The organism is Mycobacterium sp. NGS48, assembly GCF_059812585.1.
On sequence record NZ_JCALCY010000007.1, the window covers coordinates 1 to 114,106 of the forward strand.

107 protein-coding genes, 1 tRNA gene, 1 other RNA gene and 1 pseudogene (1 of these 110 cut by a window edge) are annotated in these 114,106 nt (G+C 67.0%); 72 read left to right on the forward strand and 38 right to left on the reverse strand.

Annotated elements, in window-relative coordinates; genetic code table 11:
- The first annotated feature begins 86 nt into the window (after window positions 1–86).
- Window positions 87–161: transfer RNA gene (locus tag AC5Y42_RS14415), tRNA-Val, on the forward strand.
- Window positions 162–172: 11 nt separating this feature from the next.
- Here the strand turns inward: AC5Y42_RS14415 and AC5Y42_RS14420 are convergent.
- Together AC5Y42_RS14420 and AC5Y42_RS14425 are read right to left on the reverse strand one after the other, a co-directional pair.
- Window positions 173–3,469: a LuxR family transcriptional regulator gene (locus tag AC5Y42_RS14420; protein ID WP_499899063.1), complete on the reverse strand. Its 3,297-nt coding sequence runs from the start codon at window positions 3,467–3,469 to the stop codon at window positions 173–175.
- Between the two features lie 245 nt (window positions 3,470–3,714).
- Window positions 3,715–4,110, reverse strand: coding sequence for a VOC family protein (locus AC5Y42_RS14425; RefSeq protein ID WP_499899064.1), 396 nt, complete (start codon window positions 4,108–4,110; stop codon window positions 3,715–3,717).
- A gap of 129 nt (window positions 4,111–4,239) precedes the next feature.
- On the opposite strand from AC5Y42_RS14425, the gene AC5Y42_RS14430 reads away from it, so the two are divergent.
- Complete coding sequence (locus AC5Y42_RS14430) at window positions 4,240–4,419, forward strand: hypothetical protein (protein WP_499899065.1); 180 nt, start codon at window positions 4,240–4,242, stop codon at window positions 4,417–4,419.
- Window positions 4,420–4,422: 3 nt separating this feature from the next.
- On the opposite strand, the gene AC5Y42_RS14435 is transcribed toward AC5Y42_RS14430, so the two are convergent.
- Window positions 4,423–5,238 (reverse strand): oxygenase MpaB family protein, encoded by an 816-nt coding sequence (locus AC5Y42_RS14435; RefSeq protein WP_499899067.1) that lies wholly within the window; start codon window positions 5,236–5,238, stop codon window positions 4,423–4,425.
- Window positions 5,239–5,290: 52 nt separating this feature from the next.
- On the opposite strand from AC5Y42_RS14435, the gene AC5Y42_RS14440 reads away from it, so the two are divergent.
- Window positions 5,291–6,235, forward strand: a complete 945-nt coding sequence (locus AC5Y42_RS14440) for a cobalamin biosynthesis protein (protein WP_499899068.1) — start codon at window positions 5,291–5,293, stop codon at window positions 6,233–6,235.
- Here the strand turns inward: AC5Y42_RS14440 and AC5Y42_RS14445 are convergent.
- From AC5Y42_RS14445 to AC5Y42_RS14455, 3 genes are read right to left on the reverse strand one after another with little or no spacing between them, the layout of a single operon-like run.
- Window positions 6,207–7,022 carry an SURF1 family cytochrome oxidase biogenesis protein gene (locus tag AC5Y42_RS14445; protein WP_499899071.1) on the reverse strand — a complete coding sequence of 272 codons (816 nt, stop codon included), beginning with the start codon at window positions 7,020–7,022 and terminating at the stop codon, window positions 6,207–6,209. The two genes, AC5Y42_RS14440 and AC5Y42_RS14445, sit on opposite strands and share 29 nt — an antisense overlap.
- Window positions 7,022–7,516 carry a low molecular weight protein-tyrosine-phosphatase gene (locus AC5Y42_RS14450; RefSeq protein WP_499899073.1) on the reverse strand — a complete coding sequence of 165 codons (495 nt, stop codon included), beginning with the start codon at window positions 7,514–7,516 and terminating at the stop codon, window positions 7,022–7,024. The genes AC5Y42_RS14445 and AC5Y42_RS14450 overlap by 1 nt, the downstream gene beginning before the upstream one ends.
- Window positions 7,509–8,165, reverse strand: coding sequence for an HAD hydrolase-like protein (locus AC5Y42_RS14455; protein ID WP_499899076.1), 657 nt, complete (start codon window positions 8,163–8,165; stop codon window positions 7,509–7,511). Before AC5Y42_RS14455 ends, AC5Y42_RS14450 begins: the two co-directional genes overlap by 8 nt.
- A 60-nt stretch (window positions 8,166–8,225) precedes the next feature.
- Between AC5Y42_RS14455 and cobC the strand changes: the two genes are divergently transcribed.
- From cobC to AC5Y42_RS14475, 4 genes are read left to right on the forward strand one after another with little or no spacing between them, the layout of a single operon-like run.
- Window positions 8,226–9,257, forward strand: coding sequence for an Rv2231c family histidinol phosphate aminotransferase CobC (cobC, locus tag AC5Y42_RS14460; protein WP_499899077.1), 1,032 nt, complete (start codon window positions 8,226–8,228; stop codon window positions 9,255–9,257).
- Entirely contained in the window at window positions 9,254–10,393 is a 1,140-nt protein-coding gene (locus tag AC5Y42_RS14465; RefSeq protein ID WP_499899079.1) for a Nif3-like dinuclear metal center hexameric protein, read from the forward strand. Before cobC ends, AC5Y42_RS14465 begins: the two co-directional genes overlap by 4 nt.
- Complete coding sequence (locus AC5Y42_RS14470) at window positions 10,390–11,124, forward strand: zinc ribbon domain-containing protein (RefSeq protein WP_499899081.1); 735 nt, start codon at window positions 10,390–10,392, stop codon at window positions 11,122–11,124. Before AC5Y42_RS14465 ends, AC5Y42_RS14470 begins: the two co-directional genes overlap by 4 nt.
- Window positions 11,121–12,206, forward strand: coding sequence for a bifunctional RNase H/acid phosphatase (locus AC5Y42_RS14475; RefSeq protein ID WP_499899083.1), 1,086 nt, complete (start codon window positions 11,121–11,123; stop codon window positions 12,204–12,206). Before AC5Y42_RS14470 ends, AC5Y42_RS14475 begins: the two co-directional genes overlap by 4 nt.
- Here AC5Y42_RS14475 and AC5Y42_RS14480 read toward each other — a convergent pair.
- Window positions 12,203–12,772, reverse strand: a complete 570-nt coding sequence (locus AC5Y42_RS14480; protein ID WP_499899084.1) for a helix-turn-helix domain-containing protein — start codon at window positions 12,770–12,772, stop codon at window positions 12,203–12,205. The two genes, AC5Y42_RS14475 and AC5Y42_RS14480, sit on opposite strands and share 4 nt — an antisense overlap.
- Before the next feature lie 46 nt (window positions 12,773–12,818).
- On the opposite strand from AC5Y42_RS14480, the gene AC5Y42_RS14485 reads away from it, so the two are divergent.
- Window positions 12,819–13,457, forward strand: a complete 639-nt coding sequence (locus tag AC5Y42_RS14485; protein ID WP_499899086.1) for a class I SAM-dependent methyltransferase — start codon at window positions 12,819–12,821, stop codon at window positions 13,455–13,457.
- On the opposite strand, the gene AC5Y42_RS14490 is transcribed toward AC5Y42_RS14485, so the two are convergent.
- Window positions 13,442–14,161, reverse strand: a complete 720-nt coding sequence (locus AC5Y42_RS14490) for a 2OG-Fe(II) oxygenase (RefSeq protein WP_499899087.1) — start codon at window positions 14,159–14,161, stop codon at window positions 13,442–13,444. The genes AC5Y42_RS14485 and AC5Y42_RS14490 overlap by 16 nt on opposite strands.
- A gap of 47 nt (window positions 14,162–14,208) precedes the next feature.
- On the opposite strand from AC5Y42_RS14490, the gene AC5Y42_RS14495 reads away from it, so the two are divergent.
- On the forward strand, window positions 14,209–15,495 hold the full coding sequence (locus AC5Y42_RS14495) for an HNH endonuclease (protein ID WP_499899089.1): 1,287 nt from the start codon (window positions 14,209–14,211) through the stop codon (window positions 15,493–15,495).
- Between the two features lie 47 nt (window positions 15,496–15,542).
- Window positions 15,543–15,943, forward strand: an RNA gene (rnpB, locus tag AC5Y42_RS14500) — RNase P RNA component class A.
- 15 nt (window positions 15,944–15,958) lie between these two features.
- On the opposite strand, the gene AC5Y42_RS14505 is transcribed toward rnpB, so the two are convergent.
- Window positions 15,959–17,455 carry a CYTH and CHAD domain-containing protein gene (locus AC5Y42_RS14505; protein ID WP_499899090.1) on the reverse strand — a complete coding sequence of 499 codons (1,497 nt, stop codon included), beginning with the start codon at window positions 17,453–17,455 and terminating at the stop codon, window positions 15,959–15,961.
- A 79-nt stretch (window positions 17,456–17,534) separates the two neighbouring features.
- Window positions 17,535–18,377, reverse strand: coding sequence for a 3-methyl-2-oxobutanoate hydroxymethyltransferase (panB, locus tag AC5Y42_RS14510; RefSeq protein ID WP_499899092.1), 843 nt, complete (start codon window positions 18,375–18,377; stop codon window positions 17,535–17,537).
- A gap of 184 nt (window positions 18,378–18,561) precedes the next feature.
- On the opposite strand from panB, the gene AC5Y42_RS14515 reads away from it, so the two are divergent.
- The 11 genes from AC5Y42_RS14515 to mddA all read left to right on the forward strand — a co-directional run bounded on the left by AC5Y42_RS14515 (window position 18,562) and on the right by mddA (window position 33,056).
- Window positions 18,562–19,953, forward strand: coding sequence for a WS/DGAT/MGAT family O-acyltransferase (locus tag AC5Y42_RS14515; protein WP_499899094.1), 1,392 nt, complete (start codon window positions 18,562–18,564; stop codon window positions 19,951–19,953).
- A 41-nt stretch (window positions 19,954–19,994) separates the two neighbouring features.
- Window positions 19,995–21,560 carry an alpha/beta hydrolase gene (locus tag AC5Y42_RS14520; protein WP_499899095.1) on the forward strand — a complete coding sequence of 522 codons (1,566 nt, stop codon included), beginning with the start codon at window positions 19,995–19,997 and terminating at the stop codon, window positions 21,558–21,560.
- A gap of 63 nt (window positions 21,561–21,623) precedes the next feature.
- On the forward strand, window positions 21,624–23,156 hold the full coding sequence (locus AC5Y42_RS14525) for an alpha/beta hydrolase (protein WP_499899097.1): 1,533 nt from the start codon (window positions 21,624–21,626) through the stop codon (window positions 23,154–23,156).
- A 20-nt stretch (window positions 23,157–23,176) separates the two neighbouring features.
- Window positions 23,177–24,517 carry a type I glutamate--ammonia ligase gene (glnA, locus tag AC5Y42_RS14530; protein WP_499899099.1) on the forward strand — a complete coding sequence of 447 codons (1,341 nt, stop codon included), beginning with the start codon at window positions 23,177–23,179 and terminating at the stop codon, window positions 24,515–24,517.
- Between the two features lie 27 nt (window positions 24,518–24,544).
- On the forward strand, window positions 24,545–27,523 hold the full coding sequence (locus tag AC5Y42_RS14535; RefSeq protein ID WP_499899101.1) for a bifunctional [glutamine synthetase] adenylyltransferase/[glutamine synthetase]-adenylyl-L-tyrosine phosphorylase: 2,979 nt from the start codon (window positions 24,545–24,547) through the stop codon (window positions 27,521–27,523).
- Between the two features lie 29 nt (window positions 27,524–27,552).
- Entirely contained in the window at window positions 27,553–28,164 is a 612-nt protein-coding gene (locus AC5Y42_RS14540; RefSeq protein ID WP_499899345.1) for a PaaI family thioesterase, read from the forward strand.
- Entirely contained in the window at window positions 28,161–29,021 is an 861-nt protein-coding gene (locus AC5Y42_RS14545; RefSeq protein WP_499899104.1) for a TIGR03619 family F420-dependent LLM class oxidoreductase, read from the forward strand. The genes AC5Y42_RS14540 and AC5Y42_RS14545 overlap by 4 nt, the downstream gene beginning before the upstream one ends.
- 131 nt (window positions 29,022–29,152) lie before the next feature.
- Complete coding sequence (locus AC5Y42_RS14550) at window positions 29,153–30,526, forward strand: HNH endonuclease signature motif containing protein (protein ID WP_499899106.1); 1,374 nt, start codon at window positions 29,153–29,155, stop codon at window positions 30,524–30,526.
- A 272-nt stretch (window positions 30,527–30,798) separates the two neighbouring features.
- Window positions 30,799–31,032, forward strand: a complete 234-nt coding sequence (locus tag AC5Y42_RS14555; RefSeq protein WP_499899107.1) for a hypothetical protein — start codon at window positions 30,799–30,801, stop codon at window positions 31,030–31,032.
- Entirely contained in the window at window positions 31,029–32,159 is a 1,131-nt protein-coding gene (locus AC5Y42_RS14560; protein ID WP_499899109.1) for an epoxide hydrolase family protein, read from the forward strand. Before AC5Y42_RS14555 ends, AC5Y42_RS14560 begins: the two co-directional genes overlap by 4 nt.
- A 108-nt stretch (window positions 32,160–32,267) precedes the next feature.
- Entirely contained in the window at window positions 32,268–33,056 is a 789-nt protein-coding gene (gene mddA, locus AC5Y42_RS14565; RefSeq protein WP_499899110.1) for a methanethiol S-methyltransferase, read from the forward strand.
- Here the strand turns inward: mddA and AC5Y42_RS14570 are convergent.
- Window positions 33,053–33,559 carry a DoxX family protein gene (locus AC5Y42_RS14570; RefSeq protein ID WP_499899112.1) on the reverse strand — a complete coding sequence of 169 codons (507 nt, stop codon included), beginning with the start codon at window positions 33,557–33,559 and terminating at the stop codon, window positions 33,053–33,055. The genes mddA and AC5Y42_RS14570 overlap by 4 nt on opposite strands.
- Window positions 33,560–33,773: 214 nt before the next feature.
- Between AC5Y42_RS14570 and AC5Y42_RS14575 the strand changes: the two genes are divergently transcribed.
- Entirely contained in the window at window positions 33,774–35,036 is a 1,263-nt protein-coding gene (locus tag AC5Y42_RS14575) for a hypothetical protein (protein WP_499899113.1), read from the forward strand.
- Between the two features lie 5 nt (window positions 35,037–35,041).
- On the opposite strand, the gene glnA (AC5Y42_RS14580) is transcribed toward AC5Y42_RS14575, so the two are convergent.
- Window positions 35,042–36,478 (reverse strand): type I glutamate--ammonia ligase, encoded by a 1,437-nt coding sequence (gene glnA, locus AC5Y42_RS14580; RefSeq protein ID WP_499899115.1) that lies wholly within the window; start codon window positions 36,476–36,478, stop codon window positions 35,042–35,044.
- A 202-nt stretch (window positions 36,479–36,680) separates the two neighbouring features.
- Here glnA (AC5Y42_RS14580) and AC5Y42_RS14585 point away from each other — a divergent pair, with 202 nt between their 5' ends.
- A complete protein-coding gene (locus AC5Y42_RS14585; protein WP_499899116.1) occupies window positions 36,681–37,148 on the forward strand; it encodes an RDD family protein in 468 nt (155 codons plus the stop codon).
- Here the strand turns inward: AC5Y42_RS14585 and AC5Y42_RS14590 are convergent.
- The 5 genes from AC5Y42_RS14590 to sucB are packed head-to-tail and all read right to left on the reverse strand — an operon-like array spanning window position 37,145 to window position 42,253.
- Window positions 37,145–37,897: a DUF4191 domain-containing protein gene (locus tag AC5Y42_RS14590; protein WP_499899118.1), complete on the reverse strand. Its 753-nt coding sequence runs from the start codon at window positions 37,895–37,897 to the stop codon at window positions 37,145–37,147. The genes AC5Y42_RS14585 and AC5Y42_RS14590 overlap by 4 nt on opposite strands.
- Before the next feature lie 4 nt (window positions 37,898–37,901).
- Window positions 37,902–38,843: a lipoyl synthase gene (gene lipA / locus AC5Y42_RS14595; RefSeq protein ID WP_499899119.1), complete on the reverse strand. Its 942-nt coding sequence runs from the start codon at window positions 38,841–38,843 to the stop codon at window positions 37,902–37,904.
- Complete coding sequence (gene lipB, locus AC5Y42_RS14600; RefSeq protein ID WP_499899121.1) at window positions 38,840–39,538, reverse strand: lipoyl(octanoyl) transferase LipB; 699 nt, start codon at window positions 39,536–39,538, stop codon at window positions 38,840–38,842. Before lipB ends, lipA begins: the two co-directional genes overlap by 4 nt.
- A gap of 50 nt (window positions 39,539–39,588) precedes the next feature.
- Window positions 39,589–40,500 carry a TIGR01777 family oxidoreductase gene (locus tag AC5Y42_RS14605; protein WP_499899123.1) on the reverse strand — a complete coding sequence of 304 codons (912 nt, stop codon included), beginning with the start codon at window positions 40,498–40,500 and terminating at the stop codon, window positions 39,589–39,591.
- A gap of 4 nt (window positions 40,501–40,504) precedes the next feature.
- On the reverse strand, window positions 40,505–42,253 hold the full coding sequence (sucB, locus tag AC5Y42_RS14610; protein ID WP_499899125.1) for a 2-oxoglutarate dehydrogenase, E2 component, dihydrolipoamide succinyltransferase: 1,749 nt from the start codon (window positions 42,251–42,253) through the stop codon (window positions 40,505–40,507).
- Window positions 42,254–42,563: 310 nt separating this feature from the next.
- Here sucB and AC5Y42_RS14615 point away from each other — a divergent pair, with 310 nt between their 5' ends.
- The 4 genes from AC5Y42_RS14615 to AC5Y42_RS14630 all read left to right on the forward strand — a co-directional run bounded on the left by AC5Y42_RS14615 (window position 42,564) and on the right by AC5Y42_RS14630 (window position 45,675).
- Entirely contained in the window at window positions 42,564–42,932 is a 369-nt protein-coding gene (locus AC5Y42_RS14615) for a hypothetical protein (RefSeq protein ID WP_499899126.1), read from the forward strand.
- A gap of 15 nt (window positions 42,933–42,947) precedes the next feature.
- Entirely contained in the window at window positions 42,948–43,688 is a 741-nt protein-coding gene (locus AC5Y42_RS14620; protein WP_499899128.1) for a hypothetical protein, read from the forward strand.
- A gap of 89 nt (window positions 43,689–43,777) precedes the next feature.
- Entirely contained in the window at window positions 43,778–44,242 is a 465-nt protein-coding gene (locus AC5Y42_RS14625) for an SRPBCC family protein (protein ID WP_499884187.1), read from the forward strand.
- A gap of 8 nt (window positions 44,243–44,250) precedes the next feature.
- Window positions 44,251–45,675 carry a phytoene desaturase family protein gene (locus AC5Y42_RS14630; RefSeq protein WP_499899129.1) on the forward strand — a complete coding sequence of 475 codons (1,425 nt, stop codon included), beginning with the start codon at window positions 44,251–44,253 and terminating at the stop codon, window positions 45,673–45,675.
- A gap of 14 nt (window positions 45,676–45,689) precedes the next feature.
- Here AC5Y42_RS14630 and AC5Y42_RS14635 read toward each other — a convergent pair whose 3' ends face one another.
- Both AC5Y42_RS14635 and AC5Y42_RS14640 read right to left on the reverse strand, forming a co-directional pair.
- Window positions 45,690–47,213 carry a leucyl aminopeptidase gene (locus AC5Y42_RS14635; protein WP_499899130.1) on the reverse strand — a complete coding sequence of 508 codons (1,524 nt, stop codon included), beginning with the start codon at window positions 47,211–47,213 and terminating at the stop codon, window positions 45,690–45,692.
- 11 nt (window positions 47,214–47,224) lie between these two features.
- Entirely contained in the window at window positions 47,225–48,331 is a 1,107-nt protein-coding gene (locus tag AC5Y42_RS14640) for an adenylate/guanylate cyclase domain-containing protein (protein ID WP_499899132.1), read from the reverse strand.
- A 50-nt stretch (window positions 48,332–48,381) separates the two neighbouring features.
- Here AC5Y42_RS14640 and gcvT point away from each other — a divergent pair, with 50 nt between their 5' ends.
- Together gcvT and AC5Y42_RS14650 are read left to right on the forward strand one after the other, a co-directional pair.
- Window positions 48,382–49,479 (forward strand): glycine cleavage system aminomethyltransferase GcvT, encoded by a 1,098-nt coding sequence (gene gcvT, locus AC5Y42_RS14645; protein WP_499899133.1) that lies wholly within the window; start codon window positions 48,382–48,384, stop codon window positions 49,477–49,479.
- A gap of 22 nt (window positions 49,480–49,501) precedes the next feature.
- A complete protein-coding gene (locus AC5Y42_RS14650; protein WP_499899135.1) occupies window positions 49,502–50,608 on the forward strand; it encodes a branched-chain amino acid aminotransferase in 1,107 nt (368 codons plus the stop codon).
- Here AC5Y42_RS14650 and AC5Y42_RS14655 read toward each other — a convergent pair.
- The 3 genes from AC5Y42_RS14655 to AC5Y42_RS14665 are packed head-to-tail and all read right to left on the reverse strand — an operon-like array spanning window position 50,605 to window position 53,044.
- Entirely contained in the window at window positions 50,605–51,336 is a 732-nt protein-coding gene (locus AC5Y42_RS14655) for an adenosylcobinamide-GDP ribazoletransferase (RefSeq protein WP_499899136.1), read from the reverse strand. The two genes, AC5Y42_RS14650 and AC5Y42_RS14655, sit on opposite strands and share 4 nt — an antisense overlap.
- Window positions 51,333–52,391: a nicotinate-nucleotide--dimethylbenzimidazole phosphoribosyltransferase gene (cobT, locus tag AC5Y42_RS14660; RefSeq protein WP_499899346.1), complete on the reverse strand. Its 1,059-nt coding sequence runs from the start codon at window positions 52,389–52,391 to the stop codon at window positions 51,333–51,335. Before cobT ends, AC5Y42_RS14655 begins: the two co-directional genes overlap by 4 nt.
- 32 nt (window positions 52,392–52,423) lie before the next feature.
- On the reverse strand, window positions 52,424–53,044 hold the full coding sequence (locus AC5Y42_RS14665; protein ID WP_499899347.1) for a DUF3043 domain-containing protein: 621 nt from the start codon (window positions 53,042–53,044) through the stop codon (window positions 52,424–52,426).
- A 152-nt stretch (window positions 53,045–53,196) separates the two neighbouring features.
- Between AC5Y42_RS14665 and AC5Y42_RS14670 the strand changes: the two genes are divergently transcribed.
- Together AC5Y42_RS14670 and AC5Y42_RS14675 are read left to right on the forward strand one after the other, a co-directional pair.
- Complete coding sequence (locus tag AC5Y42_RS14670) at window positions 53,197–54,273, forward strand: glycerate kinase family protein (RefSeq protein WP_499899349.1); 1,077 nt, start codon at window positions 53,197–53,199, stop codon at window positions 54,271–54,273.
- Window positions 54,274–54,358: 85 nt separating this feature from the next.
- Complete coding sequence (locus tag AC5Y42_RS14675) at window positions 54,359–54,715, forward strand: HesB/IscA family protein (protein WP_499899138.1); 357 nt, start codon at window positions 54,359–54,361, stop codon at window positions 54,713–54,715.
- A 19-nt stretch (window positions 54,716–54,734) separates the two neighbouring features.
- Here the strand turns inward: AC5Y42_RS14675 and AC5Y42_RS14680 are convergent, their stop codons facing one another.
- Window positions 54,735–55,412: an Rv0361 family membrane protein gene (locus tag AC5Y42_RS14680; protein ID WP_499899139.1), complete on the reverse strand. Its 678-nt coding sequence runs from the start codon at window positions 55,410–55,412 to the stop codon at window positions 54,735–54,737.
- Window positions 55,413–55,581: 169 nt separating this feature from the next.
- Here AC5Y42_RS14680 and AC5Y42_RS14685 point away from each other — a divergent pair, with 169 nt between their 5' ends.
- Entirely contained in the window at window positions 55,582–56,556 is a 975-nt protein-coding gene (locus AC5Y42_RS14685; protein WP_499899141.1) for a carbohydrate kinase family protein, read from the forward strand.
- A gap of 19 nt (window positions 56,557–56,575) precedes the next feature.
- On the opposite strand, the gene asnB is transcribed toward AC5Y42_RS14685, so the two are convergent.
- Entirely contained in the window at window positions 56,576–58,543 is a 1,968-nt protein-coding gene (asnB, locus tag AC5Y42_RS14690) for an asparagine synthase (glutamine-hydrolyzing) (protein WP_499899143.1), read from the reverse strand.
- Between the two features lie 194 nt (window positions 58,544–58,737).
- Here asnB and ctaC point away from each other — a divergent pair, with 194 nt between their 5' ends.
- From ctaC to AC5Y42_RS14710, 4 genes are all read left to right on the forward strand, one after another.
- Window positions 58,738–59,790 carry an aa3-type cytochrome oxidase subunit II gene (gene ctaC / locus AC5Y42_RS14695; protein WP_499899145.1) on the forward strand — a complete coding sequence of 351 codons (1,053 nt, stop codon included), beginning with the start codon at window positions 58,738–58,740 and terminating at the stop codon, window positions 59,788–59,790.
- An 8-nt stretch (window positions 59,791–59,798) separates the two neighbouring features.
- On the forward strand, window positions 59,799–60,218 hold the full coding sequence (locus AC5Y42_RS14700) for a cytochrome c oxidase subunit 4 (protein WP_499899147.1): 420 nt from the start codon (window positions 59,799–59,801) through the stop codon (window positions 60,216–60,218).
- A 184-nt stretch (window positions 60,219–60,402) separates the two neighbouring features.
- Window positions 60,403–61,272 carry an MmpS family transport accessory protein gene (locus AC5Y42_RS14705; RefSeq protein ID WP_499899149.1) on the forward strand — a complete coding sequence of 290 codons (870 nt, stop codon included), beginning with the start codon at window positions 60,403–60,405 and terminating at the stop codon, window positions 61,270–61,272.
- Window positions 61,272–61,910 carry a DUF2561 family protein gene (locus AC5Y42_RS14710; RefSeq protein WP_499899151.1) on the forward strand — a complete coding sequence of 213 codons (639 nt, stop codon included), beginning with the start codon at window positions 61,272–61,274 and terminating at the stop codon, window positions 61,908–61,910. Before AC5Y42_RS14705 ends, AC5Y42_RS14710 begins: the two co-directional genes overlap by 1 nt.
- A 76-nt stretch (window positions 61,911–61,986) precedes the next feature.
- Here AC5Y42_RS14710 and qcrB read toward each other — a convergent pair whose 3' ends face one another.
- Genes qcrB through ctaE form a run of 4 tightly spaced genes read right to left on the reverse strand, consistent with a single transcriptional unit; the run spans window position 61,987 to window position 66,291 of the window.
- Window positions 61,987–63,627, reverse strand: a complete 1,641-nt coding sequence (qcrB, locus tag AC5Y42_RS14715) for a cytochrome bc1 complex cytochrome b subunit (protein WP_499899153.1) — start codon at window positions 63,625–63,627, stop codon at window positions 61,987–61,989.
- Entirely contained in the window at window positions 63,624–64,835 is a 1,212-nt protein-coding gene (gene qcrA, locus AC5Y42_RS14720) for a cytochrome bc1 complex Rieske iron-sulfur subunit (protein WP_499899155.1), read from the reverse strand. The genes qcrB and qcrA overlap by 4 nt, the downstream gene beginning before the upstream one ends.
- Window positions 64,832–65,683, reverse strand: a complete 852-nt coding sequence (gene qcrC, locus AC5Y42_RS14725) for a cytochrome bc1 complex diheme cytochrome c subunit (protein ID WP_065012757.1) — start codon at window positions 65,681–65,683, stop codon at window positions 64,832–64,834. Before qcrC ends, qcrA begins: the two co-directional genes overlap by 4 nt.
- On the reverse strand, window positions 65,680–66,291 hold the full coding sequence (gene ctaE / locus AC5Y42_RS14730; protein WP_499899156.1) for an aa3-type cytochrome oxidase subunit III: 612 nt from the start codon (window positions 66,289–66,291) through the stop codon (window positions 65,680–65,682). Before ctaE ends, qcrC begins: the two co-directional genes overlap by 4 nt.
- 305 nt (window positions 66,292–66,596) lie before the next feature.
- Between ctaE and trpD the strand changes: the two genes are divergently transcribed.
- Complete coding sequence (gene trpD, locus AC5Y42_RS14735; RefSeq protein WP_499899350.1) at window positions 66,597–67,607, forward strand: anthranilate phosphoribosyltransferase; 1,011 nt, start codon at window positions 66,597–66,599, stop codon at window positions 67,605–67,607.
- On the opposite strand, the pseudogene AC5Y42_RS14740 reads toward trpD, so the two are convergent.
- Window positions 67,545–69,332 (reverse strand): annotated as a pseudogene (locus tag AC5Y42_RS14740) (DEDD exonuclease domain-containing protein); the annotation flags it as partial. The gene trpD and the pseudogene AC5Y42_RS14740 overlap by 63 nt on opposite strands.
- 133 nt (window positions 69,333–69,465) lie before the next feature.
- Between AC5Y42_RS14740 and AC5Y42_RS14745 the strand changes: the two are divergent.
- The 4 genes from AC5Y42_RS14745 to pimB all read left to right on the forward strand — a co-directional run bounded on the left by AC5Y42_RS14745 (window position 69,466) and on the right by pimB (window position 72,951).
- Window positions 69,466–69,699 carry a hypothetical protein gene (locus AC5Y42_RS14745; protein ID WP_499899158.1) on the forward strand — a complete coding sequence of 78 codons (234 nt, stop codon included), beginning with the start codon at window positions 69,466–69,468 and terminating at the stop codon, window positions 69,697–69,699.
- A 129-nt stretch (window positions 69,700–69,828) separates the two neighbouring features.
- Window positions 69,829–70,962, forward strand: a complete 1,134-nt coding sequence (gene ripC / locus AC5Y42_RS14750; protein WP_499899160.1) for a peptidoglycan hydrolase RipC — start codon at window positions 69,829–69,831, stop codon at window positions 70,960–70,962.
- A gap of 31 nt (window positions 70,963–70,993) precedes the next feature.
- Window positions 70,994–71,794: a hypothetical protein gene (locus AC5Y42_RS14755; RefSeq protein ID WP_499899351.1), complete on the forward strand. Its 801-nt coding sequence runs from the start codon at window positions 70,994–70,996 to the stop codon at window positions 71,792–71,794.
- A gap of 20 nt (window positions 71,795–71,814) precedes the next feature.
- A complete protein-coding gene (pimB, locus tag AC5Y42_RS14760) occupies window positions 71,815–72,951 on the forward strand; it encodes a GDP-mannose-dependent alpha-(1-6)-phosphatidylinositol monomannoside mannosyltransferase (RefSeq protein WP_499899161.1) in 1,137 nt (378 codons plus the stop codon).
- Window positions 72,952–72,966: 15 nt separating this feature from the next.
- Here pimB and AC5Y42_RS14765 read toward each other — a convergent pair whose 3' ends face one another.
- Window positions 72,967–74,766 (reverse strand): AMP-dependent synthetase/ligase, encoded by a 1,800-nt coding sequence (locus tag AC5Y42_RS14765; protein ID WP_499899163.1) that lies wholly within the window; start codon window positions 74,764–74,766, stop codon window positions 72,967–72,969.
- 164 nt (window positions 74,767–74,930) lie between these two features.
- Between AC5Y42_RS14765 and AC5Y42_RS14770 the strand changes: the two genes are divergently transcribed.
- The 5 genes from AC5Y42_RS14770 to AC5Y42_RS14790 all read left to right on the forward strand — a co-directional run bounded on the left by AC5Y42_RS14770 (window position 74,931) and on the right by AC5Y42_RS14790 (window position 78,430).
- Entirely contained in the window at window positions 74,931–75,320 is a 390-nt protein-coding gene (locus tag AC5Y42_RS14770) for a polyketide cyclase / dehydrase and lipid transport (protein ID WP_499899165.1), read from the forward strand.
- Window positions 75,321–75,404: 84 nt separating this feature from the next.
- The gene (locus tag AC5Y42_RS14775) at window positions 75,405–75,842 is read left to right on the forward strand and encodes an SRPBCC family protein (RefSeq protein WP_499899166.1); all 438 of its coding nucleotides are present in this window, start codon (window positions 75,405–75,407) and stop codon (window positions 75,840–75,842) included.
- Window positions 75,835–77,097 carry an ArsA family ATPase gene (locus AC5Y42_RS14780; RefSeq protein WP_499899352.1) on the forward strand — a complete coding sequence of 421 codons (1,263 nt, stop codon included), beginning with the start codon at window positions 75,835–75,837 and terminating at the stop codon, window positions 77,095–77,097. The genes AC5Y42_RS14775 and AC5Y42_RS14780 overlap by 8 nt, the downstream gene beginning before the upstream one ends.
- A gap of 67 nt (window positions 77,098–77,164) precedes the next feature.
- On the forward strand, window positions 77,165–77,548 hold the full coding sequence (locus AC5Y42_RS14785) for a hypothetical protein (RefSeq protein ID WP_499899168.1): 384 nt from the start codon (window positions 77,165–77,167) through the stop codon (window positions 77,546–77,548).
- A 144-nt stretch (window positions 77,549–77,692) separates the two neighbouring features.
- On the forward strand, window positions 77,693–78,430 hold the full coding sequence (locus AC5Y42_RS14790; RefSeq protein ID WP_499899169.1) for a lysophospholipid acyltransferase family protein: 738 nt from the start codon (window positions 77,693–77,695) through the stop codon (window positions 78,428–78,430).
- A gap of 18 nt (window positions 78,431–78,448) precedes the next feature.
- Here AC5Y42_RS14790 and AC5Y42_RS14795 read toward each other — a convergent pair whose 3' ends face one another.
- Complete coding sequence (locus tag AC5Y42_RS14795) at window positions 78,449–79,747, reverse strand: glycosyltransferase 87 family protein (RefSeq protein ID WP_499899171.1); 1,299 nt, start codon at window positions 79,745–79,747, stop codon at window positions 78,449–78,451.
- A gap of 61 nt (window positions 79,748–79,808) precedes the next feature.
- On the opposite strand from AC5Y42_RS14795, the gene AC5Y42_RS14800 reads away from it, so the two are divergent.
- Genes AC5Y42_RS14800 through AC5Y42_RS14810 form a run of 3 tightly spaced genes read left to right on the forward strand, consistent with a single transcriptional unit; the run spans window position 79,809 to window position 82,673 of the window.
- Window positions 79,809–80,705: a hypothetical protein gene (locus AC5Y42_RS14800; RefSeq protein ID WP_499899172.1), complete on the forward strand. Its 897-nt coding sequence runs from the start codon at window positions 79,809–79,811 to the stop codon at window positions 80,703–80,705.
- A 28-nt stretch (window positions 80,706–80,733) separates the two neighbouring features.
- A complete protein-coding gene (locus AC5Y42_RS14805; protein ID WP_499899173.1) occupies window positions 80,734–81,228 on the forward strand; it encodes a polyadenylate-specific 3'-exoribonuclease AS in 495 nt (164 codons plus the stop codon).
- 56 nt (window positions 81,229–81,284) lie between these two features.
- Window positions 81,285–82,673, forward strand: coding sequence for a class II 3-deoxy-7-phosphoheptulonate synthase (locus AC5Y42_RS14810; protein ID WP_499899175.1), 1,389 nt, complete (start codon window positions 81,285–81,287; stop codon window positions 82,671–82,673).
- Between the two features lie 10 nt (window positions 82,674–82,683).
- Here AC5Y42_RS14810 and AC5Y42_RS14815 read toward each other — a convergent pair whose 3' ends face one another.
- Window positions 82,684–83,883 (reverse strand): protein kinase domain-containing protein, encoded by a 1,200-nt coding sequence (locus tag AC5Y42_RS14815; RefSeq protein ID WP_499899177.1) that lies wholly within the window; start codon window positions 83,881–83,883, stop codon window positions 82,684–82,686.
- Between the two features lie 79 nt (window positions 83,884–83,962).
- Here AC5Y42_RS14815 and AC5Y42_RS14820 point away from each other — a divergent pair, with 79 nt between their 5' ends.
- Window positions 83,963–84,367 (forward strand): Rv2175c family DNA-binding protein, encoded by a 405-nt coding sequence (locus AC5Y42_RS14820; RefSeq protein WP_499899179.1) that lies wholly within the window; start codon window positions 83,963–83,965, stop codon window positions 84,365–84,367.
- On the opposite strand, the gene AC5Y42_RS14825 is transcribed toward AC5Y42_RS14820, so the two are convergent.
- Together AC5Y42_RS14825 and idsA2 are read right to left on the reverse strand one after the other, a co-directional pair.
- Complete coding sequence (locus AC5Y42_RS14825; protein WP_499899181.1) at window positions 84,354–85,889, reverse strand: alpha-(1->6)-mannopyranosyltransferase A; 1,536 nt, start codon at window positions 85,887–85,889, stop codon at window positions 84,354–84,356. The genes AC5Y42_RS14820 and AC5Y42_RS14825 overlap by 14 nt on opposite strands.
- Window positions 85,890–85,893: 4 nt before the next feature.
- On the reverse strand, window positions 85,894–86,973 hold the full coding sequence (gene idsA2, locus AC5Y42_RS14830) for a bifunctional (2E,6E)-farnesyl/geranyl diphosphate synthase (protein ID WP_499899354.1): 1,080 nt from the start codon (window positions 86,971–86,973) through the stop codon (window positions 85,894–85,896).
- 206 nt (window positions 86,974–87,179) lie between these two features.
- Here idsA2 and AC5Y42_RS14835 point away from each other — a divergent pair, with 206 nt between their 5' ends.
- A complete protein-coding gene (locus AC5Y42_RS14835; protein ID WP_499899183.1) occupies window positions 87,180–88,076 on the forward strand; it encodes a mycobacterial-type methylenetetrahydrofolate reductase in 897 nt (298 codons plus the stop codon).
- Here AC5Y42_RS14835 and AC5Y42_RS14840 read toward each other — a convergent pair.
- Window positions 88,073–88,696 (reverse strand): DUF3153 domain-containing protein, encoded by a 624-nt coding sequence (locus AC5Y42_RS14840; RefSeq protein WP_499899355.1) that lies wholly within the window; start codon window positions 88,694–88,696, stop codon window positions 88,073–88,075. The genes AC5Y42_RS14835 and AC5Y42_RS14840 overlap by 4 nt on opposite strands.
- 102 nt (window positions 88,697–88,798) lie before the next feature.
- Window positions 88,799–89,392: a GNAT family N-acetyltransferase gene (locus AC5Y42_RS14845; RefSeq protein WP_499899185.1), complete on the reverse strand. Its 594-nt coding sequence runs from the start codon at window positions 89,390–89,392 to the stop codon at window positions 88,799–88,801.
- A 202-nt stretch (window positions 89,393–89,594) separates the two neighbouring features.
- Here AC5Y42_RS14845 and AC5Y42_RS14850 point away from each other — a divergent pair, with 202 nt between their 5' ends.
- The 20 genes from AC5Y42_RS14850 to AC5Y42_RS14945 all read left to right on the forward strand — a co-directional run bounded on the left by AC5Y42_RS14850 (window position 89,595) and on the right by AC5Y42_RS14945 (window position 111,549).
- The gene (locus AC5Y42_RS14850) at window positions 89,595–89,996 is read left to right on the forward strand and encodes an SCO2097 family morphological protein (RefSeq protein WP_499899187.1); all 402 of its coding nucleotides are present in this window, start codon (window positions 89,595–89,597) and stop codon (window positions 89,994–89,996) included.
- A gap of 304 nt (window positions 89,997–90,300) precedes the next feature.
- The gene (mraZ, locus tag AC5Y42_RS14855; protein ID WP_499899188.1) at window positions 90,301–90,732 is read left to right on the forward strand and encodes a division/cell wall cluster transcriptional repressor MraZ; all 432 of its coding nucleotides are present in this window, start codon (window positions 90,301–90,303) and stop codon (window positions 90,730–90,732) included.
- A 265-nt stretch (window positions 90,733–90,997) separates the two neighbouring features.
- Window positions 90,998–92,008: a 16S rRNA (cytosine(1402)-N(4))-methyltransferase RsmH gene (gene rsmH / locus AC5Y42_RS14860; RefSeq protein WP_499899191.1), complete on the forward strand. Its 1,011-nt coding sequence runs from the start codon at window positions 90,998–91,000 to the stop codon at window positions 92,006–92,008.
- Window positions 92,008–93,045: a cell division protein FtsL gene (gene ftsL, locus AC5Y42_RS14865; RefSeq protein WP_499899194.1), complete on the forward strand. Its 1,038-nt coding sequence runs from the start codon at window positions 92,008–92,010 to the stop codon at window positions 93,043–93,045. The genes rsmH and ftsL overlap by 1 nt, the downstream gene beginning before the upstream one ends.
- Complete coding sequence (locus AC5Y42_RS14870) at window positions 93,042–95,045, forward strand: peptidoglycan D,D-transpeptidase FtsI family protein (protein ID WP_499899196.1); 2,004 nt, start codon at window positions 93,042–93,044, stop codon at window positions 95,043–95,045. Before ftsL ends, AC5Y42_RS14870 begins: the two co-directional genes overlap by 4 nt.
- A 169-nt stretch (window positions 95,046–95,214) precedes the next feature.
- Window positions 95,215–96,747 (forward strand): UDP-N-acetylmuramoyl-L-alanyl-D-glutamate--2,6-diaminopimelate ligase, encoded by a 1,533-nt coding sequence (locus AC5Y42_RS14875; protein WP_499899198.1) that lies wholly within the window; start codon window positions 95,215–95,217, stop codon window positions 96,745–96,747.
- Window positions 96,744–98,228 (forward strand): UDP-N-acetylmuramoyl-tripeptide--D-alanyl-D-alanine ligase, encoded by a 1,485-nt coding sequence (locus AC5Y42_RS14880; RefSeq protein ID WP_499899200.1) that lies wholly within the window; start codon window positions 96,744–96,746, stop codon window positions 98,226–98,228. Before AC5Y42_RS14875 ends, AC5Y42_RS14880 begins: the two co-directional genes overlap by 4 nt.
- Window positions 98,225–99,304, forward strand: coding sequence for a phospho-N-acetylmuramoyl-pentapeptide-transferase (gene mraY / locus AC5Y42_RS14885; RefSeq protein ID WP_499899201.1), 1,080 nt, complete (start codon window positions 98,225–98,227; stop codon window positions 99,302–99,304). The genes AC5Y42_RS14880 and mraY overlap by 4 nt, the downstream gene beginning before the upstream one ends.
- A gap of 1 nt (window position 99,305) precedes the next feature.
- Complete coding sequence (gene murD, locus AC5Y42_RS14890) at window positions 99,306–100,775, forward strand: UDP-N-acetylmuramoyl-L-alanine--D-glutamate ligase (RefSeq protein ID WP_499899202.1); 1,470 nt, start codon at window positions 99,306–99,308, stop codon at window positions 100,773–100,775.
- A gap of 6 nt (window positions 100,776–100,781) precedes the next feature.
- Window positions 100,782–102,389, forward strand: a complete 1,608-nt coding sequence (gene ftsW, locus AC5Y42_RS14895; protein WP_499899204.1) for a putative lipid II flippase FtsW — start codon at window positions 100,782–100,784, stop codon at window positions 102,387–102,389.
- On the forward strand, window positions 102,386–103,582 hold the full coding sequence (murG, locus tag AC5Y42_RS14900; RefSeq protein ID WP_499899207.1) for an undecaprenyldiphospho-muramoylpentapeptide beta-N-acetylglucosaminyltransferase: 1,197 nt from the start codon (window positions 102,386–102,388) through the stop codon (window positions 103,580–103,582). The genes ftsW and murG overlap by 4 nt, the downstream gene beginning before the upstream one ends.
- Window positions 103,579–105,039, forward strand: a complete 1,461-nt coding sequence (gene murC / locus AC5Y42_RS14905; protein WP_499899209.1) for a UDP-N-acetylmuramate--L-alanine ligase — start codon at window positions 103,579–103,581, stop codon at window positions 105,037–105,039. The genes murG and murC overlap by 4 nt, the downstream gene beginning before the upstream one ends.
- A complete protein-coding gene (locus tag AC5Y42_RS14910) occupies window positions 105,036–105,995 on the forward strand; it encodes a cell division protein FtsQ/DivIB (protein ID WP_499899211.1) in 960 nt (319 codons plus the stop codon). Before murC ends, AC5Y42_RS14910 begins: the two co-directional genes overlap by 4 nt.
- A 243-nt stretch (window positions 105,996–106,238) precedes the next feature.
- On the forward strand, window positions 106,239–107,384 hold the full coding sequence (gene ftsZ, locus AC5Y42_RS14915) for a cell division protein FtsZ (protein WP_499899357.1): 1,146 nt from the start codon (window positions 106,239–106,241) through the stop codon (window positions 107,382–107,384).
- Between the two features lie 21 nt (window positions 107,385–107,405).
- Window positions 107,406–108,113: a peptidoglycan editing factor PgeF gene (gene pgeF, locus AC5Y42_RS14920; protein WP_499899213.1), complete on the forward strand. Its 708-nt coding sequence runs from the start codon at window positions 107,406–107,408 to the stop codon at window positions 108,111–108,113.
- Complete coding sequence (locus AC5Y42_RS14925) at window positions 108,110–108,883, forward strand: YggS family pyridoxal phosphate-dependent enzyme (RefSeq protein WP_499899215.1); 774 nt, start codon at window positions 108,110–108,112, stop codon at window positions 108,881–108,883. The genes pgeF and AC5Y42_RS14925 overlap by 4 nt, the downstream gene beginning before the upstream one ends.
- 66 nt (window positions 108,884–108,949) lie before the next feature.
- Window positions 108,950–109,600, forward strand: coding sequence for a cell division protein SepF (locus tag AC5Y42_RS14930; RefSeq protein WP_499884138.1), 651 nt, complete (start codon window positions 108,950–108,952; stop codon window positions 109,598–109,600).
- Between the two features lie 145 nt (window positions 109,601–109,745).
- A complete protein-coding gene (locus AC5Y42_RS14935; protein ID WP_499884137.1) occupies window positions 109,746–110,036 on the forward strand; it encodes a YggT family protein in 291 nt (96 codons plus the stop codon).
- A gap of 253 nt (window positions 110,037–110,289) precedes the next feature.
- Window positions 110,290–111,096, forward strand: coding sequence for a DivIVA-like cell division protein Wag31 (wag31, locus tag AC5Y42_RS14940; RefSeq protein ID WP_499899216.1), 807 nt, complete (start codon window positions 110,290–110,292; stop codon window positions 111,094–111,096).
- Window positions 111,097–111,180: 84 nt separating this feature from the next.
- A complete protein-coding gene (locus tag AC5Y42_RS14945; protein ID WP_499899218.1) occupies window positions 111,181–111,549 on the forward strand; it encodes a hypothetical protein in 369 nt (122 codons plus the stop codon).
- A 12-nt stretch (window positions 111,550–111,561) separates the two neighbouring features.
- Here AC5Y42_RS14945 and AC5Y42_RS14950 read toward each other — a convergent pair whose 3' ends face one another.
- Window positions 111,562–112,248 carry a phosphoribosyltransferase gene (locus AC5Y42_RS14950; RefSeq protein ID WP_499899219.1) on the reverse strand — a complete coding sequence of 229 codons (687 nt, stop codon included), beginning with the start codon at window positions 112,246–112,248 and terminating at the stop codon, window positions 111,562–111,564.
- Window positions 112,249–112,487: 239 nt separating this feature from the next.
- On the opposite strand from AC5Y42_RS14950, the gene AC5Y42_RS14955 reads away from it, so the two are divergent.
- Window positions 112,488–113,597: an NAD(P)/FAD-dependent oxidoreductase gene (locus AC5Y42_RS14955; protein ID WP_499899221.1), complete on the forward strand. Its 1,110-nt coding sequence runs from the start codon at window positions 112,488–112,490 to the stop codon at window positions 113,595–113,597.
- A 22-nt stretch (window positions 113,598–113,619) separates the two neighbouring features.
- Here the strand turns inward: AC5Y42_RS14955 and AC5Y42_RS14960 are convergent, their stop codons facing one another.
- On the reverse strand, window positions 113,620–114,106 hold the 3' portion of the coding sequence (locus AC5Y42_RS14960) for an SDR family NAD(P)-dependent oxidoreductase (RefSeq protein WP_499899223.1). It continues 248 nt past the right edge of the window; the window shows 487 of its 735 coding nt (coding positions 249–735); the start codon falls outside the window, past its right edge — the gene reads right to left on this strand; its stop codon occupies window positions 113,620–113,622.

A 114,106-nucleotide genomic window follows, 5' to 3' on the forward strand; every position in this document is an offset into this window, starting at 1 on the left:
AGCTGAAACCCGGTTTTGCGCACGCTCGACGCGAAGCGTCGGCGTTTTGAGCAGTAGGCAGGTAGGCGGGTAGCCTGCCCGAGGCAGGGCGCGTAGCTCAGTGGTAGAGCTCTGGTTTTACACACCAGCGGTCGGCGGTTCGATACCGTCCGCGCCCACCAGTGTTGAGCAATCAGCTGTGACGCACCGCCTCCTGGGCCAGCTGCACCCGAGAGGTGAGGCCCAGTTTGCGGTAGATGTGGGTCAGATGCGCCTGCACGGTTCGCGGCGAGATGAACAGCCGCGCGGCGACATCCTTGTTGCCCAAGCCGTCACTGACCAGTCTCACGACGTCGCGCTCGGCACGGGTCAGCGATGACCATCCACTGCTGGCGCGCTTGCGTTCGCCGCGGCCGCGCTGCGCGTACGCGATCGCTTCCTCGATCGATAACATCGCACCCTCGCCATAGGCGGCGCCGAAGTCATTGTCGCCCAGGGCATCCCGAACTGCTGCGATCCTCGCCTCGTCATCGGCCGCGAGCGCCTTGAATTGCACCAATCCGATGTTCTGGCGGGCCGATTCGGCTGCACCGAACAGGCGCGCTGCCATCTGGTGGTTGCCGGCGTCGCCCGCCGCAAAGGCGAGGCAGTCGAGAGCGAACGGAACGGCGACATCGCCTCCCAGCCGAGCAATCAGATTGAGCGCGTCGTGAGCATCACGTTCGGCAGCATCGAACTCGCGCTGCGCAATCTCCACGTACGCGCGTGACGCCAACGCGATCGATAAGCCGCAGCCCTTGATCACCGATACGGCATCATCAGCCCAGCGACGGGCGGTAGCGAGATCGCCGCATGCCAACGGCGCTAACGCCGCCCAGCTGAAGGTGGAAGCGATCTGGGCATCCATGCCGCTGCATCGCAGCGCTGCTTCGTAGGATTTCCAGGCCGCAGAGGCGTCGCCCGCCGCCAGGTGCGCTATGGCAAACGCCGTGTGCACCGGACCTTCGTAGTATTCGAAGAGCGCGGATGCGCTGCGGAGCGCCGCCTCTGCCACGGCTCGAGCACCGGTCAAATCCCCGGTGTACGCGAGCGCGTATGCCCGAAGTACGGACCCATACATCGCGAACATCGGATCGTGCGCCGCATTGGACTCCTCGACCACCTCACCCAACCGGACGGCGCCGCCGAGCAGGTCGCTGCCGTAAATCTTCATCCAGTTCAATGCCAAGTCGCATTGACGAGTGAGGAAGCCGTCGCCGATTCGGTCCGCGATCCGAAGGCCTTCCTCCGCCGCGGCCTGAACATCAGCGATTGGTTCGCCGCCGATGAGACCTGCGAAACTCTCGTGGGCCCGGATTCGGGCCAACGTCCGTAAATCGCCCAGATCTCGGGCAATGCCTGCCGCCTCGGCGTAGTACTGCCGCGCAGCGTCGGCGTCGTTGGCAGCTCCGATCAATCCGCAGGCCGTCAGCGCGACCGCCACCAGCGATGGGTCGCCGAATTGCCGTGCCATTGCCAGAGTTCGTACAGCGTCATCGAGGACATCGGCCCTGCCGAGCTGCGAAAGCAGCTGGACCCTGTTCGCCGACGCCCGTACGAACGCCGCCGAAATCTCGCCGTTCGCTTGGCTCCCGTCAGCCAGCGCGGCGCCGAGCCAGTTCAATCCTTCCTGGATACGGCCCCGCGTGAGCCACAGCGGCTGCAGCGACGACGCCAGCGTCAGCGCAAGCTCAGTTTCAGAACCCTCCCGACTCCACCCGAAGGCGGCTCGAAGATTGTCGAGTTCGGTTTCCGCCCAGTCGATTCGCCGTTCGTAGTCGATGTCTGCCGGCGCGTCGAGCGAGGCGGCCTCCCCGGTGTAGTGGTCGCGGTGCCGTGCCCGCAGATCATCGCCTTCACGAGACTCGCCGAGTTTCTCCTGCGCGTACTGGCGGACCGTCTCCAGCAGCCGGTAGCGGGTGCCACGCGGGCTGTCGTCGGCGACGACGAGCGATTTGTCGACCAACAGCGTGAGCTGATCGAGCACCTGATAGCGCTCCATCTCGCCGACAACGGCTTGGGCCGCATCGAGATCGAACCCGCCGAGGAACACCGCCAGCCGTCGAAACAGCACCTGTTCGGGCTCGGACAGCAATGCGTGCGACCAGTCCACCGATGCGCGCAGTGTCTGCTGGCGTCGGACCGCGGTACGCGCACCACCGGTCAGCAGGCGGAACTGATCATGCAGGCTGTCCAGGATCTCGGTCGGCGACAATGCGCGGACCCGGGCTGCGGCGAGCTCGATGGCCAACGGAAGTCCGTCGAGCCTGCGACAGATCTCGGTCACCGTCTCGGCGTTGTCCGCCGTCACACGGAAGTCGGGCTTGGTCCGGCGGGCGCGGTCGCTGAACAGATCGATCGCTTCGCCGGCCAGCGAGAGGGAGGGCACTCGCCAGCTCACCTCACCGGCAACGCCGATGGGCTCGCGGCTGGTCGCCAGCAGTGTCAGCGCCGGGCACCCGGCCAACAGCCCGATGATCAGCTCGGCGCTGGCGTCGAGCAGGTGCTCGCAGTTGTCCAGCAAGATCAGCATCCGGCGGTCGCGAACGAACCGACGCAGCACGTCCATCGTCGGTTGGCCGGGCTGGTCAGGCAGGCCCAACGCCCGTGCCACCGTGACGGCGACGACGTCGGGATCGGTGATCGGTGCCAAGTCGACGTACCACAGGCCGTCGACGAATTCGCCGCCTATGTTGGCGGCGACCTGCACCGCCAGGCGGGTCTTACCGGCGCCGCCCGCACCGGTCAGCGTGACGAGTCGGTTGTCGGCGAGCGCCTCGCGGATGCCGTTCATTTCTGATTGGCGCCCAATGAAACGCGTCAGTTGTACCGGAAGGCGCTCGTTGGCGAAGGTATTCGCGGTGCGCAGCGGCGGGAAATCGTTATGCAGATCGGGATGGCAGAGTTGCACAACCCGTTCCGGGCGTGGCAGGTCGCGCAGCGGGTGAGCGCCGAGATCGGTCAAGGTGACGCCGGTCGGCAGCTGGTCTACGACGAGCGGTTCCGCCGCGCCGGAGAGCACCGTCTGGCCGCCATGGGCGACATCGCGTAGCCGTGCGGTGCGGTTGATCGTCGGGCCGATGTAGTTGCCTTCGTCGCGCAGTTGGATATCGCCGGTATGCACGCCGATGCGCAATTTGATCGGCGCCAGCGGCGCCCGCTGCAAGTGCAGGGCACAGGCGACCGCGTCGGCGGCGCGGGCGAACGCGATGACGAAGCTGTCGCCCTCGCCTTGCTCGACGGGCCGCACACCGTGGTGGGCCGCGACAGCATCCGACAGCGTCTGGTCGAGGCGCACGACGGCGGCCTTCATCGCCTCGGGCTGGGTCTGCCACAGGCGAGTCGACCCCTCGACATCGGCCAGCAGCAACGTGACCGTTCCGGTCGGAAGCTCGCGGATGTCTCCCATGTCTGTGCCGCTCCAGCTGGTTTCGCTCATGCTAGCCAGCATGCGGTGACGTGCGGCACGAAACATCAGCAAAAGCGCTCATAGTCGCGGCAGGGGTATGCGTACGCATGGCGCAGCGGTGGTGAGGCGGTGCAGACAAGAGAGGACGTTTAGCGTCGCACCGTCCAATAGCCCGCTGACGCCGCGGCCGTCTCGCAAGCCCAACGCCGGCCCCGTTGTCTGGTGGACGCTGGCAGCGCTCATCGTCGTGGCCATCGTGCTGATCATTCTGCTGGCTTAAGACCGCATCACCCTGGCGGCGCGAAGAACTCCAGCGCGATGCCGTCCGGGTCTCGAAAGCTCAACCCCGAGCCGTAGCGGGCGTCCACGATGCCGCCGTGGTGGACACCCAGCTCGTTGAGTCGCGTCATCCATTGCTCCAGCTCGGCGCGGTCGGCGCAGCCGAAGCCAACATGGTCGAGGCCGACGCGGAACTCGCTGAATCGCTCGTCGGGAGCGGAACGTTCGTGCTGGTGGAGGCCGAAGATCGTCCCGCCGTCGAGCATCCAGACCAGATGGCGAAATCCGGCGTCGGTGTGCTCGTCGAGGACTGGGTCAGTGCCGAGCAGTTTGCGGTACCAGGGGCCGCTGACTGTCATGTCGCGCACCGTGATGGCGACGTGGTTGAGCGCCGGGAAAGCCATGAGTCTGCTCCCTTCGGAACATTTCGCGGGCCGCGCCCGGCCCAGCAGTGTGACCTGCGTCGCAATGAGGGGGTCGATGAAACGAGCAACACATTTACTAAGGCTAACGAGTCGATAATGATAGTTAGCATGACTTCACAACTAACGCCGGAGCGTTCCACTTCGCTTGCGCCGGAGGCGCCGGAGGCGCCGGAGACGGCGAAGACGCCGAAGACCGAGGAAACCCGCGAGCGCATCTATCTGCAGCCCTGGTTTCTGCTGGCGATGGTCTGCATGGCCGCCATTGTGCTGCTCGCCATCTACGGCTAGTCGTCACACGATTCGCCACCCGCGCCGAGCGCGAAACCGCATGTCCCATAGATAAAGCCGGTAACCGAAGATCCAGGCCTGATGCGGTATCAGCCGGTCAGCCAGTCGCAGGGCGCTCAGCAGCCACTCGAACCGGCGCTGTTGGGATGGTGACCAGTCCAGCTGCATCAACGCGCGGAACTCCGGCGCCAGGAAACCCGTCGTCGCGAACAAATTGAACGGTCCGGCCAGCGCGCGCAACGGCCACGGCAGGAACGCCACCGAGGCGACGCCGCGAAGATGCTCGCGAACCGGCGGATCGATGTGCAGCTCGTCGAGCGAGCGCTTCCAGTATTCGTCGAACGCGGCGCGGTCCGGCGGCCACATCCCCTCGCGCACCTGCAGCGTGGTGCCCAGCCGTTTGGCGTCTTGATATACCGCGTCGGCGGCGACGTCATCGAGCGCGCCGTGCAAAAACTCGTGCTGGTCGACGAAATAGCGGTACAGGCAGGCCGCCACCCACAGCTGCAACTGCGGGTTGAACGCGTTGTAGGAGACCGGGCTCGACGGCGTCGACCGCACCTGCTGATGCGCGGTGTCGACGGCAGCGCGGATCAACTCGCGGTCGGCGTCGGTTCCGATCGTCGCGACGGCCAGGTAGGTGCCGGTGGTGCGGGCCCGCTTGAACGGATGCTTGTAGACGTTGCCGCTGTCGACCGGGCTTTCCAGCACGCCGTAGCCGACGCCCGGCAACGACAGCTGCATGATCACATTGGCGGCGGGCGACAGCGTTGCGGCGGGATTGAGCAGGTCGGCCACCCGGGTGGAAGGGCGCTTCATCGTGGATACCGCCTCATATCACCGAGTAGACCATGTGTGAGACGCTGCCGGAATGTTTGCGGTGCGACAGCTGCTGGGCGCGCTGGTCGGCTACCTGGCCGACTTGCTGCTGGGCGACCCGCAGGCCGGTCATCCGGTGGCCGCCTTCGGTGCGACGGCGGCGGCCCTGGAGCGGGTCAGCTACCGCGATAGCCGGGTCGCCGGCGCCGCACACGTCGGCGTGCTGGTCGGCGCCATCACCCTTGTGGGGGCAGCGCTGCAGCGGTACACCGAGCGGCGCGGTCCGTCGTGGTCGGTTGCCGCCACCGCGGTGGCCAGCTGGATATCGCTGGGCGGGACATCACTTGCCCGCACCGGCGCGAACATGGCGGAGCTGCTGGAGCGCGGCGACGTCGAGGCCGCCAAGCGACTGCTGCCGTCGTTGTGCGGCCGCGATCCGGCGTTGCTCGACGCTGAAGGGCTGGCCCGTGCGGCAGTGGAATCGGTCGCCGAAAACACTTCCGACGCGCATGTGGCGCCGCTGCTGTGTGCGGCGGTCGGTGGGGCGCCGGCGGTGCTGGCGTACCGCGCCGTCAACACCTTGGACTCGATGATCGGCCACCGTTCGCCCCGCTATACCCGATTTGGCTGGGCAGCAGCACGTTTGGACGATCTGGCCAACTATGCGGCAGCGCGGGTGACTGCGACGCTGGTGGTGATGTGCGCGCCGGCCGTCGGCGGATCACCAGCCGGTGCGCTGCGGGCCTGGATACGTGATGCCGACCGCCATCCCAGCCCCAATGCCGGTGTCGTCGAGGCGTCGTTCGCTGGGGCGCTGGGGGTGCGACTGGGCGGGCCGACGCAGTACCACTACGAACTGCAGATCCGGCCAACCCTCGGCGCGGGGCCGTCACCGTCGGTGGCCGACCTGCGCCGCGCGGTGCTGCTTTCCCGGGTGGTGCAGGCCGCGACGGCGCTGTTGGTGGCGTTCACCGCCGCCGGCCATAGCGATCGGTGAGCTTCTCTTCGACGGTCTTGGGCGCGGTGGGATCGCCGGTTGCCGCCTTTTCCGCACGGCGGACGCGGATCTCGGCGTAGACGAAATAGCCCAGCAGGATGGGCGCGACGATGCCGAACGAGATCCACTGGATGCCATACGACAAGAACGGCCCGGCATCCAAGTGCGGCACCCCGATCACGCCGAGCCCACCGGGCTGGTTGTCCACCAGTTGCAGGTAGGAGCCGGCCAGCGGCACCCCGGTCAGGTTCGCTATCTGATCGATGTCGATGGAATACACCTGCTGCACACCGTCTGTGGTGAACGGATCCTTGCCGCGTGCCGGCGCTTCGGAGTCACGCAACCGCGCCGTGATGGTCACCGCACCGCTGGGCGGTGGCGGTATCGGCGGCACTCGCGAGCCCTGTTCTGGCCGGACATAGCCGCGGTCGACCAACACGGTGGGACCGGCATCCACAACGAACGGGACCAGCACTTCTAACGAGGGCTCCCCGCCGGCCACGCGTAGCCGGGCCAACACCTGCCCATCCGGCAGATAGTGCCCGGTGGCCGTCACCTTTCGCCACTGCGCATCGGGTGCTGACGAATCTTGCTGCGGCAGCAGCGTTTTCACCGGGACCGGGGCGGTACTCAGGGACTGCTGGATTTGGTCGTTCTCTCGCGAGGTCTTGCTGTTTTTTCCCAGCTGCCACGGTGCGAGCACGGTGAGACACAGGTAGGTGAACGCGATCACCACCACCGCCAGCGCCAACCAGCCCGGCCGCAACAGGAACGCCAAACGCCGCATCAGTGGTGACCGTTTTGGGCAAGTCGCTCGTCGACCCAATCATGCAGCCCGGGCAGGGCGGCCTCGATGGTGGCGAAAACCGCCTCGAAATCATCGTGATCGCCGTAGTAGGGATCATCGACGTCGAGCGCGTAAGCACCGGACCGCGGGTCGAACGACCGCAGCATTCGTACCCGGTCGGGGTCGACCCCGAGCTGGCGCAACAGCCAGACGTGGTTCCGCGCCAAGGCGATTACCAGGTCAGCTGTCAGGTGGTCGCTGTCGAGGTGCGCCGCGCTGTGCTCAGTGGGATAGCCGTGCGCGCGCAGCACCCAGTTGGTGCGCTCGTCGGCACATTTACCTATATGCCATTCGGCGGTACCCGCACTGGTCACCCGCACCGCGTCGTGCAGCCCGCGCTGGCTGATCTGATGGGCGAACATTTTCTCGGCCATCGGCGACCGGCAGATGTTGCCGGTGCAGACAAACGTGATGTGCAGCCGTGGATCAGACACCCAGCATCCTCCGCAACTCCGCGACCGTGGCGACCCGGGCGACACCACTGTCTTCGGCGAAGTCGGCGTGCCCGTAGCCCCACTCGACCACCACCGCGTCGATGCCGTGGGCGGCCGCGCCTTCGACGTCGTGCACGCGGTCGCCGACCATCAGCACGCGCTCGGGCAGCGGCCGCAGCTGCGCCAACGCGTGGGCCAGCACGTCGACCTTGCTGCTGCGCGACCCATCGAGGGTGGCTCCGGCGACGACCTCGAAATGCTCGTCGAGCGCGAAGTGGGCCAGGATGCGGCGCGCGGTCGGCTCGGCCTTGGAGGTGGCCACCGCCAGCCGAACATCGGCGGCCCGCAAATCCGCCAACAGCGCCCCAATCCCGTCGAAGAGCGTGTTCATCGCCCAGCCGCGGGTGCTGTAGTCCGCGCGGTAGGCCGCGATCGCTGCATCGGTGCGCTCACCCAATCCCAGCCCGGACAGGGTGTGGTGCATCGGCGGGCCGACGATCCGGCTCGCCAGATCGCCCTCGGGCTCGGCCGCACCGACGTGGCGCAGCGCGTGGCGAAAGCTGGAAACGATCCCGTCGGCGGAATCGGTCAAGGTGCCGTCGAGGTCGAATATCACCAGCTGCGCCGCAGCAGAGATTATGCCGGTCACCTTCTCATTGTCTCCGATGCGCTGACCTGCCCTGCCACTGAGGCCGTTACTGTTTCAAGCGTGGCGAGTCTGGACCCGACCCCGCTTGCGGTGGCGCGCTACCACGGCGATCAGGCCGCTGAGCCGGGCATGCTGGACTTCGCCGTCAACGTTCGTGATCCGCAACCGCCGGCATGGCTGATCCGGCGGCTGACCGACCGGCTGCCCGACCTCGCAAGATACCCGGGAGTCGACGACGAGCGGGCCGCCATTGCAGCGGTGTGCGCCCGCCACGGCCGCGCCCCCGACGAGGTGACGCTGCTGGCCGGCGCGGCCGAGGGGTTCACGCTGCTGGCCAACCTGTGCCCGCGACAGGCCGCGATCATCGCGCCGTCGTTCACCGAACCGCACATTGCGCTGGCCGCGGCCGGGATCCCGGTTCAGCATGTTGTGCTCGATCCACCGTTCGGCCTGGCCGGTGTGCAGGTGCCCGACGAGGCAGATCTGGTGGTGCTGGGCAACCCAACCAATCCGACCTCGGTGCTGCACCGTCGCGAGCAGATCCACGCGCTGCGCCGCCCCGGCCGGATCGTGGTGGTCGACGAGGCGTTCGCCGACGCGGTTCCCGGTGAGCCGGAGTCGCTGGCCGGTGCTGCGCTGCCCGACGTGCTGGTGTTACGCAGTCTGACCAAGACCTGGTCGCTGGCCGGGCTGCGGGTGGGCTACGCGCTCGGGACGCCCCAGGTGCTGGACCGGCTGACCTCACGACGCGCGCACTGGCCGGTGGGCACTCTGCAACTGGCGGCGATCGCGGCCTGTTGTGCTCCGGATGCGGTGGCCGAGGCGACGGCCGGTGCTCGGCGGCTGGTGGCGCTGCGGGCCGAGATGGTGTCCGGACTGCAATCCGTGGGTGTCGACGTGGTTGACGGTCAGGCGCCGTTCGTGCTGTTCACTGTCGGTGACGCCGAGCTGGTTCGAAAGCGGTTGCACGCCAAGGGTATTGCGGTTCGCCGCGGCGACACGTTTGTCGGTCTGGACGGACGGTATCTGCGGGCGGCGGTGCGTCCGGAGTGGCCGCTGCTGGTCGAGGCGCTGCGAGAGGTGCTGGAATGACTGTGCGGTTGGCCGATGTCACCGGCGTGCTCGACGAGGCATATCCGCCGCGACTGGCCCAGTCATGGGATTCGGTCGGGCTGGTCTGCGGTGACCCCGAAGACGCGGTGGAATCGGTGACGATTGCGGTCGACGCCACCGCAGCGGTGGTCGACGAGGTCCCCGACGGGGGACTGCTGCTGGCCCACCATCCGTTGTTGTTGCGCGGGGTGGACACCGTGGCCGCCAGCACAGCCAAAGGCGCACTGGTGCACCGGCTGATCCGTTCAGGACGTTCGCTGTTCACCGCGCACACCAACGCCGACTCCGCCTCACCGGGGGTCTCCGACGCGCTGGCCCAGACGTTGGGGCTGACCGTCGAGGCAGTGCTCGAGCCATTGGCGGCGACGTCCAACCACGACAAGTGGGTCGTTTTCGTCCCGCCGGAACACGCCGAGGCGGTGCGGGCGGCGGTGTTCGCCGCGGGCGCCGGCGAGATCGGCGACTATGCGCATTGCAGCTGGAGCGTCACGGGCACCGGCCAATTCCTGCCCCGCGACGGAGCTTCGCCCACAATCGGCAGCGTTGGCGCCGTCGAGCGGGTGATCGAGGACCGGGTCGAGTTCATCGCGCCGGCCCGACTGCGGCGTGAGGTGCTTTCGGCGCTGCGGGCCGCCCACCCTTATGAGGAGCCGGCATTCGACATCATCGCGCTCGCATCACCGCCCGGCGATGTCGGGTTAGGCCGCATCGGCGCTCTGACGCACCCAGAATCGTTGCGCGCATTCGTCTCCCGGGTCAGCACCGGCCTGCCACAAACGTCATGGGGGGTGCGCGCGGCCGGCGACCCAGACGCGCCGGTATCACGGGTGGCGGTGTGCGGCGGCGCGGGGGACTCATTGCTCGATGCGGTAGCCGGCGCAGATGTGCAGGCATATGTCACCGCCGATCTGCGGCACCACCCGGCTGACGAGCACCGTCGCGCCTCTGATGTGGCCTTGATCGACGTCGCCCACTGGGCCAGCGAATACCCGTGGTGTGGCCAGGCCGCCGACGTGCTGCGGTCGGCATTCGGTGATGCGCTGCCCGTACGGGTGTGCTCCATTCGCACCGATCCCTGGAACGTCGACAATTCCGCCGAAGGCCTACCGTCATGAAAGCTGCCGTAGTGCAACAACAGTCGCTACTCGAGTTGGCCGAGCTGGACGCCGAGCTGTCCCGACTCACCCATCGGGCGGGCCATCTGCCCGAACAGCAGGACTATCAGCGGATGCAGGCTGAACACGGCGCCGCCACCGACCGGCTGGCCGCGGTGCGAATCGCGTTGGAGGACTTGGACGCCCAAGTATCTCGATTCGAGTCGGAAATCGACGCGGTGCGCCAGCGTGAGGACCGCGACCGCTCGCTGTTGCAGACCGTGGCAGACGCCAAACAATTGTCCGAGCTGCAGCACGAGTTGGAAACGTTGCAACGCCGCCAGACCAGCCTGGAGGATTCGCTGCTGGAGGTGATGGAGCGCCGCGAGGAACTGCAGGCTCAACAAACCGTCGAGTCGACGGGCGTCGACAAGCTGCAGGACGATCTCGGCAACGCCCAACAAGCCCTCGACCGTGCGCTCGCCGAGATCGACGACACTCGCCGGCAACGTTCGTCGCGGCGCGACGAGCTGACGGCTGCGCTAGATCCGGAACTGGTCGCGCTCTATGAACGGCAACGTGCCGGCGGTGGCCCCGGCGCCGGGCCGCTGCAGGGACGCCGGTGCGGAGCCTGCCGAATCGAGATCGACCGCGGTGAGCTGTCCCGGATCGCGGCGGCCGCCGACGACGACGTACTGCGCTGCCCTGAATGCGGCGCAATCCTGTTGCGCACCATCGGCTCCGGCAAATGAAGGTCCGTGTCGAGGCCGACGGCGGGTCGCGCGGCAACCCCGGGCCGGCCGGGTACGGATCGGTGGTGTGGTCGGCCGACCGTTCGACCGTGTTGGCCGAGAGCAAGCAGGCGATTGGCCGCGCCACCAATAATGTCGCCGAATATCGTGGGTTGATCGCCGGCTTGGATGAGGCGGCCAAACTCGGCGCTACCGATGTCGCGGTGTCGATGGATTCCAAGCTGGTAGTCGAACAGATGTCGGGACGCTGGAAGGTCAAACATCCCGAACTGGCCGAGCTACACTCCCAGGCCCGGGCCCTGGCAGCACGTTTCGAGCAGATCAGCTACACCTGGATACCGCGGGCGGAGAACTCGTATGCCGACCGGCTGGCCAACGAAGCGATGGATGCCGCCGCGGAGGCCACCGAAACTGCTCCACCCGCCGCGGCAACCGAGACAGTCACGGCACCCGGCTGGACTGGTGCTCGCGGAGCGGCCACTCGGCTGCTGCTGTTGCGGCACGGGCAGACCGAGCTGTCGGTACAACGGCGTTACTCGGGACGCGGTAACCCGGCGCTGACCGAACTGGGGCGGCAACAAGCCGATGCGGCGGCACGGTATTTGGGCCAACGGGGCGGAATCGCGGCGGCGATCAGCTCGCCGCTGCAGCGCTGCTATGACACCGCGACGACAGCCGCCAAGGCGCTGGGTTTGGATGTGACGGTCGACGACGACCTGATCGAAACCGATTTCGGCGCCTGGGAAGGCCTGACTTTCGCCGAGGCCGCCGAGCGCGATCCTGAGCTGCATCGACGCTGGCTGCGCGACACCAGCACCAGGCCGCCCGGCGGTGAAAGCTTCGACAGCGTGCACCAGCGGGTGGTGGCAGCGCGCGATCGGATCGTCGAAGAGCACAGCGGTACAACGGTGTTGGTGGTGTCGCACGTGACGCCGATCAAGATGCTGCTGCGACAGGCGCTCGAGGCCGGAGCCGGCATCCTCTACCGGCTGCACCTGGATCTGGCGTCGTTGAGTATCGCCGAGTTCTACCCTGACGGGAACTCGTCGGTGCGGTTGGTGAACCAGACGGCCTATCTCTAACTGTGTAGGTGCAGGCGTTCGCCGTTGGCGCCGAAGATCACGATGGCCTCCACCGGAGTGTCCACCGCACCGAACCAATGCGGGGTCCAGGTGGAGAACTCGACCGCCTCACCAGGTTTGATCGCGAAGTCTCGGTCACCGAGCAGCAGGCGCATCCGGCCGGAGAGCACGTACAACCATTCCTGCCCCTCGTGCACCGGCAGCTCGGTCGGCGGCGAGCGACGTTTGACGCGAATCTTGAAGGTGTGCAAACCACCGGCCGGACCCTGCCGCGTCAGCGGCCAGTATGTGATGCCGTGCCGGGTATGCGAGGAGCCCCGCACTCGCGGGTCGGGTTGCTCGGGCTCCCGCAGCAACTCATCCGTGCTGACCGAAAGCGCCTCGGCCAATCGGGGTAAGTGATCCAGGGCCAGGCGCCGCTTGCCGGATTCCAGGCGGCTCAGCGTCGAAATGTCGATATTCGCCCGCACCGCCACGTCGTCAAGCGTCATGCCGCGCTGCATGCGCAGCTCTCGAAGCCGCCGGCGTACCACGACATCCACCGAGTTGTCAGAGTTTGCCTGCATGGCAAATTAGGTTGGCAGACCAGATCGGTGCCTGCAAGCTTTGGGTATGGAAACTGAACTCGACGACGTGCAGCAGTTCTGGGAGCAGCACTATCGCCAAGCCGATCGGGTGTGGAGCGGACGGGTCAATGCGCACCTGGCCGAGGTGGCCGGGCAGCTGACGGCCGGCCGAGCCCTTGATCTGGGCTGCGGTGAGGGAGCCGATGCCGTGTGGTTGGCCGAACGCGGATGGCAGGTGGTGGCCGTCGACGTCTCGGCGACCGCGCTACAGCGCGCAACCGCCGACGCTCGCCAACGGAACCTATTGGATCGCATCGACTTCCAACGCCTCGACCTTTCCGATAGGTTTCCGGCCGGGAGCTACGACCTGGTGTCGGCGCAGTACTTGCACTCACCCGTGCGGCTGGAACGCGAGCAGGTGTTGCCACGCGCCGCCGGTCATTTGACACCCGGCGGTGTGTTGCTGATCGTTGACCACGGGTCGGCGCCGCCGTGGTCGCAGCACCAGGATTACCCATTTCCCAGTGTTTCTGACGTACTTGCCGCACTGCCGCTGACCGACACCGACCTGCGTCCGGTGCGTGCCGAGAGTGTGGAGCGCCAGGTTACCGGGCCGGACGGGCAAGTCGGCACGGTCACCGACAACATCATCGTACTGCGACGCGACAGTCAGGCCGCGTCGTGAAAGATCAACCCCAGCGCATAGCGCTCACCGGACCGGACTACGGAAAGACCGTGGCGCACCGGTGATGTCGACCAACCGCGGGTCGATTGCACCGGCCGGTCGCGAGTGGTGAACAGATAACCATGACCCTGCGGCAGTTGGGTTGCGATGCCGCGGGACTGTGCCCGCGGACGTTGTTCGACGAGCAGGAACTCACCGCCGGTGTACTCGGTGGCCGGATCGCTCAGGTTGATCACTACCTGAAGCGGAAAAACCAGCTCGCCGTACAGGTCTCGGTGTAGCGCGTTCCAGCCGGTTGCGCCGTACTTCAGCATCAGCGCCGTCGGTTTGGTCTGATCGGCCGCGTGACACATCGTCAGCCACTCGTCGAGGCTGTCGGGCCACGGTGTGTCGCGGCGAAGCTTGGTGTACCAGTCCCGGGCGATCGGCAGCAGTCGTGGAAACAGCGCCTGTTTGAGCCGCTCGATCGGCTCGGGATACGGTGCCCGGAAGTACCGGTACTGCCCGGCGCCGTAGCGGTGGCGCTCCATCTCGATGGTTTTGCGGAAAAGCTCGTCGTGGTCATAGAGCCCGCGGAGCTTATGCGCCTCGGCACGGGTGAGGAGGCGGGGGAGCAGCGCACCGCCATGGTCGTTGAGGTCGGCAGTGATGGCGTCCCAGTCAGCCGCCTCGACACGCTGGAGCCATCTATTGACCTGCGTCACCGTTCTCACGATAGGCAATGTCGCCGAAGTCGTGTATGATCGAACGTATGTTCGAGAACTTGGCGCTTGTTGACGCGGCTAGCGAGGAATCGGCGCTGGTGGAGCGCATTGCCGAATTGGAGCGTGTCAAGTCCGCGGCGGCCGCTGGGCAGGCCCGGGCGGCGGCCGCTTTGGATGCAGCGCGGCGGTCCGCCGAGGCCGCGGACGGCGTTCCTGCGGTACGTCGCTGTCGTGGCGTGGCCACCGAGATCGCACTCGCGCGGCGCGATTCCCCGGCCCGGGGCAGCCGGCACCTCGGGTTCGCCAAAGCGCTCGTACACGAGATGCCGCACACCCTCGCGGCGCTGGAGACCGGAGTGTTGTCGGAGTGGCGGGCAACTCTGATCGTGCGGGAAAGCGCATGTTTGGACGTCGAGGACCGACGGACACTGGACGCTGAGTTGTGCGGTCAGCCCGCCGATCTCGACGGCTTGGGTGATGCCCGGGTAGCCGCGGCCGCCAAAGCGATCGCCTATCGACTCGACCCGCACGCTGTCGTCGAACGGGCGGCCAAAGCAGCAAACGAACGTACTGTGACCATCCGGCCCGCGCCTGACACCATGACGTATTTGACCGCGCTAATCCCGGTCGCCCAAGGCGTATCCGTGTATGCCGCGCTGCGCCGGGAGGCGGACATTTGCGGTGATGGACGACCACGTGGCCAGGTGATGGCCGACACGCTGGTCGACCGGGTCACCGGGCGCAGTGCGGCGACGGCGACGCCGATCGCCGTGAACCTGGTGCTCTCCGACCAAACCCTGCTCGGCGGCGACAACACGGCGGCGGATATCTGCGGCTACGGCCCGATACCGGCGGCAGTCGCGCGCGGATTGATCTCCGCCGCCGTCGCCGACTCACAGTCGCGCGCCACCCTGCGGCGGCTCTACGCACATCCGCGCTCCGGTGCGCTGGTGGCGATGGAGTCCAGGGCGCGCTTGTTTCCGCGCGGCTTGGTCAAGTTCATCGAGTTCCGGGACCAGCGGTGCCGCACTCCATATTGTGATGCGCCGATCCGGCACCGCGACCACGCTCTGCCGCATCGTCGCGGTGGTGCGACTTCAGTCCTGAATGGGCTCGGGACTTGTGAACGATGCAACTACGCCAAAGAGGCTGCCGGTTGGCGGGTAAACACCAGCGTCGACCAAAAAAGCACCCACACAGCAGAATTCACTACCCCGACGGGTGCGCGCTATCGCTCGGGAGCGCCACCGGTTGCAAGAGCTCCTGCTGGGATCGAGGTCAGCGAGTTGGAAGTCGCCGTCGCCATCCGGTTGTCGGATCTCCATGCCGCCTAGACGGACTGGCCTGGACATTCGACAGCAGGTACGGTGATCAACGCGGACGAGTTGGCTGGGCGGCCGCGGCTCGTGCTGGTTCGCCATGCGGGTCGAGGAAAGTCCGGACTTCACAGAGCAGGGTGATTGCCAACAGCAATCCGAGGTGACTCGCGGGAAAGTGCCACAGAAAATAGACCGCCACCTTCGCGGTGGTAAGGGTGAAACGGTGCGGTAAGAGCGCACCAGCATCCCGGGTGACCGGGATGGCTCGGCAAACCCCACCCGAAGCAAGGCCAAGAAGGCCGCACTGCGGTGCGGTCGCGCAGGTGTCCGAGGGTTGCTCGCCCGAACCTGCGGGTAGGCCGCTTGAGGCACCCGGTGACGGTGTGTCCAGATGGATGGTCGCCGCCTCGCCGCCAGACATGGCGGCGCGGAACAGAATCCGGCTTACAGGCCAACTCGTCCGCCCCGCTCGACGCACTCATCGCAGTGTTTTGCGTACCGCCTTGTCGAGCTTGCGCAGCCCCTTGTCGAGTTGCTCGCGGCGGCGCTGGGCCAGTTCGGCCTCCTGCTGATAGAGCAGACCGTAGGTGAAGGTGTCCTCGCCGGCCGCATGTGCGGCCGCCGCCTGTTGCTGTAAATGGGATCGGCTGACAACGCTGTCCTGGTGATCTCCGAGCAATGTCTGGATGACCTTGGCGCGCTCGGCCACCTTGCCCGCGCCCGTCGCCGCGGCGGTGTAGCGCAGCCGCTTGGCTTTCTTACGGATACCGTGCAGCGCGTCATCGCGGTCTTCCTCGGGCGCCCCGGCTGCATGTTTCGACGCCTTGCGCACCCGCTTGTAGGCGGCCTCGACGGTCACCGGAGCCGACTCCTGATCTGGCCTGGCCGTCGGCTCGGCGACGACGGCCTCGAGGGCATCGAGCAGCCTGAAGTACCGCGGCGAGCGCAGCGCAACTAGCGATCGCGCTAGGCCTTTGCGGTAGCGGCGCTGCGCATCATCGACGAGACGCTCCCAGACCGGCCCGCGCACCAGTTGCGGTGCCAGACCGTCCAAAGCCTGCTCGTAACGCTCGGCGAGCACCTCCGCGTCGCGGGCCGTCCCCAACACCTGGCCCAGTTCGCGCAATTCGTCCAGGATCCACGCGGTGTCTGCCAGCCCAGAGGAATCCGGCGCAGCCTGCAGCAGGCTGCGGATTTTGCGTGCCGCGACCCGCATTTGGTGCACCGCGTCGTCGGCGTCGGCGCGCACCGCGCGGTCCCAGACAAGCAACTCGTCGATCTGATCGGCCACCGCGCGATGTACCGGGTTGGCCGCCTGCGCCGGCGAATCATGCGGCGGCACAATCCCGTCGAGTGCCCGCGCCAGTTTGGACAGATGCCGTGCAGGCGTGGCACCGGCGCCGAGCAGGCGGTTGCTCAGCCGGTCCAGCAAGTCGGTGTCAGCCGTCGCCTCGGCACCGACGAGTTCGAGTTCCCACTCGCGCCAACGCTGTTCGCCGGCGGATTCGTCGGCCAGTCGTGCAGTGACCCGGTCGTCGCAGAATTCCGCCAGCACGCCGTCGGTGCCATGCAGCAGGTGGACTTTGCGGGTGGTGCTGATCCGCGCCACCGGAAGCAGTGGACGATCCCGCACGATCGCCAAGACCACATCCACCAAGTCGGCCGGCACGCCATCCTGGTTGCCTTCGGCATCCAATGACGCCCGAACCTCGGTGCGTGCGTCGGGGCCGGCCGGCAACTTCAGATGCCACCCGGCGTCGGTGCCGCCGGTACGACGGCGCAACGTGACTCGTTTGGACGCCAGGTCACGTTCCGGGGTATCGAAGTACACGGCGTCCAGGGTCTGTGCCGGTGGCCCCTCCACGCGATCGATGGTGGTGATCCCGTCAAACGACGGCGGCGAAGTCGAGTCGACGACGTCGAACTTGCGCTCCACTTCCAGATAACGCGACGTGTCGGGGGCCTTGACAGCCATGTCGTGCCTCCGCCGGGGGATGAAGGATAGGCGTCCAGGGTAACTCGGCATTAATCCGCGAGCAGTCGCAACAGAGCGGTCAGAAGCTGTGCTCGTCGGCGGGAAAACTACCGCTGGCAACCTCCTCTGCGTATTGCGTTGCGGCCCGGCGCAGTTCGGCTCCGACGTCACCGAACCGTTTGACGAAGCGGGCGGTCTTGCCGCTGGTGAGTCCGGCCATGTCCTGCCAGACGAGAACCTGGGCGTCGCAGTTGGGGCCCGCCCCGATGCCGACGGTGGGGATGGTCAGTTTGCCGGTGATCTGGGTGGCCAACTCGGCCGGCACCATTTCCATCACGACTGAAAACGCGCCGGCTTCGGCGACAGCAATCGCATCGGCGATGGTCTGCTCGGCGGCGTCGCCGCGGCCCTGCACCCGGAAGCCGCCGAGGCTGTTGACACTTTGCGGGGTGAACCCGATGTGCGCCATCACCGGGATACCGGCCGCGGTCAGGGTGGCGATCTGCTCGGCCACCCGTTCGCCGCCTTCCAGCTTGACCGCGTGCGCGCCGGCTTCCTTCATGAACCGGGTGGCGCTGGTTAGCGCGGCGGTGGGTCCGGCCTCGTAGCTGCCGAACGGCAGATCGGCGACCACCAGAGCGTGCGGGGCGCCGCGCACCACACCGCGGACCAGCGGAATCAGCTCGTCGACGCAGATCGGCACGGTGGTGTCGTAGCCGTAGACGACGTTGGCGGCGGAGTCACCGACCAGCAGCACGGGAATGCCGGCGTCGTCGAAGATGCGGGCGGTGGAGTAGTCGTAGGCCGTGAGCATCGCCCACTTGTGGCCTTCGGCCTTCATCTTCTGCAAGTGGTGGATGCGGATCTTGGTCCGCGGCGCAGTGGCCGGCTCGGAAGTGCCGTACACGGTGTGTTCAGACATCATTGTCCCTAGTGATGGTCGGGTCGATCCTCGTGGCCCTGCCGGGTCCCCGGGTTCGTCTGACCATGCCAGTCTGCCATCTATCGCGGTGCCGATGCACGCCATGCCCAGTGGACTTCCTCACACCGTGATCAGCACCCGCGATTTTCACTCCATCACGCAGTACCGGACATACCATCTGCGAATGCAGCGGCTCAGCGGACTCGACGCCAGTTTCCTGTATTTGGAGACCCCTTCTCAGCCGTTGCATGTCTGTTCGATCCTGGAAGTGGACACCTCGACAATGCCGGGCGGCTACAGCTTCGACCGGTTTCGCGACGAGTTGGCGATCCGGATCAAGGCGATGCCGCAGTTCCGCGAGAAGCTGGCCGACAGCCCGCTCAACCTCGACCATCCGGTCTGGGTGGACGACGAGAGCTTCGATGTCAGCCGACATCTGCACCGCATCGGGTTACCGCCGCCGGGAGGGCGGATGGAGCTGTCGGAGATCTGCGGCCACATCGCGGCCCTGCCACTGGATCGCAGCCGACCGCTCTGGGAGATGTGGGTGATCGAGGGCGTCGCGGGCACCGATGCCCAAAGCGGTGGCCGGCTGGCAGTGCTGACCAAAGTGCACCACGCCTGCGTGGACGGCGTGACCGGTGCGAACCTGATGTCGCAGCTGTGCAGCACCGAAGCCGACGCCCCGGCGCCGGAGGCGGTGGACGGGGTAGGCGGCGGTGACCAGGTCCGGATCGCGTTGGGCGGCTTGGCGAGGTTCGCGTCGCGACCGCTGTATCTGCGCAAAGCGCTACCCAGCACGGCGGCGTCGGTGGTGAAGACGCTGATGCGGGCGAGTAGCGGGCAGGCGATGGCACGTCCGTTCGCCGCGCCGCCAACCGCGTTCAACGCCAGTGTCACCGCCAACCGCAACATCGCCTATGCGCAACTGGATCTCGAGGACATCAAGAAGGTCAAAAACCACTTCAACGTCAAGGTGAACGATGTGGTGATGGCGTTGGTGTCCGGGGTGCTGCGTCAATTCCTGCTTGACCGTGGCGAACTGCCGGACTCGTCGTTGGTGGCGATGGTGCCGGTGTCGGTGCACGGCAAGTCCGATCGCCCGGGGCGTAACCAGGTTTCGGGCATGTTCGCCAGTCTGCACTCCAACATCGCCGACCCTGCCGAGCGCCTGAAGACGATCTCCGAGGCGAATTCAGTTGCCAAAGGGCACAGTTCGGCGATCAGCGCGACGCTGCTGCAAGACTGGTCGCAGTTCGCGGCGCCGGCGATGTTCGGCCTGGCGATGCGGGCCTACGCCCGGACTCGCCTGACCCGCAGCCGCCCGGTGCACAACCTGGTGGTCTCCAATGTTCCGGGCCCGCAGGTGCCGTTGTATCTGCTGGGCTGCGAAGTCAAGGCGATGTATCCGCTGGGCCCGGTTTTCCACGGCTCCGGCCTGAACATCACGGTGATGTCGCTGAACGGCAAACTGGACGTTGGCCTGATCGCGTGCCCGGAGTTGGTGCCGGACTTGTGGGAGTTGGCCGACGACTTCCCCGTCGGGATGGAAGAACTGCTGCTTGCTATCCGGTGATACGCGCCGGCGTGGTCTGTTCTGAGCGCATGGCAGCATAGGTGACCATGGGCTTGCCTCGCCGCGACACGATCGCGCGCACGATGCTGATCTGGACCGTGATGGCCACGATCGTCATGACAGTGGCGAGTTGCACTCACGTCGTGAGTGGACGCGCGGTGTTGGAGGGCCCGAAGATCGGGCAGGCGCTGGAGTGGGGGCAGTGCCGGGTCACCGGCGGTACTGCGGTGAAGCTCCCGGCCGGCGCGCAATGCGGCAAGATCGCTGTGCCGGTCGACTACAACCACCTCGACGGCGATGCCACGACGCTGGCGATGATTCGTTTTCCGGCGACCGGCGACAAGATCGGCGCACTGGTCATCAATCCCGGCGGGCCCGGAGAGTCTGGTATCGAAGCCGCGGTCAGTGTCGTGCAGTCGTTGCCGACACGTGTCCGCGAGCGCTTCGACCTGGTCGGTTTCGACCCACGCGGGGTGGCGTCGTCGCGCCCGGCGATCTGGTGCAACTCCGACGCCGACAACGACCGGCTCCGCGCCGAGCCGCAGGTCGACTACAGCCCGGCGGGTGTGGCGCACATCGAAGACGAAACCAAGGAGTTCGTCGGCCGCTGCAAGGCCAAGATGGGCAACAACTTCCTGGCCAACGTCGGGACCGTCAATGTCGCACGCGACCTCGACGCCATTCGCGATGCGCTCGGCGACGACAAGCTGACCTATCTCGGCTACTCGTATGGCACGCGGATCGGCTCCGCCTACGCCGAGGCCTATCCGCAGAACGTGCGGGCGATGATCCTCGACGGCGCCGTCGACCCCAACGCCGACCCGATAGAGGCGGATCTGCGGCAGGCCAAGGGATTTCAGGATGCGTTCAACGACTTCGCAGCCGATTGTGCGAAGGCCCCGACGTGCCCGTTGGGCACCGATCCGGCGAAATCCGTCGACGTCTACCAGAGCCTGGTGAATCCGCTGGTCGACCCGGACAACCTGAGGATCGGTAAGCCGGCACCCACCAAAGACCCGCGCGGCCTCAGCTACAGCGACGCGATCGTGGGAACGATCATGGCGCTGTACTCGCCGACGCTGTGGCACCACCTGACCACCGGCCTGAGCGAGCTGAGAGGCGGTCGCGGCGACACCCTGCTGGCGCTGGCCGACATGTACATGCGCCGCGATTCGCACGGTCACTACACCAACGCCAGCGACGCCCGGGTGGCGATCAACTGTGTCGATCAACCGCCGGTCAAGGACCGGGCCAAGATCATCGACGAGGACCGTCGCTCGCGCGAAATCGCACCGTTCATGAGCTACGGAAAGTTCACCGGCGACGCGCCGCTGGGGACGTGTGCGTTCTGGCCGGTGCCGCCCACCAGCAGACCGCACGTCATCTCCGCGCCCGGACTGCCGCCGACCGTGGTGGTTTCGACGACCCACGACCCGGCGACACCGTACAAAGCCGGTGTCGACCTCGCCAAGCAACTGCACGGGGCGCTGCTCACCTTCGACGGGACCCAGCACACCGTTGTCTTTCAGGGCAACGGCTGCATCGACGACTACGCGACGACGTATCTGATCAATGGCACCACCCCGCCGCCGGACGCGAAATGCTAAGACTCCGCGGCAGATAACGAGACCAAGGTGTGACCTTGTGGCCGTGCACCGTGGCTCTGACCCATGCGACGATGGACAGCCATGTGGCGCATGAGACGGCTGAGCGCTGCACTGATTTCGTTTGCGTTGTTGACCGCTCCCGCCGTCGCGCCGGCCGGTGCCACCCCGGAAGCAGACGCCGGCCAACCCACTACGGCGCTCAACTGGGGAAGCTGTGGCCGATTTCTCGATGACACCAGCGACATTCCCACCGCCCGGTGCACCACCGTGCCGGTCCCGGTCGACTACAGCGAGCCAACCGGCGCTCAGGCGCAGCTTGCGCTGATTCGGATTCCGGCCACCGGCCCGCGGATCGGATCATTGTTGGTCAATCCCGGCGGGCCGGGAGCCTCGGCCGTCGACACCGTCGCCGCGATGGGGGCGGCGCTAGCCGACAGCGAAATCGCGCAGCGCTTCGACCTGGTTGGATTTGATCCCCGCGGCGTCGGCCACTCCACGCCGGCGCTGCGCTGCCGCACCGACGCCGAATTCGACGCGTATCGGCGCGAACCGATGGTCGACTACAGCCCGGCCGGGGTGGCCCACATCGAGGCGCTCTACCAGCAGTTGGCCCGACAATGCTCCGAACGAATGGGCGCGGCGTTCCTTCAGAACGTCGGAACCGCGGCTGCCGCCCGCGATATGGACATGGTCCGGCAGGCGCTGGGCGATGAGCAGATCAACTACTTGGGCTACAGCTACGGCACCGAGTTGGGCACCGCCTACGTCGAGCGGTTCGGCGAGCACGTGAGGGCCATGGTGCTTGACGGCGCCATCGATCCCAGCGTCGGCCCGATCGAGGAAAACATCAATCAAATGGCCGGCTTTCAAACCGTGTTCAACGATTACGCCGCGGATTGCGCCCGCTCGCAGGGCTGCCCGTTGGGCACCGATCCCACCAAATGGGTGAGCCGCTACCACGACCTGGTCGACCCGCTGGTCGAGAAGCCGGGCAAGACGTCGGACCCGCGGGGGCTGAGCTATGCCGATGCCACCACCGGGACGATCAACGCGCTCTATACCCCGCAGTACTGGAAGTTTTTGACCAGCGGGCTGTTGGGGCTGCAACGCGGCGCCGACGCTGATGACCTGTTGAAGCTCGCCGACGACTACAACGGACGCGACGACAGCGGCCACTACGACAACTCCCAGGACGCGTTCAGCGCGATCCGCTGCGTCGACGCGCCCGCGCCTACCGATGCGGCGGCGTGGGTGGATGCCGACCGGAAAATCCGGCAGGTTGCGCCGTTCCTGTCGTATGGGCAGTTCACCGGCTACGCGCCGCGCGATCTGTGCGCGCTGTGGCCGGTTCCGGCAACGTCGTCGCCGCATTCGGCCGCGCCGGTGGCGCCGGGCAAGGTCGTCGTGGTCTCCACCACCCACGACCCGGCCACCCCGTATCAGGCCGGAGTCGACCTGGCCCGTCAGCTCGACGCCCCGCTGATCAGCTACGACGGCACCCAACACACCGTGGTCTTCAGCGGTGACCGCTGCGTCGACACCGCAGTAGTGCGCTACTTCGTCGACGGGGCCTCGCCAGGCAGCCTGCGGTGCTGAGACGCGATACGCTTCGCATCATGGATCGACAGAAGGAATTCGTGCTTCGCACGCTGGAGGAACGGGATATCCGGTTCGTCCGGCTGTGGTTCACTGACGTGCTCGGTTACCTCAAGTCGGTCGCGATCGCCCCGGCCGAACTCGAGGGTGCCTTCGAGGAGGGCATCGGCTTCGACGGGTCGGCGATCGAGGGTTTCTCCCGGGTCTCCGAAGCCGACACGGTCGCGCATCCCGACCCGTCGACGTTCCAGGTGCTGCCGTGGACCACCGCCTCCGGCAGCGTCCACTCCGCGCGGATGTTCTGCGATATCACGATGCCCGACGGGTCGCCGTCCTGGGCGGACCCGCGGCATGTGCTGCGACGCCAACTCGGCAAGGCCAACGATCTCGGCTTCTCCTGCTACGTGCACCCCGAGATCGAATTCTTTCTGCTGAAGCCCGGCCCGGACGACGGGCAACCACCGGTGCCGGCCGACGACGCCGGCTACTTCGACCAGGCCGTGCACGACTCCGCGTCCAACTTCCGTCGCCGCGCCATCGAAGCCTTGGAATCGATGGGCATTTCGGTGGAGTTCACCCACCACGAAGGCGCCCCCGGCCAGCAGGAGATCGATCTGCGCTTCGCCGACGCGCTGTCGATGGCCGACAACGTGATGACCTTCCGCTATCTGATCAAGGAAGTCGCTCTGGAGGAGGGCGTGCGGGCCTCGTTCATGCCCAAGCCTTTTGGGCAGTTCCCCGGCTCGGCGATGCACACCCATATGAGCCTGTTCGAGGGCGAAGTCAACGCGTTCCACAGCCCTGACGATCCGCTGCAACTGTCGAGCATCGCAAAATCGTTCATTGCCGGAATCCTCGAACACGCCTGCGAGATCAGCGCCGTCACCAATCAGTGGGTCAACTCCTACAAGCGGTTGGTGCACGGCGGTGAGGCGCCCACCGCGGCGTCGTGGGGGGCAGCCAACCGGTCGGCGCTGGTGCGCATTCCGATGTATAGCCCGCACAAGACCTCGTCGCGCCGCATCGAGGTGCGCAGCCCCGACTCGGCCTGCAACCCTTACCTGACGTTCGCCGTACTACTGGCAGCCGGACTGCGCGGGGTGGAGAAGGGCTATGCGCTGGCACCGCAAGCAGAAGACAACGTGTGGGACCTGACACCCGAGGAACGCCGCGCGATGGGCTACCGCGAGCTGCCGGCCAGTCTGGATCATGCCCTGCGGGCTATGGAGCAATCTGAGCTGGTTGCGGAAGCCTTGGGGGAGCACGTCTTTGACTTCTTCCTGCGGAACAAGCGCCAAGAGTGGGCGAACTACCGCAGCCACGTCACGCCCTACGAGCTGAAGACTTACCTTTCGCTGTAAACGCGCTCCGGTGCGTGCGCTACCGTCGTGGTCGTGAGCCAACCCGCCACGCAGCGCCCAAAAGTGCCCAGCGTGGGCCGGCTCGGGTTGGTCGATTCTCGGGCGAGCGCCAACTTGGCACAGCTGGGCTGGAACACCGACGCACATATCGACTTGTTGTGGTCGCTGTCGCGCGCGCCAGACGCCGACGCTGCGCTGAATGCGATGGTTCGGCTGTCCGAGGCCCTCGACGCGAGTTGGGATGAACTCAACGCCGCACTGCTGACCGATCGCGGGCTGCGGGGTCGGCTGCTGGCACTGCTCGGCTCCTCACTGGCATTAGGGGACCACCTGGTCGCCCACCCGCAGTCGTGGCGTCTGCTGGCCGGCTCGGAGGGCGCCGTGACGGTGCCGTCGGCTGACGAGGTGCGTCGCAGCTTCACCGAATGCGTCACCGAAACCTCAACCGTCCCAATCATGGAGCGGCTGCACACGCTTTACCGTGATCGGCTGCTTGTGCTGGCGGCACTCGATCTGGCACCGGCCGTCGAAGACGAGCCGGTATTGCCGTTCACGGCTGTCGGGGCCCACCTGGCCGATATCGCCGATGCCGCGCTGGCGGCGGCGCTGGCAGTGGCCCAATCCACCGTCTGCGGTGCGGATACCCCACCGCGGCTGGCGGTCATCGCGATGGGCAAATGCGGCGCCCGCGAACTGAACTACGTCAGCGACGTCGACGTGATCTTCGTCGGCGAGCACGCCGACGCAGTGACCAAACGGGTCGCGGGCGAGATGATGCGGCTGGCATCCGAAGTTTTCTTCGAGGTGGACGCCGCACTGCGCCCAGAGGGCCGGCAGGGTGAGCTGGTCCGCACCGTCGACTCACACGTCGCCTACTACCAACGCTGGGCCAAGACCTGGGAGTTTCAGGCATTGCTCAAGGCCCGGCCCGCCGCCGGTGATCCAGAGCTGGGGGAGAGCTACCTGGCTGCGTTGATGCCGATGGTGTGGAGCGCCTGCGAACGCGACGATTTCGTCGACGAAGTGCAGGCGATGCGGCGGCGGGTGGAGCAACTGGTGCCGGCCGATGTCCGCAGCCGGGAGATCAAGCTCGGCAGCGGAGGGCTGCGCGACGTCGAGTTCGCGGTGCAGCTGCTGCAACTGGTGCACGGCCGCGGTGACGAGTCGCTGCACGTGGCGTCGACGGTGGACGCGTTGAGCGCACTGGGCCGCGGCGGCTACGTCGGGCGCGACGACGCGGCGAATTTGACCGCCTCCTATGAGTTCCTCCGGCTGCTGGAGCACCGGCTGCAGTTGCAGCGGCTCAAGCGCACCCACCTGTTGCCCGCCCTTGACGACGACGAGGCGCTGCGCTGGTTGGCGCGGGCGGCCCACGTCCTGCCCGACGGGCGTCACGACTCACTGGGCGTGCTGCGCGAGGAGCTCAAACGCCAGAACCTGCGGGTGTCACGGCTGCACGCCAAGCTGTTCTACCAGCCGCTGCTGGAGTCGATTGGCCCTGCGGCACTGGAGTTCTCGCACGGGATGACGCCGGAGGCCGCCGAGCGCCAGCTGGCCGCGCTCGGCTACGACGGTCCGCAAAGCGCGCTGAGCCACCTGTCGGCGCTGATCAACCAGAGCGGACGGCGCGGACGGGTCCAAGCGGTCCTGCTGCCCAAACTGCTGGACTGGCTTTCCGACACTCCTGACCCGGATAGCGGGCTGTTGGCCTACCGCCGGGTCAGCGAGGCGATGGTCGATCAGCGGTGGTACCTGTCCACGCTTCGGGACAGCAGCGCAGTGGCCAAGCGGCTCATGCATGTACTGGGCACCTCGGCGTACGTGCCGGACCTGCTGATGCGCGCGCCGGAAGTGATCCAGCACTACGGCGACGGACCGGCCGGCCCGAAGCTGCTCGAAACCGAGCCCGAGGCGGTGGCCGGCGCGTTGATCGCGTCGGCGGGCCGGCATGCCGACCCGATCCGGGCCATCGCCGCAGCGCGCACCCTGCGCCGGCGCGAGCTGGCCCGAGTGGCCTCTGCCGACCTGCTCGGCATGCTCGAGGTCACCGATGTGTGCGCCGCACTCACCTCGGTATGGGTGGCGGTGCTGCAGGCCGCGCTGGATGCGGTGATCCGGGTGAACCTTCCCGAGCAGGGGTCCGCCCCCGCCGGGTTTGCGGTGATCGCCATGGGCCGGCTGGGCGGTCGCGAACTGGGCTATGGCTCCGATGCCGACGTGATGTTCGTCTGCGAGCCGGCGGACGGCGTCGAGGACTCGGAGGCGGTGCGCTGGTCGGTGTCGATCGCCGAGCAGGTGCGGGCGCTGCTGGGGACGCCCAGCGTCGACCCGCCGTTGGACGTCGACGCCAACCTGCGGCCAGAAGGACGCAACGGGCCGCTGGTCCGGACGTTGGCGTCCTACTCCGCCTACTACGAGCAGTGGGCGCAGCCGTGGGAGGTCCAGGCGCTGCTGCGGGCGCACGCGGTGGCCGGCGACGCGGAGCTCGGCCAGCGGTTTTTGCTGATGGCCGATAAGACGCGCTACCCCGAAGGCGGGGTGTCGGCCGAAGCGGTGCGCGAAATTCGGCGGATGAAGGCCCGGGTCGACGCCGAGCGACTGCCGCGCGGCGCTGACCCCAACACCCACACCAAGCTGGGGCGCGGCGGGCTTGCCGACATCGAGTGGACCGTGCAGCTATTGCAGCTTCGCCACGCGCACGCTATCCCGGCGCTGCACAACACCTCGACGCTGCAGAGCCTGGACGCCATCGCGGCGGCCGAACTCATTGCCGCCGACGACGTGGAGCTGCTGCGGCAGGCCTGGCTGACGGCGACCCGGGCCCGCAATGCGCTGGTGCTGGTGCGGGGCAAGCCCACCGACCAGTTACCCGGACCGGGACGTCATCTCAATGCCGTCGCGGTGGCCGCCGGCTGGCGCAACGGCGACGGCAGCGAATTCTTGGACAACTATCTGCGGGTAACTCGACGAGCAAAAGCCGTGGTGCGCAAGGTGTTCGGTGACTAGGAGGCCAGTTGAACATTACCTACGAGATCATGAGCGCCGACGAGCATGCGCGGCTGACGGCGTTGTATCATCCGCTGACCGACGCGGTGCGCGACCTCATCGACGCCACGCTTCGGACCCAGGTCGACGGAGACACCGTGCATGACGCGCGAAACGCGATCCAAGCGGTGACTCGGACACTGCGCAGCAGCCAACTCGACGAACCGCAAGGCGTGCGCTACGCCGTCGACGGGCGCCCACTGGCTTGGGGCAACGCCGTGATCGGGATGCGCAACCCGATCTCGCCACCACTGACCATTCACCACGACCCAGACGGCGCCAGATGTTGGAGCGAATTCTCGCTGGGCTCGGCCTATGAGGGGCCGCCGGGGTTGGTGCACGGGGGCATCTGTGCCCTTGTGCTCGACCACATTCTGGGCGAGGCAGCCAGCGAAGGATTGACCAAGCCATTGTTCACCGGCACCATCACCGTCAAATATCTGCGCGGCACGCCACTGGGCCGGCTTCGTGCCGAAGCCACCATCGAGCGCGTCGAAGGCGTCAAAACCATTGCCCGCGGGCATATCTCCGACGGCGACGGGATCACCGCCGAAGCGGAAGGGGTCTTCATCAAGCCGGCCTGGGCGCGGGAAGTCGGATGAAGTTCTACATCAGCAGCGCTTATCTGAACACCCGCGAGATCGTCGAAATCGCCAAAGCCGCCGACGACCTGGGCTACGACGGCATCGGGATCCCCGATCACATCGTGAACCTGGAAACGCTGAGCACGCCCTACCCGTACACCAAGGACGGCGAGCGACGGTGGCAGCCGTTCACCCCGTGGCCTGACCCGTGGGTTCTGGTCGGCGCGCTCGCGCAGGTGACAACCCGGCTACGGTTCGTCACCACCGTCTACATCCCGGCGATGCGAAATCCCTATGCGACGGCCAAAGCCATCGGCACCGCCGCCTGTCTGGCCGAGGGCCGGGTGGAACTCGGTGTGGGCGTCGGCTGGTGCGCCGACGAATTCGCGTTGATGGAGCAGCGATTCGAAGACCGGGGCAAGCGCACCGACGAAATGCTGGAGTTGATGGCCGCGCTATGGAGCCCGGGCTGGACGGAGTTCGACGGCCAGTTCTACCGCACACCGCGGCTGGAAATGGAGCCGACACCGCCACGGATACCGGTGTACGTCGGCGGACTCAGCGACGTCGCACTGCGGCGCGCGGCGCGCCACGACGGCTGGATAGGAGACCTGATCAAAACAGATCGCGCGATCGAGGCCGCTAACCGGCTGCGTGCATTGCGGGCCGAAAACGGTTTGTCGATGGATGATTTCACGATTCTGACGCCGCTCACCGATGCATTCACCGTCGCCGATTACCAGCGGGCCGCCGAGGCCGGCATTAGCGGCATCCTCACCATGCCGTGGATGTTCTACACCGGGCCGGATGCCAGCCTGGCCGAGAAGGTCGACGGCATGCGGCGGTTCCGCAAGGACTTATTGCTCGACGAGTGACATCGGCCAGTGCTGTGTCACTGAAAGCACTTGTATCACTGTGGTTTCAGCTGTTATCCACAGTTCGGCTTTTGTCCACAGGATCCCCTTTGCGGAGCAATTTCGTCGGCAGGCCGCGATACAATTCGAACATGCATTCGAGTAACCGGGAAGAGGTCGAAGGGGTCTTCGATGGGCTGAAGGCATACCTGAAACGCGCGCTGGACTTGTGCTTCGACGTGTTGACCACCCCGGAGCGGCTGACCATGTTGGAGCACTGTGAAACCGTGCGCCGGATGCTGCCCGCCGTCGAGCACCCATTGGTCAACCAGCTTGCCGATCAGGCCGATGCGACCGAGTTGGGCGGCAAGTTAGCGTTTGCGTTGGCCGAACGGCTACGGATTACCCGCGCCGAAGCCTCACGTCGCATCAGCGAGGCTGCCGATCTGGGGCCGCGCCGGGCGATGACCGGCGAAGCGTTGGAGCCGGTGTTGCCCGCGACGTCTGCCGCGCAGCGCGCCGGGACCATCGGCTCCGGTCATGTGGCGGTGATCCGCAGCTTTTACCGTCGGCTGCCCGACGCCGTGGATGTGGACACCCGCGAGCGCGCCGAAGCCCACCTGGCGCAGCTGGCCGGCGAGCATCGTCCCGACGACCTGGCCAAGTTGGCCGACCGGCTCACCGACTGCCTTAACCCCGACGGGGATTTCACCGACGCCGATCGGGCGCGGCGTCGCGGCCTGGCTTTGGGTAATCAACACGCCGATGGGATGTCGCAACTGGCCGGCTGGGTGACCCCTGAGCTGCGGGCCGGCATCGAAGCAATCTGGGCCAAACTGGCCGCCCCCGGCATGTGCAACCCGGAGGATTCCACGCCTTGTCTGGGCGGCACCCCGTCGCAGCAAGCCATCGACAACGACACTCGCAGCGCCGCCCAGCGCAATCACGACGCACTCAACGCTGCCGGGCGCGCGCTGTTGGCATCCGGAAAGTTGGGCCAACACAACGGGCTACCGGCCACGATCATCGTGTCCACTACCTTGGCCGAACTGGAATCCGGCGCCGGCAAAGCCCTCACTGGCGGCGGCACCCTGCTAGCCATGTCTGACGTGATCCGAATGGTATCGCATGCGCACCACTACCTGGCCATCTTCGACAAGGGCAAAGCGATCGGGCTTCACCACACGAAACGCCTGGCCTCACCCGGCCAGCGAATAGTGCTCTACGCCAGGGATCGTGGGTGTACCTTCCCCAACTGCGACGTGCCGGGCTACCTCACCGAAGCTCACCACGTCACCGACTACGCACAATGCCGCCAAACCAACGTCGACGACCTCACCCAAGCCTGCGGTCCCCACCACAAACTGGCCACCTCCGGCGGCTGGAAGACCCGCAAACTCAAAAATGGCGACACCCAATGGATCCCACCGCCGCATCTCGATCGCGGCCAACCAAGAATCAACAGATTTCATCACCCCGAGAAGCTGCTGCGTGCAGCCGAAGACGACGACGACAATCACCCGTGACGGCGCGCGGCCCTTGCCAGTCGGTAGAGCAAGCGCTATCGCATCGGCCGAGCGGTCCACGTCATCATCGGTGGTCGCCCAGTCGCCAGGTCGTGCCGCCGAGCCAGCAGGTCCCGTCGCGCTGGCCGGCGACGTTGAGCCACCTGTGCGTGCTGTGCGGCCGCGGTAAGCCCGGCGGTGCGGTCGGTCATCCACAATGCTTGGGCAACCAGCAAAACGCCGAGGCTGAGAAAGCATTCCATCGGCGGCCCGTTTGTCCTAGCGTTACCAGCGTGGAGGCACACCGAACCCCCGAATTGGTGCCCGTCGAGGCACTGCGCTCAGGTGACCCAATCACCGATGTCCAAGGTGGCGGTCAGCACTACACCGTTCTCGAATCCAAAGCCATCGGCGAGAGTTGCGTTGTCCTCGAACTCGAGTCGAAAGCCAATGATCGGCTTCGGGTGATCGAGATGTCGTTTCCGTCCGGTTACCACATGGGCAGGTCACCTCGTCGAATTCTGTGACGCCGGAAGTCAGGCCGTTCCGCATCGACGTGCCGAGTGAAGTCCTCGACGATCTGCGGACACGTTTGGCGCACACCCGATGGCCGGAAGCCGAGTGCGTCGAGGACTGGAGCCAAGGTATGCCCTTGGCCTACACGCGTGAACTGGCCACCTACTGGGCCGACGGATACGACTGGCGGTCTCGAGAAGCTGCGCTGAACCGCTTCGATCAGTTCGTCACCGAAATCGACGGGCTGGACATCCATTTCATCCATCAACGCTCACCGCATGCCGATGCGCTGCCGCTGCTGATCACCCACGGCTGGCCCGGTTCGATCGTGGAATTCCACAAGGTGATCGAGCCGCTGGTCAACCCGGCGACCGGCCGCCCCGAGGACGCATTCCACGTCATCTGCCCTTCGCTTCCCGGTTACGGGTTCTCGGGCAAGCCGACGACGACCGGGTGGGGCGTCGACAACATCGCGCAAGCGTGGGAAACGCTGATGGGCCGCCTCGGCTACCACCGCTACGGCGCGCAGGGCGGTGACTGGGGTGCGGCCGTCACCACCCAACTGGGCCGTAACCGTGGCGACTGCATCGCCATCCACCTGAACATGCCGATTGCCCGCCCTTCGGCCGAGGCAATGCGCGATCCCACCGAGGACGAGCAGCGCGCGCTGGCAGCGGTCGCCCACCATCGCCGGTGGGGCACCGGTTATTCCAAGCAGCAATCCACCCGACCGCAGACGCTGGGTTACGGGCTGGTCGATTCGCCGGTGGGACAACTGGCCTGGATCGTCGAGAAGTTCTGGGCGTGGATGGACTGCGACGGACACCCGGAAAATGTGGTGAGCCGCGATGAGCTTCTCGACAACGTGATGTTGTACTGGGCGACGGCAACTGGCGCGTCCTCCGCGCGGTTGTATTGGGAGAGCTTCCGAAGTTTCGGTGAGTTCGACCGTGTCGAGCTGCCCACCGGTGTCGCCGCATTTCCCCGGGAAATCCTTCCCGCGCCCCGGCACTGGTGTGAGGCCGTCTACAACATCACGCACTGGACGACGATGCCGCGCGGTGGGCATTTCGCCGCTTTCGAGCAGCCCGACCTGTTCGTCGACGACGTTCGTACGTTCTTCGCGAACTTCCGGTAGTCAGACGTCGGCGATTCGGGTAGCCGGTTACCCTATTGCGCTTCTGCAGACCAGCGGGATACTGATAGCTCTCCGGCGAGGACATCCCTGCGGGGGAGGTGCACGAACATGACGCAGTCACCCACCAGGGTCAACCGCACATTGGCGATCAGCTATGGCGCGGTGAGCTACCTGGCGTTTGTCGCGAGTTTCTTGTACGCAATCGGCTTCGTCGGCAACATCGTGGTTCCGCGCAGTATCGATCACGCTATTGCCGCTCCGATTGGGCTGGCCATTGTGGTGAACCTGCTGTTGCTCGGGCTCTTCGCGGTCCAGCACAGTGTGATGGCGCGACCGGTGTTCAAGCGATGGTGGACCCGCATCGTGCCCGAGCCGCTGGAACGAAGCACCTATGTGCTGCTGTCGAGTTTGGTGCTGTTCTTGCTGTACTGGCAGTGGCGATCGATGCCCGCCGAAATATGGCACATCGGCTCCCAAGCCGGTCGGCTGGTGGTCTGGGCGTTGTTTTGGATCGGCTGGCTGATCGTGTTTGCGGGGAGCTTCATGATCAGTCACTTCGATTTGTTCGGCCTGCGTCAGGTGTATGCGGTCTGGCAGGGAAAACCGCAGAGCGACATCGGTTTTCGTGCGCCAATGCTGTACAGCTTGGTGCGCCACCCGTTGATGCTGGGCTTCATCATCGCCTTCTGGGCGGCGCCGACAATGACGGCCGGCCATCTCCTCTTTGCCGTCAGCACCACGGCTTACATTCTGATCGCGGTGCAGTTCGAGGAACACGATCTAGTGGCGGTGCTCGGCGCGCAATACCGCAACTATCGCCAAGAGGTGCCAATGCTGCTGCCGTATCCGCGCCGACGGCGAAGCCATCCGACGTCGAGCATGGCGGAGCCCTCCTAACGTCGCGGAGAAGACATCCGGCCCAGCCGCGGACGACTTGCCAGCCGGGGGCGTCGTGCCATCTGCCGAGGCCCTCGCCAACGGGTCTGCAACCCCCGCCAACCGGCACCGGTACGACGCGAATCCAACGCGTACGCGCCGCCGCCGATGAAGACCAATAGCAGAAAAGCAAAGCAGTACACCACGGCAAGTTCGCCGTGATTGGTGAGCGGCCAGAATCCGAGCGGCAGGTGCTGAGTGAAGTAGGCGACGGCCATCTCGCCGCAGGCAACGAAGGCCGCAGCCCGGGTGAACAGGCCGACGATGATCAGCACACTGGTGATCAATTCGATCCAACCCGCGTAATAGACCGGCCATTCGCCGACCGGGATCACCGGCCCTGCCGGCCAGCCGATCAGCTTGGACAGGCCGTGGCATAAGAACAGCAGTCCCAACACCACTCGAAACACCGCCACTGCCGACGGTGAACGCGTATTGAGTCGGGCCTCCAGATTGCGCGTCATGCGCCGACAATACGGCGGCGCAGCTATCTTGGAAACGAGCCGCATCGGGCTCCGGTACACACGGTGTACTCATCTGCGAATCGCGGTCCAGTCGCGATTTCGTGGCCCAGAGAGAAAGTGCGACACTGTCTCAGATAACGGCAAAGCCGCCGCTTCCCGTCCGCACCTCGGTGGTCGCAGCTGTCAGGCAGTGCGGTTCCGGAAAGGTCACGAGATGAAAGCCCTCGGGATGGTGGCGGCAGCTGTCTTGGCTTTCGCACCGTTCTCGGCGGTAGCCGCCACATCGGGGGTGGCCCAGGCGGCGCCATGTGCCGGCGCCGGGGCCAATCCTAAGTTCTGCGACGACTGCCTGCGCTGGGTAGTGCAATATCGTCTGCCGTCGTCGCGCTCGTGTTACGAGGCCGCGCCGCCGCGTCCGGCGCCAGCGACCAGGGCGCCCGCGCCGATTCCCCAGGCCCCGCCCGTGCCGATTCCCGTAGTCCCGGTAGCCCCCGCGCCGCCGGCACAACCCCCGGAAGTTCTACCAAAGCCGCCGCCGCTGCGGACGATTCCGGGACCGAAGATCAACCCGCCGGCCCCCGGGGCGCCGCGATACGCGCTGGTGACAGCACCGAAAGACCTGGATGCGTCACCGCAGGCGATCGCGGCCGCCAAAGCCGCACCGGCGACGCGGATTGATTTCAGCACAAGTCACCCGATGCTGCAGATCGCCGACTTCGAACGCCAAGTGCAGAATGTGGTCAACGACCACCCCGGCAACGTCGACGTCGTCAAAGTCGGCTTCCGGGAACTGGTGCGCCCCCGTCATTGGGATTACATCGAGTACGACGAGTACCACCGCCCGACGCTGTACAACCCGCTCGAACAGGCGATGACGTTCCGCTACTTGTACAACGGCGAATACCGGGAGGCCTACTTACCGGCCGGCGGCCGGATCGTGCTCGACGTCGCCGCTCTCGGCCTCTTCCCGTTCACCGCGGTCGGCGACAGCTATGTGGCGTCGGGCAGCTTCTACGGCGGCGCTTGGATACCGCCGGAGGGTTGGCAGGGTCCACCGCCACCGGACTACATCCCGGCGGCGCCGCCGGAGGTGTACCAAAACGTCGCAGCGTATGTCCCGGCCGATGACAAGACCGTGAAAGTCGGCCAAGTGAAGGTGGTGGGCCACGACGACAGCCAACCCCCGGGCAGCAGGGACACCTTCCTCCTTGACGACTCCACGTTGGCGTGGGGCCAGGTCAACGATCCCGAGAGCAACGCCCAGATCAGGGTGACCAAGACTCAGTCGCTGCCGGGCGCCGGGCCGACCGACAATGGCAGCTTCCTGGTGGCGCTGGCCGCTGCGGAGCCTGCTCCGCCCGCCCGACCCTGGTGGCCCTCGGCGCTGATCTACGGCGCGTTGGCGATAGCAGTATGCGGTGTCGCGTGGGGGATCAGCCGTGGGGCCGGCGGGCAGATTGGACCGCCGGGCCCCTAGCGCGATCAGCAGTCGTAGTAGAGCGCGAATTCGTAAGGATGCGGCCGGATGTTGACCGGCTCGATTTCGTTCTCGCGCTTATAGGAGATCCACGTCTCGATCAGGTCGGTGGTGAAGACACCGCCCTCGGTGAGGTATTCGTGGTCGGCTTCCAGATTGTCGATCACGTCAGCCAACTGCGTGGGCGCCTGCGGGATGTTGGCGGCTTCGTCCGGCGGCAACTCGTAGAGGTCTTTGTCCACCGGCGCCATCGGTTCGATCCGGTTCTTGATGCCGTCGATACCGGCCATCAACATCGCCGAGAACGCCAGGTAGGGATTGCCCGACGAGTCGGGGCAGCGGAACTCCAGCCGCTTGGCCTTCGGGTTGTTGCCAGTGATCGGGATGCGCACACACGCCGACCGGTTGCGCTGGCTGTACACCAAGTTGATCGGCGCCTCGTAGTGCGGCACCAGTCGCTTGTAGGAGTTGATCGTCGGGTTGGTGAACGCCAACAGTGACGGCGCGTGGTGCAAAATGCCGCCGATGTAGTGGCGAGCAGTGTCGGACAGGCCGGCGTAGCCCGACTCGTCGTAGAAAAGCGGGCTGCCCGCTTTCCACAGCGATTGGTGACAGTGCATCCCGGAGCCGTTGTCCCCGAACAACGGCTTAGGCATGAACGTGGCGGTCTTGCCGCTCTGCCAAGCCGTGTTCTTGATGATGTATTTGAACAGCATCAGATCATCGGCCGCATGCAGCAGCGTGTTGAACTTGTAGTTGATCTCCGCCTGGCCGCCACTGCCAACCTCATGATGGCCGCGCTCAAGGGTGAAACCCGCGTTGATGAGGTTCGTGGTCATCGCGTCGCGCAGGTCGACGTACTGGTCGGTGGGCGCAACCGGGAAGTAACCGCCCTTGGGGCGGACCTTGTACCCACGGTTAGGTCTGCCGTCGGCCTCGGTGGCCTGGCCGGTGTTCCACCATCCGGAGACCGAGTCCACCTCGTAGAACGAGCCGTTGATGCTCGAGTCGAAGGACACCGAGTCGAAGACGTAGAACTCTGCCTCGGCGCCGAAGAAGGCGGTGTCGGCGATACCCGTACTGCCCAGGTAGTTCTCCGCCTTGCGGGCGACGTTGCGCGGGTCGCGAGAGTACGGCTCCCGGGTGAACGGGTCGTGCACGAAAAAGCTGAGGTTCAGCGTCTTGGCCGCCCGGAAGGGGTCGATCAGCGCGGTGTCCGGGTCGGGCAGCAGCATCATGTCCGACTCGTGGATTGACTGGAAGCCGCGGATCGACGACCCGTCGAAGGCCAGCCCGTCGTCGAACACGCTTTGGTCGAATGCCGAAGCCGGAATCGAAAAGTGCTGCATGACGCCGGGCAGATCGCAGAAACGGACGTCGACGTACTGGACCTTCTCGTCAGCGATGAGCTTGCTGATGTCGTCGGCCGTCTTTTCGGACACCGAGGCGCTCTCCTTCACTACGGGCATTGGTGCGACTGCGGTCATTGAAGCGCTCTCCTCTACTGGCCGTGACGGGTGGCCCGATCAGACGCTAAGGAGGCGATGTTGCCCGGCAGTCAACCTCGTGTTGCGCTGACGTTACGCGATCCGGTCGGCGGCCGTCGAAACCGGGTCCGTGCCGGCCGATGCTTATTGTGGGGCCATGGCCCGCAGCATCGCATCCTGGCTATCCGGTCCCGGGCCGCTGAATTCCGGCGGTCAGCAGCGGCAATACCCCGGCGAGACGCTCGGTTTGCCGGAACAGGGGCCTGGCTCGCTGGCGCGCACCGGGCGCCGGTTCGCGGCACTGATCGTTGACTGGCTACTGGCTTACGGGCTGGCTGCGCTGGGCCTGACGCTGGGGCTCGTCACGCCGAGCCAGCTCTCGACCGCGGTCCTGGTCATCTGGTTGGTGCTGGGCATGATCGCGGTGCGGCTGTTTCAGTTCACTCCGGGCCAGTTTGTGCTCGGAGTGCGGGTGCAGTCCGTCGACGCGCGGATGCACGTCGGGCTTGGACGCGCTGCGTTGCGGGGGTTGATGATCGCGGTCGTCATTCCCGCGTTGTTCGTCGACGTCGACGGCCGCGGTCTGCAGGACCGGGCGACCGGCACGGCAGTCGTGCGACGCTAGCGCCTGCGCACGGTGCGCTGGACGCCACGCATCTTGGCTGCGTTGGGCATCGGGCCCTTGGGCAACGTGGCGGCGCCGGCGCGTGAACCCAGTGCGGTCAACCGGGACTCCAGTGAGTCCATCTGTTTGACGGTGATATTGGCCGGCAGCCGGGTCAAGTGGCGCTCGAGTTTGGCCAGCGGAATCTCGCCGTCGCCGTTGCCGACGACGATGTCGTAGATCGGCGTCTCACCCACCAGCCGCGCGGTGCGCTTCTTCTCCTGCGCCAGCAGCGGCTTGATCCTGGTCGCCGACCCCTCCGCGACCAGGATGACCCCCGGGCGACCGATCACCCGGTGCACGGCGTCGAAGCTACCGGTGGCGGCCACGCCCGGGGTGACGCGCCACTTGCCGCGCAAGTTGTCCAGCGCCCAGGCCGCCGCGCCGGTTTGCCCTTCGGCCTTGCGGTACACCGATCGCTGGGCACGCCGACCGAAGATGATGAACGCGACCAGCGCACCCAGCACGATGCCCAGCGGGATCATCATCAGCATGGTGAACCCGCCGGCGGACACACCGACTGCCACTGACAGCCCCACGACCAGCACGAAAGCGCCGATCATGTAGGGCAGCAGCCGTCTGTCCTCTTTGCGCTGCATGGTGAACGCCTGCCACAGCTGGCTGCGACGCTCCTTGGCAGCGGCCTTACGGGCCGCCTTCGCCTCGGCTCTGGCGGCTTTATTCGCCGCTGCATTACGGGGTTTCGCCATGGATTCAGGATACGGCGGAGCCGGTTGGGCGTGCCTGCATAGCCTGCTGGTACAAGCGCCCGGCCCGGTATGACGATCGCACCAGCGGACCTGCCAGCACCCCGGCGAACCCGAGCTGTTCGGCATATTCGGAGAGCTCGACGAATTCCTCTGGCCGGACCCAGCGCTCCACCGGGTGGTGGCGCGCCGACGGGCGCAGGTATTGCGTGATCGTGACGATCTCGCAGCCGGCGTCGTGCAGATCGACCAGCGCGGTGCGCACCTCCTCGATCGTTTCGCCCAGCCCGAGGATCAGGTTGCTCTTGGTTACCAGGCCGAACGTTCGTGCCGCGGTGAGTACGTCCAGGCTGCGTTGATAGCTGAATGCCGGCCGGATCCGCTTGAAGATTCGTGGCACGGTTTCGACGTTGTGCGCCAATACTTCTGGACGCGACTCGAACACCTGCTGCAACCGGTCACGGTCGCCGTTGAAGTCGGGGATCAACAACTCGACGCCGGTGGACGGGTTGAGTGCCTTGATGGCACGCACGGTTTCCGCGTAGAGCCAGGCACCGCCATCGGACAGATCGTCGCGCGCGACACCGGTGACCGTGGAATAGCGCAGCCCCATCGCCTGCACGCTCTCGGCGACCCGCCGTGGCTCGTCGCGGTCCAGAGCGGCGGGCTTGCCGGTGTCGATCTGACAGAAGTCGCAACGACGGGTGCACTGCTCGCCGCCGATCAGGAAGGTGGCCTCGCGGTCTTCCCAGCACTCGTAGATGTTCGGGCAGCCGGCCTCTTCGCACACGGTGTGCAGGCCCTCACGCCGGACCAGCTTCTTCAGCTCGGTGTATTCCGGACCCATCCGCGCGCGGGTTTTGATCCACGGTGGCTTGCGCTCGATCGGGGTTTGCGCGTTGCGCACTTCCAGTCGCAGGAGTTTGCGCCCGTCCGGAGCGATGGTCACGATGCCGATGCTACGCGGGCGCTGGTGGGCTGCCAGCTCAGTGCGAGCCGACCATCCAGGGCGTCGCACACCGCTCCGGCGACTGCCGACCGAACGTCCTCGACGCCGATCCGGCTGCCCAATTCGGCGGACAACGACGTCACCCCGGCGTCGGTGATGCCGCACGGCACGATCCGCGCGAACTCGTCCAGGTCGCAGTCGCAGTTGAGCGCAAAGCCGTGCAGCGTTGTCGCCCGGGACACCCGGACCCCGACGGCGGCGACTTTGCGCGCGGGTCGGCAGTCACCGGCGGGCACCCACACCCCGGAGCGGCCGTCGATTCGGGTCACAGGCACGCCGAGGCCGGTGCACACCGCGATCAGCGACTCCTCAAGGCGCCGAACGTAATTGATCACGTCGAGCGGTTCGGCCAGCCCGATGATCGGATAACCGACGAGTTGTCCCGGGCCGTGCCAGGTGATCTTGCCGCCGCGGTCCGTGTCGACGACGGGTGTGCCATCCGCCGGGCGTTCGTGCGGCAGGGTGCGCCGGCCGGCGGTGTAAACCGAGGGGTGTTCCAACAACACCAGCGCGTCGGCACCGCCGGCCACCCGGGCGTCGGCCAGTTCGCGCTGCAGCTGCCATGCGGCCCGGTAGTCCAGGCAGCCCAGCTGGCGAACGTCGATCGGGGCCAGGCTGGACCGGATGGAACTCACAGTGGCGAGGCTACTCGGGCGCCGCGCCGGGCGTGACGCTCGCGACCGGATCAGGCTGCGGCCGGGCGTGTGGTGGCGTATCGCAGCGCCTCACCGATGGTGTTGTGGTCGAACTGGAAGCCGGCGCGCTCGAGGGCGCTCGGGATCACCCGCTGACCACACAGCAGGCCCTCGTCGGCGAATTCGCCGAGTGCGGCCCGCACCGCGAACCCAGGCATGATCAGCGGCGTGGGCCGATGCACGGCGCGGCCCAGCGCCGCAGTGAATTCCGCGTTCGTCACGGGTGCGGGCCCGGTCAGATTCACCGGCCCGGATAGTGCGCTATTCGAAATGGCGAACTGCAGCGCCCGCAGCTCGTCCTCGAGGCTGATCCACGACATGTATTGGCGGCCGTTGCCCAGCCGGGCGCCCAGGCACACCGAGAACAGTGGTCGCAGCCTGCGCAGCGCACCGCCCGACGGGGACAGCACCAATCCGCTGCGGGCCAGCACCACGCGGACGCCGGCCTGCTGCGCAGGCGCGGTGGCCGCTTCCCAGTCTTGGCACAACTGCGCCAGGAATCCCCTTCCGGCCGAATCTGTTTCGTTGACGGCATGGTCCTTGGTGTTGCCGTAGTAGCCGACGGCGCTGGCGTTGACGAGGATTCCGACACCGGCTTCGGCGACCGCGGCGGACAGCACTTCGGTCGGCGTGATGCGGCTGTCCCGCAGCTCTTGTTTGAAGGCGCCCGACCAGCGTCGCGCTCCAATGTTGATCCCGCACAGGTTGACCACCGCGTCGACACCACGCAGCGCTGAGGCGTCGAACTCGCCGCTATCGGGGTCCCAGCGGATTTCGCCGCCGTTCGCCGGCGCTCTGCGCACGATCCGCAGCACCCGGTGGTCGGCGCTGCGCAGCGCCGCCACCAGAGCCGAGCCGATCAGCCCGGACGAACCCGCGATCGCGATGACTGATTTGGCCATCCCGTCACAACCCCAGGTCGGCCTCGAACGCTCCCTCTTCGAGCCGATGCTTGATCGTGGTCAGGAAACGTCCGGCGTCAGCACCGTCGATCAGGCGGTGGTCATAGGTCAGTGGCAGATAGCAGATCGACCGCACCCCAATGGATTCGTTGCCGGTGTCATCGACGACGACCCGCGGCCGTTTGACGATGGCGCCGGTGCCCAACATGGCGGCCTGCGGCGGTACCAGGATCGGGGTGTCCAGCAACGCGCCCTGGCTGCCGATATTGGTGATGGTGAACGTACCGCCGGACAACTCGTCGGGTTTGAGGTCACCGGAGCGGGCTCGACCGGCGATATCCGCGATCGCGCGGGCCAGCCCGGCCAGTGACAGATCGCCCGCGTTGTGGATGACGGGGGAGAGCAGACCTTGTTCGGTGTCGACGGCGAACCCGAGGTGTTCGGCGTCGTAATAGGTGATCTCCTTGGTCTGTTCGTTGTAGCTGGCGTTGATGTTGGGATGCGTCTTCAACGCGTCGATCACAGCGCGGGCAATGAACGGCAGGAAGGTCAGGTTGACGCCCTCGCGTTCGGCGAACGCGGCTTTGGCTCTGGCCCGTAGCGCCACGATCCGGGTCATGTCGACCTCGTGGGTTTGGGTCAGCTGAGCAGTGGCCTGCAGCGATTCGCGGGTCTTGGCAGCGGTGATCTGGCGAATCCGGCTGGCTTTCGCCGTGGTTCCGCGCAGATGCGCCAGCGCCGGCGCCGGCGTGGGTGCGGGCGGTGTCGGGGCCGCCGCGGCGGCGGGGGCCTGCGCTGCCGGCGGTGGCGGCGGTGCTTTCTTCGCTTCGGCGGCGGCCAGCACGTCCTGTTTGCGGATGCGACCGCCTACCCCGGTGCCGCTGACTTGAGCCAGGTCGATGTTGTTGTCGGCAGCCAGCTTTCGCACCAGCGGGGTGACGTACGGAGCGTTGGGGGTGTCGGCTGCCGGTGCGGCGTCGGGTTGTGGTCGCGCGGGTGTGGGCGCGGGCTCGGGTTGCGCTGGCGGTTTCGGCGCGGGTGCTTGCGGTGCCGGCGCCGCCTCGGGTTTGGGTTGCGGCTGCGGCTCAGGTGCGGGGGCGGGCGGTGCCTGCGGTTCAGGCGCCGGCGCGGCCGCGCCGGTCCCGATCTTGGCCAGCTCCCCGCCGACCGAGACCGTGACGTCCTCCTCGGCGGTGATGCTGACCAGCGTGCCGGCCACCGGCGACGGTATTTCGGTGTCGACTTTGTCGGTGGACACTTCCACCAGCGGCTCGTCGGCGTTCACGGTGTCGCCGACCTTTTTCAGCCAACGGGTCACCGTGCCCTCGGTAACCGATTCACCGAGTTCGGGCATCAGTACCGGGGTAGTGGCGCCGCCCTCGCCGTTGGACGACGGCGCGGCTGGTTGCGGCTCGGGCCGGGACTCGGCCTTAGGCTCCGGCTGAGCGTCCGGCTGCGGCTCGGCAGCCGGCGCGGGCGGTGCCTCGGGGGCGGGTTGCTCGCGTGCACCTTCGTCGGCACCGCCGATGATGGCCAGCTCACCGCCCACCTCGATGGTGTCGTCTTCCTGAGCGACGATCTTGGTCAACACGCCGGCCGCGGGCGAGGGGATCTCGGTGTCGACCTTGTCGGTCGAGACTTCCAACAGCGGTTCGTCGACTTCGACGGTGTCGCCTTCTTGCTTGAGCCAGCGGGTGACCGTCCCCTCGGTAACGCTCTCACCGAGTGCCGGCATCTGGACTGAGAAGGCCATCTCTGTTGACTCCTCGATCGATCGGTCGGTCGGCACGGGGCGACCGCTGGCTTACCAACGCCAAGGTAGCCGGGGTGCGCACCCAACTGGATGTCGAAACCATCCTGTCACTACGGCGTTGCCGCCACGCGTCCAGGGCAGAGTGCGCTGCGGGTGTGCCGAGCAGACATCATTGCGCGACGCCGACTGTGCACTTTCCGGGACGGAAAATCTGGAAGTCGGACATCGGTGACGGCGGCACCGAAATGAATGGCATCTGCGTGGTGAAAAGTCTAAAAGTCGGATCCAAAAGCTGGATAAGCTGCTCGGCGTGTACCCCGACGACACCGGCAAAGACCTCGCCACGGTTCTCTCCTACCTGGCGGGCCGTCCCCTGAGCAGGGAGCAGATCTGGACCGCGATGGAGCTGCCGCGGTCCACCTATTACGACCAGCTGGACAAGGGGACCCTGATCACAGCGGACAACCTTCGCCGGGCCGCCGCCAACCTTGGCATCAACCGGGCCGAGCTGCTGACGCGCTACCGGTTCATCCATCCCGAAGAGGTCACCTCGCTGGCCGAAGAGATCGGTGGACTTAGCTATCCGTTGCAGATCGCTACGGACGCCGCGGTGGTCACGGCGAAAAGACGTCCCAGAATCGAGGAATTTCGGCCGCGTCTCGACGCGCCGCCGCTGTAGAGCACCGCGGTCGCCATGGCACTCACCGCTCTCATCGTCATCACGCTCGCAGCTATTTCGTGGAGCCTGTGGATACGACGCGTCACCTGGAACTGCCGCTGGGAGGTCGCCGCCACGCTCAACATCGCGTTGCAGGGCTGCGCGGTTGCGCTGATGTCGCCCCTGGCAGCAAATACCCTCGGGGTCGCCCTGCATGACATCACCGGCGAGTGGAATCTGCAGAACTACCTCGGGCACGACTGTTATGTCGTCGCCGCGTCGGCGATCGTCTACAACGCCCTTGGCCGCCTTGCCGACGACGACGCCATGCAGGCGGCGTTCAAGCAGTACGTCGAACGGCCGGCCACGTTGTGTATTCCGCTGCTGCTGGCGACCTTTTCGTTGAGCTACGGCAGCAAAACGTATGCGCGGGATTTCTTCGCGCTGCCCACGGATTTCTGGCTGAGCGTGTACTGGCTGCTGTTGTGCGCAACGCTCGCCTACCTACTGGGGTATGGCGCACGCGCACTGCTGGTCCTACGCAAAGACCCGCGGTCGAGGCGCATCGCCACGGTCTATCTGGTGGCGTGTGTCAGCGGAATCATGGCGTGCGTGGTGCGGTTCACCACCGCGCTGATTCCGCCGTTTCAATGCCCGGCAACCGCGGGCCTGGTGTGGTTTTTCGCGTGCATGTGCGGGGCCGTCTTCGCGGTGACGTCGGCGTTGGCGTGGCGGCAAAAGGTCAACTGGTTTCAGCGCTCAACGCTGCACCGTTAGCCATCGCAGATCGCGGCGGGTTCTGACGCGTCGCTGACCACTGTCGGGGGTATACGCAGGGGTCAGCCTGATGCGAAAGGACCTCGGCGATGATGGCGACACGAGAACTGTCCGCGACTCGAGATGTGCATGCGTCTTGCCAGCGGGTCTGGGAGGTGCTCGCCGACGGATGGACCTATAGCCAATGGGTGGTCGGCAATAGCCGCACCCGTGCCGTCGACTCGGACTGGCCACAGCCCGGCACCGCCATCAGGCACTCGATCGGGGTGTGGCCATTGGTGATCGACGACCAGACGTCGGTCGAGAGCTGTGTGCCGTTGCAGGAGTTGGTGCTGCGCGCGGGGCTGGGCCCGCTCGGCGCAGCACAAATCACGATGCGCCTGGCCGAGATCCCGGATGGGTGCCGGGTGGAGATGATTGAAGTACCCGCCGAGGGGGCGGTCAACCTCATCCCCGACCGGTTGACACTGGTGGCGATCCATCCTCGCAACCGCGAGTGCATCTTGCGGCTGGCCGCACTTGCTGAACGGTTCGACCCCAGTCAGGTGAAGTGACCGCTCACATGGCCGCTGAGCAATTCGATGCGGTGGTGGTCGGCTCCGGGCCGAATGGACTTGCTGCCGGAGTGACGCTGGCAGAAGCAGGCCGACGAGTCCTCATTCTGGAAGGTTCCGACACTCCGGGCGGGGGCACCCGATCCGCGCATGTCACCAATGACGAATCGGTGCACGACATCTGCTCAGCGATACACCCGCTGGCGATGGCCTCGCCGGCGTTTCGGCGTTGGCCGCTGGCAGATTTCGGTCTCGAGTGGATATTTGCGCCGATCGAGGCTGCCCACCCGCTTGATGACGGCACCGCCGTCCCGCTCTACCGTGACGTCAGCAAGGCGGCCGCCGCAATGGGCGTCGACAGGGCCGCCTACGAGGAATTGCTGACTCCGTTGGTGTCCAATGGGATTGAGTTATTCGACAGCATCCTCGACCCTTTCCCGCCCAAGCACCCGTTGACAGTCGCCAAGTTCGCCCGCTTCGGGACGTCATCGATCGTCGGCTTCTCGAAGCGCCATTTCACCGACGAGAGGGCGCCCGCGCTGCTTGCCGGCATGGCCGCACACTCTTTCATGCCGCTCAGTCTCGTCGGTACCGCTGCGGCGGGTTTCATGTTCGCGATAAGCGCGCACCGAACCGGTTGGCCGATGCCTCGCGGCGGATCGCAAAAGATAGCCGATGCGCTACTGGGGTATTTCGAGCACCTTGGCGGCGAGATCCGCCTGGGTCATTGGGTCAGGCGATTGTCGGACGTGCCTTCCCATCGCGTGCTGATGCTCGATGTGTCCCCGACGCAAGTGGCAACCATCCTCGGTGACAGTGTGCCGACCTGGTATCGGCGGCTGTTTTCCAATTACCGGTATGGTCCGGGCCTCTGCAAAGTCGACTACCTACTGGATGGCCCAATTCCATGGCGGGCCGACGAGTGCAAGGATGCCGCTACCGTCCATCTTGGTGGCACGCTGCAGCAGGTCGCCGCAAGCGAGTCGACGGTGAACAAGGGCCGACACGCGTCGAAACCTTTTGTCCTGCTTGCTAACCAGAGCCGCTTTGACTCCACACGCACCTCGGCCGGTCAACAGACGGTATGGACCTACTGCCATGTGCCGAACGGGTCGACAATTGACATGTCCGAAGCGATCGGGAATCAAATCGAGCGGTTCGCGCCCGGCTTCAAAGACAGGATCGCCAAGAAGGTGACGACCACCGCCAAGCAGCAGGAAGCCCGCAATCCAAACATGTGCGGCGGAGTGATCAACGGAGGCTTTCAGGATCCGCTGAGATACGTCGTGAACTTGGCCACCAGACTGCGGCCCTACCGGTTGCCGCGCCGCGGCAGCTACCTTTGTTCATCCTTCACACCGCCTGGCCCGGGAGTGCATGGCATGCCCGGGTATTTGGCCGCGCGCGGCGCCCTGCGGACCGACTTGCGGTAAAGGAACTCAACACCCTAGCCGTGTTCGGCGATGTCCTCCAACGCCGCGAACATGGTGCGGGTCGGCACACCGGTACCGCCCTTGGGCGTGTAACCCCACGGGCTACCGGTGTTGTACGCCGGGGCGGCCACGTCGATGTGGGCCCAGGCCACCCCGTCGGCGACGAACTCGCGCAGGTACACCCCGGCCACCAGCATCCCGGCGAAGCGCTGCCCGCTGACGTTAGCCAGATCGGCCACCGTCGACTTCAAGTCATCCTTGAGTTCGTCGGGCAGCGGCATCGCCCAACCGTTTTCGCCGACGGCCTGCGAGATGGCGGCCACCCGGTCGCGGAACTCGTCGCTGCCCATCACGCCAGGGGTACGGGCACCCAGCGCCACCGTCTGCGCGCCGGTCAGAGTCGACGTCTCGATCAGGTAATCCGGGTTGTCTTCGCAGGCCCGGACGATGGCGTCGGCCAGAATCAGCCTGCCCTCGGCGTCGGTGTTGAGCACCTCGACGGTGGTGCCGCCGTACTGGGTCAGCACATCACCGGGTCGTTGCGCGGTCGCCGACGGCATGTTCTCCGCCATCGGTACGGTGGCGATCACCTCGATGGGCAATTCGAGTTGCGCAGCAAGCGTCACTGTCGCGATGACGGCGGCGGCCCCGCCCATGTCGGAGGTCATATGGTGCATCGAGGCGGCCGGCTTGATCGAGATGCCGCCGGTGTCAAAGGTGATGCCCTTGCCGACCAGCGCGACCCGCTTGGGCTGGCCCTGCGTTTGGGGGCGGTACCGCAGCCGCACCAGCCGCGGCGGGCGCGACGAGCCCTTGCCCACCCCGATCACTCCGCCGTAGCCGGCTTTGTGCAGCGCCTTGTCGTCGAGCACTTCAACCTCGAGACCGACCGATTGGCCTAAAGCCTTTGCCCGGCTGGCGAATTCGGCGGGAAATAGGTGGCTGGGTGGCGTGTTGACGAAGTCGCGGGCAGTGGCCACGGCGGTCGCGACGGCCGCCGCGCGCGAGGCTTCGGTTTTGGCGGCCCTGGCGGTGGCGAGAACGGTGAGCTTGCGCAGACCACGGTCTTTCGGCGCCGTCTTGCCGCTGCGGAAGTCGGTGAAGCGATAACCGCCCAGGATCAGGCCTTCCACCGCGCCGGCCAGGTCCAGCTCGCTCAGGGTGGTGATGACGGCCTCGGTGCCGCCCAGCGCGCGCGCCGCCGCACCCGCAGCGCGGCGAATCACCTCGGCGGGCCACTCGTCACGACGCTTACCCAGACCGACGGTGAGCACACTGGCCACCGGCAGCGACTTCACCACCAGCCGATGGGTCTGTTCGTTGCCGCCGGTGGCGTCCAGCGCTCGCAGGGCGCCCTCGATCTCGGTGATGGCGTCGGCGTCCAGGAACGGCTCGGCTGCCGCGACGACCGCGCCGGGCCTGTCCTCGTCACCGGTCGAGACGACCGGCACGACCAGTACGGCCGAAGCGGCGCCGCGCCGCGGTAGCGAAGAGGCAACAGTGACTGCGGGGGATTGGTAGCCGGGTTCGGTGCTCACAGGGCACCACCTTAACGACCGGTGGACAGGCTCAACTCGTACGCCGTTACCGGCTCGTCGAAACCTTTCAGTGTCAAGGGTTCCTGCTCGATCACCGGCCAGTCCGGCAATTCGGCATGGACATCCGCGGCGGTGAGGACCTGGCCAGGTGAGGCGGCAGCAACCAACCGGGCGGCCAGGTTCACCGCGTTGCCGTAGTAATCGCCATTGATGGCCAGCACCGCCCCGTAAGCCAGGCCGGCGCGCACCTGTAGTCCGGTTTCCCGCGCCAGGGGGTGGCCGACGAGATCGACCGCCGCCCTGGCCAGCCGTTCGGCGCTCGGACTCACCCACATCACGGCATCGCCGATGAACTTGACTACCCGCCCGCCGTCGGCGTGCACCACATCGGAGACATTGGCGGAAAAGCCGTTGAGCAGAGTCGACAACTCGGCGGGCGTGAGCAGTTGGGTCAGCGCAGTGAAGCCGGACAGGTCCAGGAAACCGACACCGCACACCATGCTCGCCGACGGGCCCCCGCCGAGACCCTCGAGGAACGTTCGGGCACTGACCAGGTGGTGGCGGTGCACGGCGTCGATCATGGCGCCGATGCGGGGGATGAGCTCCGTGGTCGTCCGCCAGGCTCGCGCGGTGGCGAGTTCGTCTTGGGTGTGCCCGAGCCACACGTCGGGCAGGCTAAGCCGGATCATCGACGACTCGGCCTCGGCCAGCCGGGCCATCGTCACGCCGAGCACCCGCAGGAAGCCGTCGGCGGGGTCGCCAAGCTGCGCCCGCATCGCGAACCAGGTTCCCAGACCATCGACATCGGCCTCGCTCAACGCCGGCGTGTCGCGGCCCGCGACGCACAGGCCGAGCATCGTCCAGGCCTGCTCGACATCCTCGACCGGAACACTCAGCACGTCGGCGGCGCTTTGCAGGCTGTAGACGGGCGGGCCCGACCAGCCCAGCACGTCACCCGCAAGCCCGAACAGGCGGCCGCGACGCTCGGCCTCGACCATGTCGCCTGGGGTGAACCCGAGGTCATCGAGGTAGTGGATGAGCGGCGCCCGGTTGCGCGCATCGGCGAGTCCGGCAGCTTCCAGCGCATCAAAATTGACCACCTGATTAGTGTGGGGCATCGTGCGCGCCGCGATATGCAGAGCGCGGCGATTAGGAGGAGCGGCGCAGGATGCCCGAAGAGCTGCAGCACGGACCGCTGGAAGACCGCCACCGTGAGCTGGGCGCCAGCTTCGCCGAGTTCGGCGGTTGGCTGATGCCAGTGTCGTATGCCGGTACGGTCAGCGAGCACACCGCCACCCGGACAACCGTCGGACTGTTCGATGTCAGCCACCTGGGCAAGGCGTCGGTGCGCGGCCCGGGCGCCGCGCAATTCGTCAACGCCGCGCTCACCAACGACCTGGGCCGCATCGGGCCGGGCAAGGCGCAATACACGTTGTGCTGCACCGAATCCGGCGGCGTCATCGACGATCTGATCGCCTATTACGTCGCCGACGACGAGATCTTTCTGGTGCCCAACGCCGCCAACACCGCCGCGGTGGTTGCCGCACTGCAGCAGGCTGCCCCGGCGGAGCTCACGATCAGCGACGAGCACCGCAGCTATGCGGTGCTGGCGGTGCAGGGCACGCGTTCGACCGAGGTTCTCGACGAATTGGGGCTACCGACCGGCATGGACTACATGGGATATGCCGATGCGGTGTTATCCGGCGTGCCGGTGCGGGTGTGCCGCAGTGGGTACACCGGTGAGCACGGCTATGAGCTGTTGCCGCCGTGGGAGTCGGCGGGTGTGGTGTTCGACGCGCTGGTGGCCGCGGTGAGCCGAGCCGACGGTCAACTGGCCGGCCTGGGTGCCCGCGACACGCTGCGCACCGAAATGGGTTATCCGCTGCACGGCCACGAGTTGTCGGCCGATATTTCGCCGCTGCAGGCCCGCTGCGGGTGGGCGATCGGCTGGAAGAAGGACGCGTTCTTCGGCCGCGACGCGCTGCTGGCCGAAAAGGCGGCGGGTCCTCGACGGGTGCTGCGCGGGCTGCGCGCAGTCGGTCGCGGTGTGCTGCGGCCCGGCCTGACGGTGAGCGACGGCGACCGCAAGGTTGGCGTCACCACGTCGGGAACATTTTCACCGACATTGAAAGTCGGTATCGCACTGGCGCTGATCGACACCGATGCAGATGTCCAGGACGGTCAGCGGGTGAACGTCGACGTCCGTGGCCGCGCCGTCGAATGCGAAGTGGTCCGACCCCCATTCGTCGAACCAAAAACTCGCTAGCGCCCGGATATACAATCGCCCCATGACCAGCGGCCACCTCGAGTTCACGGTTTCGCGCACCGCAAACCCGACCAGTGACCAGGTGCGCCAATCGATCCTGGCCAATCCCGGCTTCGGCAAGTACCACACCGACCACATGGTGTCGATCGACTACACCGACGGCCAGGGGTGGCACGACGCGCGGGTGATGGGTTACGGCCCCATCGAACTGGACCCGTCGGCGATCGTGCTGCACTACGCGCAAGAAGTGTTCGAAGGGCTCAAAGCGTATCGATGGGCGGACGGCTCGATCGTCTCGTTCCGGCCCGACGCCAACGCCGCCCGGATGCGAGCGTCATCGCGGCGGATCGCGATCCCGGAGCTTCCCGACGAGTTGTTCATCGAATCGCTGCGACAACTGATCGCCGTCGACGACGGATGGGTGCCCCCGGCCGGTGGTGAGGAGTCGTTGTACTTGCGCCCGTTCGTGATTGCCACTGAGCCGGGACTGGGTGTACGCCCGGCGAAGCAGTACCGGTTTCTGGTGCTGGCCTCGCCGGCCGGTGCGTACTTCCCGCGGGGCGTCAAACCGGTCACCGTGTGGGTGTCGACGGAATACGTCCGGGCCAGCCCCGGCGGCACCGGAGCGGCCAAATTCGGCGGCAACTACGCCGCGTCACTGGTGGCTCAGGCGCAAGCCGCCGAGAACGGCTGCGACCAGGTGGTGTGGCTCGACGCGGTGGAGCGGCGCTACATCGAAGAGATGGGCGGGATGAACATCTTCTTCGTGTTCGGCAGCGGCGGATCGGCCCGACTGGTCACCCCCGAGCTGTCCGGCTCACTGCTGCCGGGCATCACTCGAGATTCGTTGCTGCAGTTGGCAACCGACGCCGGCTTCGCCATCGAGGAACGCAAGATCGACATCGACGAGTGGCAGAAGAAGGCAGCCGCAGGTGAGATCACCGAGGTGTTCGCCTGCGGCACGGCCGCGGTGATCACCCCGATCGCCCACGTCAAGCACGGCGAGGGCGACTTCACCATCGCCGACGGCGAACCCGGTGAAATCACGATGGCGCTGCGCGACACGTTGACCGGCATTCAGCGCGGCACGTTCGCCGACACCCACGGCTGGATGTCGCGGCTCGGCTAGCCTGCCGCGAGCAGCACTGCGCTCACCGTCGTGGTCAACTCGATCGCAGCACCGAGCACGTCGCCGCTGATGCCGCCGAACCGGCGTACGCAGTGGGCGACCAGAACGGCACTAAGGCACAGCGCCACCAGTACTGCCACCGGACCCTGCCACAGCCGCGGAGCCGCCCACAGCGACGCCACCACCAGCACTGCGACCCAGACCAGCACCGCCGCCGCGGGCTGGGTGGCGGCCACTCGGGCGCCCAGGGTGCTGCCCTCGGCCGCGGGCACCGACCGGCGGCAAGCCAGCACCGCCGCAACGCGTCCGGCGGCCACCGCGACGACAATGCCGACCGCGGTCAACGACGCAAAGGCCAAGCTCTGCAATGCAATCACCAAGACGACGGCGGCGACTCCGAACGGGCCGCTCGACCCGTCGCGCATCACCTGCAGTGCGCGTTGCGGCGGCCCGTAACAGCCCAGCCCGTCGGCGGTGTCGGCCACGCCGTCGATGTGCAGGCCGCGTGTCGCCGCGAGCAGGGCGGCCACTGCGAGCAGACCCGCCAGCGGGCTGCCCGCCCCGAACGCCAGCACGGCAACCCAGGCCACGCCGGCGGCCAGGCCGCCCAACGCGGCGCCCACCAGCGGCAGCGCGCTCACCGCGGCGCCACCCACCGGCCGGTCCGCCGCACCGGGCAGCGGTAAAACAGTTCCGAAGCCGAAAGCGGTTGCCAGCGAGCGGATCACGATGGGCGCTTGTCGGAGCGGCAGGAAACGCCGGCGGTTGCGAAAGTTGCCATCGACGACAGTGCGGCCACCGCGGCCCGCAGCACCGGCAGCGCCGCCGCCGCCCCGGTGCCTTCGCCCAACCGCATTCGCAGGTCCAATATGGGATCGAGCTCCAACTGAGCCAACGCCAGTTGGTGCGCCGGTTCGGTGGAGCGGTGACCGGCCTGCCACCACAACCGAGCGCCGGGCGCCAACCTGTCGGCGACCAGGGCGGCTGCGGTGACCGCCAGACCGTCCAGCATCAGTGGGGTGCGCCGAACTGCGGCCTGTGCACAGAAGCCGCTCATCGCGGCGAGGTCGGCGCCGCCGCAACACCGCAGCAAGGCAACCGGATCCGAGCGCACCCGCTCGGCCCGGAACAGCGCGTCGCGGACCGCTGCGGTCTTGCGTGCCCACCCGGCATCGTCGATACCGGTTCCGTAGCCGACTGCTGCGACCGGCTCGGTGCCGGTCAGGGCCGCAACCAGAACGGTTGCCGCCGTGGTGTTCCCGATGCCCATGTCGCCGGCGATCAGCAGATCGGCGCCGGCGTCGACCTCTTCGTCGGCGATCCGCCGGCCAGCGTCGATCGCCGCGGTGGTTTCCTCGTCGGTCAACGCGTCCTGCACCGCGATGTCACCGCTGCCGCGGCGCACCTTATGAGCGCCGATCTGCGGCGACAGCGCATCAGCATCCACGGCAAGGTCAGCGACCCGCACGGTCGCCCCGGCGACCTCGGCGAATGCGTTGATCGCCGCGCCGCCGGCCCCGATATTGGCGATCATCTGGGCGGTGACCTCCGGCGGGTACGCCGATACCCCTGACCGCGCGACACCATGGTCACCGGCAAAGACGACAACCCGGGCGCGCTCGAATTGCTCTGGCGGACAATGGCCCTGACACGACGCAAGCCAGACCGCCAAGTCCTCGAGGCGACCCAGCGACCCCGCCGGCTTGGTCAGGATGTCCTGCCGGGCGCGAGCCGCCGCGGCGACATCCGCATCGGGAGGCGTCACCGGCGGAAAGGTCATCAGAACCCCGAGGGCGTGTTCGGCACCGGCCGCTGTCAGGCGACGCTGTCGCCGCGCTTGACCTGGGGCCGAGGAGCTCGCATCCGGCGCATTTGCGAAGCCCGGCCCGCAGCGTAAAGGCCTAACTTCCAACGGCTTTCGGTATTGTCGGGGAATTTCTCGTCAACCATCCTGGTGACCTTGCGGCCCAGGATGACCCCGTCGATCATCATCAGAGCCATCAACGCCAGCATCGCGGGCGACATGTACAGCTGCAGCTGCGGTACGCCGAACATGACGAACATCAGCGTCAGCGCCAACGGCATGAACAATCCCAGCACGTTGCGGCGAGAGTCCACCACGTCGCGGGCGAACCGGCGCACCGGGCCCCGGTCGCGCGGCAGCAGATGGGCCTCGTCGCCGGCCATCATGCGTTCCCGCCGGTCGGTCATCTGCGCGCGGCGGACGGTCCGCTCAGCCCGCCGCTCCTCGCGGGACAGTTTCGGGCCGGCCATCGCCTTGCGCCGGGCGCGGGCTTCAGCGGAGGTCATCGGCGCCGGCGCGACCGGACCGCGCCGTTTGTTGCTTCGTTTCGGGGTGGGCCGCCCCTTGGGCGCGGTGGATTGACGCGCATCCCCGGTGGTGACGACGGCGTCCTGATCTGCCGGTGCCTCGATCTCATCCGGGGCGACACCGACGTCCTTCTTGCGGCCCAGCAGCTTCACAGTCGCCAGGTTACTTCGCAGCCGGTTTCGATCGGTAAACAGCCTTCGACGAGCACACGTGGCACCGAGCCCCTACGCTCGCTGAGATGAGCGGCCCGGACGTGCTGCGCGTGTTGATCGCCCCGGATAGCTATGGCGACACGTTGACCGCCGTGCAGGCCGCCGCCGCCATCGCCACCGGCTGGAATCGCACGCGGCCACGCGATCAGTTCACCATCGCGCCGCAGTCCGACGGCGGACCCGGCTTCGTCACGGTATTGGCCGACCGGCTCGGGCAGCGCCGCCGGCTACGGGTCGCCGGGCCGCTTGACGACGACGTCGAGGCCGACTGGGTGTTCGATCCGGGATCGACGACCGCATACCTGGGCTGCGCGGAAGCTTGCGGCCTGGCCCAACTCGGCGGTCCGCCGACACCGCAGACTGCGCTGGCCGCCGGCAGTAGGGGAGTCGGCCAGCTCATCGCAGCGGCGCTGGCGGCGGGCGCGACGCGTGTCTTCGTTGGGCTGGGCGGTAGCGCCAGCACCGACGGCGGTCGCGGACTCGTCGACGAACTCGGCGGTCTGGAGGTCGCTCGACAACGGCTGGCCGGGGTGGAACTGGTCGCCGCCTCCGACGTCGAATACCCGCTGCTGGGGCCGTGGGGCGCCGCGCGGGTGTTCGGACCGCAGAAAGGCGCCGACGCCGAGACGGTCAGCGCGCTGGAACAGCGGCTCAGCGACTGGGCGGCCGAACTGGACGCGGCGGCCGGACGCCAGGTGAGCGCCGAATCCGGTGCCGGTGCGGCGGGCGGGATCGGGGCGGCGTTGCTGGCGCTGGGCGGCCGGCGCGAATCGGGCGCGGCGATCATCGCCGAGCACACCGGGCTGGCCGATGACTTTGCCGTGGCAGACCTCGTCGTTACCGGAGAAGGTCAACTCGACGAGCAATCGCTGCACGGCAAGGTCGTCGGGGCGCTGGCCGCCGCGGCGCGCTCGCGGCAAATCCCGGTGCTGGTGCTGGCCGGCCAGGTCGGTCTCGACGGCTTCACGCAGCGATCGGCGGGCATAACGGCCGCCTACGCGATCGCCGACTATGCCGGTTCGGTCCGGCTGGCGCTGGTCGATGCGGCCAACCAGCTGATGGGTTTGGCTTCGGCGGCAGCCGCGCAACTCGGGAATAGTGGCCGAACAAGGTACCTTTGACTAGGTGGGTTTTTAATCGGACGCTCAGCGCCGAGCGGACCCATCCCAGGCGATTTAGGCATGTAGGCACATGTAGGGAGACGCAATGACTGTTCAGGACCAGTCGACCGCCACCACCCACGGCGTGATCTTGACCGACGCCGCCGCGGCCAAGGCGAAGTCACTGCTGGACCAGGAGGGCCGCGACGATCTGGCGCTGCGTATCGCGGTTCAGCCGGGCGGGTGCGCCGGTCTGCGGTACAACCTGTTCTTCGACGACCGTTCCCTCGACGGTGACCTGACCGCGGAGTTCGGTGGTGTGAAGCTGGCTGTCGACCGGATGAGCGCTCCCTACCTGCAAGGTGCCTCGATCGACTTCGTTGACACGATCGAAAAGCAGGGCTTTACGATCGACAACCCCAACGCGGGCGGGTCGTGCTCCTGCGGCGACTCGTTCAACTGAGGCTGTCGTCTTCGGCGGATTAGTAGCTGCCGGCTGTTCGCAGCACGTAAGAGCACACTCGCACCTGGTTGTGCTGGAACAATAACTGCGCGATGCCCTGAACCTCGTCGCGCGGCGGCCCGCCCGTTGCGGGGGTGACCCGCATGGTGAACAGCACCTGCGCCTGGTAGTTCGACCAGTAGACAATCTTGTCGATCGAGGTCACCTGGGCGTCGGAGAACTGCTTGCGAAAGGCGTCGCTGGACAGTTTGGCCAGCGCCTCGTCCGGCCGCCGGTCCCGCACGGCGTCGTAGATGCCGCACAACGTGTTGCGGGCGATGGCTTCGGTATCGCGCTGCTCCAGCGCGTCCAGATAGCCCTGGATCGCCGATTTGGCCGTTGCCTCGGAAAATACGGCACCCGTGGTGGCCGATTTGTCGCTTCGCACCCCGTACACGATCGCCCCGATCATCACGGCGATCAGTGCCACAGCCACCATCGCTCCGATGACCCACCGTCGTCGCTGCCGCGTTGGATAGGGCACCGGCGGGGGCAACTGGCCTGGATAAGCGGCCGCGGGCGGCGCTGCCTGCGTGTCTCCTGCCCCTGTTGAGCCGGGGTAGTCGGGCGGCGTCGGAATCGGCTGACTGGGATGCGGATCGGTGAGCGGCGGCCCGTCGGCGCCGAGAGGATGGTTCGGCGAGTAGGGACCGGGCATCAAGGGTTCTCCTACGCTGTGGATGAGACGGCGGACGGTTGCCGTCAGCAGCCATCGGGTTGCTCTAGGCAGGCTAACGCACCCTTGGCGGCTGGCCGCGGTGCAACGGCCACCGCTACCGCGCGTAGTCTTCGCTAGACAAGCTTAGAAATTGAAGGGTGGATTTTTCGTGACGATTGCGGTGACCGGTTCGATTGCAACTGACCATTTGATGCGCTTTCCGGGCCGGTTTTCCGAACAACTGCTCGCGGATCATTTGCAGAAGGTTTCGCTGAGCTTTCTGGTCGACGATCTCGTGATCCACCGCGGCGGGGTGGCCGGCAACATGGCTTATGCCATCGGCGTGCTCGGCGGCGATGTCGCGCTGGTGGGCGCTGCCGGCGACGACTTCGGCGACTACCGCGAATGGCTGCACAGCCACGGCGTCAAGTGCGACAACGTGCTGATCTCGACGACGTCGCACACTGCGCGCTTCGTCTGCACCACCGACACCGAGATGGCCCAGATCGCATCGTTTTACCCGGGCGCGATGTCGGAGGCGCGGGACATCTCCCTGGCCAAGGTCGTCGACGACGTCGGCACACCGGAGTTGGTGATCGTCGGGGCCAACGACCCGGAGGCGATGTTCCTGCACACCGAGGAGTGCCGCAAGCTCGGGCTGGCGTTCGCCGCCGACCCGTCCCAGCAGCTGGCCCGGTTGACGGGCGAGGAGATCCGCCGGCTCATCGACGGCGCCACCTACCTGTTCACCAACGACTACGAGTGGGATCTGCTGCTGTCCAAGACCGGCTGGACCGAAGCCGAGGTGATGGCGCAGGTCGGGCTGCGGGTAACCACGCTGGGTGCCAAGGGCGTCGACATCGTCGACCGCGACGGTGCCACCATCCATGTCGGCGTGGTGCCGGAGACCAGCCAGGTCGACCCCACCGGCGTCGGCGACGCATTCCGGGCCGGCTTTTTGACCGGGCGTAGCGCCGGCCTCGGGCTGGAGCGCTCTGCCCAGCTCGGATCGCTGGTCGCAGTGCTGGTGTTGGAGTCGACCGGCACCCAGGAATGGGAGTGGGACCGCGAGTCCGCGGTGAGCCGGCTGGCCGGCGCCTACGGCGACGAGGCCGCTGCCGAGATCGCCGCGGCGCTGGCCTAAGCGCCGCGTCTGCTCGGCGCTACAACTGCACCGGGTAGTGCGGTTCGCTGATCTGCGGCACCACACTGCGCTCGACGAAGATCGCGTGCCACAGCATGAAAATCAGCACGGTCCACAATCGGCGGCTGTGATCGGTTGTACCGCAACGATGTTCGTCGAGCATCCGGCGCACCGCGGCGACGTCGACGAACTCGCCGGCCTGTGACGAGTCAGTCAGGGCATAGGCCCACTCCAGCAGTTCTCCCGCGCGCAGCCAGTGCCGGATCGGCACCGGGAAGCCCAGCTTGGGCCGGTTGAGCACATGCGCCGGGACGACGGACTCCAGCGCCCGGCGCAGCGCGTACTTCGTCGTGGTGCGGGTGATCTTGGCCTCCAGCGGCAACCGCGACGCCACCGCGAACACCTCGGGATCCAGGAACGGCACCCGCAGTTCCAGCGAGTTGGCCATCGTCATCTTGTCGGCCTTGACCAGGATGTCGCCGCGCAACCACGTGAACAGGTCGATGTGCTGCATGCGGGCCACCGGATCCCAACCGGCCGATTCGGCGTAGATCGGCGCCGTCACGTCGGTGTGGGTCCAGTCCGGACGAAACCCGGGCAGCACAGCACGCAGCTGCGCATCGGAGAAACTACGCGCGTTGCCGTAGTAGCGCTCCTCCAATGTCAACGAGCCCCGGTGCAGCAGACTCTTGCCGCGCATGCCGTCGGGCAGCGGCTTGGACACCTTGCCCATCGACCGCCGCAGCGGGGCGGGCAGATAGTCGAACGGCCGCAGCGACAGCGGCTCCCGATAGATCGTGTAGCCACCGAACAGTTCGTCGGCACCCTCACCGGAGAGCACCACCTTGACATGCTTGCGGGCCTCGCGCGCGACGAAGAACAGCGGCACCAGCGCGGGGTCGGCTACCGGTTCGTCGAGGTACCAGACAATCTCGGGCAGGGCGGCGACGAACTCAGCGGGGCTGACCACTTTGGCGATATGCCGTGCACCGATCGCCTCGGCCGAAGCGACGGCAACGTCGATCTCGGAGAATCCCTCCCGCTCGAAGCCGGTGGTGAAGGTGATCAGCCGCGGGTTGTGCCGGATGGCCAGGGCAGCGATCGCCGTGGAATCGATGCCGCCGGACAGAAACGACCCGACGGTGACGTCGGCGCGCATGTGCTTGGCCACCGAGTCCTCTAACACTGCGGTGATCTCGTTGTAGCGAGCCTGCGCGGTATCCCGGGTGATCGGGGTGGCGGCGAATCGCGGTACGAAGTAGCGGGTGAGGGTCGGCGGCTCTGTTCCCGGGCGGAGCCGCAGATAACATCCCGATTCCAGTCGACGCACCCCGCGGTGCAGTGTCTCCGGCTCAGGTACGTACTGCAGCACCGTGTAGTGCTGCACGGCCCGAGGGTCGATTCGGGTGTCGAAGCCCACCTGGTCGGCCAGATCCAACAGGCACTTCTTCTCGCTGGCTACCGCGGTGCCGCCGGATCCGGTCGCCACGAACAGCGGCTTGATGCCGAATGGGTCTCGGGCGCAGAACAATTCGCGGGTGACGGTGTCCCACAGCGCAAACGCGAACATGCCGCGCAACCGTCGTAACGCGTCGGGGCCCCAATGGTGGTAGGCGGCGATGATGGCCTCACCGTCGCCATCGGTGGCGAACGTGACGTCGTGCTCGTCGGTCAGCTCTGCACGCAACTCCAGGTAGTTGTAGATCTCGCCGTTGAACACCAGCACATACCGGTCGGGTGACTCCGGCGGTCCCCAGCGCAGGGGCTGGTGTGAGTGGGCGATGTCGATGATGGACAGCCGGTTGAAGCCCAGCACGACCGTCCCGTCGGGGTCGGCCCAAGTCCCCGGCTCGTCGGGCCCGCGGTGACGCATCAGATGCGAGGCGCGGGCGATCGCATCGGTGACTTCGTCGGCGCCGTCGACCGCGCTACAACCGGGCGGAACACCGCCGGCCGCGGCAGCCACGAAGGCCAGCAGTCCACACATCGCGCCCAAGTATGCCGCACCCCGGCGAACGGGCTGATCGGGCGACGGGCACGGGGTAGCGACGGCGCGGAGCTGCGCGGGGGAGTCTGCGCGGCTCGCCAGGACGCGTGGTCTACGCTGCGTAGTAGTATTCGACAGCTGCGGCGAGTCGGCCGACTCCCGTCGGCCCAGCTTGTGATACAGGAGGCGCCAACGTGACACTCCGCGGGCCAAGCCGTTCTGCAGGCTCCCGTCGGCTTCGGCTCTTGGTCTTGGCCGGCACGCTGGGCGTTCTGGCGGTCACCCTGAGCGGATGCAGCTGGCAGGAGGCACTGGGCCTGGGCTGGCCGCGCGGGATCACCCCCGAGGCGGAGGCCAACCGGCAGCTGTGGCTTGGCGCGGTGATCGCCTCGTTGGTGGTGGGGGCCATCGTGTGGGGCCTGATCTTCTGGGCCGCGGCGTTTCACCGCAAAAAGGCCAGTGACACCGAGTTGCCGCGCCAGTTCGGTTACAACATGCCGCTGGAGCTGGTGCTGACTGTCACCCCGTTTCTGATCATCTCGGTGCTGTTCTATTTCACCGTGGTGGTGCAGGAAAAGATCATGCATTTGGCGTCCGACCCCGAGGTCGTCGTGGACGTCACGTCGTTCCAGTGGAACTGGAAGTTCGGCTACCAGAAGGTCGATTTCAAGGACGGCACGCTCAAATACGACGGTGCCGACCCGGCGAAGAAGGCGGCGATGGTGTCCAAGCCGGAAGGCAAGGACAAGCACGGCGAGGAACTGGTCGGCCCAGTGGCGGGTCTCAATACCGAGGACCGCACTTACCTCAATTTCGACAAGGTCGAGACGTTGGGGACCAGTACCGAAATCCCGGTCCTGGTGCTGCCGGCGGGCAAGCGGATCGAGTTCCAGCTGGCATCGGCTGACGTCGTGCATTCGTTCTGGGTGCCGGAGTTCTTGTTCAAGCGTGACGTGATGCCCCACCCCGAGGCCAACAACTCGGTGCACAGATTCCAGGTCGCCGAGATCACCCAAACCGGGGCATTCGTCGGGCGCTGCGCCGAGATGTGCGGCACCTATCACTCGATGATGAACTTCGAGGTCCGGGTGGTGGCGCCCAACGACTTCAAGGCCTACCTGGACCAGCGGATCGGCGGTAAGACGAACGCGCAGGCGCTGCAGGCGGTCAACCAATCTCCCGTCGCGGTCACAACGCATCCGTTCGAAACCCGCCGCGGACAGCTGTCGCCGGCGGCGAGCAAGTAGGGGCACCTATGCATATCGAAGCCAGGCTGTTCGAATTCATCGCCGCGTTCTTCATCGTGGTCGCCGTGATCTACGGCGTACTGACGACGTTGTTCGCCACCGGTGGGGTGGAATGGGCCGGCACCACCGCGCTGGTGTTGACCGCCGGTCTGGCGATCATCGTTGCGACCTTTTTCCGGTTTGTGGCGCGCCGGCTCGACACCCGCCCGGAAGACTACGAGGGCGCCGAGATCAGCGATGGTGCAGGTGAATTGGGCTTCTTCAGTCCGCACAGTTGGTGGCCCATCATGATCGCCCTGGCGGGCTCGGTGACCGCTGTCGGTATCGGGTTGTGGTTGCCGTGGTTGATCGCTGCCGGCGTGGTGTTCGTCCTCGCGTCGGCAGCCGGATTGGTCTTCGAGTACTACCTCGGGCCCGAGAAGCACTGATCAGCTCGCTCACAAGGTCACAATCAGGGCATCAGTTGACCCGTCACCAGGTCGCCGGGACTGCCGTGCACCTGCCGGTTGGGTAGGGTTTGCGAGGCACAATGTGGAATTGCGGAGCGTGCGCGGGGCGATGCAGGCGCGTTGTCGCCTGCACTGGTGACGTAGTTGGACAGGACAGACGAACATGAGCGGGCCGAATCCTCCAGGACCGGAACCTGGCGATCTGGAGAACGGCAGCGAGCTCAGCGACGACGACAACGAGTTCACCGGCGAGCACCTGGGGGAGCAGACCGGCGAACGTGACCAGACCAGCGAGACGGACGCTTATTCGCAGGCCTATTCGGCTCCGGAGTCGGAACACTTCACCAGCGGGCCCTATGTGCCCGTCGACATCGACCTCTACGACTACGACAGCTACCACGAGGCAGAGGGCGACGAACCCCACCCGCCACGCTGGCCGTGGGTTGTCGGGGTGGCCGCGATCGTCGCGGCGATTGCCCTAGTGGTGTCGGTGTCCCTGCTATTCGCGCGTACCGACACAAACGATCTGGCCACGCCGGAGACGGCGCCTACGTCCGCGCCGCCGATTCAGGACGAGATCACCGTCACCACTCCGCCGCCGGCGCCCCCTCCACCATCCACCAGTGAGCCACCGCCACCGCCCCCGCCGCCCCAGGCCGAGGCTCCACCACCGCCGGCTCCGGAGCCGGCCCCGGCCCCGGAGCCGCCGCCGGTCGTGGCCGCTCCGCCGCCGCCACCACCGACGACCACCGCTCCGGCCGGTCCTCGGCAGGTCACCTACTCGGTAACCGGCACCAAGGCGCCCGGCGACATCATCTCGGTGACCTACATCGATGCCTCTGGCCGGCGGCGCACCCAACACAACGTCTATATCCCGTGGTCGATCACGGTCACCCCGATCTCGCAGTCTGAAGTCGGCTCGGTGGAGGCGTCGAGCCTTTTCCGGGTCAGCAGACTCAACTGCACGATCACCACCAGCGACGGAGCGGTGCTGTCGTCGAACGAGAACAACGCACCGCAGACGAACTGCTGATGGTCAACAGGTATTCGGACAGCCGAGGCGGGTGGGCTATGGCGTCGTCGACCACCGGCGATCGCATTCTGGTTGGGGTTTGCGCCGCGATCTGGCTGGTGCTGATCGGTGTGAGCGTGGCGGCCACAGTCGCGCTGATCGATCTGGGACGAGGCTTTCACGAGACGGCGGGCAACCCGCACACCTCGTCGGTGCTGTACGTCATCATCGTCATTTCGGCGCTGATCATCGTCGGCGCGATCCCGGTGTTACTGCGTGCCCGGCGCACGAGTCGGGCCGAGCCCGCGACGCAATCGGGGCACATCACGGCTCGTGCTGCGGCTGCGCCACCGATCAGGGCGGAGTATCCGCCGGCTCGCGGCCCTGCCGGCCAGACCGAGCGGTTGACTGCGCTGCGGGCGGCCGGCGCTTTCACAGACGCGACCATCGATCGCATCTGGTTACGCGGCACCGTCGAACTGGTGACCGCCATGGGAGTTGCGCTGGTCGCTGTCGCGACGGCGACTTACCTGATGGCCATCGGCCACCAGGCCGCGGCCTGGACGGCATATGTGATCGCCGGCATCGTCACGGTCGCCATGCCGGTGATCCCCTGGCGATACGTGCGGCAGCTACACCGGATGCTCGACGAACGCTAATTGCGCAGAAGCGCCAGCCGGGCCGTCGAGTGTGTAAACCGGGGCGTCGAGCCACCTCAACCCGCGGCGTCGGGCCCTAGTGCTCGCCGTCGCGCGAACCGTTGGTGCCGTCTTGGTGTTCGCGTAGCGCGGTGAGGGCACGCTGTTCGCCGGCGTGCGCCGCCTCGCGCAGTGCGGCGTCTTCGGACGCCGGATCGGCGAACAGCAGGCTGCCCGTGCCGGGCGAGCCGGCCGAGCCGAGCTTGTTCATCTTGTTGGGTACCGGCGCGCCCTGGTATTCCAACGGTATCGGGTGGCCATGGCCGTCGACCGGGCCAAGCGGCTGGTGCAATTCGATGTAGGCACCATGCGGCAAACGCTTGATGATGCCGGTCTCGATGCCATGCTCGAGCACCGCACGGTCGCTGCGCTGCAAGCCGATACACCACCGATAGGTGACGAAGTAGATGATCGGCGGTAGCACCACCATCCCGATGCGTCCGATCCAGGTCGTCGCGTTCAGCGAGATGTGGAATTTCCAGGCGATGATGTCGTTCATCGCGGCCAGGGTCAACACCATGTAGAACGCGATCGCCATGGCGCCGATCGCGGTACGAACGGGAGCGTCCCGCGGGCGCTGCAGCAGGTTGTGGTGCGCGTAGTCGCCGGTGAACCTCTTCTCCAGGAACGGGTAGATGGTCAGCAGCACGAAAACCAAGCCCATGATCAACGCCACGCCGACCGGTCCGGGAATCGTGTGGTGCCAGAAGTAGAACTCCCAGGCCGGCCAGAGCCGGGCCAGGCCTTCGGTCCACATCATGTAGAAGTCCGGCTGGCTGCCCGCCGATATCTGAGATGGCTTGTAGGGCCCCAGGTTCCAGATCGGGTTGATCTGCAACAGGCCGCCCATCAGGCCCAGGACGGCGGTGGTCAGCGCGAAAAAGGCACCGGACTTGACCGCGAACACCGGCATGACCCGCACGCCGACGACGTTTTTCTCGGTGCGGCCGGGTCCGGGGAACTGAGTGTGCTTCTGGAACCAGACCAGCGCCAAATGCGCCCCGATGAGCGCCAGGATGATCCCGGGAATCAGCAGGATGTGCAGCGCGTACAGCCGCGGAATGATGATGTTGCCGGGAAAGTCGCCGCCGAACAGCAACCAGTGCAACCAGGTACCGATCACCGGCATGCCCAGCGTGATCGACGAGAAGGCAGCCCGCAACCCGATACCCGACAGCAGGTCGTCGGGCAGCGAGTAGCCGAAGTAACCCTCGAACATGGCCAGGATCAGCAGCAGCGAACCGATGACCCAGTTGGCTTCACGGGGCCGACGGAATGCGCCGGTGAAGAAGATGCGCGCCAGGTGCACCATGATCGCCGCGGCGAACATCAGCGCGGCCCAGTGGTGGACCTGGCGGACGAACAGCCCGCCGCGGACTTCGAAGGAGATGTTGAGCGCGGTTTCGTAGGCCCGCGACATCTCCACCCCGCGCAGCGGTTGATACACGCCGTTGTAAGTGACCTCGGCCATGGACGGGTCGAAAAACAGCGTCAGGTATACGCCGGTGAGCAGCAGAACGATGAAGCTGTACAGCGCGATTTCGCCAAGCAGGAACGACCAGTGGGTGGGAAAGACCTTGTTGAGCTGGCGCCGCACCGCGGCCGACGGGTGATACCGGGTGTCGATGTCCTGCGCTTGACGGGCGAGGGTATTGCCAATATCGATTTTCGGACTCATGAGGTGCGCTCCCAAAATGCCGGCCCGACTGGTTCGATGAAGTCGCCGTTGGCGACCAGATAGCCGTTGCTGTCAATGGTGATGGGCAGCTGCGCCAGGGCACGCGCCGCAGGACCGAAAATCGGTTTGGCGTACTGCAATGCGTCGAACTGCGACTGATGGCACGGGCACAGAATTCGGTAGGACTGCTGCTCGTAAAGTGATGAGGGACAACCCAAATGCGAGCAGACCTTGGTGTAGGCGAAGAGCTCGCCGAAGTTGAAGCTCTCCTGACCCTTGCGTTTGGTCACCCGCGACATGTCACCTGGTTTGATGCGGATCAGCATCACCGGGTTGCGCACACCCATCATGATCTTGCGCAGCTGTTCGCGTGATTCGTGGCTGATCCCGTCGCCGTCAGATTCCCGCCACGGAAAGACGGTCTCCATTCCGCCGGCGTCGACATCTTCCGGACGCATCCGGACGAACGGCGATCCCAGGTGCTCACCGGTAGCGCGGGCCAGATAGATGGTCTCGCCGCGGTAGCGCGGCGTCCAACCCGAGGTCCACAGCACGGCCTTTTTACCGTCGGCGGTCTGCACCACCGGTTTCCAGGGGTTTTTGATCAGGCCGCCGATAAAAGCGACCAGAGTGCCGAGCCCGAAGGCTCCGAGGCTCAAGCCCAACGACATTCCGATCAGCTTGCGACGCCGCAGCGTCGAGCCCTCGAAAGCATCGGTCAGATTGGCGACCACTGTCTTGCGGTGGATCTCCGGGGAGTCGCCGTCATGGCGCTCCTGGATCGAAATCTCCTCGGGGATAAACCGTTTCTGGAACAGCACCGCTCCGACCGCGATGGCGAGAATGGACAGCCCGAATGTCAGACCGTAGAGCGGGGTGGTCAGCGAGTACAAGAAGCTGCCCTCAGCCTCCATCGGCTTGTACTCCCAGGGCCAGAACAAAAACACCAACAGCAGCGCCAACCCGAAACCGCCACCGGCCAAGAACCACAACGCGATTCCGCGGTCGGCGCGCTTCTCGGCTTTGGTTCCCGCGACCGGCCAACGAGATTCCTTGTAGACCGTTTCGACACCGTCGAGCCGGCCGCCAAGGTCGACGAGCTCCTCACGCGACATCGCGTCCAGTTCGGCATCGCTGGGCTGACCCGGAGCACCTTGCTGGCCGGGGGTGTCGGTGCCCTTGCCCTCTCCGCTGACCCCGCTGGTCATGATCGCGCCCCAATCCACAATGCCGTACCGATCACGGCAACCATCCCGATGATCCACATCGCCATGCCCTCGGGGGCCGGTCCGAAGCCGCCCAGACCATAGCCGCCTGGTTGACGTTCTTCGCTGACGGTTTTCACGTAGGCGATGATGTCCTTCTTGGCCTCGAAGGACAGCTGACGGTCAGAGAACTTAGGCATATTCTGCGGCCCGGTCAGCATGGCGGTGAGAATCTGCTGTTCGTTGGCCGGCTCCAGGTCCGGGGCGTATTTCCCCGACGACAATGCGCCGCCCTTGCCGGTGAAGTTGTGGCAGGACGCGCAGTTGAGCCGGAACAAGTCGCCGCCGCGGCCCAGGTCGTAACCGCGCAGCGATTGCATCGCCGGGCTGCCGTCCAGCGTGCGCACCACCGTGGGGCCGCCGCCGTTGGCCTGCACGTAGGCGCCCAGCGCATCGATCTGCCCGCCGTCGAAGATCGGTTCCTTGCGGGGCGCCTGCGCTTCACCGCGTGCGGCGGGCATCCGCCCGGTGGACACCTGGAAGTAGACGGCCGCCTCACCGACGCCGATCAGGCTCGGGCCGCGATCAGGCACACCCTGCAGATTGGCACCGTGACACGTCACGCAGGAGGTGTCGAACAACTGCTTGCCGGTGCGCAGCAGCGCCGAGGAAGACTCGTCGGCCACGGCCACCTGAGGAGTTGGGGTCAGCACCGCGGCCAGCCCGCCGGCTACGGCTAACGCCATCAACAGCAGCAGTCCGGCCGACAACCGGCGACGAAGCCGCCGTCGCGAGCGATTACTCCCCAGTGTCTTCAAGCGAACACTCCTGTTCGTTGGCCGGCTGGTCATCGGATGAAGTAGATCGTGGCGAACAGCGCAATCCAGACGATGTCGACGAAGTGCCAGTAATAGGAGACGACGATCGACGCGGTCGCTTGTGCCGGTGTGAACTTGCTCATCGTGGTGCGGGCCAGCAGGAAGATGAACGCGATCAGCCCGCCGATGACGTGCAGTCCGTGGAAGCCGGTGGCCAGGTAGAAGACGCTGCCGTAGGCGCTGCTGGGGATCGTGGTGCCGTGACCCACCAGGTGGTAGTACTCGTAGGCTTGGCCCAGGACGAAGAACAGGCCCATCAGGAACGTGACGAGATACCAGCGGCGCAGCCCGAAGACGTCGCCGCGCTCGGCGGCGAAAACGCCCATCTGGCAGGTGAACGACGAGGCGATCAGTACCAACGTGACCGGAACAGCCTGGTAGAGGTTCAATTCCGTCGGCGGGGGCGGCCAATTACCGCCGGCCTGAGCGCGCGCTGTGAAGTACATCGCAAACAACCCAGCAAAGAACATCAGCTCGCTGGAAAGCCACACTATGGTGCCGACGCTGACCATGTTGGGCCGGTTGAGCGAATGCACGCGCGCCGTGATAGCAGTACCCGAGGTTCCCACCGCACTCGTCACATCCGCAAGTATGACGCTTTGTAGTTGTCGAACTCCACCCGGGGCGGTAATTGGCGAGTCGCTGACGAGCGCGGGTTTGGGAGAGCGACCCGCTGCGCCCGGCTGCGCCGCGCTTGCGATCACCCTGGGGGTCTGGCGGGGCGACCCGCTGCGCCCGGCTGCGCCGCGCTTGCGATCACCCTGGGGGTCTGGCGGGGCGACCCGCTGCGCCCGGCTGCGCCGCGCTTGCGATCACCCTGTGGGACCATCGGCGCGTGGCGGAGTCATCTTCCCGGTCGTGTTGGCCGCGGGTGCTCGGCGGTCTGATGGCCGGGCAGAACCTGGCGCGCGGACAGGCCGCCTGGGCGATGGAGCAGATCATGACCGGCGCCGCGGCGCCGTCCCAGATCGCCGCGTTCGCGGTCGCGATGACGATGAAGGTTCCCACTGCCGCGGAGGTCAGCGAGCTTGCCGAGGTCATGCTGCACCACGCGCACCGGCTGCCCGTTGACGAGATCGGCATCGATACCGTCGATGTGGTCGGGACCGGCGGCGACGGCGTGTCCACCGTCAACCTGTCCACGATGGCTGCGATCGTGGCGGCCGCCGCCGGCTTACCGGTGGTCAAGCACGGTAATCGCGCGGCCTCGTCGCTGGCCGGCGGTGCCGACACGCTCGAGGCGCTGGGTGTGCGCATCGACCTGGGCCCTGAGCAGGTTGCCCGCAGTGTCGCGGAAGTGGGGATCGGGTTCTGCTTCGCGCCGCAGTTTCACCCGTCGTACCGGCATGCGTCGATGGTGCGACGCGAGCTCGGCGTTCCCACGGTCTTCAATCTGCTTGGGCCGCTGACGAATCCGGGCCGTCCGCGAGCAGGTTTGATCGGCTGCGCGTTCGCCGATCTGGCCGAGGTGATGGCCGGGGTGTTCGCCGCCCGCCGGTCCAGCGTCCTGGTGGTGCACGGTGACGACGGGCTCGACGAGCTGACCACCACAACGACTAGCACGATCTGGCGGGTGCAGGCCGGCACGGTGGACAAGCTGACGTTCGACCCTGCCGGGTTTGGCTTCGCGCGCGCCGAACTCGACGACCTGCTTGGCGGCGATGCGGCCGCCAACGCGGCCGAGGCCCGTTCGGTGCTGGCCGGCGCCAAGGGTCCGGTGCGAGATGCCGTGGTGCTCAACGCCGCTGGCGCCATCGTGGCCCACACCGGGCTATCCAGCCGCGCCGAGTGGTTGCCGGCGTGGGAAGACGGGCTGCACCGTGCCGCCGCCGCCATCGACAGCGGTGCGGCCGAACAGCTGCTCGCGCGATGGGTGCGGTTCGGATACCAGGTCTGAATCGGCCCCGACCTGCTCGGCGGCAACCCGTGCCGAGCGGGCCGAAGCCGCCCAGGCAGCCCACGGTCCGGCGGACCTCAACGGCGAACACCAGCCCACGGCAGCATCCACGATGCGCACTCCTTGCCCGTCGAGCCAGCGCGCGATCAGCGCGGTCTCCTCGACCAGCGCCCCGCCCAGTGGGGCGGACGCCGGCAGGATCACCTGCGCGCCCGCCCGCAGCGCGTCGACGACGGGCATCGGCGGCACGCCGCGGGCCGCAGTGCCGGCCGCGGCCAGTTGCCCGTAGCGGATGACGCCGAGCTGCCAACCGCCGTGCCCGTCCGGTGCGGCGGCCACCAACTCGGCCAGCGCCGCCAGCGCCCGCAGCCGCTGGCCACGCCAGAGCACCTCGACCGCCGCACCGGTGTGGTCACGTAGCCGCGCGGCGCTCTCGTAGCGGTGCCGCTCGGCCAGGGCGGTGATCTGGGCTACTGCCGCCCCCAGCGCGGCGTTGTCGGCACCGTCGATCAACGCGGCGGCGCGCAGCGCGGCGGGCACGTAGTCCGCAGCGGTTATCTCGCGGCCGGCCGGACACGGCGACACTTCCCTTGGCGGGCACGCCGGGCCGTGCAGCGCCGAACGCGCCAGCCGGGCGGTGCAGGTGCGCACCCCGGTGAACCGCGCCAGCAGCGCCGCGGTGTCAGCGGCGTCGGCCCGGGAACGAAACGGGCCGACGGCACGCTCGTGCCGCGGCGCACGCACCACCGCCAGGCGGGGGAACGCCTCATCGGTCAACACCACCCACCACCACCGGTGCGGGAATCGCGAGCGACGGTTATAGGGCGGGGCGTGCGCGGCCAGCATCCGCAGTTCGCGCACGCCGGCTTCCAGTGCGTGCGCGCAGACGACGTGATCGACGGCGCTGGCCAGCGCGACCATCTCCTTGGTGCGGCCCCGCGGGTCGGAGCCGTTGAAGTACTGGGTGACCCTGCGCCGCAAGTCGGTTGCGGTGCCGACGTAGAGCACCTCGCCGGACGGCCCGCGAAACAGGTAGACGCCCGGCCGGTGCGGCAGACCCTGCGCCAGCACTCGTTTGCGGCGCTGAGCCGTCGTCACACCGGGCAGATACGACCGCAACTCGGGGTAGGTGTGCACCCCCTGGTTGCCCACCCGCTCGATCAGCGCGTGTAGTACCTCGACGGTGGCGCGGGCGTCGTCGAGAGCGCGGTGGGTGGGCTCATTGGCGACGGCGAAGAGCCGCGCCAACGCGGCCAGTCGCACGCTGGGGGCTTCCTCGCGGGTGAGCACCCGGCGAGCCAGCCGGACCGTGCACAGCACTTGCGGCCGGGGCCAGGGAATCCCACACCGATCGGCGGCGGCACGCAGAAACCCGACGTCGAATCCGGCGTTGTGGGCGACCAGCACCGAGCCGCGGGCGAACTCGAGAAACATCGGCAGCACCGCGCGGATCGTCGGCGCATCACACACCATCGCGGTGGTGATACCGGTGAGTCGCACGATCTGTGGCGGGATGCTGCGCTGCGGGTCGACCAGGGTGGCGAACTCACCCAGTACCGCACCGCCGCGAACCTTGACCGCCCCGATCTCGGTGATCTCGTCGGCTGTCGCACGCCCGCCGGTGGTTTCCAGGTCGACGACGACGAAGGTGGTCTCGCGCAGTGACATGTCCTTGAGCGCGTCGAGGCCGGCGAAGCTCAACTGCTCGGGGGCGGGCACACCCATGATCGAGACGTTAGGCAGCGCTACCGACAGCCGGCGGATCCGGCGCGGCGCGTCGGGAACACCAAACCTAAATGTCGGTGCTGGCCGTTAGCCTGCGGGCAGATCGATCGACCAGAGCGAAAGGACCAGCCAGATGGCAGAAACCGCCAGGCCCGACGGCCCGACCGGGCCGACCGGACCGGTGATCATCGACTGCGACGATTGCGCGGTCCGCGGCCCGGGATGCCGCGACTGCGTCGTCAGCGTGTTACTCGGGGTACCGGAAACTTTGCTGGCCGACGAGCGGGCCGCTTTGGAGGTACTCGCCGACGCGGGTATGGCGCCCAGGCTGCGACTGGTGCCCATCCATCGCCCCGGAGTGGCCTGACGGCCGTCAAAATCTTTCTGATTTCTTAATGTTCCGCTGTTGGACAATGCCTATACCGTTTCGTAACCTGTCTGAGACCTAAAGCAAATTCGACGTCTTGTCGACGGGTTTGAAGGATACGAAATTTTGGTGTCGGGGAATGACGGTAGATGCTGGGCTGGACGCACCCGCAAGCGATTTGCCGTCGCCGCGATAGCGGGCTTTATTACCATCTTCTCCGGAGCGGTCACCGGCAATGTGCTGGCCGATCCGGCCGATGACGCCATGGCAAAGCTCACTGAGCTGTCTCGTCAGGCCGAACAGACGACCGAGGCCATGCACAGCGCCCAGCTGGACCTCAACGACAAACTGACTGCGCAGCGCGCCGCGGACAAGAGACACGCGGACGACCAGGCCGCCGCGCAGGCCACCAAAGCCCGGTTGGCAACCTTCCAGGCCGGTGTCAACAAGTTTGCTGCCGCGATGTACATGGGCGGTCGAACCGACGGCATGGACGCGATCCTGACCGCTGAGTCGCCCCAGCAGTTGATCGGCAAGCTGGCCGTGCAGCGGGTGATCGCCACCGAGATGTCCGCGCAGATGGCCAGTTACCGGACAGCCGGAGAACAGGCCGCCAAAGCCGAGCAGGCGTCGGCTAAATCAGCGGCAGACGCCAAGACCGCCGCCGAGCAGGCCGTCGCTGTGCGGGCGAGTCTGCAATCCAAGCAGAGTCAGCTGCAGGTGCAGATCGCCGTTGTCAAGTCGCAGTACCTCTCGCTGTCGCCGGGGCAGCGCACCGCGCTGGCCGAACCAGGGCCGGCCCCGCAACCCGCCGCGCTGGCAGCCGCCGCCCCCGCACCTGAAGCGTTGCCGCCCAATGGTGGTGGGCCCGGCGCGGACGCGCCTGAGGCGTTTCCCGGCGGCGCGCCGGGTAGCGGCCAGGGAGCGACGGCCGTGCAGGCCGCGTTGACCCAGGTCGGTGCGCCGTACTCGTGGGGTGGCGCCGCACCCGGGGGCTTTGACTGTTCGGGCTTGGTGATGTGGGCGTTCCAGCAGGCCGGCATCGCGCTGCCGCACTCCAGCCAGGCCTTGGCCCACGGCGGGCAGTCCATCGCGCTGTCGGACCTGCAGCCCGGCGACGTGCTCACCTTTTACTCCGACGCATCACACGCCGGCATCTACGTCGGTGATGGTCTGATGGTCCATTCCTCCACGTATGGTCAGCCGGTGCGGGTGGTGCCGATGACCTCGTCCGGCCCGATTTACAACGCTCGCCGTTACTGACGCTCAGCCCCGGCGGCGGTGGCCGTCGATCCTGCTGGCCTGGACCCTTGTCGCAGAGTTGGTCCTGGCTGCCGCTGTGCTGATCGGTGCCCCACGAGTTGCACCTGCCGCGGCGCCCCTGACTGTCGACGGGCGCATCATCCGGCTGGTCAACCTCGGCAGTCCAGATACCGACTCGCTGCTGAGGCGCGTCGCGGCGAACATGGGTACGGCTGTCGAGGCCGTACAGACGTTCTGGGGCGCCGACTGGCCGCGCGATATCACCATCGTGGGCACCGGCTCGCAGCACCAGTTCGAGGCCGAGGCCGGTGGTGGATCGGCGGCGCAGTGGGCCGATATCGCGGCGATCGCCGTCGCCGACGAAGTCGATCCGGTCCGCCGGGTCGCCGTCGGCCAGCGGATCGTCTTCGCGCCAGGGGCGGCCGGAATGAGCGAACCGGCGCTGCGAATTGTATTGAGCCATGAGCTTTTCCACTACGCCACCCGCGGAGCCACCGCGCTTGACGCGCCGCGCTGGCTGACCGAAGGCGTGGCTGACTTTGTGGCCCGGCCGCCCACCGTGGTGCCCGCGGGCACACTGTTGCCCACCGCTGTGCCATCCGACGCCGACCTCGACACGCCCGGGCCGCAGCGCTCACTGGCCTATGACCGGGCATGGTGGTTCGCCCGCTTCGTCGCCGACAGTTACGGGACCGCGACGCTGGCCGGTTTCTACCGCGCCGCGTGCGGTGTTGGGCGTGTCGACGTACCCAGTGCCGTACGCGACGTGCTCCACACCGACATGGCCGGCCTCCTCGCCCACTGGCAGCGGTGGCTGACCCGCTCGTCCTGACGCCGGGCTAGCCTACCCAGGTGTCCCGGGTCCTGCTGGTAACCAACGACTTTCCTCCTCGACGCGGCGGCATCCAGTCCTACCTGGGCGAGCTCGTGGATCGGATCGCCTGTTCCGGGGCGCATGAGGTGACGGTTTACGCGCCACAGTGGAAGGGCGCCGACGTTTTCGACGGCAACGCGACCGGCTACCAGGTGGTGCGCCATCCCGGAACTCTGATGTTGCCGGGCCCCACCGTCGACACCCGCATGCGCCGGTTGATCACAGACCACAGCATCGACACCGTCTGGTTCGGGGCGGCCGCACCGCTGGCATTGCTGGCGCAGCGCGCCCGGGAGGCGGGCGCTACCCGGGTGCTGGCCAGCACGCACGGCCATGAAGTGGGCTGGTCGATGCTTCCGCTGGCGCGGTCGGTGCTGCGTCGCATCGGAAACGGCACCGATGTGGTCACGTTCGTCAGCCGATACACCCGGGCGCGGTTCGCGCCGGCGTTCGGCCCGGCTGCCTCGCTGGAGCACGTGCCACCCGGTGTGGACACCGATCGGTTTCGCCCCGATCACGCCGCGCGTACCGAGCTGCGTGCCCGCTACCGACTGGGCCAGCGACCCACCGTCGTGTGCTTGTCCCGGCTGGTTCCACGCAAGGGCCAGGACATGCTGATCCGTGCACTGCCGCAGATTCGGCGGCGCGTCGACGGCGCGGCGCTGGTGATTGCCGGCGGCGGCCCGCATTTGACGGCGCTGCGCCGGTTGGCCGATGGCTGCGGGGTAGCCGAGCACGTCACGTTCACCGGCGGAGTGGCCGCCGAGGAGTTACCCGCGCATCACGCGATGGCCGACGTGTTCGCGATGCCGTGCCGCACCCGCGGCGCCGGCCTGGACGTCGAGGGGCTGGGCATCGTGTTCCTGGAGGCCTCCGCCACCGGCGTACCGGTGATTGCCGGGCGTTCGGGCGGTGCGCCGGAGACCGTGCGGCACGGCGAGACCGGTTTGGTGGTCGACGGCCGGTCGGAGGATCAGGTCGCCGACGCTGTCACCGAGCTGCTGTCCGACCCCGACCGCGCCTCCACCATGGGAGCCGCCGGACGAGATTGGGTGACGGCGCACTGGCGCTGGGACGTGCTGGCGGACCGGCTGGCCGACCTGCTGCGCGGCTAACGAGAGCGCGCCGGCTCACTTGGCGTAGATCGCCTCGATGTCGTCGGCGAACTTTTCGGCCACTACCTTGCGCTTGACCTTCATCGTCGGGGTCAGTTCGCCGGTGTCCTCGGTGAAGTCGACGGGCAGAATGCGAAATTTGCGGATCGATTCCGCATGCGAGACAGCCTGGTTGGCCTGTTTGACGGCGGCATCCACTTCGGCGACCAGGTCGGGGTCGGTCACCAGATCACCCACCGAAGTACCCGCCGCCTTGCTGTTGCGCTGCTTCCAGCCGTCGAACGCCTCGGGGTCGATGGTGATCAGCGCCCCGATAAATGGTTTGGCGTCGCCGACGACCATCGCCTGGCTGATCAGCGGGTGTGCCCGTAACTGGTCTTCCAATACCGCCGGCGCGACGTTCTTGCCGCCGGCGGTGACGATGATCTCCTTCTTGCGGCCGGTGATCGTCAAGAAGCCATCCTCGTCAATGGCGCCCAGGTCACCGGTCTTGAACCACCCGTCGGCCATCGCGTCGTCGGTGGCCTGCTCGTTGCGCCAATACTCGCTGAACACCACTCCGCCGCGCACCAGCAGTTCGCCGTCGTCGGCGATACGCATGCTGTTGCCCGGCAACAGCTTTCCGACCGTGCCGATCTTCAGGCCGCCCACCTGGTTGACGGTGATGGCCGCACTGGTCTCGGTCAACCCGTAGCCCTCGTAGATGGTCAGGCCGACACCGCGGTAGAAGTGGCCCAGCCGGGCGCCCAGGGGCCCGCCTCCCGAGACCGAGGCGCGGCAATCGCCGCCCAGCGCAGCGCGCAGCTTGTGATAGACCAGCCGGTCGAATATCGCGTGCTTCGCCCGCAACAGCAGGCCGGGGCCGCCGCGGTCGCGGGCCTCACTCCAGTCGACCGCGGTCTGGGCGGCCGTCTCGAAGATCCGGCCCTTGCCGTCGTTGGCGGCGTTCTGGGCGGCGGTGTTGTACACCTTCTCGAACACCCGCGGCACCGACACCACGACGGTGGGCTTGAACACCGAGAACATCGGCACCAGGTTCTTGATGTCGCTGGTGAACCCGACGGTGACCTTGTTGGCGAAGGCGGCCAAGGTGATCGCGCGGGCCAGCACGTGGGCCAGCGGCAGGAATATCAGCAAACGCTCACCCTTGGCCAGCAGCGTCGGCAACGCTTCTTTGGCGCCCCGCATCTCGTAGACCAGGTTGGAGTGTGTCAGCTGGCAGCCCTTTGGCCGCCCGGTGGTGCCGGAGGTATAGATCAGTGTGGCCGGGTCTGCGGCCCGCAGCGCCTCGACCCGGGCGGTCAGCTCCGCCGCGTCCACCGACGCGCCGGCCTCGGCAAGCTGGTCGAGCGCTTTGGGGCCCGAACCGTCGATATGAAGCACCCGGCGCAGCGTGGGCAATTCGCCGGTCAGCTCGGTGACCATGGTGGCGTGGGCGTCGGTTTCGGCGCACACCAGTTTTGCCTCGGAGTCCTGCAGGACCCAGCGCACTTGCTCGGCCGACGACGTCTCGTAAATCGGCACGGTGACCGCGCCCACGGCCAGGATCGCGAAGTCGAGGATCGCCCATTCGTAGCGGGTCGCAGAGAAGATCGCCACCCGATCGCCGGCCTGTACTCCTTCCGCGATCAAACCGAGAGCTACCGAACGGATTTGGGCAGCCGCCTCGGCGCACGTGACATCGGTCCAGGTGCCGTCGATCAGGCGCTGGAAGATCACCAGTTTGGGTTCGTCGCGCTCATGCTCGAAAACCGCGGCGACGACGTTGTCGCGCTCGCCCACTTCGAATGGGGCAGGAACACTCAATTCACGCACTCTTCTGACCTCGCTTGACGTCTCTGGGCCTGGTGTCCGCCAGCCTAGTCTGGCGACGATGCAGACCGGCACGGTCTGAGGAGGAGCCGGACGATCGAACCGAGTCTGGCGACGATGCAGACCGGCACGGTCTGCGGAGGAGCCGGATGTGTGAAGCTAGGTCCGTGCACAGCGTTCAAGTTGCCGATCAGACCTTCGTCGCCGCCGACGCCGCGCGAGTCGGTGCTGCCGTGGCCGACCGGGCCAGCTGGCGGCGCTGGTGGCCTGATCTGTGGCTGGAGGTCATCGAAGACCGGGCCGACAAGGGCATCAGATGGGCGGTGACCGGACCGCTGACCGGCACCATGGAGATCTGGCTGGAGCCGTTGCTCGACGGCGTGCTGCTGCACTACTTCCTGCACGCCGAACCCTCCGGGGTCGCGGCCTGGCAGCTGGCTCGGATGAATCTCGCCCGAATGACCCACCGCCGCCGGGTGGCGGGAAAGGAAATGGCTTTCGAGGTCAAAGCGCAGCTGGAGCGGTCCCGCCCGGTCGGAGTTTCTCCGGTGGCTTGAGCCCATCCGGGTTGGCACGGGGAGTACCGTTTCTGACCGAGACCGGGGGTAGCGCCCGCTTACGGGGGAGAGGGAAGCAGCCAGGTGGCGGAGAAGACGACGCAGACGATCCACATCGATGCCGACCCTGGCACGGTGATGGACGTGATCGCCGATATCGGTTCCTACCCGGAGTGGGTCTCGGAGTACAAGGAGACCGAGGTGCTCGAGGCCGACGCCGACGGCTACCCCAAAGTGGCGCGCATGGTGCTGGACACCACCGTCCTCAAAGACACCCTGGTGTTTTCCTACGACTGGCCGAAAGACCGCCGCTCGGTTCACTGGTCGCTGGTCTCCAGCTCGTTGCTCAAGGCCCTCGACGGCGTATACCGCTTGTCGCCCAAGGGGTCTGGTACCGATGTCACCTATGAACTCACGGTCGACCTGGCTATGCCGATGATCGGGTTGCTCAAGCGCAAGGCTGAGCGCAGGCTGACCGACAGCGCGTTGAAGGATCTGAAGAAACGAGTCGAGGCTGAGTGAGTCGGCAGCGCCCGCCCTGGCCCGGATCAGTCTTTTCGTCGGCAAGGGTGGGGTAGGAAAGTCCACCCTGGCGGCCGCCACGGCGGTCACCGATGCCCGCGCCGGGCAACGGGTGCTGGTGGTATCCACCGATCAGGCGCATTCACTTGGTGATGTGCTGAATATCCCGGTCCCGCCGACCGGCCGCCGCGATCCCGTGCGGGTACTCGCCGACGACGTTGACATGGGCGGCGGGTTCCTCGACGCGCTGGCGATGGACACCTTGGCACTCCTGGAGGCGCGCTGGCGCGACGTGGTCGACACCGTCGGTCGGCGCTTTCCCGAGTCGGAGCTGAACACCATTGCCCCCGAAGAACTCTCGGCTCTGCCGGGCATCCAGGAAGTTCTCGGGCTGCACGAGGTCGGGGAACTGGCCGCGGCGGGACAGTGGGACCACGTCGTGGTCGACTGTGCCTCGACCGCCGATGCCTTGCGGATGCTGACGCTGCCGGCCACCTTCACGCTCTACGTCGAGCGCGCCTGGCCGCGCCACCGCCGGCTCTCCACCGCTTCTGACGATGCGCGGTCCGCCGCGGTGGTGGCGCTGCTGGAACGGATCAGCGCCGGCGTCGAACGGCTCAGCGCCCTGTTGACCGACCCGGCGCTGGTCGGTGCGCACCTGGTCTTGACCGCCGAACGGGTGGTCGCCGCCGAAGCTGCCCGGACACTGGGCTCATTGGCGCTGATGGGTGTGCGGGTCGAGGAGCTGATTGTCAATCAAGTTCTGGTACAAGATGATTCGTACGAGTATCGAAATCTTCCGGATCATCCTGCTTTCGATTGGTATGCCGAACGCATCTGCGAACAGCGCGCGGTGCTGGACGAATTGGATACCACCATCGGCGATGTGGCGCTCGTGCTGGCTCCGCACCTGGCCGGCGAGCCGATCGGCCCTAAGGCGTTGGGCGAACTGATGGACAGTGCGCGCCGGCGCGGCGGAGCGGCGCCGCCCGGACCGTTGCGTCCCGTCGTTGACCTCGAATCCGGATCAGGCCTGCAGTCGATCTACCGATTGCGACTAGAGTTGCCGCAAGTCGATTCCGGCGGGCTCGCGCTGGGCCGGGTCGACGACGACCTGATCATCAGTGCCGGCGGAATGCGGCGCAGAGTTCGGTTGGCCTCGGTGCTGCGGCGCTGCACGGTGCTGGACGCCCACCTTCGAGGTAGTGAGCTCACGGTGCGTTTCCGGCCTGATCCGGACGTGTGGCCGACGTGACCGCCGTCGACGATGCGGCGGGGCCCCCGCGAAGCCGGGGACGAGGCGATAGGGAGGAGCGGCGCATATGAGCGGCGTTCACCCCGACATCGGTCCGGAATTGCGAAGACTTGCGCAGAGCATCCTCGATGGAATCGACCCTGCAGTGCGCGCCGCGGCAATGCGGGCGTCGGGCGGCGGTCCGGGTAGGGGCAAATGTCAACAGCTCTGGTGTCCGGTCTGTGCACTTGCGGCGCTGGTAAGCGGTGAACAGCATCCGCTGCTGACCGTCGTCGCCGAACACAGCGTCGCGCTGCTGGCGGTGATCCGGGCTGTCATCGAAGAGGTGGATCAGTCGGTGCCGCCTCCGCCGCCGGACGGTCCGTCCGGCGGCGCGGCTGCTTCCCGGCCCGAAGCTGCGCCGAGCACAAAAAGCCGCTATCAGCCCATCTCGGTTACCGTAGAGGAGTAACGGCGAACGCCGGCGTGGCGAAGCCGGGCGCGACGGCCCGCCGCCCCAGGAGCTGGGCAAGTCACCGCGGTCCTATGGTCGCATCCAGACTCGATGGGTACTCTTGGCGCAGAACACTATCCGGGGCGGGCGAGAGGGAGGGCCATGTGGTACTGGCTTTTCAAGTACATCTTCATGGGCCCACTGCTTGGCATGCTCGGGCGCCCAAAGGTCGAAGGGCTGGAGAATATCCCGCAGTCCGGACCGGCCATACTGGCCAGTAACCACCTGGCGGTGGCCGACAGCTTCTACCTGCCGTTGGTGGTGCGCCGCCGGATCACGTTTCTGGCCAAGTCCGAATACTTCACCGGCACCGGGGTCAAAGGCTGGTTCATCCGCTGGTTCTACAGCACCACCGGACAAGTTCCGATCGACCGCACCGACGCCGACACGGCCGAGGCCGCGTTGAACACTGCGGCCAGGTTGCTGGCCGAAGGCAAATTGCTCGGCATGTACCCGGAGGGCACCCGCTCACCCGACGGCCGGCTGTACAAGGGCAAGACCGGGCTGGCCCGGCTGGCGTTGCACACCGGCGTACCGGTGATCCCGGTGGCGATGATCGGCACCAACGTCGTCAATCCGCCCGGTAGCAAAATGTGGCGGTTCGGCCGGGTGACGGTGCGGTTCGGCAAGCCGATGGAGTTCTCCCGGTTCGACGGGCTGGCCGGTAATCGCTTCATCGAGCGTGCCGTCACCGATGAGGTGATTTACGACCTGATGGGGCTATCCGGTCAGGAATACGTCGACATCTACGCCGCCAGTGCCAAGGACCATGGCAACGGTGCCGAGCCGCTGCCGGCCGGCAAGCCGCCAACGCGGATTCCCGAGACAGCTGCGGGGTAGCTCCGCCGATCTGAGCAGTCAGCCGACCGCCGAGACCGCTGCAGGTTCGGGGACGGTCGCTTTCTGCGGCACGGTGCGAGCGGTGACGGCCAGTCCGGCGGTAAGGATGGTCGCCAACGCCCACCACAGGTAAGACACCCCGGCGAGCTGGCGCCACCACGCCGCGGCCGTCTCGTGGTGTGCGGGAAGCAGGTTTATCGGCGTCCACACCATCAGCGCGATGCCGACTGCGGTGACCACGCCCAGCGCCGCGTTGCGCCGTCGCCAGGCCAGCACTCCGGTCACCAGCACGGCCGGCAGCATCCACACCCAGTGGTGCGACCACGACAGCGGCGAGGCAGCCAACCCGAACAGCGCGATGCAGATCACCGCCATGGTCGGTTCGTCGGCGCGCAGCACCCGCCGGGTCGCCCATACGGTCGCGGCGAGCACCAGCAGGCACCCGAGCACCCACAGCACGAAATGCTCGGGCTCGCCGAGATCCAGTCGGGCAAGCGTGCCCCCGATGTTCTGGTTGGTGTTCAATGCCGGCCCGACGAGCCGATCGGTGTTGCGCACCGTGTCGGTCCAGTACTGCCATGAGTCGTGCCAGGCCAGCACGAAACCGGTCAGACTCGCCGCCCCGAACGACGCAATTGCCCGCAGCGCCGCGCGGCCGTCGCGACGCAGCAAAAAATAAAGCAGAAACACCGCCGGGGTCAGCTTCAGGGCGATTCCCAGCCCAAGCAGCAGCCCGCGGGGCCAGGGCGTGCGATGCGGCACGCAATCGGCAATCACCAAGGTCATCAGCACCACGTTGATCTGGCCGAAGGCGAAGTTCGACGTGATGGGTTCCAGCCAGGTCGCCGCCGCGGCCACAACGACCGCGGCCAGCCAGCATCGGCGCAACCAGGGCGGTCCGGACACCCGGCGCGAGGTGGGCCACACGTCGAGCCGGGTCAATACGATCATGGTCGAGGCGAGCAACAGGGCCAGCGTTGTCAGGGTGATCGCCGCGCTGGCGGCCGGCAGCCCCAGCCAGGCGAATGGGCAGAACACGATGGCCGCCAGCGGCGGGTAGATGAACGGCAGGTCCAGCCCGGCCGACGTGCGGAACCGCACGCCGGCCCCGTACAGCGCGCGGCCGTCCAGCCAGGCCCGGCCGCCCATTCGATAGACGTCGATGTCGATGCGGTACGGCGTGTGCCCGAGCAGCCGCCACGCCGCGTACCCGAGCGCCGCCACGGCCGCGGCACCGAGCACACCCCACACAACGACCGGCCGCATGGCTATCTGCCCCCGCCGACTGCCCACGTCGGGCGACCGCCTCGTACTCATCTCCGACACAGCTTATCGGTGCCGTGGGCCTCACGCGGTGTCGCGGCGAGCGGCGCGTTGGATGACGGCGTACTTTTTTAAGGTGCTCAGGTGGTTGCAAGACGACATCATCAATAGCGGCAGACTGCCGTTGCTGTGTTGTCTGGTCGCCTTCATCTTGACCTTCTTTGTCACCCGATCTTTTGTGCGCTATATCCGCTATCGCGCAGACCGGGGCGTGCCACCCAGATGGTGGGAGCCGCGAAATATCCACATCGGATCGGTGCACATCCACCACGTGGTGGTGGGGGTGATCTTGGTGATGGTGTCCGGTATCGCGTTGGTGTCATTGGACGTCGACAGCCGTGGGATCGAATTCACTTTGACAGCAACGCTTTTTGGTATCGGAGCAGCGCTTGTTCTTGATGAGTACGCGTTGATCCTGCATCTCTCGGATGTCTACTGGGAAGAAGACGGCCGCACCTCGGTCGATGCTGTCTTCGCTGCCATCGCTGTGGGTGGCTTGCTGGTGCTGGGCTTGCATCCGCTGATGTTCTTTCTCTCGTTCTGGCAGGACACCCACTCGCTGATCCTGCATGGTGCGGTGATCCTGGGGCTGGTGCTGATGCCGCCGCTGGCGGTGGTGGTGTTGCTCAAGGGCAAAGTATGGACGGGCCTGATCGGAATGTTTTTCGTTCCGCTGCTGGTCATCGGAGCGATCCGGCTGTCGCGCCCGCACGCCCCGTGGGCGCGGTGGCGCTACAACCGCCATCTGGACAAGATGCGGCAATCGCTGCTGCGGGAACGCATGTTGCGTCGGCCGGTGGTGCGGGCCAAGCTGTCGCTGCAGTCGACAATCGCCGGCACGCCTCGCCGCCCCGACGACCGCACCGTGGACGCACAACTGGACCGCGAGGTCCATGCCGCGCCGCCGCCGGACGGCACCCAGCGCGCCCTGGCGAACGGAGAGCCGGGCTGAGTTCGGCAACGGGCTAGGCTTCCCCGGCGTGCGGTATTTCTACGACACCGAGTTCATCGAGGACGGCCGCACGATCGATTTGATCTCAATCGGGGTCGTGGCCGAGAACGGCCGCGAATACTACGCGGTGTCGACCGAATTCGACCCGGAGCGGGCAGGCAGTTGGGTGCGCACCCACGTGCTGCCCAAGCTGCCGCCGCCGGCGTCGCAATTGTGGCGCAGCCGCGCTCGGATCCGGTCGGATCTAGAGGCGTTCTTCGGCGTCGACGACGGCGAGCCGATCGAGCTGTGGGCCTGGGTAGGCGCCTACGACCATGTGGCGTTATGTCAGCTGTGGGGGGCGATGACGGCACTGCCGGCGGCGATGCCCAAGTTCACCCGGGAGCTGCGCCAGCTATGGGAGGAGCGGGGACGGCCTCGGATGCCGCGCCGACCACCGGACGTCCACGACGCCCTGGTCGACGCCCGCGACCAGCTGCGGCGGTTTCGGATCATTACCGCCGACGGTGATCCGGCCGGTTAGCGTCCCTGGTGAACTGCGCTGGTCAGGGGGCTGCAGCGCCCGGTTACCATAGACGGGTGAACTGGACCGTCGACGTACCGATCGACCAGCTGCCGTCGCTGCCACCGTTGCCGGCCGATCTGCGCGCCCAACTCGACACCGCGTTGGCCAAGCCCGCCGCTCAGCAGCCGAGCTGGCCGAGCGACCAGGCCAAGGCGATGCGCACCGTCCTGGAGAGCGTCCCACCGATAACGGTGGCGTCCGAGATTGTGCGGTTACAGGAGATGTTGGCGCAGGTCGCGCGCGGTGAGGCGTTCCTGTTGCAGGGCGGTGACTGTGCAGAGACGTTCGTCGACAACACCGAACCGCACATCCGCGCCAACATCCGCGCGCTGTTGCAGATGGCTGTGGTGCTCACCTACGGTGCCAGCCTGCCGGTGATCAAGCTGGCCCGCATCGCCGGGCAGTACGCCAAGCCGCGCTCGGCCGATCTCGACGCGCTGGGCTTGCGGTCCTACCGCGGTGACATGGTCAACGGGTTCGCCCCGGAGGCCGCAACGCGCGAACACGACCCGTCGCGACTTGTGCGTGCTTACGCCAACGCCAGCGCGGCGATGAACCTGGTACGCGCACTCACCTCGTCGGGACTGGCCTCGCTGCACCTGGTGCAGGACTGGAACCGCGAATTCGTCCGAACCTCACCGGCAGGCGCCCGCTATGAGGCGCTGGCAGCTGAGATCGACCGTGGCCTGCAGTTCATGAGCGCCTGCGGGGTGGCCGACCGGAATCTGCAGACCGCCGAGATCTACGCCAGCCACGAGGCGCTGGTGCTCGATTACGAGCGCGCCATGCTGCGGATGTCGGACGGCCAGGACGGCGAACCGCAGCTGTACGACCTGTCGGCGCACTACCTGTGGATCGGCGACCGGACCCGGCAACTCGACGGCGCACACGTCGCGTTCGCCGAAGTGATCGCCAACCCGATCGGCGTCAAGATCGGGCCGACGACAACACCGGAGCTGGCCGTCGAGTACGTCGAGCGGCTCGACCCGCACAACAAGCCGGGCCGGTTGACGTTGGTGAGCCGGCTGGGCAACAACAAGGTGCGTGACCTGTTGCCGCCGATCATCGAGAAGGTGCAGGCCACCGGGCATCAGGTGATCTGGCAGTGCGACCCCATGCACGGCAACACCCACGAGTCGTCCAACGGCTACAAGACGCGGCATTTCGACCGCATCGTCGACGAGGTCCAGGGCTTCTTCGAGGTGCACCGCGCACTGGGCACCTACCCGGGCGGCATTCACGTCGAGATCACCGGCGAGGATGTCACCGAATGTCTCGGTGGGGCGCAAGACATTTCGGACACCGACCTGGCGGGTCGCTACGAGACGACGTGCGACCCGCGGCTGAACACCCAGCAGTCGCTGGAACTGGCATTCCTCGTCGCAGAAATGCTGCGCGACTAGCTGCCGAGCCTCACAACAGGCCGCTCAGGTTGCTGCCGATCGTCCATGCTGCCCCCGCGACAAGGCCGGTGACCGCCAATACCACCGCTAGCCAAATCAGCACCATCCGCCGGGCGTGCTGGCGAGCCCACACGAACTCGCTCATTTCGATACCCGCGAATTGCTCCGGCTCATTCGGGTTTTCGGGTTCCTCCGGCCAGTCGTCGCGGGCCAGTTGGCGGGTGGGGTGGTGCACCGGTGTCGGCCCGGCCGAGCGCCGATGCGCATCGGTGGTCTGGTCTTCCTCAATTCTGCTGTGGGAGGCGGCGGCTGACCGATGCTGAGCCGAGTTGCGGGGCGCCGGCACCCGGAATTCCGGCAGCCCAGTCTCATCGGCGATGTCATCCAGCTCGGCGCGCATGTCGGCTGCGTCGGCGTAACGGTCGGCGGGGTCGCGCGCTGTCGCACGCGCCACCAACTCGTCGAATTCGCCTGGCACGCCGTCGATCACCGTGCTGGGCGCCGGCACATCGGCATCCAGCCGCTGGTAAGCCACCGACAAAGGGGAGTCGCCGGAAAACGGCGGCTCCCCGGTCAGTAGCTCAAAAGCCATGATTCCAACCGCGTAGACGTCACTGCACGGACTGGCATCGCCGTCGCGGACCTGTTCGGGCGACAGATAGGCCGCAGTGCCGAGAATGACACTGGCCGAGGTGATCCCGGCCGCTGCCACGGCACGGACCAACCCGAAGTCGGCAATTTTGACCTCGCCGTCGTCGGAGATCAGCACATTTTCCGGTTTGACGTCGCGATGGACCAGTCCCGCCCGGTGCGCGACCGCGAGCCCGCCGAGCACCGGGCGTAGCACTGCGGCAACAGCGTGCGGCGGCATCGGGCCCCGCTCGGTCAACAACTCGCGCAGGGTGCCGCCCTCGATGAGCTCCATCACCAGGAAGGGGTGCCGAGCATCGAGACCCTGGTCGTATACCGCGACCAGACCGGCGTCCTTGAGCCGTGCCACGGTGCGAGCCTCGAGCCGGAAGCGGGTCAGGAACTGCTCGTCGCCGGCGTAGCGCGAATCCATCACCTTCAGCGCGACGGGCCGGTCCAACCGCAGGTCCACCCCGCGGTACACCGTCGAGGTCCCGCCGGTGGCGATCTTGGTCGCAACGCGGTACCGCCCGTCGAGCAATGTGCCCTCCAGGTCATCCCCGGCGTCCGCTCCCCTCACGGAGCCATCGTAGGCGGCGGTGAGATTTCCGCCCGAAACGTGCACTCAGCGTGCCGGAATCGGTTCTAGACTGGGCGCGATGAGCAGCATTCCGGCTGGCGACGACGTTCTGCAGCCCGACGAACCCACCTACGATCTGCCTGGCGTCGCCCGACTCTTGGGTGTGCCGGTGACCAAGGTGCACCAACAATTGCGCGAGGGCCATTTGGTTGCTGTGCGGCGTGCCGGCGACGTGCTGGTGCCGCAGATCTTTTTCACCGAATCCGGACACGTGGTCAAGAGCTTGCCCGGCTTGCTGATGGTGTTGCACGACGGCGGCTACCGCAATACCGAAATCCTGCGTTGGCTGTTCACGCCCGATCCATCACTGACAGTCACCCGCGACGGGACGCGTGACGCCATCAACAACGCTCGCCCCGTCGATGCCCTGCACGCCCACCAGGCGCGCGAAGTATTACGCCGAGCGCAGGCTATGGCGTACTGACACTTTCGGCGGTGTCGACGTCTGGCTGCGGCGTCCGATACAGCGCATACCACGCGATCAGCGCACAGCCGGTCGCAATGATGACGTGGGCCCACGAGTACATCCCGTGGGCACCATCGGGTTTGAAGATCACCATGATCCATGTCGAGAAGCCGGCGACCGCCGCGACCGCCGGACGCGATTGGGCCAGCGGGGCCGCTACTGCCAGCGGCCAGGTGTAATACCAGGGCAATGCCGCGGGCACGAACAAGACCACGACCAGCATCGCCCACGCGATGCCGGTGAGCGCTGCACGGTCATCGCGGCGGAATCGCCACCAGAACAGCGGAAGTGAGACAGCAATGATCACGATGCCGGCGATGCGCGTGACTTGCAGCACCGCGTAGAAGTTGACCGGGAAAAACCATCCGCCGATGGCATGCGCCAGATTCGCCGTCGCCGTCGGCACGGTCAGCCAGTTGATGATCTTCGCCGACCCGGCCAGCGCGCTCAGCCAGCCGAGACCCACGCCGGCCACGGCCGACAACACCACGAAGACCGCGACGAAGATCAGTACCGAGGTGCTGGCGGCCACGGTGAAGCCCCGCAGCCGCCGATATCCGCGGCGGTCGCAGAGCTGGCGCATCCATACCCACACCAAAAACGGCAGTGCGATGCCGGCGGTCGCCTTGACCGCGACGGCGATGGCGACCACCGCGATTCCTGCGACAGGGTGGCGCTCGAAGGTCAGGGCGATGCCGGCGGCCATCAGGCCCACCATCAGCATCTCGTTGTGGACGCCGCCCATCAGATGAATGATCACCAGCGGGTTGAGCACGCAGATCCACAGTGCTGTCGGGGCGTCGGCGCCGAGATGTCGGGCGATGCGTGGTGTGGCCCAAATCAACAGCGCCAGCCCGGGCAGCATGCACAACCGCAACAGCATGGTGCCGACGATGACATGATTGCCCACCAGCATCGTGACGAGCTTCGCGATCAGGATGAACGCCGGACCGTATGGTGCGGTGGTGATGGTCCATATGGGACTGACGTTGTCCAACAATGCGTTCGGGTTATCGACCGGGCCCACCGCATAGGGGTCCAGGCCGTCGCGCAGCAGTGCGCCCTGGGCTAAATAAGAGTAGGTGTCACGGCTGAAGACGGGTACCGACAGCAGTAACGGTGCCAGCCAGAAACCGGTGCTGGCCACCATCGTGTATTCGGTCGCAGTGCCGGCAATCACCCGACGGCCCAGCCCGAGCCATGCGATCAACATCAGCGCGACACCCAGCCACAGCAGAACCGACGACAACACCAACCCGTGGCCGAACCTCAGCCAGGACAAGTGCATCGACTCCAGCAATGGGTCGTGCGGTTTGGTGCTGCCCGCCCCGAGTCCGCCCGTGGTGATCAGTACCGCTGCCAGGCAGCCGTGCAGTGCCGGCCGCGCCTCGGGGCTGGTGACAAACTCGCGTAGTCGCGAAAAACGTTGCGTGGCAAGATCGGCCGCGTCTTCTGTCGGTGCTGGCGTCGGTGTGGACATCGGCTCAGGCAGTTCGGTTGGCGGTCAGTCTGGCCAGCTCGGACAGCCCGGTCTTGGCGGCGGCTTCGATTGGCGCCGACGCCAGAGCGGCCAGTGCGCGCCGGGTCAGCCGCTCGATACGGTCTTCCACGATTGTCAGAGCGCCGGTGGCTTCGATCACGCCACACAGGTCGCGAACCTGTGCGTCGGTCAAATCGGTGCCGATCGAGGTGCGCAACACATTGGCCGCCGCCGGATCGGACTTGTCGGCCAACCCGATTGCCTCGGCGAGCAGCACGGTCCGCTTACCGGCCCGCAGGTCGTCACCGGAGGGTTTGCCGGTGACGGCCGGATCTCCGAACACGCCGAGCACGTCGTCGCGCAACTGAAAAGCCACCCCCAAATCGGTGCCGACGTCGTGGAAAAGGGCGTGCACCTCGGGCCGGTCCGCGGCGGCGGCGACACCTAACTGCAGCGGCCGCGAGACGGTGTACGACGCGGTTTTGAACGTATTGACAGTCATTGCCGAAGCGATCGAATCCGCGCCGCTGGCCTCGGCCACGATGTCCAGATACTGGCCACCGAGCACCTCGGTGCGGATATCGGCCCAAACGCGCCGAACCCGACGGCATGCATCGGACGGCAGGTCGATGCCGGCGACGATGTCGTCCGCCCACGCCAGCGCCAGGTCGCCAAGGAGGATGGCTGCCGACGTTCCGAACCACTCAGACGATCCCTGCCAGCGCCGACTATGGTGCAGCGCACTGAATTTCATGTGGGTGGTGGGGCGGCCACGGCGGGTGGCCGACGCGTCGATCACGTCGTCGTGCACCAGCGCCGAAGCGTGCAACAATTCCAGCGCCGAAAACAACAGCAGCACAGTGGTTCCGGGAGTTTCGGTGGATACCGAGCGCCACCCCCAATAGGCGAACGCCGGCCGCACTCGCTTGCCGCCGCTGGTGACGAACTCTTCCAGGCCGGCGATCAGATTCTCGTACTCGCCGCCGATATGGGCGGCGCCCTTGCGGCGCTCACGCAGATACGCCCGCAACTGGTCGGTGATGGCGTCGGCGAACTCGACGGTTGCCGCTGCTTCGACGCTCAGCGCCGCGCCCCTTTCTGCTATAGCTGCCCTGGGCCGACAGTCTATGTCGCTCGACGGCGGGGCAGTTGCTTCGACAGGCTCACTATCTGCCGCCTATGCTGGCCTGAAACCTGCGCAAGGTCGCCCGGTGTTCGAGAAGACGCGGCGGAGGCGCGGCGCGGCAAAGAATGCCGTTGCAAAAGTAGTCATTCGACGAGGAGCACCTTGTGACTCTCAACACCATCGCGCTCGAGCTGGTACCGCCGAACGTGGATCGTGGCCCGCAACAGGCAATCGAAGACGCCCGCAAAGTGCTGCAGTTCTCTGCGGACGCCGGCATTGGCGGCCGGATCGAGCACGTGATGATGCCCGGGATGATCGCCGAGGAGGACGACCGGCCAGTCGAGATGAAACCGAAGCTCGACGTACTGGACTTCTGGCGCACGATCACGCCGGAGTTACCCGGGGTGCGTGGGCTGTGCACCCAGGTCACCGCGTTCTCCGACGAGCAGTCTCTGAGCCGACGGTTGAGCGGTCTGGTTGATGCCGGCATCGAGGGCGTGGTCTTCGTCGGTGTGCCCCGCACCATGCAGGACGGCGAAGGCTCCGGCGTCGCGCCCACCGACGCCCTATCGATCTATCGCGAGCAGGTGGCCAATCGCGGCGTGATCATGATTCCAACCCGGGCCGAGGAAGCCGGTCGCTTTAATTTCAAGTGCAATCAGGGTGCGACGTTCGCTTTGACCCAGCTGTTGTATTCCGACGCGATCGTGGGGTTTTTGACCGACTTCGCCAAGCAGTCCGACCACCGGCCCGAGATCCTGCTCTCGCTTGGTTTCGTGCCGAAGGTCGAAAATCGGATCGGCCTGATCAATTGGCTCATCCAGGACCCGGGTAACGCCGCGGTCGCGGATGAGCAGGCCTTCGTCAAGACATTGGCGAACAGTGAACCTGCTCAACGGCGCAAGCTGATGGTCGACCTCTACCAGCGGGTGATCGATGGTGTCGCCGAGCTTGGCTATCCGCTGAGCATTCATTTCGAGGCGACGTATGGCGTCTCCGCGGCGGCTTTCGAGACCTTCGCAGAGATGCTGGACTACTGGTCGCCCCCTGCCACGGCTTAGTTGGACGATTGGTCGCTGGGTTCGGCGAACCGGGGGGAGCGGTCGCGACCCAACCAGGCCAGCACCGCCACTAGTCCGGCGACTCCGAGCGAGCCCAGGCCCAACCACCACGCGGCGCCGCGGAAGGAGCGGGTGCTGGGATCGGTATACCGGGCCTGGGCGGTCATGGTGCTGACGATGCCCGGCTTGAGCTTCCACGCGACCAGCTCCGAATCGATCCGCTCGCCGTTGGTGGAGGTCACTGGACCGGGGAAGGCCACCGTCAGTTCGACGTCCGCATCCGGGTCGGTCAGCGACGTCAAATCCGCCCGGCCTTCCAGAATCACCAGGTTGCCCGCCCTGCGCAACGTCAAGTTCACGCCCTGGGCATCGGGATTCATGCTCGCCAGCTGCGGCACTTCGGCGAAGGTCAGATCGGAGAACACCGCCTGGGACCCCACATAGCCGTCGCGATCGTATTTGGAGATCGCCACCTTCTGGCTGAATGCCAGGTTCGAGTCGAGCTGTGGCCCGGCGTCCTTGTCGGAGCGTGGTTTGGCCGCCGCAATGATGCTCCCGGACACCGTGTCGTCCGGCGAGATCGTGATCGACGCCTTGACCCGCAGGCATCCGGCTGCCATCGGCACCACCAACAACAGCAGCGCCACCGTCAGCACGCGGCGTCCGGTGAGCCGGCCGGTCAGCAACTGGGCGCGCACCAGGTCATCGTGCCAGACGCACGGCTACAGCGGCAGCGTGCGGCCCAGGATTGCGAACGCCCGTGGGTCGCCGGCGAAATGGTAGCCGCGGATCAGATCGGTGAAGCCGAGCCGCCGGTATAACCGCCAGGCGCGATTGGCCTCGCCGTTGATCTCTGGCGTGGACAGCAGCACGTTGGCCTCATCGCGGCCGGCCAGCAGCCGTCGCGCCAGCGCCTCACCCAGACCGTGGCCTTGCGCCCGTGGGTGTATGTGCAGTTCGGTCAGCTCGAAGTAGCTGCCCATCAGGCTGGCGATCTGCGGGCCGGGAAAACCTCCGCGCTGCAAACCCGCCACCACTTGCTGCTGCCACCACTGGTCCGGCGAGCCGCAATAGCCGTAGGCGACGCCGAGAAGCGGCGCCGCGCCCAGATCGGCGGTCGACGGATTGTCAGCGCTGTCCACTTCCACAACGCCCACGGCCTGCCACCCGTGTCGCCGCGAGTGTTCCAGCCAGACTGCGGCGCGCTGGTTTTCGGTGCCGGGCGGATAACGCATCGCGTCGACGTACACACCCAAGGCGTCACCGAGTCGGCGCTCCATATCGTGCGGCGGCAGGTCGATGAAGAATGTCGCCACCTCGCGGTGCCTCCTCGGGGTCAATTTGATGCCATGCTTCCACCGTCATTATCGGACCGGCAGTCTCGTGCCGACCGCTAATCAGCGCGGCTACAATCAGCTGTCGAACCAGTGGTATGGCGTAGATCCACCTCGTATCATCTGAGTTAGGTGCCCACGCAAGGGCATCGTCACGGAACAGCTTGTCGGCAAGGAGGGACGAATGCCACTCTCCGATCATGAGCAGCGGATGCTCGACCAGATCGAGAGCGCTCTCTATGCCGAAGACCCCAAATTTGCATCGAGCGTCCGTGGCGGGGGATTCCGAGCGCCTACTGCGCGGCGGCGCATCCAGGGCGCGGCGCTGTTCGTCGTGGGGCTGGCGATGTTGGTATCGGGGGTGGCGTTCAAGGCCACCTGGATGATCGGGCTCCCGATCTTGTCCGTCCTGGGATTCATCGTCATGTTCGGCGGCGTGGTTTTCGCCATCACCGGCCCGCGGCTGTCCGGTCGCCGTGACCACCCGGGATCGACGCCGAGTGTGCGTCAACGCCGCTCGAAGGGGACTGGCGGGTCCTTCACCAGCCGGATGGAAGACCGGTTTCGCCGCCGCTTCGACGACTAGCAGCTAACCGATCAAGGGGCGGCCTCGGCCGTCCCTTTTTTGCTGCCTCACACAAGGCACATCGACAACCGGCAGGGCAGCGGCCCCCACAACGCCCCACTCAGCGAAATCTGACCTCTGAGCTGCTGGTTTCTTGTTTTGACCACGGTGCCCGAAGCATTCGCATGGCCGACCGGAGCGAGCCGGTGGCCAGGAAACTCCGATTTACCACGTAACAAATGGGGCAAAGTGGGGGATTGTGGGGTATGGTGGCTGAAGTCGGGGTGAGGAGGATCCCAGACTCCGCACGGTGGGAGGTGGCCGGATGTTTCTGGGCACCTACACGCCCAAGCTCGACGACAAGGGGCGGCTCACGCTGCCCGCCAAGTTTCGCGACGCGCTGGCAGGGGGGTTGATGGTCACCAAGAGCCAAGACCACAGCCTCGCCGTCTACCCCCGTGGAGAGTTCGAGCAACTCGCGCGTAGAGCAAGCAAAGTGTCACGAAGCAACCCGGAGGCTCGGGCGTTCCTGCGCAACCTGGCCGCCGGGACCGACGAACAACATCCCGACGCCCAAGGCCGGATTACGTTGTCGGCCGACCATCGCCGTTACGCCAACCTGTCGAAGGACTGTGTGGTGATCGGATCGGTGGATTACCTCGAAATCTGGGACGCGCAGGCCTGGGACAACTACCAACAGACCCACGAAGAGAACTTCTCCGCGGCCAGCGATGAAGCACTCGGCGACATCATCTGAGGCGCATGCCCGTGCACCGTGGCCTCTGCCCGAACCGACCCTGACGTACTTCCCCAACGCCAGGTTCGCGCTATCGGACAGGGACCTCGATGTGCGGGCGATCGCAAGCTCGGCGAAGCCGGGCGCAACGGGTCGCACGCCGACCGAGCGGGCGATCGCAAGCTCGGCGAAGCCGGGCGCAGCGGGTCGCACGCCGACCGGCCAGGCAACCGCCCGGCCGCGGCGGGTCGCCCACCGACCGGCCATTCGTCGGGGAGTTGATGCCATGCCTGACGCCACAGACGATTTCGGCCATGTACCCGTGCTGGCCGACCGCTGTGTTGAGTTGCTCAGCCCGGCGCTGACCAGACATCATTTCGACGGGACAGGGGCGGCTCTCGTCGACGCCACCATCGGCGCCGGCGGGCATGCGGAGCGTTTCCTCACCGCACTGCCGGGGCTGCGCCTGATCGGCCTCGACCGTGATCCCACTGCCCTCGACATCGCCGGTGCGCGGCTGGCGCGCTTCACCGACCGAGTCCAGCTCGTCCACACCCGATATGACGGCATCACCGCTGCGTTGGCTGAATCAGGGTATCTGCCAACAGGTTCTGTAGACGGAGTGCTCTTCGACCTCGGAGTCTCGTCCATGCAACTGGACCGCAGTGAGCGAGGCTTCTCCTACGCCCACGACGCGCCGCTGGACATGCGGATGGACCCGACGTCTCCGCTGAGCGCGGCCGACATCGTCAACAGCTACGACGAGCGCACGCTCACCGATATCCTGCGCCGCTACGGCGACGAGCGGTTCGCGCGCCGCATCGCCGCACAGATTGTCCGGCGGCGCGGCGCCACTGCGTTCGCCACCACCGGCGAATTGGTAGAGCTTATTTACCAAGCGATTCCGGCCCCGGCCCGGCGCACCGGCGGTCACCCGGCCAAACGAACGTTTCAGGCGTTGCGGATAGCAGTCAATGCCGAACTGGATTCGTTGACCGACGCCCTGCCGGCTGCGCTGGAGGCCCTGAGTGTCGGTGGGCGCATCGTGGTACTGGCGTATCAGTCGCTGGAAGACCGCATCGTCAAACGCGTCTTCGCCGACGCTACCTCCTCGCGCACGCCATCCGGTCTGCCAATCGAACTGCCCGAGCACTCAGCGCAATTCACGTCGCTGACGCGTGGCGCCGAACGTTCCGGCGATGCCGAAATACTACGCAATCCGCGTAGCGCCGCCGTACGGCTGCGGGCACTGCAACGAACTGAACCTCGACGACGGGCAACAAGGAGGGGTGATTGATGAAAGCCAAACGCGAAGCGCCACAGCGTGGCGGCAGCGATCGCCGTCGCGCGCACGACGATGTCCGCCGCAAGGTGAAGCGCCGGCCGGCTGAACCCCCGGCGGGACGCCGCACCCGGGCGCGGACGGCGAAGGGCTCGGCACCGGCCCGCGAGCCGCGAGTATCACGATCAGCGCCGCAAACCACGCCGATGTCTCGGCCCGCCGAGCGGGTCACCCGGCCGAAGACTGCCAGCCAGGCCAAAGCCCGGGCGAAAGCGCGGAAAGCGAAAGCGCCCAAAGTCATCCGGCCACCACTGCGCGATCGGGTGTTGAACCGGCTGGCCGCGATCGATCTGCGACCGCGCACACTGGCGGCCAAGGTGCCGTTCGTGGTGCTGGTCATCGGCTCGCTTGGTGCCGGGCTGGGCGTCACGCTGTGGCTGTCGACCGACTCCGCCGAGCGCTCCTACCAGTTGGGCGCCGCGCGCCAGACGAATCAGATACTGCAGCAACAAAAAGAAGCACTCGAACGCGACGTGCTGGAAGCGCAGGCAGCGCCGGCGTTGGCTGAAGAAGCCCGCGATCTCGGAATGATCCCGACCAAAGACACCGCCCACTTGATCCAGGACCAAACCGGAGCCTGGGTGGTGGTCGGCACGCCCAAGCCGGCCGAGGGTGCGCCGCCCCCGCCGCTGAACACCAAGCTGCCCGATGAGAAGCCGGCGCCTCCGCCGGCAACGTTGGAAGTGCCGGTGCAGGTCTCTCCGGGCAATGGCGCGCCGATCGGGCCGGGAACGTCGGGGCCGCAAGTCCTGGTCCGCGATCCCAACGGCGCAACGACCCTGGGCATCCAGCACCTGCCCACCAATGCCGCACCCCCGGCGCCCGGGGCGCCCGGCGCACCGGCCGTGGTTCCGCCGCCGGGTCCGCTTCCGGCATCGGCAGCTGCCGTGCCCGCTCCGCCGGCTGCTGCGCCGCCGGCCCCCGCCGCTCCACCGACCAACGGCGAGCAGTTCGGCCCGCTGGCCGTCACAAGCCCCGGTGGCGCCAGGTGAAGGGCGCAAGTCGCTCGGGGAGTCGCAAATCACAGTCGGCGCAACCGGGGCGTGGGCAACGCAAGCCAAGGCGGGCAACTGAAGCCGAGCGGGCTAAACGGGCCAAAAAACCGAAAGCGGCGGCGCGGACCAAAAGCGCGCCCAGCGGCCACTCAGCGCGGGTCCGCCGTACCCGGCAGGCGGTGGATTTGGGAGTACGCGGTGCGTCGTTCGTGTTCCGGCACCGAACCGGCAACGTGGTCATCTTCTTGGCGCTGATCGTGGCGGCCGTGCAGCTGTTCTACTTGCAGGTTCCGCGCGCCGCCGGCCTGCGGGCCGAAGCGGCCGGGCAGCTGAAGGTCACCGACGTCGAAGAGGCGGTTCGCGGCAGCATCGTCGACCGCAACAACAACCAGCTCGCGTTCACCATCGAAGCCCGCGCGTTGACCTTCCAGCCGCGCAAGATCCGCAAGCAGCTCGCCGAGGCCAAACAGAAGACAGCCAGCAGCCCGGACCCACAGCAGCGGCTGCGCGATATCGCCAAGGAAGTCGCCGCGCGGTTGAACAACAAACCCAATTCGGCCACGGTGCTGAAGAAGTTGCAGAGCGACGAAACCTTCGTTTATCTGGCGCGCGCTGTCGACCCGGCCATCGCGACTGCCATCACCACCAAGTACCCGGAGGTAGGCGCCGAACGACAGGACCTGCGCCAGTATCCGGGTGGCTCGCTGGCGGCCAACATCGTCGGCGGCATCGACTGGGACGGTCACGGCCTGCTTGGCCTGGAGGACTCGCTGGACGCCGCACTGGCCGGAACCGACGGCTCCATCACCTACGACCGCGGGTCCGACGGGGTGGTGATCCCGGGCAGTTACCGCAACCAGCACAAGGCGGTCAACGGGTCGACCGTTCAGCTCACCATCGACGACGACATCCAGTTCTATGTCCAACAACAGGTGCAGCAAGCCAAGAATCTGTCCGGAGCCCACAACGTGTCGGCCGTCGTGCTGGACGCCAAAACGGGTGAAGTGCTGGCGATGTCGAACGACAACACCTTCGACCCGTCCCAGGACATCGGACGCCAGGGCGACAAGCAGATGGGCAACCTGCCGGTTTCCTCACCGTTCGAACCGGGCTCGGTGAACAAGATCATTACCGCGTCGTCGGTCATCGAACACGGCCTGAGCAACCCAGACGAGGTTCTGCAGGTACCCGGCTCGATCCACATGGGCGGTGTCACCGTCCACGACGCCTGGAACCACGGCGTGATGCCCTACACCACCACAGGTGTGTTCGGGAAGTCGTCCAACGTGGGCACACTCATGCTGGCCCAGCGGGTTGGCCCGGATCGCTGGTTCGACATGCTTCGCAAGTTCGGTCTGGGTCAGCGCACCGGTGTCGGCCTGCCTGGTGAGAGCGCCGGGCTGGTGCCGCCGATCGACCAATGGTCAGGCAGCACCTTCTCTAACCTGCCTATCGGGCAGGGACTTTCGATGACCCTGCTGCAGATGGCCGGTATGTACCAGGCCATTGCGAATGACGGGCTGCGGATGCCGCCGCGCATCGTCAAGGCGACCATCGCGCCCGATGGCACCAGAACCGAAGAGCCGCGCCCGCAAGGCGTCCGGGTGGTTTCGTCGCAAACCGCGCAGACCGTGCGCAACATGTTGCGCGCAGTCGTGCAGCGAGACCCGATGGGTTACCAGCAGGGCACCGGGCCGGCGGCTGCCGTTGAGGGCTACCAGATCGCCGGTAAAACCGGTACCGCCCAACAGATCAATCCCGCCTGTGGCTGCTACTTCGATGACGTCTACTGGATCACCTTCGCCGGCATGGCCACCACCGACAACCCGCGGTATGTCATCGGCATCATGATGGACAACCCGCACCATGCCGCCGACGGGTCGCCCGGGACGTCGGCCGCTCCGCTGTTCCACAACATCGCGGGCTGGCTGTTGCAGCGCGAGAATGTTCCGCTGTCAGCCGATCCCGGGCCGCCGCTGACATTGCAGGCGCTGTAGCGGCGGGTCACGAAGAATAGCGAAAGCCGCAGCCACCACGCGAGCCAGTGTGCAGGCTGGCGACTGTGAGGCAGTTACCGGCGCGACCCGCCAGAGCCCGTAGCGGCAGGTGGCTCGATAGGGTGTCATCGCTGATCGTGGCGGCTTCAGACCATGGCGGACGGAGGTGATGACGGTGGCTACGGTATTGCGGCCCAGCACCGTCGGCGCCGTGCCGCTGCCGGCCCTGGCCGCCCAGGTAGGCGCAGTGCCCGCCGAGGGCAGCGCCGTCCCGCAGGTGCAGATCACCGGCGTGACCTTGCGGGCACAGGACGTGCAGTCCGGCGACCTGTTCGCGGCGCTGACCGGCTCGTCCACACATGGCGCCCGTTATGCCGGCGACGCGGTCGAGCGCGGCGCGGTGGCGGTGCTCACCGATGCCGGCGGCGTTGCCGAATTGAACGCCGCGGTACTCGGCCGCGTGCCCGTGCTGATTCACCCGGACCCGCGCCGCGTCCTGGGCGAGCTTGCGGCGACTGTCTATGGGCAGCCCTCCGACCGGCTCGTCGTGGTCGGGATCACCGGAACGTCGGGTAAGACCACGACGTCCTACCTGCTTGAGGCCGGTTTACGGGCGGCCGGCCGCACAGTGGGGCTGATCGGGACCATCGGCATCCGCATCAACGGGGCCGACGTTCCCAGCGCGCTGACCACACCGGAGGCGCCCGCGCTGCAGGCCCAGCTCGCGGTGATGGCCGAACGCGGTGTGGACACCGTGGTGATGGAAGTGTCCAGTCACGCACTGGCGCTGGGGCGGGTTGACGGAACCACTTTCGCCGTCGGGGGTTTCACCAACTTGTCTCGCGACCACCTGGACTTCCACTCGAGCATGGCCGAGTATTTCGAGGCCAAAGCGCGATTGTTCGACGCCGCTTCGCCGGTGCACGCCCGTAGCGCGGTGGTCTGCATCGACGACGACGCCGGCCGCGTAATGGCCGAGCGCGCCGAAAGCGTGGTCACCGTCAGCGCTGCGGGCCGGGCCGCGGACTGGCGCGCCGAGGGTGTGGCCGCGGACGGCGCCGGGCAACAGTTCACCGCCGTCGACCCGGCCGGGGTGCACCATCGGGTGGGCATTCGGTTGCCGGGGAGCTACAACATCGCCAATGCCCTTCTCGCACTGGCCATCCTGGATGCGCTCGGGGTGTCTCCAGAGCAGGCGGCGATTGGACTCCGCGCCGCCGCGGTCCCGGGGCGGCTCGAGCAGATCGACCGCGGGCAGGACTTCCTGGCGCTGGTCGACTACGCCCACAAGCCGGGCGCACTGGGTGCGGTGCTGCAATCGCTGCGCCGCCCCGGCAGCCGGCTGGCGGTGGTCTTCGGGGCCGGCGGCGACCGTGACCCGGGCAAACGGGCACCGATGGGCAAAATCGCCGCGGAGTTGGCCGAGTTGGTCGTCGTCACCGACGACAATCCGCGCGGGGAGGACCCGGCCGCGATTCGCCGAGAGATCCTGGCCGGCGCCGCCGACGCCGGCAGCGCAGCAGAGATTGTCGAAATCGGCGACCGGCGCGCGGCGATCCGGCATGCCGTTGCCTGGGCGGGCCCCGATGACATCGTGCTGATCACCGGCAAGGGCCATGAAACCGGGCAGAGCGGCGGCGGACACACTCGCCCATTCGATGACCGGATCGAACTGGCCGCCGCGCTGGAGGCGCGCCGGTGATAACCCTGACGGTCGCGCAGATCGCCGAGATCGTCGGCGGCGAACTGGTCGACATCTCGCCGGAGGCCGCCGCCGCTTTGCACGTGACCGGAACGGTCGAGTTCGACTCCCGCAAGATCACTCCCGGCGGCTTGTTTCTGGCTCTGCCGGGGGGCCGCGCCGACGGGCACGACCACGCCGCCTCGGCGGTGTCGGCGGGCGCGGTCGCGGTATTGGCCGCCCGGCCGGTGGGCGTGCCGGCGGTCGTGGTGGCCCCGGACGCGCAGCGGGTCGCCCGCAGAGCCGGCGTGCTCGAGTACGACACCGACGGATCGGGCGCGGCGGTGCTGGCGGCGCTGGGTAAGCTCGCCGCGGCGGTGGCGGCTGAACTCGTCGCCCAAGGACTGACCATCGTCGGGGTCACCGGCTCGTCGGGCAAGACGTCGACCAAGGACCTGCTGGCTGCGGTGCTCGCCCCACTGGGCGAGGTGATCGCACCGCCCGGGTCGTTCAACAACGAACTGGGCCATCCCTGGACCGTCCTGCGCGCCGACGAGAGCACCGACTACTTGATCCTGGAACTGTCGGCACGCCACCCCGGCAACATCGCCGCGCTGGCCGCCATCGCGCCGCCCACCATTGGGGTGGTCCTCAACGTCGGCACCGCGCACTTAGGCGAGTTCGGTTCCCGACAAGCCATTGCGGACACGAAATCCGAACTACCACAAGCCATTCCGAGGTCCGGAGTGGTCGTGCTCAATGTCGACGATCCGGCAGTGGCAGCGATGGCCGACAAAACCGCGGCCCGGGTGATCAAGGTCAGCCGGCAGCCCGCCGACGTTTGGGCCGGTCCCGTCACCCTCGACGAATTGGCCAGGCCGCAGTTCACGCTGCATGCCGGCGGGCACGCCGTCGATGTCGGCCTGGCCGTACACGGCGACCACCACGTCAGCAATGCGTTGTGCGCGGCAGCGGTCGCGCTGGAGTGCGGGGCCACCGTCGAACAGGTGGCCACCGCGCTGGCCGGGGCACACCCGGTGTCGCAGCACCGCATGCGGGTGACCAGCCTCGACGACGGGGTGACCGTCATCGACGATGCCTACAACGCCAACCCGGATTCGATGCGGGCCGGCTTGCAGGCATTGGCCTGGATGGCCCGCGGCGGCCGGCGCAGTTGGGCGGTGCTGGGCGAGATGGCCGAACTCGGTGAAGACGCCATATCCGAGCACGACCGCGTCGGCCGGTTAGCAGTGCGCTTAGATGTGACTCGACTCATTGTCGTGGGAACAGGGAGGGCTATGAGCGCCATGCACCACGGCGCGGTCATGGAGGGCTCATGGGGCGGCGAAGCCAGCATCGTCGCCGACGCCGATGCCGCCCTGGCACTGCTGCGGGCCGAACTGCAGTCCGGAGATGTGGTGCTCATCAAGGCCTCTAATGCCGCCGGACTCGGGGCGCTGGCTGACGCGCTGACAGCAGGCGCCCGGGGCGCTGGCCGATGATCCAAATCCTCATCGCCGTCGCCATCGCGCTGACGGTGTCCATCGTGCTGACCCCGCTGTTGATCCGGCTCTTCACCATTCAGGGATTCGGCCACGAGATCCGCGAAGACGGTCCACCCAGCCACCAGACCAAGCGCGGCACCCCGTCGATGGGCGGGGTGGCGATTCTGGCTGGTATTTGGGCGGGCTACCTGGGCACCCACGTCGTGGGCCTGGCGCTCGACGGCGAGGGCCCGTCCGCATCGGGTCTGCTGGTGCTGTTTTTGGCCACCGCACTGGGTGGTGTCGGATTCGTCGACGACCTGATCGGAATCCGCCGCTCGCGCAATCTCGGGCTGAACAAGACGGCCAAAACGGTCGGTCAGATTACCGCCGCCCTGCTGTTCGGGGTGCTGGTGCTGCAGTTCCGCAACAATGCCGGCCTGACGCCGGGCAGCGCCGATCTGTCCTATGTACGTGAAATCGCCACCGTCACACTGGCTCCCGGCCTGTTCGTGCTGTTTTGCGTGGTCATGGTCAGCGCCTGGTCCAATGCGGTGAACTTCACTGACGGCCTGGACGGGCTGGCGGCCGGGGCGATGGCGATGGTCACCGCGGCCTACGTGCTGATCACGTTCTGGCAGTACCGCAACGCCTGCGCCACCGCGCCGGGCCTGGGTTGCTACAACGTGCGCGACCCGCTGGACCTGGCGCTGATCGCCGCCGCAACGGCCGGCGCCTGTATCGGCTTTTTGTGGTGGAACGCCGCGCCGGCCAAGATCTTCATGGGCGACACCGGATCTCTGGCGCTGGGTGGCATCATCGCCGGGTTGTCGGTGACCAGCCGGACCGAGATCCTCGCGGTGGTGCTCGGTTCGCTGTTCGTCGCCGAGATCGTCTCGGTGGTGCTGCAGATCCTGACGTTTCGCACCACCGGGCGGCGGGTGTTCCGGATGGCGCCCTTTCATCATCACTTCGAGTTGGTCGGCTGGGCCGAAACCACGGTGATCATCCGGTTCTGGCTGTTGACCGCGATCAGCTGCGGCCTGGGTGTGGCGCTGTTCTACAGCGAATGGCTCGCGGCAGCCGGCGACTGACATGACCCTCAAGCCGGTGTCTGCCGGTGCCTCCGTACTAGTCACCGGCGGCGGTGTCACCGGAAAGTCGGTGCTGACGGCGTTGGCCTCGCTGGGTGCGACGGCAGCCCTGTGCGACGACGACCCGACCACCCGGCAGTTGCACGCCGACGCCGGAGTGGCGACCGTGACACCGTCGGCGGCCGCCGAGCGTATCGGCGACTACACCGCGGTGATCACCAGTCCGGGTTTCCGGCCGACCGCGCCGGTGCTGGTGGCCGCCGCCGCGGCGGGCATCCCTATCTGGGGCGACGTCGAGCTGGCGTGGCGGCTCGACGCATCCGGTCATTACGGGCCGCCCCGCCGCTGGCTGGCCGTCACCGGTACCAACGGCAAGACCACCACCACGTCGATGTTGCAGGCCATGCTGAGCGCTGCGGGGCTGGATTCCCGGCTCTGCGGCAACATCGGCAAACCGGTGCTGGACGCGCTCCGCGAGCCCGCTGACCTGCTGGCCGTCGAATTGTCCAGCTTCCAGCTGCACTGGGCGCCGTCGGTGCGGCCCGAGGCCGGTGTGGTGCTCAACATCGCCGAGGACCACCTGGACTGGCATGGCACGATGGCCGACTACACCGCCGCCAAGGCGCAGGTGCTCGGCGGTCGGGTGGCCGTCGTCGGGCTCGATGACATCCGGGCGGCCGCGCTGCTGGACAGCGCGCCAGCCCCGGTGCACGTCGGATTCCGCCTCGGCGAACCCGCCGGCGGGGAACTCGGCGTGCGCGACGGCATGCTGATCGACCGGGCTTTTTTCTCAGCCGGCTCCAACGACCTGGCGCTGGCACCCGTCGCGTCGATACCGGTGCCCGGTCCGGTAGGGGTGCTCGACGCGCTGGCCGCGGCGGCGCTGGCCCGCAGCGTCGGGGTCGGCGCCGACGCGATCGCGGATGCCCTGGCGACGTTCCAGGTCGGCCGGCATCGCGCGGAGGTGGTCGCTGTGGTCGACGGAATCAGCTACGTCGACGATTCCAAGGCCACCAACCCGCACGCCGCCGAGGCGTCGGTGCTGGCTTACCCGCGGGTGGTGTGGATCGCCGGCGGCCTGCTCAAGGGCGCGTCGATCGACACGACCGTGGCCAGGGTCGCAAACCGCCTGGTCGGAGCGGTATTAATCGGTCGTGACCGGGCCGCGGTTGCCGACGCGTTATCACGACACGCGCCTGAGGTCCCCGTCGTACAGGTTGTGACAGGTGAGGATATTGATATGCAAGCGACTGCTGAGTCTTCTGTTACTCCTGTGACAAGAGTTGTTCAGGTGCCCGACGAGGCTGTCGGCAGTCGCGTGATGAGCGCGGCCGTGGCCGCCGCGCGCGATCTGGCAGGTCCCGGCGACACCGTGCTACTGGCGCCGGCTGGCGCATCCTTCGACCAGTTCAGCGGTTATGCCGACCGGGGCGACGCATTCGCGGCCGCCGCACGCGCCACAACTCGGTAGCCACTGGTGAGCAACGCGCTGACCCGGTTGCTGCGCCGGGGCACGAAGGGCGGGGAGACGGCGGAGGCCGCGGAGGCGGACGCGCCCGACAAGGCCGCGACCGCCCCCAGCGCGTCACGCGGGCCGCGGACCCGGTTCGGCGCCTGGCTGGGCCGGCCCATGACGTCGTTCCACCTGATCATCGCCGTGGCCGCGCTGTTGACCACGCTTGGCCTGATCATGGTGCTCTCCGCGTCGGGCGTGCACTCCTATGACGCCGATGGCTCGGCCTGGATCATCTTCGGTAAGCAAGTGCTGTGGACGGTGATCGGCCTGATCGCCTGCTATGTGGCGCTGCGGATGCCGGTGCACTTCATGCGCCGGGTCGCCTTCACGGGTTTCGCATTCACCATCGTCTTGCTGGTGCTGGTACTTGTCCCGGGCGTCGGCACCATCTCCAACGGCTCCAGCGGGTGGTTCGTGATCCACGGATTCTCGATGCAGCCCTCCGAGCTGACCAAGATCGCCTTCGCCATCTGGGGCGCGCACCTGCTGGCCGCCCGGCGCTTGGAGCGCGCCACGCTGCGGGAAATGCTGATCCCGCTGGTCCCGGCGGCCGTCATTGCGCTGGCCCTGATCGTCGCCGAGCCCGACCTGGGGCAGACAGTGTCACTGGGCATCATCCTGCTGGCCCTGCTGTGGTACGCCGGGCTGCCGTTGCGGGTGTTCTGCAGCTCGTTGCTCGCAGTCATGGTGGCCGCGGCGATCCTGGCGGTGTCCGAGGGTTACCGCTCCGACCGGGTCCAGTCCTGGCTCGATCCGGCCGCCGACGCGCAGGGCTCGGGCTACCAGGCCCGCCAGGCCAAATTCGCGCTGGCCAACGGGGGCATCTTCGGCCACGGCCTCGGCCAGGGCACCGCCAAATGGAACTATCTGCCCAACGCCCACAACGACTTCATCTTCGCGATCATCGGCGAAGAACTCGGTTTCGTCGGCGCGTTCGGACTGCTGGCGCTGTTCGGCTTGTTCGCCTACACCGGCATGCGGATCGCGCGCCGCTCCGCCGACCCGTTTCTGCGGCTGCTGACCGCCACCATCACCTTGTGGATCGCCGGTCAGGTGTTCATCAACGTCGGCTATGTGATTGGGCTGCTGCCGGTCACCGGGATCCAGCTGCCGCTCATCTCAGCTGGTGGAACATCCACGGCCACAACACTTCTGATGATCGGAGTGATGGCCAATGCGGCCCGTCACGAACCGGAGGCCGTTGCCGCCCTGCGTGCTGGGCGCGACGACCGGATGAACCGGCTGTTGCGACTGCCGTTGCCAGAGCCGTATTCGCCGACCCGGGTCGAAGCGCTGCGCGACCGCCTACGGACCCGCCCGCAGCCACCCAAGCAGCAGCACAAAGCTGACCGGGCCCCGTCGGCCGGCCGAACGGGCAGACCCCCGAAAACGGATCGGCGGGTCCGAGGGTCCGGAGGGGCCGCCCGCCGGTCTGGGGGCCAGCACCCGGAGGCAGGCGCCGCCGCCCGCGTGCGGGGGCGGCATGATGGACGTGAACAGCGCTTCGCCGACCAGCGCCAGCTACGCGGCAAGCGCGCTCGCGCACTGGAAGGTCAGCGTTACGGGTGAACGACTCTGTCACGGAGCCGACCAGCGGGGTGAACAGCGACTCGGGGAGCCGGCCCGGTGGCCGGTCGTTGTCGGTGGTGCTCGCCGGCGGCGGCACCGCCGGGCACGTCGAGCCCGCGATGGCCGTCGCTGACGCGCTGGTCGCACTGGATCCGCAGGTCCGGATCACCGCATTGGGAACCGCGCGGGGCCTGGAAACCAGGCTGGTGCCCGAGCGTGGCTACCGTCTCGAGCTGATCACCCCGGTGCCGTTGCCGCGCAAGCCGACCGGAGATCTGGCCCGGCTGCCGGCGCGGGTGATACGCGCAGTCCGCCAAACCCGCGCGGTGCTCGACGATGTCAATGCCGATGTGGTGATCGGATTCGGCGGATACGTCGCGCTGCCCGCCTACCTCGCCGCCCGTCGCCGTCGCGTTCCGGTGGTGATTCACGAGGCCAACGCCAGCGCCGGGTTGGCCAACCGGGTCGGCGCCCGCCGCGCGCAGCGGATCCTCTCGGCGGTGCCCGACCCCGGCTTGCCGCACGCCGAAGTGGTCGGCGTGCCGGTCCGCGCGGCGATCACCGCCCTGGACCGCGCGGCGTGGCGGGCCGAGGCACGCACGCATTTCGGCTTCGCCGACAATGCCCGAGTGCTGCTGGTGTTCGGCGGTTCGCAGGGCGCCGCGTCGATCAACCGGGCCGTCGCCGCGGCCGCCGCAGAGCTGGCCGCCGCCGGAGTGGCGGTGCTGCACGCCTACGGCGCCAAGAACACCATCGAACTGCGCACCGCAGCGCCCGGCGACCCGCCGTATGTGGCCGTGCCCTACTTGGACCGGATGGACCTGGCGTATGCGGCGGCCGACCTGGCGATCTGCCGCTCCGGGGCGATGACGGTCGCCGAGGTCTCCGCGGTGGGCCTGCCCGCGGTGTACGTGCCGCTGCCGATCGGTAACGGCGAGCAGCGGCTCAACGCGCTACCGGTGGTCAACGCCGGCGGCGGGCTACTGGTCGCCGACGCCGATCTGACGCCCGGGTTCGTCGCCGAGCAGGTAGCCGCACTGCTGGGCGATGCGCCGCGGCTGTCGGCGATGACGGCTGCCGCGGCGCTGGCCGGGCACCCCGACGCGGCCGAGCAAGTGGCGCGGGTCGCGCTGGACGTCGCGCGCGAGGCGCGGGTCGGGAAGCCCGCCAGAACCGGGCGGGGGCGGCAATGAGCGCCGAGTCGCTGCCACCCGACCTGCAGCGGGTCCACATGGTCGGCATCGGGGGAGCGGGCATGTCGGGGATCGCCCGCATCCTGCTCGACCGCGGCGGACAGGTGTCGGGATCAGACGCCAAGGAGTCGCGCGGAGTGCGCGCGTTGCGTGCCCGCGGCGCACTGATCCGGATCGGCCACGATGCGTCGTCGCTGGATCTGCTGCCCGGCGGCGCCACCGCGGTCATCACCACCCACGCCGCGATCCCGAAAACCAACCCCGAACTCGTGGAAGCCCGTCGACGCGGCATTCCGGTGGTGTTGCGCCCGGCAGTGCTGGCCAAGCTGATGGCCGGGCGCACCACGCTGATGATCACCGGCACGCACGGGAAGACGACGACGACGTCGATGCTCATCGTCGCGCTGCAGCATTGCGGGTGCGACCCGTCCTTCGCGGTCGGCGGCGAGATGGGGGAGGCGGGCACCAACGCCCACCACGGCAGCGGCGACAGCTTTGTCGCCGAGGCCGACGAAAGCGACGGCTCACTGCTCGAATACACGCCCAATGTCGCCGTCGTCACCAACATCGAGGCGGATCATCTGGATTTCTTCGGCAGCGCCGATGCCTACGCCGCGGTGTTCGACTCGTTCGTCGAGCGTCTTGCGCCGGGCGGAGCACTCGTCGTCTGCACCGACGACCCCGGCGCGTCGGCGCTCGCCGAACGCACTGCGCCGCTGGGCATTCGGGTGCTTCGCTATGGAAGCGGCGCTCCGGCGCGGTTGAGCGGTGCGCTGCTGTCGTGGGAGCAGCAGGGCACCGGCGCGGTCGCCCACATCCAGCTGGCCGGCGAAGCGCATCCGCGGGTGATGCGACTGGCGGTGCCGGGCCGGCACATGGCGCTCAACGCGTTAGGCGCGCTGCTGGCCGCGGTCGAGATCGGCGCGCCGCCCGACGCGGTGCTCGACGGGCTGGCCGGTTTCGAGGGTGTGCGCCGGCGATTCGAGTTGATCGGGACCGCGGGGTCGGTGCGGGTGTTCGACGACTACGCGCATCATCCGACGGAGATCGGCGCGACGCTGGCGGCCGTGCGCACTCTGCTCGAGCAGGCCGGCAGCGGCCGGTCGCTGGTGGTTTTCCAGCCGCATCTATATTCGCGGACAAAGGATTTCGCTGCCGAGTTCGGTCACGCACTCAACGGCGCCGACGAGGTGTTCGTGCTCGACGTCTATGCCGCCCGTGAGCAGCCACTGGCCGGTGTGAGCGGGGCCAGTGTCGCCGAGCATGTCAGCGTGCCGGTGCACTATCTGCCGGATTTCTCGGCCGTCGCCGAGGTGGTGGCCGCGGCGGCCGGCCCGGGCGATGTCGTCGTCACCATGGGGGCCGGCGATGTGACGATGCTCGGACCGGAGATCGTGACGGCGCTGCGGGTGCGGGCCAACCGCAGCGCGCCGGGCCGCCCGGGGGTGCTGTGGTGAGCGAACCAAACGACAGCCCGGCCTCTGAGGCGGTCACCGAACCGATCCCGGCGACACCGTCGGACCAGGAAACGGTCGAGCAGCCCGCCGACGATGCAGGCCGCGAAGCGCCGTCTGAGGAAGCCGCGCAACCGGAGCCCGTCGAGGGTCCGCGGCGGCGCGCGCGCCGGGAGCGCGCCGAACGCCGCGCCGCGCAGGCCCGCGCCACCGCGATCGAGCACGCCCGACGAGAAGCCAAACGGCGGGCCCGCGGAGGCGGTTTCAACGAACCCAAACCCGTTCCGCGGGGGGCGGTTCGAGGACTGAAAATGGTGCTCGCGTCGGTGCTGGTGGCCCTGGCCGCCACCGGGCTGGGGCTGATCCTCTACTTCACGCCGGTGATGTCTGCGCGCAGCATCATCGTGACCGGGACCGGTGCGGTGACGCGAGAGGAAGTGCTCGACACGGCGAAAGTCCAACTCGGAACCCCGTTGTTGCAGATCAACACCGACGGGGTGGCCGACCGGGTGGCCGCGATTCGGCGGGTGGCCAGCGCGCGGGTGCAGCGCCAATACCCGTCGGCGCTCCGGATCACCATCGTCGAGCGGGTTCCGGTAGTGGTCAAGGACTTTCCCGACGGGCCGCATCTCTATGACCGCGACGGCGTCGACTTCGCCACCGCGCCGCCACCGCCGGCGCTGCCCTATATCGACGTCGACAATCCCGGGCCGAACGACCCGGCTACCAAGGCGGCGCTCGAGGTATTGACCGCGTTGCGCCCGGAGGTGGCCGGTCAGGTGGGCCGGATCGCGGCGCCGTCCGTCGCCTCGATCACGCTGACCCTGACCGACGGGCGCACGGTGATCTGGGGGACCACCGACCGCACCGAGGAAAAGGCCGAGAAGCTGGCGGCGCTGTTGACGCAGCCGGGGCGGACGTACGACGTATCCAGTCCAGACCTGCCGACCGTCAAGTAGTCGCGGCCCGCCCGTAGCCCGCAGCGCCACTCCAGCGTGACGCTCGGCATGTGGCACCGAAAATTGGCCGAAATTCGCCCGCAACGTTTCGGCGCGCCTGCGTCGATCGCGTCGTCCGTGCCCATACCGTTCTGTTTGCGCGAAACAACTTGACATAACTCTAAGCCTCTAGTTGAGGTTGAGGTTTGCCAGGGGTTGACCGCCAGACCAAGCCGAGTCCCATCTAGGGAGGAAGACGCAATGATGACCCCCCCGCACAACTACCTGGCCGTCATCAAAGTCGTGGGTATCGGCGGCGGCGGTGTCAACGCCGTTAACCGGATGATCGAGCAGGGCCTCAAAGGCGTGGAGTTCATCGCCATCAACACCGACGCTCAGGCGCTGTTGATGAGCGACGCCGACGTCAAACTCGACGTCGGCCGCGACTCCACCCGGGGCCTGGGCGCCGGCGCCGACCCCGAGGTCGGGCGACGGGCGGCCGAAGACGCCAAAGACGAGATCGAAGAGCTGCTCCGCGGCGCCGACATGGTGTTCGTCACCGCCGGCGAAGGCGGCGGCACCGGCACCGGCGGAGCTCCGGTGGTCGCCAGCATCTCGCGCAAGCTCGGGGCGCTGACCGTCGGTGTCGTCACCCGGCCGTTCTCGTTCGAGGGCAAGCGACGCAGCACCCAAGCCGAAAACGGCATCGCCGCACTGCGGGAAAGCTGCGACACGCTGATCGTGATCCCCAACGACCGGCTGCTGCAGATGGGCGACGCCGCCGTGTCGCTGATGGATGCCTTCCGCAGCGCCGACGAGGTACTGCTCAACGGGGTGCAGGGCATCACCGACCTGATCACCACCCCGGGGCTGATCAACGTCGACTTCGCCGACGTCAAGGGCGTCATGTCCGGTGCCGGCAGCGCGCTGATGGGCATCGGCTCGGCCCGCGGTGAAGGCCGGGCCCTCAAGGCTGCCGAGGTGGCGATCAACTCCCCGCTACTGGAAGCCTCGATGGAGGGCGCGCAGGGCGTTCTGCTGTCGATCGCCGGCGGCAGCGACCTGGGGCTGTTCGAGATCAACGAGGCGGCCTCGCTGGTGCAAGACGCTGCCCATCAAGACGCCAACATCATTTTCGGCACGGTCATCGACGACTCGCTGGGCGACGAAGTGCGCATCACGGTCATCGCAGCGGGCTTCGACGCCAGCGGACCGGGTCGCAAACCGATCGTCGGCAGCGGTCAGGCGCAGGCCCAGACCATCGCACCGGCCCAGGCGGGCAAGGTCACCTCGTCGCTGTTCGAGCCGGCTGACGCGCTCAGCATGCCGTTGCACACCAACGGTTCGACGCTGGATATCGGCGGCGACGACGACGAGGACGTCGACGTGCCGCCTTTCATGCGGCGCTAGCCCGCCGACGATACTGGGCAGGTGAGCGTTCGCATCCGGCGCGTGACGACCACCCGGTCGGGCGGTGTCTCGGCGCCGCCGTTTGACAGCTTCAACCTCGGTGACCATGTCGGTGACGACCCCGCGGCGGTGGCAGCCAATCGGGCCCGGCTGGCCGCAGCGCTCGACCTCGGTGCTGATCGGGTGATCTGGATGAACCAAGTGCACAGCGACCGGGTCGAGGTGGTCGACGGGCCGCGCGACTCACCGGTGGATGACACCGATGCCTTGGTGACCACGACGCCGCGGCTGGCGCTGGCTGCGTTGAGTGCCGATTGCGTGCCGGTGTTGATGGCCGACTCGCGTGCCGGGGTGGTCGCTGCCGTGCATGCCGGGCGCGTTGGCGCGGCGAGCGGAGTCGTGGCCCGCGCGCTGGAAGCCATGCTGACCCTCGGCGCGCAGACCGAGGACGTTTCCGCGCTGCTCGGCCCGGCGGTCAGCGGCCGCAACTATGAAGTGCTCGCCGCAATGGCCGACGAGGTCGAAGCGGCGCTGCCGGGCAGTCGGACCACCACCTCGGCGGGTACGCCCGGACTGGACCTTCGAGCCGGAATCGCCTGCCAACTCAAGAATTTGGGCGTAACGGCCATCGACGTGGACCCGCGTTGCACGGTGGACGACCCCAGTCTGTTCAGCCATCGCCGTGACGCGCCCACCGGGCGGCTGGCGTCGGTGGTGTGGATGCAATGAGCGCCGCGGCGGCAAACTTCTCACCGCACCGGGAGCGGGAATCCGACTTGGCCGACGCTTTGGGTGCACTGCGGGCGCGGCTTGCCGCAGCCGCGGACGCGGCCGAACGGAATGTCGACGGAATTGAACTTCTGCCGATAACCAAATTCTTTCCCGCAACAGATGTGGCGATTTTGTCGGGATTGGGATGTCGGGCCTTTGGCGAATCCCGCGAGCAGGAGGCCGCGGCGAAGGTGGATGAAGTAGCCGGATTGCTGGGCCGCGATCGACCCGGAGTGGAGTGGCACATGGTGGGCCAGATTCAGCGCAACAAGGTCCGGTCGCTGGCCAACTGGGCGCACACCGCCCATTCGGTCAGCAGTGCCCGAATAGTCGATGCCCTCGACCGCGCCGTTGGTGCGGCGCTGCGTGAGCATCGCCGAACGGCACCGCTGCGCGTCTATGTCCAGATCAGCCTCGACGGCGATGTGTCGCGCGGCGGCGTCGACGTCACCCAACCCGCCGCCGTCGACGAAATCTGCTCCCGGGTAGATGAGGCCGAATACCTGGAACTCGTTGGCCTGATGGGCATCCCGCCGCTGGACTGGGAATCCGACAAAGCTTTCGACCGGTTGCAATCCGCGCACGAGCGGGTACGCCAGACGCATCCGAATGCCGCAGGACTGTCGGCCGGTATGTCAAACGACCTGGAAACGGCGGTCAAACATGGTTCGACGTGTGTGCGTGTCGGTACCGCGTTATTGGGTCGAAGACCGCTACCGTCACCGTGAATAGTCACTCCAGTCACATCTTCATCACAGACACCACATCTTCAGAAGCCTAGAAGGGGTCCCGCGATGAGCACACTGCACAAGGTCAAGGCCTACTTCGGTATGGCTCCGATGGAGGACTACGACGACGAGTACTACGACGACGACCGCGCGCCAGCGCGTCCGGGCTACGGGCGCCAGCGGTTCGCCGAAGACGGCTACGGCCGCTACGAAGACCGCTTCGACGGGCACGACTACGACGATCCGCGCAGCGAACCGGGGGACTATCCACCCGGCAGCTACCGGGGCGGTTACTCCGACGACCATCGTTTTCGGCCGCGCGACTACGAGCGCACCGAGTTGTCACGGCCGCGGTTCGCCTCGCTGCGGTCGGCCACTCGCGGTGCGTTGGCGATGGACCCGCGTCGCATGGCGATGCTCTTCGACGAGGGCAGCCCGCTGTCGAAGATCACCACGCTGCGGCCCAAGGACTACAGCGAGGCCCGCACCATCGGCGAGCGTTTCCGCGACGGCACCCCGGTGATCATGGACCTGGTGTCGATGGACAACGCCGACGCCAAGCGCCTCGTCGACTTCGCCGCGGGGTTGGCCTTCGCGCTGCGCGGCTCCTTCGACAAAGTCGCCACCAAGGTGTTTCTGCTCTCACCCGCCGACGTCGACGTGTCGCCCGAGGAACGCCGCCGCATTGCCGAAACCGGCTTCTACGCGTACCAGTAAGCACCCGCGCGGCGGCCACGGCGTAGGCAGCGTCTCGCCTCGTGTACGGCTCGCCAGACGGAGTCGGTAGGCTGACGATCATCGTGCCGACCGCGGTCGGTGCTGTCGTGATCGTCACATCCTCATCAGTAAGGTCGGGCTCTCGTTGGCGCTGTTCATCCACATCCTGGGTTTTGCGCTATTCATCTTTTGGCTGCTGCTGATCGCTCGGATCGTCGTCGAGTTCATCCGGTCGTTCAGCCGCGACTGGCGGCCGCGTGGTCTCACCGTGGTGATCCTGGAGATCATCATGTCGATCACCGATCCACCGGTGAAGCTGCTGCGCCGGCTCATCCCGCAGCTCACCATCGGCGCCGTCCGCTTCGACCTGTCCATCATGGTGCTGATGCTGGTGGCGTTCGTCGCCTCGCAAATCGCGCTCGATTACTCGGGGTGACGGCGGTCCGCGCTGCTCTCGGCCGGGTCGGCCGTGTCGCTTATCTGCGTTTGGGTCAGTGCATTTCGTTGTCTTATCGCCCTGATCTCGTGTTTCTTAAAGATTGAAATTCGGTCTTATTTATTGACCGATTCGGCAACCGGCGGGTCTGGTGTGACAGGATGGGCCGCAGTTGCAGTATGGCTACCACACCGTTCATACCGATCTAGACTTTGCAGGTTGGTTTGATCGTCCAGACTCGAGGGGGCAAACAATGCCGCTGACACCAGCCGACGTTCACAATGTGGCGTTCAGCAAGCCGCCCATCGGCAAGCGCGGCTACAACGAAGACGAAGTCGACGCCTTCCTCGACTTGGTGGAGACCGAGCTGACCAGGCTGATCGAGGAGAACGCCGATCTGCGTCAGCGGGTCAACGAACTCGACCAAGAGCTGGCCGGCGCCCGCTCCGGCGGCGGCGCCCAGACCAGCCAGGCCATGCCCGTCTACGAGCCCGAACCGGAGCCGGAACCCGCCAAGCCCGCACCGCAGCCGGCCGCCGCTCCCGCAGCCTCGACCAGCGAAGAGCAGGCCATGAAGGCCGCCAGGGTGCTCAGCTTGGCCCAGGACACCGCCGACCGGCTGACCGGCACGGCCAAAGCCGAGTCCGACAAATTGATGGCCGACGCCCGGGCAAACGCCGACCAAATCCTCACCGAGGCCCGGCGGGAAGCCGACACCACCGTCGCAGAAGCGCGCCAGCGCGCCGACGCGATGCTCGCCGACGCACAGACTCGATCGGAGACCCAGTTGCGCCAGGCCCAAGAAAAGGCCGACGCACTACAGGCCGATGCCGAGCGCAAGCACTCCGAGATCATGGGCACCATCAACCAGCAGCGCACCGTGCTGGAAGGCCGCCTCGAGCAGCTGCGCACCTTCGAACGCGAGTACCGCACCCGGCTCAAGACTTACCTGGAATCACAGCTCGAGGAGCTGGGCCAGCGCGGATCGGCGGCTCCGGTCGACTCGAGCGCAACCAACGATGCCGGGGGGTTCAACCAGTTCAATCGGGGTAATAACTAAGCAGCCGAAGGCGCCGGGGCGGACGGTCCGTATCGTGCAGTCTTGGCAACAATGGTGCATGCCCCCTCGGCTGGAGGTTAACGGATGCTGATTATCGCGCTGGTGCTAGCGGTGATAGGTCTTGCCGCGCTGGTGTTCGCCGTCGTCACCAGCAACGAGCTGGTGGCCTGGGTCTGCATCGCGGCCAGCGTGCTGGGCGTGGTGCTGTTGATCATCGACGCGCTACAGGAACGCCGGCGACGCGCGGCCGGCACACCCGCCGACCAGCCCGCCGCGGCCGAGGGAGCTCAGCGCGAAGTCACCAGCGCCGGGGAGAGTGGCGCCGACGAGAACGCCTATGCCGACTATCCCGAGGACGCCGCCGGTGAAGGTGAGGAATCCGTACCTAACGGGGTGGGCACTAGCCAACGGCCGGCCCAGTCAACCGAGCCCCGGTCCGAGGACGAGGAATAAAAACCCCGCCGCTCATCTCTTCGTGACGGACGCAGTCGCCAGAAATTCGCGGACTTCCTCGTCGGTCACCTGATGAAAGTCGGCGAACACCTGCCCCACCGCCTCAAAGTCGGGCGGCATGGTCGCACAGATCACGTCGTCGGCTTCCTGCGCCAGCTGGTCGCAGGCCGACGGCGGCCCCACCGGCACAGCGACGACAACTGCTTTGGGACCGATCGCTTTCAGCGCTCGCACCGCGGCCAGCATGCTTGCGCCGGTGGCGATTCCGTCGTCAACCAGGATCACCGTCTTATCCCGCGGGTCGGTGAGCGGTCGCCCGCCGCGATAAAGCTGCTCGCGCCGCCGCAGTTCGGCGGCCTCGCGGTCGATCACCGCGCGGACCTGCTCGTCGCTGACGCCCAGGCTGGACAGCACATTGTCGTTCATTACGATGCCGCCGCCGCTGGCCAGCGCGCCCATCGCCAACTCGGGCCATTGCGGCACGCCCAGTTTGCGGACCAGAAACACGTCCAGCTCGGCTCGCAGGGCCGCGGCCACTTCCCAGGCCACCGGAACGCCGCCGCGGGCCAGTCCGAGTACGAGCACCGCGCTGTCGCGGCGGTATGACGACAGCTGCTCGGCCAGTGCGCGGCCGGCTTCCCGGCGGTCACTGAACGTGCGCCGGGACGCCCGGTGCAAAAAGCCACTCGATCGGTTCATAGGTCGCAACTCGCGGTTTCTGTGGCGCGTTGGCCGTTACCAGCCTACGGCTGACGTCATCGCCATACTGTGGCTTCCCCGCCAGAGAATTGCCGAAACGCGGTCCGCCGCGGCTGGACCGTCTCCGCCAGTCCCCCCGCCCGCGATGGCGGTCGTCGGCACTGCGGCGTAACAGCCTGTACGCCAATGATATTGGCGCCGACGGTTTGAGATCGGCTCATGCGGAGCACTCTGTCGACGTGGTGAACGGCGCGGACGTCGGCGTCGTCGGCGCCGGAATCGTCGGGCTCTCGGCGGCCTGGGCGTTGACCGAAGCCGGCGCATCGGTGCGGGTGTACGAACGCGGCGTCCCGGGCGATGGTCAGTCCGGTGGCGAGTCGCGGATTTTCCGGCACGCGCACGAGGACCCAAGGTTGGTCGCGTTCGCGCGGGACAGCCGGGCAGTGTGGGACGAGTGGGCCGAGCGGCTGGGCAGTGAGCTGATCGGCGGTGACGGCGCGGTTGCGATCGGCCCGGCCGTGGAGCGACGGCTGCCGATTCTCGAGCAGGCCGGCGGAATCCGGATTCGGCGGATCGGGTCCGACGAACTCGCCGAGCGATTACCGGTGCTGGCCCGTTACGACGGCCCTGCGATGCTCGACGAGGCCGGCGGGGCCATCCGGGTGCGTGCCGCGATCGGCGCGCTCACCGGCTGGATTGGAGACAGTCTGGTTGCCGACGAGGTGATCACCATCCGGCCGACCCGCCGCGACACCGTCGAGGTGGTGTGCGGCGGAATCCGCACCGAGCATGCCCGAGTCGTCGTGTGCGCCGGACGCGAAACGGCGCGACTGGCCCGCAGCGTCGGGCTGGCCCTGCCGGTGCGATTGGCCGCGCATGCCCGCCTGACTTTCGAGGTGCGCGACCAGGCGCCGCTGTTGTCCTGCCTACAAGACAGCAGCGGTGAGTTCGGCGAAACCGGGACCTATGCTGCGGCGACACCCGGAAACCATTGCTACGCCGTCGGTTTGAGCGAGGCCACGGCGGCTAACGATGACGGCAGCTTCACCCATCCGGCGGAGCTCGTCACGCTGGCCGACCGGGCCGGCCAGTATGTGCGACGCGCGCTTCCCGGACTTGACCCTCGGCCCGTGGACGCTCGGTACTGCTGGGTGACGACGCTGCCGTGGAGCGATGACGGCTTCGCGGCCTGGGAGCACGCGGGCATCTTCTTCGTCGCCGGCCACAACTTGTTCAAACAGGCGCCTGCACTGGGCAGAGCGCTTGCGCGGATGGCGCTTGGTCAGGAACCCGGCATCGATCTGCGGGCCGAATGCGCACTCGGCCAGCCGCCGGCCGCGGAGTCGTAATCGGTGTCCGAGGGCTACGTAGTCAGATTGCCGTGGTGCCGCCGTCGGCAATCAACTCCATACCATTGACATAGCTTGAGTCATCCGACGCCAGGAACAGTGCGACTGTCGCGATCTCCTCAGGGCGGCCCATCTTTCCCCGCGGGATCAAGGATTCAAACTGCGCCTTCGCCTCCTCGTCGAACAACTGCTCCTGTATCGGCGTGGCGACCTGGCCCGGGGTCAGCACGTTGACCCGGATTCTCCTGTCGGCCAACTCGGACAACCACACGCGAGCGTATGCGTGCAGTACCGCCTTGCTCGCCGCGTACACGCTCCAGGAAGGAAAGCCCTTGACCGACGCGATTGACCCCGTCATCAAGATCGAGCCACCGTCGTTGAACAGTGGCAATGCTTTCTGCACCGTGAACAGCGTGCCGCGCGCGTTGAGCCCGAAAGTGGCATCGAAGTGCTGCTCGGTGATCTCGCCGAGCTTGCGCTCCTCACCCGTGCCGGCACTGGCCCACAAC

Bases quoted from the DNA above. Each gene is read 5' to 3' on its own strand.
- AC5Y42_RS14640 (WP_499899132.1), bottom strand. From the start codon at position 48,331: ATGCCCCACACTAATCAGGTGGTCAATTTTGATGCGCTGGAAGCTGCC.
- AC5Y42_RS14745 (WP_499899158.1), top strand. From the start codon at position 69,466: ATGGCAGAAACCGCCAGGCCCGACGGCCCGACCGGGCCGACCGGACCG.
- ftsL (WP_499899194.1), top strand. From the start codon at position 92,008: ATGAAAGCCAAACGCGAAGCGCCACAGCGTGGCGGCAGCGATCGCCGT.
- AC5Y42_RS14465 (WP_499899079.1), top strand. From the start codon at position 9,254: ATGACTGTGCGGTTGGCCGATGTCACCGGCGTGCTCGACGAGGCATAT.
- AC5Y42_RS14440 (WP_499899068.1), top strand. From the start codon at position 5,291: ATGTTTGCGGTGCGACAGCTGCTGGGCGCGCTGGTCGGCTACCTGGCC.
- panB (WP_499899092.1), bottom strand. From the start codon at position 18,377: ATGTCTGAACACACCGTGTACGGCACTTCCGAGCCGGCCACTGCGCCG.
- AC5Y42_RS14495 (WP_499899089.1), top strand. From the start codon at position 14,209: ATGTTCGAGAACTTGGCGCTTGTTGACGCGGCTAGCGAGGAATCGGCG.
- AC5Y42_RS14525 (WP_499899097.1), top strand. From the start codon at position 21,624: ATGCGACGATGGACAGCCATGTGGCGCATGAGACGGCTGAGCGCTGCA.
- AC5Y42_RS14945 (WP_499899218.1), top strand. From the start codon at position 111,181: ATGCTGATTATCGCGCTGGTGCTAGCGGTGATAGGTCTTGCCGCGCTG.
- murD (WP_499899202.1), top strand. From the start codon at position 99,306: ATGACCCTCAAGCCGGTGTCTGCCGGTGCCTCCGTACTAGTCACCGGC.
- AC5Y42_RS14445 (WP_499899071.1), bottom strand. From the start codon at position 7,022: ATGCGGCGTTTGGCGTTCCTGTTGCGGCCGGGCTGGTTGGCGCTGGCG.
- AC5Y42_RS14950 (WP_499899219.1), bottom strand. From the start codon at position 112,248: ATGAACCGATCGAGTGGCTTTTTGCACCGGGCGTCCCGGCGCACGTTC.
- AC5Y42_RS14540 (WP_499899345.1), top strand. From the start codon at position 27,553: ATGAGCGCCGACGAGCATGCGCGGCTGACGGCGTTGTATCATCCGCTG.
- AC5Y42_RS14820 (WP_499899179.1), top strand. From the start codon at position 83,963: ATGAGCAGCATTCCGGCTGGCGACGACGTTCTGCAGCCCGACGAACCC.
- gcvT (WP_499899133.1), top strand. From the start codon at position 48,382: ATGCCCGAAGAGCTGCAGCACGGACCGCTGGAAGACCGCCACCGTGAG.
- AC5Y42_RS14790 (WP_499899169.1), top strand. From the start codon at position 77,693: ATGTGGTACTGGCTTTTCAAGTACATCTTCATGGGCCCACTGCTTGGC.
- qcrB (WP_499899153.1), bottom strand. From the start codon at position 63,627: ATGAGTCCGAAAATCGATATTGGCAATACCCTCGCCCGTCAAGCGCAG.
- AC5Y42_RS14505 (WP_499899090.1), bottom strand. From the start codon at position 17,455: ATGGCTGTCAAGGCCCCCGACACGTCGCGTTATCTGGAAGTGGAGCGC.
- qcrA (WP_499899155.1), bottom strand. From the start codon at position 64,835: ATGACCAGCGGGGTCAGCGGAGAGGGCAAGGGCACCGACACCCCCGGC.
- AC5Y42_RS14620 (WP_499899128.1), top strand. From the start codon at position 42,948: ATGGCACTCACCGCTCTCATCGTCATCACGCTCGCAGCTATTTCGTGG.
- qcrC (WP_065012757.1), bottom strand. From the start codon at position 65,683: ATGACCAGCCGGCCAACGAACAGGAGTGTTCGCTTGAAGACACTGGGG.
- sucB (WP_499899125.1), bottom strand. From the start codon at position 42,253: ATGGCCTTCTCAGTCCAGATGCCGGCACTCGGTGAGAGCGTTACCGAG.
- AC5Y42_RS14680 (WP_499899139.1), bottom strand. From the start codon at position 55,412: ATGCCCGGTCCCTACTCGCCGAACCATCCTCTCGGCGCCGACGGGCCG.
- AC5Y42_RS14795 (WP_499899171.1), bottom strand. From the start codon at position 79,747: ATGAGTACGAGGCGGTCGCCCGACGTGGGCAGTCGGCGGGGGCAGATA.
- AC5Y42_RS14785 (WP_499899168.1), top strand. From the start codon at position 77,165: ATGAGCGGCGTTCACCCCGACATCGGTCCGGAATTGCGAAGACTTGCG.
- AC5Y42_RS14475 (WP_499899083.1), top strand. From the start codon at position 11,121: ATGAAGGTCCGTGTCGAGGCCGACGGCGGGTCGCGCGGCAACCCCGGG.
- AC5Y42_RS14435 (WP_499899067.1), bottom strand. From the start codon at position 5,238: ATGAAGCGCCCTTCCACCCGGGTGGCCGACCTGCTCAATCCCGCCGCA.
- AC5Y42_RS14470 (WP_499899081.1), top strand. From the start codon at position 10,390: ATGAAAGCTGCCGTAGTGCAACAACAGTCGCTACTCGAGTTGGCCGAG.
- AC5Y42_RS14515 (WP_499899094.1), top strand. From the start codon at position 18,562: ATGCAGCGGCTCAGCGGACTCGACGCCAGTTTCCTGTATTTGGAGACC.
- AC5Y42_RS14710 (WP_499899151.1), top strand. From the start codon at position 61,272: ATGGTCAACAGGTATTCGGACAGCCGAGGCGGGTGGGCTATGGCGTCG.
- AC5Y42_RS14825 (WP_499899181.1), bottom strand. From the start codon at position 85,889: ATGTCCACACCGACGCCAGCACCGACAGAAGACGCGGCCGATCTTGCC.
- AC5Y42_RS14545 (WP_499899104.1), top strand. From the start codon at position 28,161: ATGAAGTTCTACATCAGCAGCGCTTATCTGAACACCCGCGAGATCGTC.
- AC5Y42_RS14700 (WP_499899147.1), top strand. From the start codon at position 59,799: ATGCATATCGAAGCCAGGCTGTTCGAATTCATCGCCGCGTTCTTCATC.
- AC5Y42_RS14590 (WP_499899118.1), bottom strand. From the start codon at position 37,897: ATGGCGAAACCCCGTAATGCAGCGGCGAATAAAGCCGCCAGAGCCGAG.
- AC5Y42_RS14570 (WP_499899112.1), bottom strand. From the start codon at position 33,559: ATGACGCGCAATCTGGAGGCCCGACTCAATACGCGTTCACCGTCGGCA.
- asnB (WP_499899143.1), bottom strand. From the start codon at position 58,543: ATGTGTGGACTGCTGGCCTTCGTGGCTGCCGCGGCCGGCGGTGTTCCG.
- AC5Y42_RS14480 (WP_499899084.1), bottom strand. From the start codon at position 12,772: ATGCAGGCAAACTCTGACAACTCGGTGGATGTCGTGGTACGCCGGCGG.
- AC5Y42_RS14605 (WP_499899123.1), bottom strand. From the start codon at position 40,500: ATGGCCAAATCAGTCATCGCGATCGCGGGTTCGTCCGGGCTGATCGGC.
- AC5Y42_RS14425 (WP_499899064.1), bottom strand. From the start codon at position 4,110: ATGGCTTTCCCGGCGCTCAACCACGTCGCCATCACGGTGCGCGACATG.
- AC5Y42_RS14420 (WP_499899063.1), bottom strand. From the start codon at position 3,469: ATGCTGGCTAGCATGAGCGAAACCAGCTGGAGCGGCACAGACATGGGA.
- AC5Y42_RS14575 (WP_499899113.1), top strand. From the start codon at position 33,774: ATGAAAGCCCTCGGGATGGTGGCGGCAGCTGTCTTGGCTTTCGCACCG.
- mraZ (WP_499899188.1), top strand. From the start codon at position 90,301: ATGTTTCTGGGCACCTACACGCCCAAGCTCGACGACAAGGGGCGGCTC.
- AC5Y42_RS14485 (WP_499899086.1), top strand. From the start codon at position 12,819: ATGGAAACTGAACTCGACGACGTGCAGCAGTTCTGGGAGCAGCACTAT.
- AC5Y42_RS14875 (WP_499899198.1), top strand. From the start codon at position 95,215: ATGACGGTGGCTACGGTATTGCGGCCCAGCACCGTCGGCGCCGTGCCG.
- AC5Y42_RS14800 (WP_499899172.1), top strand. From the start codon at position 79,809: ATGACGGCGTACTTTTTTAAGGTGCTCAGGTGGTTGCAAGACGACATC.
- AC5Y42_RS14650 (WP_499899135.1), top strand. From the start codon at position 49,502: ATGACCAGCGGCCACCTCGAGTTCACGGTTTCGCGCACCGCAAACCCG.
- AC5Y42_RS14850 (WP_499899187.1), top strand. From the start codon at position 89,595: ATGCCACTCTCCGATCATGAGCAGCGGATGCTCGACCAGATCGAGAGC.
- murC (WP_499899209.1), top strand. From the start codon at position 103,579: ATGAGCGCCGAGTCGCTGCCACCCGACCTGCAGCGGGTCCACATGGTC.
- AC5Y42_RS14840 (WP_499899355.1), bottom strand. From the start codon at position 88,696: ATGGCAGCCGGATGCCTGCGGGTCAAGGCGTCGATCACGATCTCGCCG.
- AC5Y42_RS14625 (WP_499884187.1), top strand. From the start codon at position 43,778: ATGATGGCGACACGAGAACTGTCCGCGACTCGAGATGTGCATGCGTCT.
- AC5Y42_RS14675 (WP_499899138.1), top strand. From the start codon at position 54,359: ATGACTGTTCAGGACCAGTCGACCGCCACCACCCACGGCGTGATCTTG.
- rsmH (WP_499899191.1), top strand. From the start codon at position 90,998: ATGCCTGACGCCACAGACGATTTCGGCCATGTACCCGTGCTGGCCGAC.
- AC5Y42_RS14585 (WP_499899116.1), top strand. From the start codon at position 36,681: ATGGCCCGCAGCATCGCATCCTGGCTATCCGGTCCCGGGCCGCTGAAT.
- AC5Y42_RS14930 (WP_499884138.1), top strand. From the start codon at position 108,950: ATGAGCACACTGCACAAGGTCAAGGCCTACTTCGGTATGGCTCCGATG.
- glnA (WP_499899099.1), top strand. From the start codon at position 23,177: ATGGATCGACAGAAGGAATTCGTGCTTCGCACGCTGGAGGAACGGGAT.
- AC5Y42_RS14705 (WP_499899149.1), top strand. From the start codon at position 60,403: ATGAGCGGGCCGAATCCTCCAGGACCGGAACCTGGCGATCTGGAGAAC.
- mraY (WP_499899201.1), top strand. From the start codon at position 98,225: ATGATCCAAATCCTCATCGCCGTCGCCATCGCGCTGACGGTGTCCATC.
- AC5Y42_RS14550 (WP_499899106.1), top strand. From the start codon at position 29,153: ATGCATTCGAGTAACCGGGAAGAGGTCGAAGGGGTCTTCGATGGGCTG.
- mddA (WP_499899110.1), top strand. From the start codon at position 32,268: ATGACGCAGTCACCCACCAGGGTCAACCGCACATTGGCGATCAGCTAT.
- AC5Y42_RS14430 (WP_499899065.1), top strand. From the start codon at position 4,240: ATGACTTCACAACTAACGCCGGAGCGTTCCACTTCGCTTGCGCCGGAG.
- AC5Y42_RS14630 (WP_499899129.1), top strand. From the start codon at position 44,251: ATGGCCGCTGAGCAATTCGATGCGGTGGTGGTCGGCTCCGGGCCGAAT.
- AC5Y42_RS14925 (WP_499899215.1), top strand. From the start codon at position 108,110: ATGAGCGCCGCGGCGGCAAACTTCTCACCGCACCGGGAGCGGGAATCC.
- trpD (WP_499899350.1), top strand. From the start codon at position 66,597: ATGGCCGGGCAGAACCTGGCGCGCGGACAGGCCGCCTGGGCGATGGAG.
- wag31 (WP_499899216.1), top strand. From the start codon at position 110,290: ATGCCGCTGACACCAGCCGACGTTCACAATGTGGCGTTCAGCAAGCCG.
- ftsZ (WP_499899357.1), top strand. From the start codon at position 106,239: ATGACCCCCCCGCACAACTACCTGGCCGTCATCAAAGTCGTGGGTATC.